This is a genomic window from Pseudomonadota bacterium (genome assembly GCA_027620075.1).
GTDB lineage: Bacteria > Pseudomonadota > Alphaproteobacteria > Rickettsiales > UBA6187 > 1-14-0-20-39-49.
The window spans coordinates 57,672-144,288 of sequence record JAQCEY010000005.1 but is presented as its reverse complement, the minus strand read 5'-3'; the positions used below and the strand labels follow the sequence as shown (position 1 = coordinate 144,288).

Sequence of the window (86,617 nt, the reverse complement as noted above, 5' to 3'; positions counted from 1 at the left end):
CAACAGATGATGATAAGATGATAGGTATATTGGTAGATGCAGTTTCAGATATTATTGAATCGAGGAAAGAAGATATAAAGGACTCACCAAAAACAGACGCTAATATCGATGAAGAGTTTGTTAAAGGGTTAATTCCGGGCGAAGATTTCATGACCATTTTACTGGATACCGGAACTTTATTTAATCATGAGGAACTTTCAAAAACTTATGATTCCATCAAAAAGAAGAATACTGGTACGAAATAAGTTACAGGGTACATATTAATGGCATATGTTATTAAATTTAAGAAAGCTCCTTCTGTACAAATAGTGGAGAATTATGAGCCTGATGATTATACTAAGTTTTGCGGCGATCTGTTAATTTCTAAAAATGAAATTAGGGCCTTAGAAATTGAAATAAAAAGGCTATATTCATTGAAACAATGCGGTAAACAGATAGACATTGAGTATTTTGAAAGCTTAACCCAGGAGCTGTTAAACAAACTGATGCTTGTTAAAAAAATGACTACTAAATTTAATAAAGATTGTAAAAAAATATAAATACTAAAACTTCATTTTGAATTACTGAGGTAAATAATTACCTCAGTCTCCCTCCGCAGAACCAACCCTTTCAGCTTCCTACCATCAGCCCATACTCAGCGCATGAATTGCTCTGGCGCTTCATCATGTTCCTCACGGTTTACTTTACGGCGGAGGGTGGAGCGTTGAAGTGCTCCGCTACTAAGGTTGAAGGTAAAAGAGGCAAGAGCGTCAAATTGACCATCAGTAAGTGGTACTTTAATCAGGCGGCATACAGCCTGTTCAGCCAGCAGCACATCCTTAATCAGTAGTGTTTCCCCAGCTTCTGGACTGATTGTTAACCCGCATGCAATAATGACCCACTTGATGGGTTAATCTGCGTTCAAAACTGACCCACCTTATGGTGGGTTTTTTGTTATGTAGTTGATCCATTATTATCAACCTATACTGTTGTTATTTTAACCGATAACAGGAGTAATAATTTGGAGATGTTAATAATGGAAACTAAGTTAAAAATACTGAACCGTCACCGCAGTGGTGATGGTATCAGGGCGATCAGTCGCGATATGCAGCTGTCGCGTAATACGGTGCGGGATATCATCCGCAAGGATGGTTCTCAAACCATGTCTTATGCTCGCACAAGCCGGCCATATCCTGCGCTTGGCGAACATCTTGAGTCGTTAGAGAAGCTTCTTCGAGATAATAAAACTGCAAGGCCTAAGCGAACAATACGTCAGTTGTTTGAAGAGCTGCAAACACTTGGCTATAGCGGTTCTGAATCTGCTGTTTGCCGTTATGCCGCCAAATGGAAGAAGCAGGATCAGCCTTTGCCGCCTAGCACCTGTGTGCCTCTGTCTTTTGGTCTTGGCGAGGCGTACCGGTTTGACTGGAGCACGGATAAAGTCTTGCCGGATAATGAACTTGTCACGGTAAAGGTTGCGCATTTTGTTTTATGTTATTCACGTAAAAAGTTCAGCTATATCTACCCCAATGAAACGCAGGAGATGGTGTTTGATGCGCATATCCGGGCCTTTTCCTTTTTTGGTGGCACACCGGCACGTGGCATTTATGACAACATGAAGACTGCCGTATCAAAGGTTTTATGCGGCAAGGAGTGCAAATGGAACCCAAACTTTGCAAGGCTCTGCGCCCATTATCGCGTTGAACCGACCGCCTGTACTCCTGCCAGTGGCAACGAGAAAGGCCGTGTCGAGCGTCAGGTGCAGATTGACCGTCAGCAGTTTTTTACACCAATGCCAAGTGGTGATAGCCTACAGGAACTCAATGATGTCCTCGCAAGCAGACTGAATCACTATAATGCCACGCATAAACATCCTGAGTATAAAAACAAGACTCCGGATGAAGTTTTTGCAGAAGAGCAACATTGCTTTGTTAAAGTGCCGCTCACCTTCGATGGCTGCAAGGAGACAGATGTTAAAGTATCGACAACCTGCCTTGCTCGCTTTGACCGAAACATCTACAGCGTTCATTGCTCATGCGCCGGAAAGATCGTCCAATGCAAGGCATACGCCGATAAAGTGGTGTTTATCCATGAGGGTAAGATCGTTGGCAGACATGAACGTAAATTTACTAAAGGGCAAACTTATTATGATCCGCTGCACTACCTCCCGCTACTTGCCTGCAAGCCGGGAGCATTACGTAATGGCGCACCATTTGCGGAGATGACCCTGCCTGATGAGTTGAACGAGGTCCGGAAACACCTTGAACAACAGCCAAGTGGGGCAAGAGACTTCGCCCATATATTATCGTATATTCCGATAGAATCAATGGAATCTGTCACGTTAGCCTGCGCCGAGGCCTTAAAAGCCAAAGCAATCAGTAAGGATGTAATACTCAACATATTGCTAAGGCAGGGTGATGCCGGAGAGGAAGTATCGGATGCAGATATTATTTATCTGCCTCTAAAACATGCTCCTATAGCTGATTGCAATGCCTATAACTTTTTATTATCGGGAGCACGGGCATGAATAAGCCATTAGCCCGCGAAGCGGCATCCCATTTGAGCGATAGCGAAAGGGGATATTTAACAAATCAAAGTACAAGAGATGACATTTTTAAATCTATGAAGTCCATGCGGCTCTTTGGTATGATCGAGGCCTATGATGAAGTTATATCAGATGCTGTAAAACGCAAAAGCACCATAGCTGTTACCTTGCATGAACTACTCAAATCCGAGATAAAAAGCAGGAAACTCAAATCAATCCGGATCAGGATGAAAGCCGCCGGATTCCCTGAAAACAAAGACCTGAATGACTTTGTTTTTAGCGATACGCCGATAAACTCCGAGCAGGTTATGCATCTGTATACCGGTGAGTTTGTTAGAACCTCCCGCAATATTATTATGGTTGGAGGTCCGGGCACAGGCAAAAGCCACTTGGCCGTCGCAATCTCATCAAAAGCCGCCAGAAATGGCTGCAAAGTGCGGTTCTTCAACCTTGTCGACCTTGCCAACCGGCTTGAGCGAGAAAAACTGGAAGGACAATCCGGCAAGCTGGCAAAGCAGATGGAAAAAATAGATATACTTGTGCTCGATGAACTTGGGTACCTGCCACCGGCTAAAAATAGCGGCCAACTTATCTTCCACCTGCTGTCAAAAATACACCGGAAAACCTCGCTGATAATTACTTCAAACCTAACATTCGGCGAGTGGGGAACAGTGTTTATTGACAAAAAAATGACCACAGCTCTGCTCGACAGGGTCTGTCACAACTGCGACATCATCGAAACCGGTAACGACAGCTATCGCATGAAAAAACGTAAATAAACGATAGTCCACAGAAGAAAAAGGGTTGGCTCGCGCCGGATACCAGGAGGTCCGGCTCACCAACCCTTTTTTATCCAAACTCAGTAATCCAATATGTAACAAATATAACCCCCCCAAACCAACGCTACAGGTGGGTCAAATTTGGACGCATAAAGTGGGTCAGTTTTAAATGCGGGTTGACAAGCAGCACTTTACCTCACTTTCTGAACATTGCAAAATGAATGAAATTGGAAAGGTTACAGCTTCAACTGATTTGAAGAAACTTATTAATCAGGATTTGTTACGAAAAATACAAAATGGTAGAAACGTATATTATTACCCTACAAGCAAAGTTCAAAGTCTTTTTAAAATTTAGTTTTGGCGATAGTAAGAAATAATTTGGTGGCTACTTTTTCGGAGTTTTTGACATTTGCCACATGGATCACTGGTGTAGCAATTGAAGATAAGAAAGGGAAGTAAATGACAAGTGACCGCAAAAACATATTTTAACTAAGACTTTTATTTTATTGCCTTATTGTTAATTGTTGCTTAGATGGGATTTGTAAACATGCATGTATTCATTCTAAAAACCTACTGTTAAAAATATAAATATTATTGCCTAAAAAGTAATATTTTGTTAATCTCACCTCGGTTCGAAGGGGGCAAACACCCCTTCCCACATTATCTTAAACCGTTATCCCTTTTTTTTGCAACATACCGAATATACTTTCCTTCAATCTTTCTAGTCCTTGCTCGCTATCGGATTCGCATCTTATGACCAGTGCTGCTTCGGTGTTGGACGCACGCAGTAGCCACCAGCCGTCTTTTGTTAATGTCCTTATGCCGTCAACGTCATTGACTTTTGCACTGGATTTTTTAACCTCTTGCTTTATCTCGTCTACTATTGGGAACTTGTTTTTTTCATCAACATAAACACGTATTTCGGGAGTGTTGAACGTTTTGGGAAGCAGGTCTATTTTTTCACTTAGGCTACAATCAAGTTTTGCTACTATATTTAAAAGTTTTACAGCCGCATATAAAGCATCATCAAAACCGAAATTATCGGCAAAGAATATATGTCCGCTCATCTCACCGCCCAATATAGCTTTTTCTTCAGCCATTTTGGTTTTTATCAAGGAATGTCCCGTTTTCCACATTATAGGTACGCCGCCTTTTTGTGCTATCAGGTCGTATAATACCTGACTGGTTTTTACGTCAGCTACTATTTTAGCACCTGCATTATGCTTTAAGACATCTTCTGCATATAAAGACATTAACTGGTCGCCATAGAGCATATTGCCCTTATTATCTATTACACCTATACGGTCTCCGTCCCCGTCAAAGGCAATGCCGATATCGCATTTATTTGATATGACTGCATCAATTAGCTGTTCCATATTTTTTTTAACCGACGGGTCGGGGTGGTGGGAAGGGAAATTTCCGTCTATCTTCTCGTTCAATAATATATGTTTGCCGCTTAATTTATCGGTAAGTGACTTCATTATATCGCCTGCCGCCCCATTGCCTGCGTCCCATGCTACTTTAAGGTCGGATTTTATATATTTACTGAAAAGATGTTCGATATAATCATCATGCACATCTTCGAAGGTTACAACTCCGTTGCCTGTCGCAAAACGCCCCGATGATGCTATCTGCCCTAACTCCTGAATCTCATCACCATAAACCGGAAGCTTGCTTTTCATCATTTTAAAGCCGTTATGGGTAGGCGGATTATGAGAGCCTGTTATCATTATACCGCCATTAGCCTTCAAATGCTGAACGGAAAAATACAGCATAGGGGTAGGACCCAGCCCTATACGTATAACTTCTGCACCGGTCTCCAGTAATCCTTTTACAAGCTTTTCTTCAAGCACGGGTGAGCTGTGCCTGCCGTCAAAACCAACGCATATTTTTTTATTTCCTTCAGATTGTGATAATAAAGTCCCGAACGATTTTCCGATAAAATAAGCGTCCTGTTCCGTCAGGGTATCTCCTACTATTCCTCTTATATCATAAGCTCGGAGTATTTGCGGGTTGAAGTTGTGTGTTTGGGGGGCGTTTTTGCTTTTCATGGGTTTGTATTATTTGATTTGTAAAAAATCTAATAATACAAGTAATAAAAGCCGGTATCAATATAATAGAGGTTTTTGTTGTGGTATTTAAAACTACCGTACGGTATTTTTAGCTTGATTTGTTCTTTCAAGGATTCTTGCCGGATTAATTGCAGTTTTTCTCTCCGAATCGGACGGCTTTGATTTAACGTTTCGTTGCGGGTCGTTATCTGAATCTGCAACTCGTTTTTGAACTTTTTCTTTTGCATCTGAGGAATCTAAAGCAGAAATACTTTTTTGTATCGTTTCTTCTAAATATTCTTTGAACCCTTCCCCTTTAAGTATATGTTCCTGTATCTCTATCGGATTCATATCCCCTATTTTACCGCCTCTTCCAATAAAATTACGTATCTTGAATAGTTCGTTATCAATATATTCCCCTCTTTTGAAGCCAAATAAATTATTTTCTTCTTTATCTAATAATTGGGCGTAACCTTCTTCAAAAAAACCGGAATTGCTAAATATCGTGTCAACTGACCTTTTGGTTTCTTCTTTTACTTCAAATTTAGGTCTTTTTTCCAGCTTTGTTCGCTTTTTATCTTCATTTGAAACCCATGCATCTTCACCAAGGTAATATACGGCATCACCGGCTTTTCTAAGATTGCTAAATTCTTCTGTCACAGGTAACATTTGGGTTGAAACGGGTGTTTCTTTTTTGGCTTTTCCCCAAGCTTCCAGAGTTTTTCTAATAGCAGATTCGGGATCTGTACGTATTATATCGCTGGAAATTGATACGACTTGTTTATTATTGCTTTGTGCAAAATCCTTTAGTTCTTTTATTCTGGAGATATGATCTTTAGTTTCTTTTGTCGACTCTCTACTTTTCTCTGATATTTCTTCTTTTATAGCGTCTTTCTTTGTTTGCCAATCTGTAGGGGATATTGATTCGGTACGTGACTTTAATAATTTTAGGAATAACTCCTCAGGCGGAATATCAATAAATATAATCGGATTTTGTGTTTTTTCTATCTGTTCTTCTATGTCACCATTATAATATTCTATTATGTCATCTTTGTTTTGTGCGACAAGATTGTCTTCTGGAATATCGTTGTCTGATATTGAGTCCATCAGCTTCAAAATAAATTTATTCTATCCTCTATTACGCCTGTTTTTTGTAATTCTTTCTAAGTCCTCGGGGGAGGAAATTTCCTGATCCGGCATGAAAGGCTCGTGTATAGCCGTTAAACCGGTATTAGTTGCAAGTGATCTTGTAAATGCTGTTGAGGTTGATTTAGGTGGTGCAATGACCAAATAATAATCATTCATGAGTTAATCGTATTACAATAATTTTTTGTTATAGTCGTATGGTAATATATATATAATACAATTAAGTGCGGAGTAAGTATATAATTTATTAAAAAATTATTAGCTAATCGCATGATGGTTTTTGGCTAGGCTTCTCCGGCAATCTTGCAAAGATAGGGTCTGTAATAACAGGCGGCAAGCAGCTTACCAGCCATATTATAAAATACAGCGGAAAAGGGAAGGCTATCCTTGCAGGATTCTTTTTAAGCTTTTTTATTATAATTGAGGCGGCTTTGTCTACGTCCATTAAAAACGGCATGGGAAAATCATTTACATCGGTCATCGGGGTTTTTATATATCCTGGTGTTATAACCGATAATTTTATACCTTCTTTTTGCAATGTTCCTCTTAATGCCTCGCCATAAACTCTTACGGCCGCCTTGCTTGCCGAATATGCAGGCGAACTTGGCAAGCCTCTATAGCCTGCAAGCGATGATATTATAGCTATCTGTCCGCGTTTTTGCTTTCTCATAATATCAATTGCAGGGTGGATAGTGTGTATAACGCCGTCAATATTTGTGCTAAATATGTTCTCAACCTGTTCAACACTCTCGCCACCTCCGCCTGTTCCTGCTGATATTCCTGCGTTGGCTATGACAAGGTCAAGTTCATCAATTGAGCTTATCCAGTTTGTCAATTCCGCTTTATCCTTTATATCCAGTATTTTTATATGGACTTTTGCCTTTTTCGCGGTGCATACCTTTTTTACCTCTTTGAGGCGTTTTTCATTGCGTGCAGTCAGGTAAAGGTTTATACCTTCGGCGGCATATTGCTTTGCAAGCTCGGCACCTATGCCGCTTGACGCTCCGGTTATAAGAATTTTATTTGGTAATCGGGACATTTTATTATTTTGTTTAACTCTTTATTAAATAATTATAGATACTATGTTATCAAAATAGTTTTGGATAGGATTTTTATATGTCAATTGAACAAAAATTAGATCGCAGAGGCTTTATGTTTGTTTTATCTTCTCCATCGGGAGCGGGTAAGACAACCATATCACGCCTTCTAATGCAAAATGACAATAACCTTGTAATGTCGATATCGTCAACTACTCGTCCGCCACGGGATAATGAAGTACATGAAAAAGATTATTTTTTCATTAATGAAAAAGAGTTTGAGGAAAAAATAGACAGGAAATTCTTTTATGAATATGCCGAAGTTTTCGGTAATTATTACGGAACTCCAAGAAAGAAAGTTGAAGATTCCATATCCGAAGGTAAAGATGTTCTGTTCGATATTGACTGGCAGGGAACAAGACGGCTTACATCAAAAGCACGTGATGATATTGTTAGTGTATTTATCCTGCCACCATCTATGGATGAGTTAAAAAGAAGGCTAATAACAAGAGGCAAGGACTCAGCCGATGTGATCGAACGCAGAATGGCAAGAGCCAGTGACGAGATAAGCCATTGGAACGAATATGACTATGTTATTATTAACGATAATATAGATACAAGTCTGCTTAACATACTTTATATATTAAAAGCCGAACGTCTGAAACGTACAAGGCAACATAGCCTATCCGACTTTGTGAATGATATGTTGGGTAAGTAATCTTTTACGCTTCAGTACTTTTTGTAAAAGTTTTTTCTTTTCCGCTCATAATCCGTTCGATATTTTCCTTGTGCTTATACACGACTATAACCGTTATTATCAGTGTAATAAAGAACAGACCGTCACCACCCAATATGATTGAAACGGTATTTGCCAGTATAATCGAAGATATTGACGAAAATGACGACATGCGTGAAATGTAAAATGCTGCAAGCCATGCTATGCAGGCAAATATACCCAAAGGTAGGTATAAAGCCAGATAAACGGCAAGGGTGGTCGCAACCCCTTTACCGCCCTTGAACTTTAGCCAGACCGGAAATACGTGTCCTACTACTGCAAACAAACCGCATAACGAAACTATTTCTCCGGGTGCATCTATTTGTTTTGCAATTATTATTACAATAACGCCTTTTACCGCATCGCAAAATAATGTGGCAAGTGCAAGTTTTTTATTACCCGTACGCATTACATTAGTAGCACCGATATTGCCTGAGCCTATGTTCCTTATATCTCCTAAACCGGCAGCTTTTGTGAATAATAGACCGAAAGGTATCGAACCTGCCAAATAAGAGCATATTACAAGTGCAGTATATATAATGTTTTCCATATTAATTACTCAATTCCTGTTGCTTGCTCTTTTCCTTATTTTCGCTGTTTATTTTTCGCCATTTTTGCACGCCTTTATTATGCTCCTTTAAAGTAGAGGAGAATTTATGTCCGCCTGTCCCGTCGGCTACAAAATAATATTCATCAGTTTGCATCGGATTTAAAGCCGCTTCAATAGATTTTTTCCCGGGGTTGGCAATAGGGGTAGGGGGCAGCCCGAAATTTTCATATGTATTATAAGGTGAATCTGATTGCAGGTCTTTACGTGACAGGGGTCTTTCCAAAACATACTCACCTTCAGTTATGGCATAAATAACGGTAGGGTCTGTCTGTAGCCGCATACCCTTATTCAAACGGTTAATAAAAACTCCGGCAACCCTTTCCCTTTCTGAGGAAACGCCTGTTTCTTTTTCAATTATAGAGGCAAGGATAAGAGCTTCTTCTTTTGATTTTATAGGTAAATTATCGGCACGTTTTTCCCATGCTTCGTCTAAGGCTTTATGCATTGATGCCTTCATACGCTCAACTAATTTTTGCCGGTCATAGTTGTATGTGTATTCGTAAGTTTCGGGAAGCAGTTCGCCTTCTTTTATATCGGAAGTTATCTGACCGCTCATGTTGGGAGCTTCATTTATAAGCTTTATTATCTGTGAGGTCATAAGCCCCTCAGGTATAGTCAGGCTATATTTTATTACATCACCTTGCTCTAATTTATGAAAAACAGCTTCAGGGGAAATATTTGCCTCAAAGCGGTATTGACCTGCTTTCATTGTTTTTTCAGGCTTGGTTATCCTTATCCATGTCGTGAATATCTCGGGATAAGAGATTACATTTTCATCAGCTAGCTTTGCGGCTATCGCCTTTAAGGAGCTTCCTTCGGGGATATCGACTATCTTTTCTTCATTTAAAGAGCCGCTACCGGTAAAATATTGTACGCTATAGAAAAAGGCAGACCCGACCGTAATAAAACCCAAAATAACAAGCACAGCGAATAATTGGGACAGCTTGCCCAAAACAGATGATTTTTTTTGGCTTTCAATTACCGGAGAATCTTCATTCACGCTAACCTCCGGTTAATTTATTGAGTTAAACCTGTTTCATAACTAAAGAAGCGTTAGTGCCGCCAAAGCCGAATGAATTTGATAAAACGGCTTTTATCTCACGTTCTTTAGCTTTATGAGGAACTAAATCAATGTCACAGCCTTCATCGGGGTTATCAAGGTTCAAAGTAGGAGGGGCAATATTATTGTTCATAGCCAATATCGCCAATATCGCCTCAATACCTCCGGCAGCACCTAGTGCGTGACCGATAGATGATTTTGTCGATGACATTGAAAGCTTATATGCATGGTCGCCGAATAATTTTTTCACCGCACCAAGCTCAATAGTATCTCCCATCGGAGTTGATGTTCCGTGTGCGTTGATATAGTCAATATCGCTTATATCTAATCCCGAATGCCCCAGAGCCGCTTTCATTGCTCTGTAACCGCCGCTGCCGCCCGGCTCAGGTGAGGTAATATGATATGCGTCACCGGATAATCCGTATCCTACAACTTCGGCGTAAATTTTAGCACCTCGTTTTTTGGCATGTTCGTATTCTTCGAGTACTACTACACCCGCACCTTCACCCATAACAAAACCGTCACGGTCTTTATCCCATGGGCGGGAGGCTTTTGTCGGAGTGTCGTTGAAATTTGTCGATAATGCTCTGGCAGCGGCAAACCCTGCAATTCCGATACGGCAAATTGCCGACTCTGCACCGCCTGCTACCATAACGTCAGCATCACCATACTGAATAAAACGTGATGCATCACCAATGGAGTGTGCACCTGTAGAACATGCAGTAACAACCGAGTGGTTAGGACCTTGAAAGCCGTATTTTATCGATATATGACCCGATACCAGATTTATAAGGCTGGCAGGAATAAAGAAAGGGCTTAACTTTCGCGGACCTTGCTCATGTACTAAGATTGAATTTTCCTCAATCGAAGGCAGACCTCCGATACCGGAGCCGATGGTAACACCGGTACGCTGCAAGCCTTCCTCATCGGTAGGCTTCCAGCCCGAATCTTCAACCGCCTGAATAGCTGCCGCCATTCCGTATAGTATGAAAGTGTCGACCCTGCGTTGCTCTTTTTTAGGCATTACGCTATCTGCGTCAAAGCCGTCTTCCTGCTCGGATATCGGAGGTACTTCACCACCTATCCTTGCAGGCAGGTCTGAAAGATCATACCTTTTTATGGGGCGAATCGCCGACTCGCCCTTAATGATTCTTTCCCATGTAGGCTTAACACCGCACGCAAGCGGAGTAACAAGACCCAAACCGGTTACAACAACACGTCTCATATATATACGTAATATCTAATGAATATAAACTTTGAGTTATTAAGCCGCTTCTTGTACGGACTTAATGAAAGCAACTGCGTCCTGTAGAGTAACGATTTTTTCAGCTTCATCGTCAGGTATCTCACAACCGAACTCTTCCTCAAAAGCCATAACAAGCTCGACCTGATCTAGGCTGTCTGCCCCTAGGTCATCAATAAAGCTAGCATTAGCAGAAATTTTGCTTTCCTCAACGTCAAGGTGTTCCGCAACGATCTTTTTTACTTTGCTTTCGATGTCACTCATGTTTACTTTCCAAATTAAGTTAAAATTAAAAATTAAAAAATATATAAACTCATATGCATAATATTTGTAAATTCATACGAGTCAATAATAATTACCAACAACGGACTGTTAGCTAATGTTTTCTAGATAAAAATAAGGTGGTTACACCAACTTTATCTAAACCATTCTACCACTAAAAGCCATTTTTTTTATAAAGTCAATTACCAAAATACATTGACCTTATACCATCAACATTCCGCCATTAACATGTATTGTCTGACCTGTGATATACCTTGCCTCGTCGCTTGCTAAAAACGCAGCGGCGGCGGCGATATCCTCAGGCAGACCGAAAGTTCCTGCCGGAATGGTGCTTGTTATCTTTTCTTTTTGTGCGTCATTTAACGCATCTGTCATAGCCGTTTTTATAAAGCCCGGAGCTATACAATTTACCGTTATTCCTCTAACCGCAGCTTCGGAGGCAATAGACTTGCTCATGCCTATCATACCGGCTTTTGATGCTACATAATTTGCCTGACCGGGATTGCCGCTTACACCGACAACCGATGCTATGTTAATGATACGACCCCATTTTTTCTTCATCATTTTTTTAAAGGCGGCTTTATTTAGCGTAAATGTTGCCTTTAAATTAGTTGATATTACCTCGTCAAATTCTTCATCTTTCATGCGGAGTACCAGATTATCCTTGGTAATACCTGCATTGCAAACAAGAATATCAACTTGTCCGGCTATCTCGCAAGCCCTGTCGAATAATGAATCAACCTGCTCTTTGTCGGCAAGGTCACATGTTACGATATGAGTTCTTTCCCCCAGTGATGATGCTACTTTTTTTAAAGCGTCTTCGCGCCTTCCCGAAAGGATTACGGTCGCTCCCTGTTCATATAGCGAAGTTGCGATAGCCTTGCCTATTCCGCCTGATGCACCGGTAACTAACGCTGTTTTCCCATTTAGGTCGAACATAAAAATTGCCTTATATTTTTTATCAAGGTGAATTGTTTTATGACCGAACAAAACTTTTGTCAATGAAAGATTTGCAATGTGTGCCGTAAATACAACTTGAAGTGTGAGATTTCTTTAGGAAAGTGAAGGTCTTATTGTAAATTTTAAAGCTGTTTGACCGTTTTTTTTCGTGATGTTAAGCTCTAAAGTTTCACCGTCACGCCTGTAAATATCAGGCTCAACAACACTCCAGCCAAGCTGCGGCAGGGTTGCTTCATAGAAAAGTTTTACATCTGAAACGCTTGCGTCAGGGCTGTAAAACTCGGCGTTAATGATTCTTCCATTCGTGGTGTCGTATGATATTGCCGCACCTTCTTGTTCCTTAAAGCCATGATAAACCGGCATATCTTCAATGCCTGAAACATAATTTTGCTTAACAAGGTTAGGGAATTTTTCAATGACCGTATTCCTGCTAGTATTTACAAAATCCCTCGAACAAGATGCAAGAATTATAGCTGTTATTAAAAGTAAGGCTGTTTTTTTCATTAGTTTTATCCAAACGATTTAATCGAAAGCATGGTTTTAAATATGCGGTTTGCGGTATAAATTATCCATAATTATTTTTGGCAGATACGACAATAAAAAGTTGAACGTCCGGACTGCTTAATTCTTATTAGCTCATTTTCGCAGATATTGCAAGGCTCTCCACCACGTCCGTAAACTTTAAAATTATGCTGAAAATACCCCGTTCCTCCTGAGGACTGCACATAGTCCCGTAAGGTTGAACCGCCTGATTCAATAGCCTCCAGCAATATTTTCTTGATGTTTAGTGCTAAATCTTCACACTGTTTCTCGGTCAGTGTATTTGATTTCTTTGTAGGGTTTATCCGGCTTCTAAACAACGCTTCGCAGGCATATATATTGCCCACACCAACTATCAAAGATGCGTCCATTATAGTGTTTTTTATAGGGGTGGAGCGGTTTTTTAGTATCTCATATAAAGATTGCCCGTTAAAGGCTTCTTCCAGCGGTTCAAGACCAAGATTTGCAATTAATTTATGTGAATTAAGATTGGCAATATCAGAAAATGTAATCAGCCCGAAACGTCTGGTATCATTGAAAACCATTTCCATTCCGTCTTCAAACTGAAAGATGGCGTGGTCATGTTTTTCACGCCTGTTTTGGAAATTCCGATGTACTATCATTTTTCCGCTCATGCCAAGATGTGCAATTATTACGCTGTCATCGTCCAGTGTTATTATTATATATTTAGCCCTCCGCCCAACGGACTTAACCGTTTTGTCCTTTAAATGTTCTGAAAAATTTGCAGGAAAAGGTATGCGTAAATTCGGACGGAAATTTTGTGCCTTGGTAATCTTCTTGTTCAATATGGATTGGCGTAATCCGCGGCAGACCGTCTCTACTTCAGGTAATTCAGGCATAATGTTAGTCGTAAGTTACGAGTTGCAAGTTGTGAGAATATATTATAAAAACTTACAACTTACAACTTACAACTTACAACATAGCAATGAAAACCCATTTCGGATTCAGGGAAGTAGATAAAGACGAAAAAGCACCTTTGGTAAAAGGTGTGTTCGATAATGTGGCTTCTAAATATGATATCATGAACGATGTTATGAGTATGGGTACTCACCGTTTATGGAAAGATAAGTTTATCAGAGTGTTAAGCCCAAGGGTTTATTCAAGGTTATTAGATGTTGCGGGCGGTACGGGAGATATAGCGTTCAGGTTTCTTAAAAATGTGGAAAACGGCAGTGTTACCATAGCCGACATTAACCATAATATGTTACGTGAGGGTTATAAAAACTCAATAGATAAGAACATTAAAGGCGACATCAGTTGGGTGTGTGCCGACGCACAATATATGCCGATTCCCGATAATGAATATGATTATTATACAATAGCTTTCGGTATCCGCAACGTGACCGATATCAATGCTGCACTGGCTGAGGCATATAGGGTATTAAAACCGGGCGGACGTTTTTTGTGTCTGGAATTTTCAAAGGTGGATAATACCATATTACAAAAATTCTATGACTTTTATTCTTTTAATGTAATACCTAAAATGGGCGAGATAATAGCTTCCGATAGCGGTTCATATCAATATCTGGTAGAGAGTATCAGGAAATTCCCGGATCAGGAAACATTCAGGCAGATGATAGAAAATAATGGATTTGTAAATGTTAGATATATTAATTTAAGCGGCGGGGTAGTGGCTATCCATAGCGGTTGGAAGATATAAAGAAAGCCCCCTGAATCAGGGAGCTTTCTTCTTTGTATTTGGCGTATTTTGTATTAATATATTCTGCCTGATGATGATGTTTGACTTACAAATGCACCATAATTTCCTTTCTGTTTAGTAAATGAATCGGGACTTATTGCACCGGATCCTCGGCTGACTTTTTTTGCAAAACCTTTCTCCGAAGGGTTAAAAGTCGGCTCTTTGGGTATGTCTGCCATAGTTAACTTTGATGATTGTTTTAATTGCTCGGAAAGTTCCTGACATGCCTCATTGTTCATATCGTTGGATTTCATGCAGTTAACCATGTTTTGAAAGCTTGAGTTTTTATTTTGCGTCATAAGTCGTATCCTCTTTTTTTATTATAAAAACGATATATCTAGATTATTAGTAATATAATGTATTAATTTATTAATCAAGTTTTTTTTGTCAGAGATTCAATAGAAGGGGAATTTATGTATATGTAGTTTGCTATATATTTAATAATTTTGTATCTTACGAACGGATTTTGCCAATTAGGATTTTAAATGTTTAATTTTATTGCAAGTATCTTTAGTTTGATAAGAGTTACGCCGAGCATGATAAGGATATTTATCGTGTTATTATCATCGGGTGTTTTATCCGGTCGCAAGGAACGAGGAAAGAAACTTTGTATTGCCTTTAAAAGATTAGGTCCAAGCTTTATAAAGCTAGGGCAGACATTATCCGTACGTCCTGATCTGGTGGGGGAGGAGATTGCCGATAGCCTGACAAGCCTACAGGATAAAATACCTCCTTTTCCGTCCGGTCAGGCAAGGGTAATCATTGAAAAAGAGCTTGGTAAGCCGATAAATAAAATGTTCTTAGAATTTAGTGAAGAACCTGTTGCTGCTGCATCTATAGCACAGGTGCATAAAGCGATAACGATTGACGGGCATGAAGTGGCGGTAAAAATACTGCGTCCGGGCATTCAAAAAAAATTCCACCGTGATATAAAATTATTCTATTTAATAGCTAAGTTCTTAAAAACCTTTAAAAAATTCCGCAGGCTACGCCCTAAAGCGGTTGTAGATGTGTTCGCAGATTCCGTCAAGAAGGAGCTTGACCTTAGAATGGAAGCCGCTGCCGCATCGGAATTAAAGCAAAACTGTAAGAATGATGAAGGTATATATGTACCGAAGGTTTTTTGGCATCTAACATCGGAAAAGGTGCTGGTTACACAGTGGATAAACGGCATACCTGTCAATGACCGTGAGGCATTGGTTAATGCCGGACATAGCCTTGAAAAGATAACAGCAAGACTATCAAGGGCGTTTTTAAACCAGTCATACAGGGACGGGTTTTTTCACGCCGATATACATCCGGGAAACCTGTTTGTAGATGCTGAAGGTAATATAGTGCCTGTTGATTTCGGTATTATGGGCAGGCTCGATAAGCAGACAAAAATATATGTAGCAGAAATATTAAGAGGGTTTTTATCCGGTGATTATGCCCATGTTGCAAAGATACATTTTGATGCCGGATATGTACCTAAGCATAAATCGGAACAGGACTTTATGCTTGCTTGCAGGGCAATAGGCGAGCCTATCATGGGGCTGCCTGTCGCTCAGATATCCATCGCAAGGCTTCTTGCCATGCTGTTTAAGGTAACGGAAGATTTTGAAATGGAAACGCAGCCGCAATTGTTGTTGCTACAAAAAACAATGGTACTAATCGAAGGAGTCGGGCAGAAACTTTATCCCGAAGTCAATATGTGGCATCAGGCCGAAGACTGGATAAAAGTCTGGGCAAAAGAGAATATAGGTGCCAAGGCTAAAATGAAAGACGGCCTAAAAGAGCTTGCCGTTCTTTTAGGCGACTTACCTGAAAGATTGAAGAAAATCGATAAAATAATAGATAAGCTGGCCGAACAATAGCTTGGTTATACTTCCATACCGACGCTTTTTGCGGCTCCCATTCCCGGTGTGGCAGATGGTGTCAGCAATCCTATTCTGTCCATAGCTACATCACCTGCAAATTGCATGTCCTGCATACCACGGCTTGTACCCATAGTTGTAGGAAATGCACGTGCATCACCGGAACTATCGGAACTACTGCTTGATGATTCACTGCTTGCGGCAGTGCCTGCGATACTTGCAGCACTACTTTCCGCAGGAGGGGCCGAAGCTTCAGGTCTAAAATCCATTGCACCGCCCGCACCGAGTTCGGGAGTTTTGAAAGCTGTTTCTTTATCGGCTTTTATTCCTCTTAAAACAGTATCTAAGAGACCTCCGTCAATGCTTGCCTTTCCAAAGTTTAATATTGCGACCGAACCTGCCATTTGTGTCAGATAGTCATGATCTTTAAAAAACGGCTGACCGTCCGACGTGTCAAAGAAGAACATTCTTCCGGTTATACCTGACTGACCGCCGCCACCACCTTGGGACATGCTTGATAATTTTGCACCTAATTCTGCACCTACATTGGGTGATGGAGCGTTCATAATTTTGCCTTTAATATGTGTATTAATTTAATTTTAGCATTCGAATAGTTTTAAATAAAGAGGAAAGTAAAAATTTACTATAGCTTGGATAATATGGTCAAGCCATAGTATGACGTTTTAGTGTGCAATAAACATAGAATTTTTTAAAATCGTACTGAAATCTAATCTTTTATAACAACGCTATCGGGGAAAAATACGGTAACCGTCGTACCTACGCCTACTTTACTGTCGATTTTTAATATACCTCCGTGTGCTTCAACCAGCATTTTCGTAAGCCACAAGCCAAGCCCCGTACCCTCGGATTGTCTTACCATCGAGTTTTTTATATGTCCGAACTTTTCAAGTATTTTAGGAATGTCGGTCTGTGATATACCTATGCCTTTGTCGGCGACTTTAATTATTACGCCGTTTTTCTCTTTTACCTCAAAGGTGATTGCCTGACCTGAGTCCGAAAATTTTACCGCATTGGAAAGAATATTTATGATAATCTGTTTTATACGTAATTTGTCGCCATATATTAAAACAGGTTTTTCAGGTATGTCTGTTATTATAGGTATTTTCTTTTGTGCTGCTTGCTCCTGAATCAGTTTCAGGCTTTCTATTGCAGCTTCACCTATATCGACGTTTTCTTCAATTATTTCGAACTTACCGGCTTCTGCCTTTGAGATATCGAGTACATCGTTTATAAGGTTTAAAAGGTGAATGCCGGACTGGTGTATATCATTGGCATATTCGACATATTTATCATTTCCGACCCTCCCGAACATTTGAGCCTGTATTATCTCGGAATAGCCGATTATAGCATTAAGCGGTGTCCGTAACTCATGGCTCATATTCGCCAGAAAGTCAGATTTCGCTTTATTAGCTCTCTCGGCTTCCTGTTTGGCTTTAAAAAGTTTTTTGTCGATACGCTGTATGCGTTTGATATAACGTCTTAAGTTGAGTAGTTGTTTTGACAGAATGTGTATTTCCATAGGACCGCCACGCGGCAAACTTATATTAGTTCCGCCTTTCATCAGTGATTCTGCCGTTGTTGATAATGATGATATCGGCGATACCAGTTTATACTTGAAAAAGAAAAGTAACATTAAGGTGAATATACCCATTGCCGCTGTTTGAAGTATCTGAGGTAAAACCTTCTCATTGAATAATTTCTGTGCCGCCTGCTTATTTTGCCCTATGGCAATATAATAATCGTATTTAGCTATTCTTCTTAAATGTGTATAAGTGTCCGATTTATGTTCAATTTTAGCACTTGTTAGAATACCGTTGAAGCTAGGATCGAAATTTATCTTGTCCAAGTCATTCGGTTTTTCTGTTTTTAACAGATCCTTTGAGTCTATCAATACATAGCCGTTTCTGTCAATTATAAGGAAATTTACATAGTCGGTAGATTTGTCTATGAGTCTTGTCGCAATTTTTTTTATACTAATGCCTATTGATACTATTCCTAAGAATTGATTTTTATAGTTCTCAACCCCAAGACCTGCCGGAATTATCCATTCTCCGCTAGTTATTCCGATATCCGGTTTTGATAAGAAAAGTCTTCCCGGCTCCTCAGGCGCTCTTTGCATCCAGCTTCTCTTATCATATAAAACGGTTTTAGGATTAGGTAAAACACCGTGTATGCTGCTTGCCGTTACGTTTCCGTTTTTATCTACGAAGTCAAAGAGTGTCCATGTGAAGACATCATGACTATTTGCCGAAGGAATCGTACTATTTTTCAGTATTTGTGCTATTTCTTCAGGGGAAGGGTCATTTAAAAGTGATATCCTGTCAGATATTATTCTTGCAAAGCCTTCTATATAAAAAAGAGGCTCGGTAAAATTATCAGCTATGATCGATGATTCCGATATCAGATTATTTTGTATGTCTTTCTGGATAATCTTGTAATTAAGAAAACCGATAATAACTAATAATATCAATAGTGCCAATGGTGCGATTACGGAAAACAGCAAATATTGGCTTGATATGGAAATTGTTTTTTTAATAGTCCTATTGATCATGATGTCTTTATTATATAGTAGTATTACCTTGCGAACTAATTTTTATAGTTGTAAAAATTTGAAGTTTTTTTAATACTATTAAGAATTTAATATTGCCTAGCATTTTACATTATATTATATATTATGATATTATATATTATGCAATTAATAACCAATGTATAAATTTCTTAAGATAATCTAACTCTAAAATTTAATAATAATATGAAAGCTGATAGTAATTTTGACGGCAGAAAGAATAAGGCACAGATATATGACGGGTATTTTGACGGTCAGTACCAAAAGCAACATAACTATAATAACGCAGATATAAGGAATCCCGATGACCCTAGGTTTTTTGGTCCGGTATTACCTAAGGATAGTGAAAATATACAGCGTACGGCCTCTAGAATACTTTCAAAGCTTGAAGGGGATACGTTCACTTTGGTGGATCACGGTAGTGGAGACGGGCGCAATTTCGGTGAAGTATTGAAAGTTGCACAAGAAGCACAAAGGCAAGGTAAGAATGTCCACTATATAGCGTATGATATAAGTTCCGGAGGGCTTGAAAAGTTTAGGCAAAGGTTAGCTGATTATAATCGGTGCAGTAAAGAAGGAAGCCGTTTTGACGGTTTGGATAATGTTAAGTTCAAAGAAATAAAAAAAGAGATAAGTGAACTCGGATATGGCGGTTATAATGCCGGTTCTGCCGTTAAGGGAAATTTGAAAGTTACATTTGTTCATAATGACGAGAATGATGAAAGAAAGCATAGTAAGAAGCTGATAGGTCCGGTGGATATGGTAATTTCCGTATTCGGGCCTCTTTCCCATATAACCAAGGAAAGTGAGCGTGTGAAGGCTCTTTCCGTTTTCAATGAAATGTTAAGGGAAGGAGGTGCTATGTATGCGACACTTCCTAGTAAAAGGCGTTTTACAAAGGAACAGGAAGCTTTCGGAATGTTAAGGGATATGAAGCGTGCTCCCGATGATGTTGTAGAAGACGATGTCGTTCTATATAAAAGACCTGACGGCACAGTGTTGCCATACAAGCTATATACCGAAAAAAGTATAAAAAGTGAGTTTGAAAAAGCCGGTTTTGAAGGAGCAACGGTCGGTATAAGCAACGCTATACATCAGGATACCTTGTTCAAGTATGCTATTCTGGCACAGGTTGAGTCATGCCTTACAAGCATTATCCCCGGGTTGCCTGCCGAGTTAGGTAATTATATGTATGTTATTGCATCTGCAGGTAAGTCAAGGGATTTGTCCAAACACTCCTCTAATGTTTCAACTCCGCCTTTAACAAGTGATTCGTCAGCGGTAAGTGTCGCTAATTCAAAATATGAGTTCGAAGGGATTCGTGATACGGTGATGTCCGGAGTTAGCAGGAACCCTTCTCACGTATCCTCTATTGAGCGCAAGTCATCAGGCTTATCTAGTGCGTCTACTCTAAGTTCTTCCGACGGTAATGAGAATGATGTTGATATTGACGGGGCTGAACATAAACGCCATCTTTCCGATGGAACGGTTGAAGGTCTGTCCACAAAGCGTAATCGTTCGGGTTCTATTAGTAAGCCGAGCATAAAATCAAAGTCGTGGTCGTCAGGTTTAGCTACGGGTGCCGAAGATTTTTTCAAAAAAGATAAAGGTCCGATAAGTAAGTAAATAAAAAGGTTTCAATTTTTGTAAATTTAAACTAACTTATTTTTATATTCGGAAGTATAGTTTAGAATTATACTAATTTTATCATTAATTAAAATATGAAAGAAGTAGGTAGCCTCTTAAAAGAAACTAGGGAAAGTCAGGGATTTAAGATCGAGCAGGCGGCTAAGGAACTGAAAGTAAGGTCTGAATATCTTGAAGTACTCGAAAGCGGTGATATATCCTCTTTATCTAATGAAATATATATATTGGGGTATCTAAAATCGTATTCCGCATGGCTTGGTCTCAACAGTAATGAGATAACAAACAGGTTCAGGTCATTAAACAATGAGCTGTCCGTTAATAAAGGTGTATCCCATGACTCTTCGTTCTTTATAAATGTTGAGGACAGAATGATATCTTCGAATAAACCTGTTTATTTGTTTTGTGTCTTACTTTTATTGATATTCTTTATATTTTATAAGGCTCCTCAGTCTGATGACCTTTCATTTGTTGAGGGGGTGGGAATAGAGCTGCATGGCATGCATAAACACCAATATGCAGGTTTTGCTTTTAAAAAAGAAGTTCACAACAAAATTATGTTAATGGCAAAAAGTGATTTGGGCATAAAGTTGAATTATTCGGATAATTTAGTTGAAAATGAGTATCTTGCATCAGGGGATGTGTACTTTCTACCTACTGATAAAAATGTCTTGATATCATCGGACAGCCCTGAGAATGTTGATGTTTTTTCTGATGATGAGCGTGGTAAATATCTGGGAACACTGCAAGATTTTTATATTTTTAACTAAAAGTCATGAAAAAAAACAAAATATTATAAGAAATATTCTTTTTGTAATAAAACTTTAATCATACGGTGCTACATTAATAGATAAGGGTAGAGATTTTCTTTAATTTATTAATTTAAATCGAGTTAATTTTTATTCGAACTGTTGAAATTTTTTTATTATTAATTGGAGGTTCTTTATGAATTTTATAACTAAAACTAAAGAGATTACCAGCTACTGTAAAGCTAGGTTTAATCTTGACAGTGGTACTTTCGGTACTACATTTACGTTTATGCTATTGGCACTTGTTGCTTTAGCACCAAATGAAGCAATGGCAGCTGATGCAGAGGGAATGGGAGCAGTTGTTTGTAACATTATCGACGAGTTACAAGGTCCTGTTGCACGTGGTGTGGCTGCATTCGGTATTATCTTCTTGGGTTTCTCGTTATTCCTTGGTAAGATAACATGGGGTGTTGCACTAGCACTTGGTATTGGTATTGCAGCGATTTTCGGTGCAGAAACAATCGTAGACGCTATGCTTGGTGACACAGGTTCAGCTTGTTCTGAGTCTAATGTTATAAGCTAATATAGTGCGATTAATATCGCAAATATTAAACGGAGGGTTTTACCCTCCGTTTTTTTATTGTACGATTGCATTAGGTGTATTATGATTTTATATACGCATAAGTTTAATTATTGCGTTATTAAAATGTGCTTTATTATTTTAGGTGAAAATGTCAGAAAAAATATTACAAAAATTATCAGAAGTACTGTCAAAAGCAATTAGTAACAGCAATAAGAAGAAAGTAGGTGCTGAACCGGTATTAGAGGTTCCGGTGCCGGATTTTATACCTTATGCATGTCATTGGAACGAAGACACTCTTTTAACTAAAAACGGCGAATTGATGCAGGTGATAAAGATCACCGGTTTTTCAAGTGAGGCTATCGGTTCTGAAAAGCTAGACCTGCGTGAAGTTATACGAGAAGCGATAAGTCAGGTAAGAAACGATGACTTTGCATTTTGGATACATACCGTAAGAAGGCTAAAGAACCTTGACCCTGGTGGTGAGTTTCCTATCGGGTTCTCCGATGATCTTAACCGTGCGTGGAAAGAAGAGCATGGCTGGAATAGGACTTATGTAAACGAAGTATATATTACTATAATAAAAACCGGTAACTCGGTAAAGCTAGCAAATAAGGCGGTTTTTATCAGATCTCTCTTCTTTGTTTTTTTGAAAAAATCACAGAATGAATATTTGAACGGTACATTAAAGGAGTTATACGAATTCGTTGATAAAATGTTGGGTGTGTTAGAGCCTTTCGGTGCTAAACGCCTTAGTATATACGAATCAAGAGGCATTTTTTATTCCGAGATACTTCAATTTTTAGCTAAGATACTAAATCTTTCCGAGTTTCCTGTAAAAGTGCCTATTAACGACATACCTTTCAGTATAAACAATAGCGGTATAGCCGTAGGCTTCAATACAATGGAGATAAGGGGCTGGCGTGGGAAAAAATTCGGTGCGATGTTCTCACTTAAGGAGTACTACGAACTTCCCGGTGAAACTATTGATGATTTTCTTCAGCTTCCTCAGGAGTTTATTATAACACAGACTCTCGACTTTATTAGAGGTAGGGTTGCTTTAAAAGAGTTTAGTCATCAAAGATTACTCCTTAATGTAAGTAAAGATGATGAACTTGCAAAATTAACGGGATTGGATGCAATCGTCAAAAGTGATCGTAAAAATGATACGGATTTTGGTGAAAGCCAGATAACTATATTGGTATTTAATGATACTATAAACGGACTAAACGAAGATATCACCGATATGTCGGACGCTCTTACATCGCTTGGTATTCTCGCTCCAAGAAGAGATTTAAGGCTTGAAGAGTGCTTTTGGGCTCAGCTTCCGGCAAATTTCAGTTACGTACAAAGACAAAAACCGATAGCAACAAGGTTGGTAGGGGGATTTGCATCTTTGTTCAATTATCCTGCCGGTAAACGTTTCGGTAACTATTGGGGACCTGCCGTTACAATGTTCCATACGGTACACCATACCCCGTTTTTCTTCAATTTCCACGTCGATGATAACGGACATACTGCTATTATAGGTCCGAGGGGAATGGGTAAAACCGTTATGACCAACTTTATGGTCTCTGAGGCAAGGAAGTTTAACGGAAGGATATTCTTTTTTGATCAGGAAGATGCATCTAAGGTCTTTATTAAGGCTATAGGGGGATACTATACCCATATAGATCCGAGTAAGGCTTCGGTCGAGTATGCTTTTAACCCGCTATATATACCCGACACACCTGAAAACAGAGAGTTTTTAAAGGAATGGTTGGCGATATTGGCGAAAGCAGGTACCGATTATATCAATGAAGAAAAAAGAGAGAGAAAAGACAGGGTGCTTTTAAAGCCCGTAAGTCAGGAAGAAAAGATACATTTCGGAAGGATAGTTGATGCCGTATATAAACTTCCTGAGGAAAGCAGAAAATTATCAACTATGGTACCGTATTTTAAAGAACTTTCAGACCTTGGGCTTGAAGATAAAATGTCTATCTGGCATGGTGAAGGTAAATATGCTCATTTATTTGATAATGATATTAATAATCTTGTAGATCTAAGCGGTAAAATATACGGCTTTGCCGTCTGCGATGTTGTAGAAGACGAAATAACATTAGGACCTGTTATGTCATACCTGTTCCATCGTATAGAGATGTTGCTGGACGGTATTCCTACTATCATAGTTCTGGATGAAGCGTGGACTCTTGTTAATAATGATATTTTTGCTCCTAAACTGGAAAACTGGTTAAACAGGTTGAGAAGTAAAAATGCTATAGTTATATTCGCGACCGAAGCTGTTCCGGACGATAAGGATAATTCTGTGACTAGCACTATCGCCAACTCTATCGCTACAAAAATTTTCTTACCGAATCCCGATGCATCTGATTTTTATCGAGCATATAAAAATGTTTGGGAGTTGTCGGAACGAGAGTATGAAGTGGTATCGAAGATAAGAGGGGAGAAGAGGCAGTTCATGTTAAAACAGGCAAAAGAACCTTCCATAGTCGTAAAGCTTGATTTAAGCGGTTTAAAAGAGGTAAAAATCTTGTCAGGGGACGATAAAACTGTTATAATGATGGAGGATGCTATTAAGGAACGAGGTGAAGACCCGAAAGAATGGTTGCCGGCGGTATATGAAAAATTGGAATCCAGATATTAGTTCGTGTCAAAAGATAATTACCTTTCTGGTAGTTTTCTCTTTTTTTACCTTGTTCGCTCAAGAGTCACACGCTTTGGAATGTTACGGTGATTTTAATCCGGGTGACCCCGAATATGACTCTATTGAGGTTCCTAAGCATACCAGAACGATAGGTTTTATAGAGCAGGGAGTCTGCGAGCCTAAGGCTGAGGAAAATACATGGTATGAACCCCGTATCCGAATTGCTTACAAGCCTTTTCGAAGGACTTTCAGAAGAAATCTCGGGCCTAATGAATGTAAGTGGATATTCGGTTTAAGGTTCTGTGCCAGAATGGCGTATCCTAAGGAAGGGGAAAATGTGCATGGAAATAGAACCGGGGAGCATTGTAGCACTTCAGATACTACTGAGGAGACGATATGTAAAGGAATGAAACCGCAATTGTGTGCCTATGTAGATCCTATGGATGGAGGGGATACTAACGGAGGATCTAGTCCGTATCATAAAAGAACTGATGTGACTACGTTATTTTCTACTACAACTGCAACAGCTACCGGAGCTGTAGTGGGTACTATACTATTGCCCGGAATCGGTACCGCATTAGGAGCCGCAATAGGCGGGTTGGTAAATGCTATAAAATCCAAGAAAAATCATTTTGTAACGGCGAATCTCGGCTGTATTGACAGACCTATGGCGGCAGGACCTCCGGTGTGGAGTAACGAACAGTGGGACAGGGTTTATTTCCCTACACCATTCCTTGATTACGATTCTCCCTCAACGTTCAGACAGCCTGCTATACGTGTTTATTTCTGCCAGATTGACAGACCCGGCGGTGTTATATCGGAGAATGTGTTATGTGAATTTATGAAAGATGCAAACGGTGAGTATTTAAGAGGTCCTAACCCTCAGAATCCCGGAGCCGGACCGTTTGACCTTACCCCTGCACCGGGTATTCGTGTTCATGCTACAAGAAGTGCGACTATTGCTCCGGGGGCTCCTGAAGATGAGGTGGTAACTTCAGGTAATATTACGGGACCGTGGCAAAGAAGATTTGAAGCGAGGATAAGTTTTGAATATCCTGATTCTATCTGTCTGTTCAAGATAAATGAGGCTAATAGAACGGCGGTCGGTCCGCCTCCGACTTATGCGACCGGACGACCTGTCGAGATATTACAGGGGTGTATCCCTAGACCCGGCTATATGCCTATGCCGAGAGTTCAGGAAGTGCCACTGGATCCTTTGACATTCGGTGAAATTGCAATAGATGCGAATCCGGATAGGGGGATTATGGGGCTTACACTCAGGGTTAGTTTTGACGGTATGCCCGGATCAATAGACTTACAATATTTAGGTGACGTTGATACCGTAGGCGGAACGGTTTCGGCGGAGGACGCTCAGCCGCTACCAAGATGTGAGTTGTTGCATCAGATACCTTTCTGTGTGGCTCCGGGACCTATTTCGAGTCCTATAGTTAATTATTCAGATACTGCCTCTATGCCTGATCCTGACGATCCTACCGCTCCCGATATAAACCCGAACGGTGCAAGATATCGTGCATGGATGTGTGTAGAGGGCTATGATACGGCTCCTCTGGTTGCCGCCTCGCCGTATGTAGAGCCTTCAGGGAATGAAGATGATGTTGTTATACCCGTATATGATGAAACCGGTCAGCCGATCTTTGAACCGCCTTTATATATTCATGAAACCTGTGTTCCGGGGGGAGCTCATTGTACGATACCTTGTACAAGAGGTGTGGATTGTATCATAAACCCGGAAGCAAAGCCGGTAACAAGACAATTGCTGTATTCTAAATTGATAAGGGGATATGATTCCGACCCGACGGATACTGTTGTAGATGATATGACATTGCCTCCGCACCCTGTTTCGGGTAATTTCCGCCCTGCCGCCGATATACCTAATAACTACGTTCCAAACGGAGTTCCTTTCGACAACCTTAACGCGTATAGTGAAATTGGTGCCGGCGGTGTGACTCTGCCGCCGCAGGTGACGCTTGAAGTGCCGTCCTATCACTATAACCCTCCGATGAGCGATGTCGGTCCTCAGGATCCGTTTATCATTACATTTGCGGCTACTCCTCCGCCGGACGTTACGCTTCCTGCGAAAAGACCCGTAGATGTAAATGACCCTTATTATATAGACGGTACTGCTAACGGTGCTATTGATGGACCGGGGCGTTTTGATTATGATAAGCCGACCACACAGGGGCCACCGGATAATGATGTGGATTTCGGATATAATCTGGGCGATATAGACGAGCTTGAGGAATATAATGAATTGCAGAAAACCGACCCTGCCATATTAAGACCTATGACACCTCTTGAACTTGGTATGTGTGCCGAGGTAACTTTAGATGTTGAAAAGAGTTATACCCTAGAAGATAAGGCTATTTTCACATTTCCGACTGAAGAAGGTTTATTAAGGGTGAATTGGGACAATGATATTAGTATAAATGAGGTAATCAGACCTCATGATCTGGTGAAGAATACTCTTGCGGAGGGTACTACGAATTTTGATGACGGTCAATTATGCAGTAAGATGTTTGTTGAAGTTTGGGGTGCAGGTGGAGGCGGAACAAGCCAACCTGACAGATCTAACGATTTTTCAGGTGGGGCAGGTGCATATATAAGTGCCGAATATGATCTTAAGGAGTTGGATCTTATAGATAAAACTCTGGAAATATCCGTGGGATTAGGAGGAAGAGTTATTTATCTTGGTGACGAAGATATAGTAGGTATTGACGGTACCAGAAGTACTTTCGGACCTAACCAGAAAATGATAATTGCCAATGGTGGAAAAGGACGATCCGCTCGTTATTTTATTGACCCGATTACAGGTGTCGGAGAGTTTCAGGAATTTGATGTAGCTACAAGTTCGTTTGTCCTTGATGATGTTGCTGTCGGTCCGGGAGATTCCGATGATTATAGCGGCGGACTATACACTGCATGTCAGGCAGGTTGTTTACACATTAATTCGATAAAAGGTCTAGATGGCACCGGACATGATACTGACTGTGCTGTGCTAGAAGGCGGATATTATTATACGGGTGAAACCGGAGATGCTACTGCAAATCAATATGTAGGTGACGGTGCTTTAAAATGTGATCATACTACGACCGGTAGTTACGCTGATGCTACCAGAGATCCGGATTTATTTATAGATCCGGCTCTTGCTATAAATGCGGCAGGCATTTTCAATCCTGAAAATCTAAACTTCAGTGAAGATGTAAATGCTATAATACCGTCCGCCGATGAGGTGGTTATTACGGATCCAATGGGAAATGTATCACAAACCAAACCGGTAGGAACGCGATATCCCGGTGTGTATCAATTTTCAACAGGCACATTGTTTAGACATCCTGCGGCAGGCGGGTGTGTAGCGGATAGGTGTGATTCAACTTGCCCTCCCGGTCTAAAACCATGTACTCTTTACCTTCCTTTCGGTGCGGGTGGACCAAGGTGTTCCAGTGCGTGGGCTGTTATCTCGGGGTGGGCATGTTTGCTTCACGGTAACTCTTCAAGACAACGTATTGCCGGTCTTGCCGCACCCGGTTCACATGGAAGGGTAAGGGTTCAGTGCATTGAATATCAGACGATAATTCCGATGGGTACGGTCAATACTACAACGATACCTACGCCATAAATTATAAGAATTATTATACTATGGATTGACTATCTATAGAAGCATCTGCAAAAGGTTGTAAAGTTGAGTTCTTTGTATCCTCTCTCCCGTGTACGGGAGAGAGTTGGAGAGAGGGCGATACATGCAGGTATAACAAACACTTGCGGGCTTCTACCCCTCACAAAAACACTTCGTGTTTTTAACTCTCCCTCAAGGGGAGAGTAGGTTTTTGACTTTTGCAGAGGCTTCATACTATGGCTTGACCATAGAAATTATTTGGAAACATTATAGAGCAACTCGCCTTTTAAACTGTTAGGACCTGCTTGTTTGATATTTACATCAATTATTTTTCCTATCAGTTCTTCGGAGCCGTTAACTATAACTGACTGCATATAAGGGCTTTTACCCGTTATCTGACCTTGTTTGTTACCTTTACCTTCAAATAGTACGGGCATTGTTTTACCCACACAGCTTTGGTTATATTCAAGCTGCTGGTTGCTTATCAGTGCCTGAAAACGCATGAGGCGTTCTTTTTTGACAGATTCTTCTAGCTGATTATCCATTTGCGCACCGGGTGTTCCCGGGCGTGGGCTGTAGCAAAAAGAGTATGCTTGCGTAAAATTCACCCTTTTTGCCAAATCCATAGTATCTTCAAAATCCTGTTCCGTCTCACCCGGAAAACCTATGATGAAGTCGGAGCTAAACTGAATATCAGGGCGTTCTTGTCTTAGGCGTTCCATAATCTTAAAATAAAATTCGCGAGTATGCTTACGATTCATGGCATTTAGTATTTTATCTGAACCGGACTGAACGGGCAGGTTTAAAAACGGCATCAACTTCGGTTCGCTCCTGTGTACGTCATATAAGTCTTCGTGCATATCACGAGGGTGAGATGTGCTGTATCTTATGCGTTCTAAGCCTTCAATCTTTGCAATATGCTTTATTAATTTTCCAAGATTCCATATTTGTCCGTCAGATGATTCGCCATGATAAGCATTTACGTTCTGCCCCAGAAGGGTTATCTCTTTAGCACCTCGTGCTACAAGCGAAACAGCCTCACGGTATATCTCGGGAACATTACGGGAGTATTCGGCACCACGAGTATATGGTACTACACAGAACGTGCAGAACTTATCGCACCCTTCCTGAATAGACAACACGGCACAGATATTTGATTGTGATGATTCTTTGGGGAGCTTGTCAAATTTATCATCTTCGAATTCAAGATTTATAAGGTGTCCGCTTTCTCTTTGTACTTTACCCACAAGATCGGGAAGTGTTTGATAAGACTGAGGGCCGACTACAACATCGACATACGGGGCACGTCGGAATATTTCGTCCCCCTCTGCCTGACCTACGCACCCTGCCACCGCAATTATCATATTCTCGCCGCAGGCTTTCTTCTTCTCTTTTGCTTTCTTGATGCGACCTAGTTCAGAGTAAACTTTTTCAGCAGCTTTTTCCCTAATATGACATGTGTTAAGGATAACCAGATCGGAACCTGCTATGCTATCTGAATTTTCATAGCCGAGATTATAGAACATATCGGTCATTTGTATCGAATCATAAACATTCATCGCACAGCCATATGTTTTAATATGTAATTTCTTCTTTGCCATCACTACACCTTTTTCAAGCAGGGAATATTTGAAAATTTCAAAAGTTTATAAAGGTCAGCACCTATAACACATAATTCCTTATTATGCAATCAGTGGGATTGTTTCATATACATATATTTTGTCATAGGCAAATCTGAAGCAAGTTCAAAAATGAAATAAAAAGGCTGTAGTAGAATTTATACAAAATATATGCTTGCCGGACGTTTCCGTATGATATTTATTGCATAATTGTTTTTTATCTTGAAAGTTTGAACTAATTAGCTATGAATACAGTGGTTGTAGTCAATTAATTCTAAATTTAGAATGAGTTTGTAATCGGCTATTAACAATTAATAATTTCAATATGGGAATTATTTTTAATAATTATAATTATTAAATTAGATAGGGTTTATGGCTAAAGAAGAGTTATTGGAATTCGATGGTACTGTTCTGGAATTACTCCCGAACGCAATGTTCCGTATAGAACTTGAAAATGGGCATGAAGTATTGGGTCATACATCGGGACGTATGCGTAAGAACCGTATAAGGGTATTAGTGGGCGACTGGGTAAAAGTGGAAATGACACCGTATGACCTTTCTAAGGGGCGTGTAATTCACAGATATAAAAGCAAACCTAGCCCTGAATCTACCGTAGAAAAAGACTCAGATGACGAGTAATAAAAAATAACATGGTAGTTTTATGCCAAAGCTAATTCTCGCATCGGCATCACCGAGGCGTAAGGATTTATTACAGCAGGTTAATATTACACCGGATATTATTGAACCTGCAGATATTGATGAGTCCCCTTTACAAAATGAAATACCCAAGCAATATGCATTACGTATGGCGATAGGTAAGGCAAAGGCAGTTTTACACAAATATAAAGATGATTTTATATTGAGTGCCGATACGGTGGTTGCGTGCGGAAGAAGGATTTTGCCAAAAGCGGAAAATGACGATCAGGTTGCACAGTGCCTTCAATTGTTATCAGGAAGGCAACATACCGTTATAAGCTGTGTTTGCCTTATATCACCTGAAGGCAGGTTATCCGATAAAGTCATTGAAACAAAAGTTAAGTTCAAAAGACTGAGTGTTAAAGAGATAAACGGATATATAGAAAGCAAAGAAGGTATCGGTAAAGCAGGGGGCTATGCGATACAGGGTATAGCAGGCGGGTTTGTAAAATCCCTGAACGGCTCTTACTCATCTGTTGTAGGTCTGCCTTTATACGAAACACTTTCAATGCTGGAAGGAACGGGGTACAACAATGGCTAAATGTCCTATATGCAAAAAACCATCGGCTGAAAAATATAAACCTTTTTGTTCAAAACGTTGTGCTGATGTTGATTTGGGTAAGTGGTTAAATGAATCTTATGCAGTAGAGGACGATGAACCCGTGTTAGATGAGGAATCATTAGAAAGTTAGTTTGCAACTGCTAATAATTAATAAACGGTTGATACACTATAATTGTTTGTATTATAATTCTATCTTAAATCGGTAATTTAAAGGGGGATTAGTATGATTGATGATGATTTGCCGCCGGCATTAAGACGAGGTCCGAAGATGTTGCAGAAGAATCTCAATTCTCCGCATAGCTCTACAAAACCGGCAACTACCAAACAGACACCTTCACCTACAGAATCAAGAACAACGCCTGATAACACTTCTTCTGGGAAAGATAATTCGGTTCATCTTACACCGGCTCAGATAGCTCAGAAAATGATGGAGGAAGAGGCTGCAAAGGGCAGGGGCGGTTCTTATGAAAATACAGGTGGTCAAGGCGATTCGGAGCATCACCCTAAACCTGCCGAGATAGCTCAAAAAATGATGGAGGGGGAAGAAACCTTAAGTAATAAAGCAGGTTCGGGCGATGATACTATAGCAAGGGGAGTTTCGGTTCCTCCTCTTAGAGAAAACGCACCAAATAATACCGTATCAAATTCGGCTAATAATTTTAGGGATTTTGATTATATAGTACATAATAACGATACTCAATTTGTTGAAATTATCCTGAAACCAAGTCGGGAACTAATCTATCAGAAAGATACTGTTATGACCTTTGATAACGGTATTGAGTTCGTTACCGAAGTTAGTTCTCATAAAATGGCTCCGCAGGGATTGATAGGTAAGATGGTAAGTACCGGTATGGCAATGGCATCTCATAGCAAAGTTTTTGTAAAAAAATGTAAAAACACCTCGTTTAAACCAAAGCATGTATTATTTTCAGGCAACTTTCCGGGTAATATAGCGGTCATCAATTTAGGGCAGTACCGGAGTATTCTTTGTAGGGAGAACACTCTTTTGTGTGCCTCTGCATCTGTCGTATTTACTAAAGCAGACTCCAAGGAAAACGGTGATTGTAAAAAAGTTGACGGTTTAAAGTTGTTAAAACTGGAAGGGGACGGTCTTGTTTTTTTATGGTTTGGTGGCGGTGTCTATAAAAGAACTCTTGCACAGGGAGAAACCATAAACGCTTTCCAGACATATGTTATGGCAAGGCAGTCAACGGTGAATATAACACTGAGTACCGTAATAGAAAGCGGTTTTGCAAAAGTTATTGAAAGCTACACGGGACCGGGGGATATATGGATACAATCTAATTCATTAGGTAATTTTAAAGATAATATAGTTTCAAGTACGATGCTGGCAGCTAAAACTTTAGTGGCTAGCGAAAGAAAGAAAGATAAGAAGAAGTAGAAACGGTGTTTTACAACGGAATTGTAAAATAAAAATCAGTACCGCTGCTTCCGTCAGATTCAAACCATATCTTACCGTTATGATTCTCAATTATTTTTTTACAAAATGCAAGACCTGCTCCATAACCTGTGTTGCCGTGTTCTTCATCTAATTTTTGGAAAAGGGCGAATACGTACTTTCTATAAAAATGTTCAATTCCTATTCCGTTATCAGAGAACTTGAATAGCCAGAACTGACCTTCCTTTTTACAGCTTATATGTAATTTTGGTTCATTGTTGTCATTGTAGCATACGGAGTTTTTTATAAGTGATAAAAAAACTATCTTTAAATGCGGTTTGAAAGCATTTACTTCAGGTAGTTTATCATTTGTAATCGTAGCTTTGTGTTCTTTAATATATGCTGATAATTCGTCGAGGGATTCGCTTAATACCTCATTGCAGTCAACTTTTGACAATGTTTCGTTGAATTTTAACAGGTGCGAATATTCACGAAGTAAGGTTATTATTTCAATTACCTTTGTTATAGATTCTTTGGCACTGTGTATATCCTGATTTTCTTCTAAGTCGGATAATGCCTGACGCAACGGATCTTTTATGTCATGGGAAGCTATATGTGCCATTAGCTCTATGTCGTCGGAAAGTGATTCTATTTTTGATTTGTAATAAGAAATATTATCATTCATAATTTTTTTTACTTTAAATTATCTTCAATATATTTTCGTATTATGTCTTTAACTTTGTATATCTTGGCAGGCTTGGTTATGTAGTCGTCCATATCCGATTGCAGCCATAGTTTATCTTCTATCTCATTACTATATTCGGGCATGCCTATTATAAGTGACCTTTTTAGTTTATTTTCCTTTTCGTATTTACGGATTCTTTTTGTAGCCGTATAGCCGCTTATATCGTCCATTGCAGAATCCATGAATATAATATTGAAATTACCTTGTTTATATATTTCTACGGCTTCCTCACCGTTATTTGCGGTTTTTATATTGCAACCCATTTTAGCAAATACGTTCTTCGCCTTGAACCTGTTTGAGGGATAGTCATCAACAAATAATATGGATAAATTAGAAATTTGTTCCCTTATCATATCTTCGTAAAGCTTTAATTTATGCTCCTCTATTTTTTTGTTATTCTCAATTTCCTGCTCTTCAAAAAATTCTTGAGTGTTTTCTCTGTGGAAACGCTCATTTTCGGATTTTTTTTCAAGCTCCGCTTTGAATGTTTTATACATATCCATGCAGTCCAATACCTTTTTATAGGTAAAAGGTTTTGATATATAACCTTTTGCACCCAATCTCTTTGCCTGTTCAACATCTTTCTTTATATTGCTTTTTGTAAGCATTACTATAAATGCTTCAGGGTTATAAGCTACCATCTCCGGTAAGATATCCAGACCGCTCCTGTCCGGTAATCCTATGTCAAGAAGTGTTATATCGGGGATTTGCTCCTTGAACTTGGTCAGACCCTCATTTGCGTCTTTAGCCGTTATCCTGTCCGTATTGTCAAAAACATCAAATGCCAGATCCCTGAACATCTTGTTATCTTCTATAATTAAAACGGTAGGATCTTTTTCCTTTGTCATTTTTTATCCCTGATATATTTAATTAACATATCTTCTATATTCTTTCCCTTTATGGGCTTGCTTATATAATCATTCATGCCTGCATCAAGGCACTTTTCCTTATCTCCTGCCATAGCGCTTGCCGTTATTGCTATTATTACGGTTTTGGAGTTGCCGTTACCTGATTTACGTATTTCCTTTGTTGCTTTGTAACCGTCCATATTGGGCATCTGAACGTCCATGAAAATTACATCATATTCATTATCGTTACATAATTTTACGGCTTCTATGCCGTCTTCGGCGGAATCAACCATACATTCCATCATTTCGAGCATTTCCTGAGTAAGTTCAAGATTGATAGGATAATCATCTGCTACCAGCACTTTTGTACCTGGAAATTTCTCATTAATTTTTTGCATACGCCCTCTCCTTTTGAGGATTAGTTGAATTTTTGGTTTTTACAGTATTCATAGGTATCTTGAACCAGAACAGAGACCCCTTGCCTAAACGGCTCTTTACACCTATCTGTCCCCCCATTAGCTCTACAAGCTGCTTACATATTGCCAGCCCGAGACCCGTACCGCCGAATTTACGTGTTGTAGATGCATCTGCCTGAGCGAACTTATCAAAAATATTCTTCTGCTTTTTAGTAGAAATACCTACGCCCGTATCTTTTACCTCAAATAGTAATGTTTCTTTTGTATTTAAGGTTCGTTTCTTTGTTATGGTCAGGGTTACAGTGCCTTTTTCGGTGAATTTAAGGGAGTTGCCTATCAGGTTGGTTATTATCTGCCTTAATCTGGTCGGATCGCCCGTATAATCGTTCAAGATGTTTTTCGTGTAATTTACTTTTAGCTTTATGCCTTTTTCATCATATAAAGGTTGAAACATATTTTCACAGTTTTTGACAAGCTCCGTTAAATTGAATTTGGCATTTTCAAGTTTGAGTGCATTTGCCTCAATTTTGGAGAAATCAAGGATATCATTGATAATTTCAAGCAAAGTTTCGCCCGAATTATATATCTGGTTTGCATAACGTTCCTGCTTTGCATTTAATTGCGTGTTTAGCATTAGCTCCGTCAAGCCTATTATGCCGTTGAGCGGTGTTCTTATTTCGTGGCTCATATTGGCAAGGAATATGGTCTTTGCGTAGTTGGCACGCTCCGCTTCCAGTCGTGCTTTTTGAGTTTCGTAATTTGCCCATTCAAGCTTTTCGGTGTATTTGTGGAAAGCCCTGCCTTGCATTCTTTTATCTGAAATATCGTAAATAATTGCCACATATTCTTTTTTCTCGGCGGTCTTTGCTTCATTTACGGTCATATCAATAGGGAACTTGCGTCCGTTTTTTTTCTTTGCGAATATTTTTCTTAGGGTGTTTTTGTCTATAACCCCTTGCTCTTCATTATATATATTGGGTATAAGGAAATTTATGTTTCGACCTATAACCTCATCTTTCTTGTAGCCGAACATGTTCTCGGAAGCCGGATTGAAGATGTTTATTATCCCTTTTTCATCAGTCCTGACAACTCCTTCTACAACACTATCTAATACCATCTGCGATTCGCTTTCATTTAGCTTGATTCGCTGCCTGTCCTTTTTTCTTTTATCTATCTGCTTTTGCATTTCTTTGAATAGGTTTTGCTCGTCCATGATAAGCCTTCTTATCATTCGTTTTGAGATATTAAGTTCGGTTCTTATAAGCTCTTTTTCATGCTCAAGACGGAGATATATAAAGATGACATATGATGAAAAGCACATCGGGATTGTGGTCAGAACCCATAAGAACGGGTGATAATTTGTATTAAATATAAGTATTAAAGTAGTTGTTATTAGGCATATAACCGATACCATAACAGCAATAATGCCGTTTCTCGATAATGTTGAAATGTCGCTTATGTATAGTTTGCCCATTTTAATCAAGCTCTCCCAACAGAATATTATAAAATACGCTTCTTAATATATTATTAATTTAGGGGGCACTTATTCAACTAATTGTTGTGATTAAAGCAAACGCAGGGTGTGACGTAAATGAATTTAGAATTTTTGTATATGTAGTTTGCCTTCACTTAATCTATAAACCTCATCGGTTATTGAAATAAGTTTCGGTTGATGTGATATGGCTATTATCGTTACTTCCTCGGATATTTCCTTTAAAGTGTTACATATTTTTTCTTCGGTTTGAGGGTCTAGAGCCGTAGTTGCCTCATCTAAAACCAGAACTTGGGGATTGTTGTATAACGCCCTTGCGATTCCTATTCTTTGACGCTGTCCGCCGGATAATTTAGTTCCCTGTTCGCCTACCGTCGTATCCAAACCTTCGGGCAATGACCTGACCTTATCGGCAAGCTGGGCTTTATCCAGACAGTTCCATATCAGCTCATCGTCTATATCTTCATCTGCTACACCTAGTGCGACATTACGTTTTATCGTATCATCGGTAAGATATACGGCTTGCGGCATATAGCTGATATGTTTGTGCCATTGTTTTAGATTTTCCGATATATTAACTCCGTCTACTAAAACCGAACCTTTATTGACGGGAAGCAGTCCTAGTATTATGTCAACTAAAGTTGATTTTCCTTCACCTGACGGACCTATAATACCGATGGAAGAACCCTTTTTTACGGTAAGGCTAAGACCGTCAATCACATTGCGGTTTGTATCGGGATAAGCAAATGATATGTTATCCAGCTTTATCTCACTTGCGAATTTTATGGTTTTGTCTGATGCGGTTGAATTGTCATAATCTTTAGCATTCAGGTCTTCATGCAGATTGTTCAGTGTTTTTAAATAATAACGTACCTTGGTAGCAGATGATGTTATCCTGTTTATAGAAGGCATTAACCTAAATGCCGCCATAGCGAAAAGCGATAGGGTAGGAATAAAATTACCGCCCTCATTTATCAATATAACCATGATTATAACCAACATAATTACACCGAAGCTTTCGATTATTACACGTGGTAGCTGAATTACGGTTTCATAAAAAGTCTGCGTCTTTATCATTTGTGAGGCATGTTCTTTGAAGCTGTCTTCAAAGAACTTTTTGCGTCCCAAAACGGTTATTTCCTTCATGCTGCCTAGGCTTTGGGTTACCCACTGTATCATCTTTTGGCGGTGATACCGGCGTGACTCGCCTAAGCTCTTTAACGGATTTCTTAAAATAATATAGAATATGCTTGCCGAAAGTAAAATTACGCCGACGGCACAAAGGGTTGCTAAAGGGGCAATATATAGAAGCAATGCCATGATGCATATAGTTACCAAAGCATCGGATAATATGAAAAATATAGGCTTTATAAGCCCTGCAAACAGCAATGTTGACTCTATGGTTATGTTGTTAACCAATTCGGCGGTATTGCGTTCTACATAGCGTAAATATGGCATTGAGAGGTATTTTTTGAGCAGGTTTACCCCCACATTTGCCTCTGATTTGGCTAAGAATACACTTTGCCGGTAAATTATAAACCCTAAGAATATATTTTTAGCCAGATAAAATAAAATTAAACCGCCGCTGCATATCAACATGAACTGTTTATATGATTCGGCTCCCGACATGGCATATATTCGAGCAGCAAATTCGTTGTTATGAACAATTTCAGGTTTATCAAGCAACGCAATGAAAGGCATTATCAGCCCTACACCTGCCATTTCCAGTATGGCAGCGATAACCATGGATAGGAATAATAAAAATAACCCGAATTTTTCCTTTGAAGAAAAAACATCTAATGTTTTTGATAAGGTGCTTTGTTTCTTCATTAATCCTTTATCCTAGCCTAGCCGGGTATTTTGAAAGGAGTATCTGATGATTCCAACCTGAATTCCAGAATGTCCCTATAATTCCCTTTGATCGGAACACCTGCTCTATGCAGACATTGAGTGACGTTTACAAAGCCTGCCGTACCTGATTTGCCGGTAAGTTTGTTTAAATACCTACTATCCTCAAGTTCGGAACAAGGCATATTATAATTAAATCTGTCCCTATATCCTTTTTTAAGAATTTCTGATGTGCGTTCTTTATTAAGGAAATGAAGTGGTCCGTGATCATCGGTAACATCTGATAGTACAAGAAAGAATTTCAATGTATCGGTAGGATGCCCGTCCACATGCCATAGAATTGAGTATGGTTGTAGCGGGTATATCTCATCAAGATGTTCTTGCGATATATGACGTGTTTGCCACATTTCACAAGAATGAAGACGGAAATGTGATTGGTAATATTGCTCTACAAAGCCGATGAATTCATCAGTGAAAAGCTTATAACCGCTAGGAACCGATTCTAGTGCGTTTATTATACGTGAACGATATGTTCCATCTTCTTCCGGAACAATTTGGGCATACTGATTGCTAAACTCACTATGTTTAGGGGCGTGTATGACTTTATTATATTCGGCATATATTTCGTCAATTATTTCTTTTTTAAAACCGTACGGATATATTCCGCATCCATCATTAACGAGTTGTTTTGCCTCTTCAGATTGACTTATGTTCGCATTACATGCTTTTTTATTATTGTTCCAACGGTGACTGCCGATTAAATTGTCACTCAAATTTGCTATATTGCCATATACTTTTTGACCTATTTTGCGGTTTATAGGGGTTACAATCTTGCCCGGTAGTCTTCTTATAAAAGAACGTTGTTGCATCGGTTCGTACCTGTTTTATTTTATACAAAATATTGTAATCATATCGCAAAACTGCTTTTGGTCTTCAACGTCCTGACAAAAATATACATGCTTTATGTTATCACCAAATGGTTCCATCATATGTTCGGCATTTCTGAACTTATCGTCAGTTCCCGTCAGATATCCCATCTGTGCTTGTATCTCTTCATCGGTTTTAGGGTCATATGAAGCACCGACTGCAATTATAGCTCCGGACTTTGCTACACGCATTATTTCTTTTGCGGCTTTTACTCTGTCATTACTATATGCCATTACCCATCCTAAGAAAATAACATCAAAGCTATTATCTTCATAAGGCATATTATGCATGTCGCCCAAGTCAACTTTAGGTGAATATGAAATTAGATCCAAACCTCGGATATTTTTTGATTTAAAGCCGTAACCCATTAAATTAAACAATTCTCCCTCAGTGCGGGGACCTACGGTAAGTACCTTACAATTTTCGATATTCTTGATAACCTTATCAATTGCAATCACAGGTCTGATAAGTAAGTGAGAACGGTTTACGGCTACATCTTTCTGACCTTTAAGATTATGCATTATCGTATTTTTACCGACACCTTCGTCCAAATTTTCAAGGCTTCGGGTATTTCTCATTATGTTGATAAAAAATAATTTCCTAAAATAACAGATAAAGAATCTTGTTATATCGACTGTTAGGAGTTGTCTGGGCATTCTATATATTCCGGTCAGGAAAAAAAATAATGAACCGGGTAAATTACTTCTGAATTTCTCTATAGTTGTTCTTTGCATAGTCTTATTAACCGGAGTTTCTTGGATCAACTTTTTTCAATATCCTTGTCATACACCTTTTAATAGGTTTTGGCAATATACCTTTTACAAGAGGAACGGCTACCCCGATATAAGCGATAGGAGGTGCTTTTACCTGTGTGCAGCCCTTCCAGCCTATTTTCACTTGTGTAATAAGTGCCGGAAGGTTGTTCTTTTTGAAATACTCATCGGCAAAACGGTATTTTAATAAAGGTTCGGGAATATTTGCGAATTTTAAACCGTGCTTGGCACATCGAAACCATAAGGCATAATCCTGCCGCCTTTTTTCACTGCCGTATGAACCTGCTTTTAACAGGGATTCTTTTTTCATAAAAGCAGTAGGGTGGATTATGGGGCATGTCCAGATATATTTTACGATTTCTTCATGCGATACGGGCATTTTGCGTATGCCGATATAATCGCCCTGTTCATTTATATCGGTGGCAAAACTTCCTATTATATCTATATCGGGATTGGCAATTGCAAAATCATATTGTGTTTGCAGGCGGTGGGGAAGGGCTATATCGTCAGAATCCATACGGGCGATATAATCCCCTTTAGCCAGCTTAACTCCTTCTTTTAAATTTGCACCTAAGCCTCTATTGTTATTGTTTTTTATTAAATTTATACGGCGGTCTTTTTTTGCGTATGTTTCCAAGACTTCCAAAGAACCGTCACTTGAACAATCCTCGATAATCAAAAATTCAAAATCCTCAAAGGTCTGGTTCAAGATGCTGTCCAAAGCGTCCTTTAAATAAGGAACACCGTTATAAACACTCATCAATACGGTTATTTTAGGTGGCATTTTTTCTCGTTCTTATGAATGCAGAGCGTCAATTACTGTTTGTGGCGAATGGTCTAAAACTTTCAAAAACGCTCTTGCCAGTCTTTCAGGCTTGCGTTGGTGTTGTTCCCACTTTCTGAGGGTTGTAATCGGAATATCAAAAGACTCACTAAACTGTGCCTGAGTCATTTTAAGTTTTTCACGTATTGCTTTAACGTCAACTTCTTCGGGCATAATAATATATGCACCTGTATCTTTTCCGTTATTAAAGGCGATAGCTTCTTCTAAGCCTTCTTTTATATCTTCAAATAATGTTTTATTCGGCATATTAACCTCCTTTTAAATGGTCGGTCAGTTTTTTCAATTCATTTATTTCTGACTGACTTAAGTTGTCTTTTTTGTTCTTTGTGTATGCGGTTATTAGAAATATTCTGTCTTTACTATCCTGATAAAAATATATAATTCTCGCTCCGCTGCTTTTGCCTTTGTGCTTAGCAAATCTTAATTTTCTAACTCCGCCCGTTCCTCTTAGTACATCACCTGCTGTTGGACTTTCTTGTAAAATTTTAGCCAAGGTTTCTATGTCTTTTTTATTGAATAATTTTTTTGTAGCACGCTGGAACGTGTTAAGAAGTACAATTTCGTACATGATATAGTCCTTTTTATATTTATTAAATAATTTGTCATTGTAGGCACATTCCAGTTAAGTTGGTTACGAGGTAATTGTACCCAATGGGTTGGTAGATGTCAAGCATAAAAGTAACCCATTGGGTTTTTGCTTGTTGATGTCATTCTGAACTTGTTTCAGAATCCATTTAAATAATATAAAGGCCTTGAAATAAATTCAGGGTGACCGGATAATTTTTAACAAATAATCGCTTTTAAAGTTTTCAATATAATTTTTATATCATACATAAATGATTGCTTTTCAACATATTCACGGCAATATTTCAATTTTTCGGGTAATATTTTTTCTATATATGCTTTTTCAGGGTCGGATTCTTTAGCCAGAATGTCGTTTTCATTTTTATATTCAATTGAAGCAAGGTCGGTTATACCCGGCCGCACTGAGAAAATAATATTACGGTTTTCAGATGAGTAATGCTCAACATATTTAGGCACTTCAGGGCGAGGGCCTACAAGGCTCATCTCGCCTTTTAAGACGTTGATTAGTTGTGGAAGTTCGTCAATTTTATATTTGCGTAAAAAAGCCCCGACCTTTGTAATACGGCTATCTGTGGCTGTTGTTATTTGCAGCGAGCCTTTTTCCCGATTAACGGACATAGTACGGAACTTGAATATTCTAAACGGTTTTTCACCCCTGCCGACACGTACCTGACGAAAAAACACTTCTCCTGTGGAATCCGTCTTTATTAATACGGCAATAATTATAAATATGGGGCTTAATATTATAAGTCCTATGAAAGATGCGGTAAGGTCGAATAGTCTTTTCATTTTGTGGTTTTTTTTATTATCATAATTTCTAAGTAATAATAACTTGGATACTCCGGTCAAGTCGGAGTATGGCAATTATAGTATTTCCAAAATTTATTGAAAATTGTCATCCCCGCCTCCGTGCGGGGATCTTCTGTCAATTAAAACAGATCCCCCTATAATTTTCTACGAAAATTCACAGGGATGACATTATTATTAGAAATTAGAAACACTATACCGGTTTATTGTAGCAATTTTATAGTTGCCTCTATCACCCTTACTACGTCCTCATCGGTCATTTTTGTATATATAGGCAGGCTCACCGACCTTTCAAATATTTTTTTTGCGATAGGGAAGCTGTTTTCATCAAGGTTTAATTTTTCCTGCCAGTATGGGTGAAAATGCAACGGAATAAAATGAACACTGCAACCGACCTGATAATCTGCCGCCATTTTTTGTATAAACTCATCTCTGCCTATAGGAGCTTCTTCATTCAGGCGGATAACGAATAAGTGCCATGAATGTACGTCGCCGTTTTTCGTATCTTCGGGTAATTTTATCGGTAAATTCTTAAATGCTTCAAAATATTTTTCTTTTATATATTGCCTTCTTTTTTGGAATCTATCGGCTTTTTTCAATTGTGCAATACCTATAGAGGCTGCGATATCGGTCATGTTTACTTTATAACCCGGTGCAACTATCTCATAATACCAGTTGGGCTTATCAGAGGTATAGCGGTCAAATACGTCACGTGAAATACCGTGCAGACGCATAGTACGGCATCTTTTTGCAATATCCTCATTCTTAGTTACTATCATGCCGCCTTCGCCCGTAGTGATGGTTTTTGTGGCATAAAAACTATATATGGTAGCATCGGTATCTAAAGAGCCGATTAGCTGACCGTTGAAAGTGCAGGGAAGGGCATGTGCCGCATCTTCGATTGTTTTTAAACCATGCTTGCGGGCTATTTTTATTATAGCTTCCATATCGCAAGCCAGTCCTGCAAAATGTACGGGTATAATTGCTTTAGTTTTCTTTGTGATAGCAGCTTCTATTTTTAACGGGTCGATATTATAGCTGTCTTCATCAACATCGACTAAAACGGGAGTAGCTCCCAAATGGACGCACACCATAGCGGTGGCACTGAAGGTATAAGGGGTAGTTATAACTTCATCGCCGTTTGTAACACCTACGGCTTCTAATGCCAGCAGTAAACCTGATGTGGCTGAGTTTACGCAAACGGCATGTACGCCTGACCCTATATAGTCGGCAAAGTCGGACTCGAACTGTTTGGCGTTAGGTCCTGTTGTCATCCAGCCTGAACGCATACAGTTAGTGACCAGCTCAATTTCTTCCTCGCCTATATCGGGCAGGGCGAAGGGAATGTGTTTTTGTTTGGATTCTTTTTTGTCTAACAAGTTGCGAATAACCTTTTTTATTTTAGTCTATGCAATATACTATTTACCTTGAAATTGTCCATTATTTATAGTGTATATAGTTTTGCATAAAGATAAGTTAAAGGTATTTTTTTGATGAAAAGCAATAAAACGCTATCAATTTTAGATAAGTCATCATGGGCGATTTTATATTTTGTAGCAGCGGTTTCGCCTTTGCTAAGTTTGTTTGCTCCGCTATCGCTTGCTGTGTGTTTTGTTCTGGCGGCGTTATTTCCTGCAATATCGGCAATAGTTTATAGAAGATATCTTTTTAAGGATATTTTCAATTCAAATGCATATAAGTTTATCGCCCTCTTTTTTGTTTTAGGGATATCAAGCCTTTTATGGGCGATAGAGCCTAAACAGAGCTTCAGTATGTGGTGCAGGTTATTGTTATTGTTTGTAGGGCTGGTTGCATTACTTGAATTTATAAAGCAAGCCGATATCAAAAATAAGCAAACTTTATGCAAAACTTTAGCGATAGCTTTTTTTATAGCATTGGTGACGGCTAATATTGAAATTATTTCCGACGGCTCTTTAAGCAAGTTCTTCCAATCTTTTAAAGCTAAGGAGTATAAATGCGAACTTACAGACCTAAACAGAGGAGCTTCATATCTTGTAATAATCTTCTGGTGTGTTTTAAGTTGGCTGATAGTAAGGAGTAAGCTACTATTTGCCGTATTACTTACCGTTTTTACAATATTTACGGTTCTACGCCTTGAAAGCCAATCTTCATCAATGGCACTGATTATAAGTCTGGCGGTGTTTCCGTTAATATCGGTTTTCGGCAAAAGGGCGTTAAAGGCGATGATGGTGTTAGCGGTCTTTGCAGTTATTTCAGTTGCGGCATTAAGCCATAAAATGAATCCGCAAGTAATGTTCGATAATATACCGGAAATGCCTAATTCTGCGACAGAGTACAGGCTTTATATCTGGGATTACACGGCAAAAAGGGCTATGGAAAAGCCCGTACTGGGCTGGGGGCTTAATTCTGCACGCTCAATTCCTATTACCAAAGAAGAATATGTACTGGGCGGAAGACATCCGTTGCCTTTGCACCCGCATAATAATGTCCTTCAGGTTTGGCTGGAACTAGGATTTGTAGGACTTGCGGTTTTTATAGCATTTTTGGTATCGCAAATATATGTTATAAGTAACTTGAAATATTCAATCATTAATACTCATTGCAAGAGTGAATTGGTTCATAGCGGAAAAAAGAAAATTATCAGAAGATTCTATGAAAATTTCCCTGCCTCCATGTTTTTCGGTCTGTTCTCGGCATATTTTGCCATGGGTGAAACAGGCTACGGCATATGGCAGAACTGGTGGGTTGCAGGGGGATTGCTATCATTGGTTTTTACTCACTCATGTTTTTCAATTAAAAAATCTTAAAAGTATAAAATCTTTGTAAAAACTGTACCAAAAATGTAAAAAACTTACTTTAAGTAGTAATTAGTGTCAATTAGATACGTTTTAAGGTTGTTTGTTAAGGAAGTGTTAACGTTTTTGTATTATTATTATATAGTTAACGTTACATTTAGGGCGTGAAATTAATAATAAAACGAACTTTAGGTATAATTAGTGAAGATATATATAATTGGGGGTTACAAGCATGTCCTATAATATACTACTTGTTGATGATGATGTCGCACAGGCTAATGTGGTTGAACAAGTTATACATGATAAAATGCATTACAGAACACAACTGGTCGAAAACGGTCAAGATGCCATTGATCTTCTTACATCAAAAGATGCATCGGGTATAGACCTTGTTCTTTTGGATATAGGGCTACCGGGAATTGACGGGATACAGGTTCTTAACGCCATAAAACCCGTAAAACCGAATTTACCGGTAATTGTAAGAACCGGATATGACGATCTTGATCTGGCAGTTGACGCAATGAAAGCCGGTGCGGTTGACTTTGTGCAGAAAATGGATCCTCCTGAAAAATTAAAAAGAAGTATTGACGGAGCGTTAAGGCGACACCTTTTAAACAGTGAAATGTCGATAATGAAAGAATCCAGAGGTAGGGGAGCCAGTTTTAATGCTATTATAGGTAATAGCCCTTTGATTAAGGAAATGATAGAGTTCGGTAAGAAGGTGGCTAAATCCGATATACCTGTTCTTCTCGAAGGAGAAAGCGGAACAGGTAAAGAACTGATGGCAAGAGCGATACACGCATGCGGTAATAGAGCTGAGAAGCCGTTTATTGCCGTGAATTGTGGAGCTATTCCTGAAAATCTAGTTGAAAGTATATTGTTCGGACACGAAAAAGGTGCTTTTACCGGTGCGGTTTATAAAACATTCGGTAAGTTCAGGGAGGCCGACGGTGGAACTTTGTTTCTTGATGAGGTAGGCGAGTTACCTGCCGATATACAGGTTAAATTACTAAGGGTGCTACAAGACGGTGAGATTGATCCTGTGGGTTCAAAACAATCAATGAAAGTAGATGTACGTGTTATCTCGGCAACTAACCGTAATTTAGCCGAAGAGGTAAACAATAACAAATTCCGTGAAGACCTGTTTTACAGGTTAAGTGTGTTCCCTATTAATACGCCGTCGCTTCGTCAAAGGAAAGGCGATCTTATGCTTTTGGTAAAAAATTTCGTTAACTCATTTGCCTCGGCAGAGGGTAAGAAAGTTTCTAAGATATCAAAAGAAGCCGAGGAGTTGCTTACACAATACTCATGGCCCGGTAACATAAGGCAACTTAAAAATGCCGTATTCCGTGCCGTTGTTCTTGCCGAAGGTGATGAACTGCAAGTGGGGGACTTTCCGCAAATCGTCAGTGCCGTAAATAACGGTGAAGAAGAAGGCTTTTTGTTCGATGATTCAAACGGTGCTATAAGTGCAAACAGCATTCTTATGAATGAGAATAATGAGGATTACAGAACCTTAAGCGAGATAGAAAGGGACGTTATAATGTCGGCTTTAGACTATTATAAAGGACATATGTCCAAAGTCGCAAAAAAGCTTGGGATAGGACGTTCGACATTATACCGCAAACTAGAAGAGTTTGATATTCCTTATAATAAAAAAGCTACCGGTTAATTTATAAAAGGAGAGAACTCAATTGGGTATTCCTGATAAGAAAAACTGTTCCGACAGAGGCTTCACTCTGATAGAGTTGTCGATAGTGCTGGTTATTATGGGTATTTTAGTTGCCGTGGTTATCGGCGGCAGTGATATGCTACAGACCGCAAAACTAAGAGGAGTATTAACCGAGGTTCAAAAATATAAAGTTGCCATTGACAGTTTTAAAGAAACATATAACGCCCTTCCCGGTGACATGACTAATGCCGTTGATTATTTCGGTGATGCCGGTGATTGCGGTAATGCAAATCGTGTCGATAATCCCGGAACATGTAACGGTAACGGCGACGGAAGGTTAAGCGGTAGTACTGCCGGTGATAATACAGAGCCGTTTACATCATGGGATCAGCTTGCACTGGCTAAAATGATATCCGGTCATTATAGCGGTGGCGGTACGGAGGCTGTAATAGGTGTTAACTGTCCTCGGTCAGGTGATTATGAGGGGGCGGGATTTTCAATGAGATATTATGCTGCCATGACTTCATGGGGTGTCGGTGGTTATGAAGATGCTTTGGGAAGAAAATTTGAAGGTAACTTCATAATGTTCGGGAAAACTCATGGGTCAAGAAATGACCTGAACACTTCCGTGGTTAACCCTGAAGACGCATATTATATAGATTCCAAAATGGATGACGGCACTCCCGATTTCGGTTTCGTAATGGCGGGTAACGGTTCTTCTAATGTCGGTAACTGTGCTACGGGTGCTGCTCCTGATATAGTATATAATATAACAAATGAAGGCGTTTCCTGTAATTTGATATTTCATATAGGTGCGGGTGATTCAAATTATTAAGAATCATGGTTCACATCGGGAAATTATTCTAAAACAACTCTATATCATCTTCATCATCTTTCTTTTTATGATCTTCAAGATGAAAGCCGATTTCTTCAGCGTCCTTTATATAGCCGTGTTCAATAAGGTGATTTACAAAAGATACCTGAAGTTCTCCAAGTCGGAACTGTGTAAGTATCTCTTTGGCGAACTCCTTATCAAGAAGCTTTCTACGCTCGTCTTTAGGTAGGTTAGGCAATGATTTTGAAATTTCCTTTTCCAAATACTCAACGATAGTTTTCATTATATTTATCGTGATAAGTATATTTTGTGAAACCCTGTCCTGAAACTGCATACCCACAACTATTTGTGATATTTCGTTACTATTTTCTTTGATATTGTCGGTGGCTTTTTTCAACTCGTTATGTAAGTCTTTTTCCTGTTTTTGTATTTCCTTTGAAAGATTCCTTAACGCTTCTGCCGTCTTTGCGTCCGATGTCTTTGACGCAAGAACTGACAGATGGTCGGTTATCCCTATCTCGTTCTGACCTATCTTGATAATATCAATAGCCTGATCTATATAACGTATCTCCTCTTCAATATCCGAGCTATTCATTGTTATCTTATTAAAATGCTCGCTGATATCGTTCATGCTTGATTCTAAAAGGCTGTTTATTTTAGGAAGCTGCTCGGATAATACCTCGGTTGAACACATTTGTGATTCGGAAATACTTAACCATTCCTTCAAGGCTACAAGAGTCTGTTTTGAGGACTCTAACTTGTTGTTAAGATAGTTATTTTCTTGTTTCATTTTAAATACCGCAAAATATACTTTTTCAACTATTTGGTGTAATGGAAATAATACCCAAAGAATGTTAATATATGATTAATTTTATATAAAATAGTTAACTCATTTATAAATTGCTTATTGAAATTAAATATGAAATGCTATACTACATGTTGTTATGACACTATTTTAATGAAAATAAATATTGTAAATTTAACAAAATAATGCTTTAAATAAGTGTGAGTGTATAAAATTATTTATGGTTTTTGCTTACAGGTGATTACCTAACTTGAAGGAGTATAAAATGGCACTTAACATACATCTTCCGGAAAACACAGTTATGAAACCGGAAATTACAGTTTTCGGTGTTGGCGGTGCAGGCGGTAATGCTACCAATAACATGATAAAAGAAAATCTGGAAGGGGTGAATTTCGTTGTTGCAAATACCGATGCACAGGCTTTAGAAAATTCCGCTACGGAAAAAAGAATACAGCTCGGTCAGATAACTACACAAGGTCTTGGTGCCGGAGCTATGCCCGAAGTAGGGGCTGCGGCTGCCGAAGAAGCTATAGAGGAAATAAAAGAACATTTAAGCAGTTGCAACATGGTATTTATTACCGCCGGAATGGGTGGCGGTACGGGTACGGGAGCTGCTCCTGTAATCGCCCGTACGGCAAGGGAAAAAGGTATCCTTACTGTGGGTGTGGTTACCAAGCCTTTCCATTTTGAAGGACCTCGCCGCATGAAGCTTGCCGAAGCAGGTCTTGAGGAAATGCAAAGGAATGTAGATACGCTAATAGTTATTCCTAACCAGAACTTATTCAGGCTTGCAAATGAGAAGACGACATTTGCAGATGCCTTCAAACTTGCCGATAATGTCCTGCATAGGGGGGTAAGGGGTGTTACCGATCTTATGGTTATGCCCGGCTTGATAAATCTTGACTTTGCCGATGTTAAAGCTGTTATGAGCGAAATGGGCAAAGCTATGATGGGAACGGGTGAAGCCGAAGGTGAAAGCCGTGCTCAAGATGCAGCTGAGGCAGCTATTTCAAACCCTCTTCTTGATAATGTTTCAATGAAAGGGGCAAGAGGCGTGCTGATAAATATAACGGGCGGTTCCGATATGACGTTGTTCGAGGTAGATGTTGCCGCTAACCGTATCCGTGAAGAGGTTGATGAAAGTGCTAATATCATATTCGGTTCTACATTTAATGATGAATTGCAGGGAAAAATAAGGGTTTCTGTCGTAGCTACGGGAATTGACTATAAGCCTGTAACCGAAACAAAGAGCTATTTTGTACAAAAGCCTGTTAAAAACGATATCTCGGAGAAAAGTATAGCCGTACAGGCTAAAGTTGATGAGATTGTTGAAAAACATAATAATAAGCACGATGAAAAAGCTTACGGTTCCCAGCAAAGTGACATGTTGCAGGAATCTTATAAAGAAGAATTGTCGGAAGAGGAAAAAAGATTTTTTGACAATCAGGAATCGCTAAGTGAAGAAAAAAGGGCTAAAGTCGAGATTGCTAACGATATCTCTGATGACGGGGATTTCTTCGTTCCTCCTTCTCCGGTAGAGCCTGAAAGCTACTCAAGCGGCGATAGTGAAACCGCATATATTGAGGTTGAGCAGGAAGAAGATGAGGTAAGAAAGGATATATATGAGCCTGTTCAGGCACGTTCCGGCGGTTTGTTCCAAAGAATGGCAAATGCCGCAAGGGGGGCAAGGGGAAGTTCTAATAATGCTGAAAGCGTTTTAGAGCCTGTCGATGAAAATGAGGAAAGCTCCGAGGGTGATAGTAAAAAAGAAGATGAGGATTTGATGGATATTCCTGCTTTCTTGAGAAGGAAAGCATAAAACTTGATATAGTTTTAGTTTTTATTTCTTTTGTGCTATAATAACCCGATGGATACAAATAATGGCAAAGTTATGAATTACCCGAAAGGTTTTAGCCTCGTTGAGCTTTCTATAGTGCTTGTAGTTATCGGGATACTTGTGGGTATAGTAACGGCAGGTGTTACGATTCAGAAGACTTCCGAGTTAAGGTCGATAATTAGTCAGGTCGAACAGTTAAAAATAGCTGTAGAAGCATTTGATGATAAATATGAAGACCTTCCCGGAGATATGTCCGACGCACATGATTACTGGGACGACGGTGCTAACGGGGTTTGCGGTACGGCGGCTCAGTGTAACGGTAATGGTGACGGTGATATTGATATCGGTAGCGGTGACGATAGTGAAAGTTTGCGTGCATGGCAGCATCTTAATTTATCAGGCATAATAGACGGCGAGTTCACCGGAACTGGAACCGGAACTACCCACATTCCTTTTGAGAACACTCCAGGTACATCAAGAACCGGTGGAGGGTATGGTATAAAAAGCCTTAATCAGGATAATGCAAACATGGATAATGTTCATCAAGTTAACGGTACGAATATATCTGTAGGCGGTTTTGATTCGGCATCGTGGCCAAGAGGTAAATTATTATCACCGCCGGAAGCATATTATATTGATAATAAAACGGACGACGGCGACCCTGATGACGGTAAAACGCAAAGCAGGGACTATCATAACGGATCATCATGGCAAAACGGCTGCCTTAATGATGACGTTGATGACGGCAACAGGCAGTACGTGAAGACAACCGAGGATAATGTTTGTATAATGTTCTTCGATATAAGGTAAGCCTGTCTTTTTAAGAATACAAAAGTAAATGTAATGCCCCATAATTGGTTTTGTCAACCTGAACTTGTTTCAGGTTCTATTGTAAAGTATAGTGTTTCTAAATATTATTGATAATGTCATCGCCCGAGTTTCCGTAGGAAACTATAGGGCGATCTCGGTGAGATTACCCTATAATTTTGTTACACAAAATTCGGGTAATGACGGGTGTAATTTTATAGTTAATTTACTATAAATTTGGAAATACTATATAGTAGATGCTGAAATAAATTCAGCATGACACATATTTTTATTACGAAAGTAAAAATTATTTTCCCATCAAAACATCTTTCATTGAATAAAAACCCTGTTTCTTATTCTTTGCCCATAATGCTGCCTTCACAGCCCCTTTGGCAAATATCTTGCGGTTGGAAGCTTTATGTGTAAACTCAATCCTTTCACCGTCACCGGCGAACATTACGGTATGTTCCCCGACAACATCACCGCCACGTATGGTAGAAAACCCTATTTCCCCACGCTTTCTTGAGCCTATAATGCCGTCACGTGATTTACATGCAACGTCACCTAATGCAACTTTTCGTCCCCTTGCGGCTGCTTCTCCAAGTAATAAAGCCGTCCCTGAAGGAGCGTCAACCTTATGGCAATGGTGCATTTCAATAACTTCAATATCAAAACTTTCATCTAAAATAGACGCAACCTGCTCAATGACCGAAGATAATATATTTATACCCATGCTCATATTTCCCGACCATATAATAGCGGCGTTTTTTGAGTGTTCTTTAAGTTTTGTCAGCTCTTCATCTGAAAAGCCTGTAGTGCCGCTAACCATTATCTTGCCTTGTTCGGAGGCAATCTTTGCACATCGCAATGCTACGGAAGGCTTGGAAAAATCAATTACCGCATCACTATTTTCAAACAGACCTTCCAAAGTGCCACAGGCGTTAATGCCTACAGCGTCAATTCCTGCTAGAGTACCTATATCCATTCCCACAAAATCACTTTCTGAGCGTACCGCACCTGCAGAAAGCTCGCAATTGCCGTTTAAGTATATCTCTTCAATCAAGGCTTTACCCATGCGTCCGGTACAGCCGACAATTCCTATTTTCATAATTTATCACCTATTTTAGAGTATTTTCCTTTAAAATATATAAGCGGATTTTCTTTCGATTCAATATCCATATCCGTTACACGTCCGATAATAATAGAATGGTCACCGCCTTTATATATCTGCTCGGTATCACAGGCTATATATGCAATGCAGCCGTTTATTTTAGGGGTATTGTTGCTGTAATCGGTATAATCTATATCCTGCCATTTTATAGTGGAGGGGCAGGCAAATTTTTGTGATATATCGGATTGTCTTTCAGATAATATATTTACCGTGAATTTAGTGCAGTTCGCAAAATTATCATGATTATGTGCGTTTTTATCAACGTTAAAAAGAACAAGCGGCGGTTCAAGCGAAAGGGAAGTAAACGAGTTAACGGTCATACCGCATGGCAGGTCATTATTTAATTTTGTAGTTACAACGGTTACACCCGTTGCAAAACGCCCCATGCAATTCCTGAAATCCAAACTATCCAAATTCATTAAAACATCTGTTTTTTAGTTATAAAATATATGGTTAATAGCACAATTCAATTGATTGTTAACTAAATCTTTACTTTATTAACCTAAGATTGACTAAAGTTATTAAATTACCGGCTAATATAGCTGCGCTTGTAATAATTTCAATGTTATTTAGGTAAAATGATTATTTAATATGTTATTTATAATAGGTACTATAGTTGTGTTTGGTGCGGTCGCGACAGGTTATGCGATGCACCACGGTAATTTTGCCGTATTATGGCAGCCCAATGAGTTTGTTATAATTTTAGGGGCTGCAATCGGCTCTTTTTTGCTTGGAAATCCCGGATTTATTATCAAAAAGACTCTAAAAACACTAAAAAACCTTTTTAAAGGTACTCCTTATAAAAAAGACGACTATATACAGTTGTTAATGTTTTTATTCAATATATGTAAATTGATGAAAACAAAAGGTATGCTTGCCGTAGAAGAAGCACTCGATAATCCCGAAAGCAGTGAATTATTTACAGCTTACCCGAAATTCCTGAAAAACCACCATTCTGTTGATTTTTTCTGTGACTATATGCGTATGGTAACTATGGGCATGGATAACCATTACCAGCTTGAGGATTTGATGGATAAAGAAATTGAAAAACATCATCATGAAACTGCTACTCCAAGCGTATCATTAAATACAATGGCAGATGCAATGCCCGCACTGGGTATTGTTGCGGCGGTACTGGGTGTTATACAAACAATGGGAAGTATCACCGAGCCGCCTGAAATTTTAGGAGGTTTAATCGGTGCGGCACTAGTAGGAACGTTCTTCGGGGTATTGGTTTCATACGGATTCTTTGCTCCTATGGCTGCACTGCTTTCGAAATTCGCAGATTCTGAAACAGAATATTTTGAGGTAATGAAAGCGGCAATGATATCCCATGTACAGGGAAACGCTCCCGTTATAACTGTAGAGGTAGCAAGAAAATTCGTTCCGGGTCACTTGAAGCCAAGCTTCAAGGAAATTGACGCACTTATTAACGGGAGTAGTTAATGGCTCAAGAGCAGACAATAATTATTAAAAAGATTAAAAAAGGAGGGCATGGGCATCACGGCGGTGCGTGGAAAGTTGCGTATGCAGACTTTGTAACGGCGATGATGGCATTCTTTTTATTGCTGTGGTTATTGACTGCAACGCCTGTGGAGCAGCTTGAGGGGCTTGCGGATTATTTTAGCCCTACACTTGGATTGCAGGGAAAAATGGGTATCGGTTTTGCAGGAGGAAAATCACCTAATACCGAAGGCTGGAGTACGGGTGACTGGGCAAGTTTAGGGCTTATCTTCGGCGCTCCGCCATCAGGGCCTATAATAAAATTACCCGAAGATAATAATAAGGCTGACGAAAATCCCGATGTAAGTTTCGATACCATGCAAAGGGAAGTCAATGATGCGATAATACAAAATGACGGGCTTGGAAAATATAACGATTCAATAATGATAGAGCAGACGATAGACGGTCTTAACATTAATATAACAGATAGAAAGAACAGACCTATGTTCAAAGAAGGAACGGCAGAACTTATGCCTCATACAAAACAGATATTGAAGAAAATAGCCGGTATCGTCAAACATATACCTAACTATGTTCAGATAGTAGGTCATACTAATCCTGAATTTGTATCAGCTAGTGATGATTATACCGCATGGGAACTTTCTGCCGACAGAGCAAATGCTGCAAGGCGATATCTGGAAGAATCGGGATTGCCGCCTACCCAGATAGTCAGGATAATAGGCAAGGCAGATAATGAGCCTGTAAATAATGACGGTTTGGACGACCCTGCAAACTCAAGAATTGCTATTACGCTGCTGAGGAAATCAATTGTTGCGTATAGTAAACAACCTGCACCCGATGATATAATTTTGGGACCTTTAGATAAGGGGCTGAAATCATTTATTCAGTTGAAACGTAAAGATCCTGAGGAAAAAACATCCGGTGCAAGGGATAAAGACGGCAATCCTATCGAATATGAAGAAAAGTAGGTATTATGAAAAAAGAAGTTTATGATTCGACGAATTTTTTAGGCAGTATAAAAGTTCTGGTGGCTGACGATGATAAACTAACGGTCAAGCTGGTGAACGATACTTTAAAGGTATTCGGCGTAAAGAAAATCATGTGTGCATGTAACGGCGATGTAACTAAAAAAGAAATTCTAGAAAAAAAGTATGACCTTATAATACTTGATTGGAAAATAGGACATGTAGACGGCTGTAATCTGGTTAGGGAAATACGCTATGATGATAAAGCAAAAAACAGGTTTACACCTATAATATTGTTGACGGGAAAAGGAACTATAGAAGAAGTAAAGCATGCAAGGGATAGCGGAATTACCGAATTTCTGCTAAAGCCGTTCTCAGTGAAGAAATTAAGGGAGAAGCTGATTGAAGTTGTCGAACATCCAAGGAATTTCATAATTTCAAGGAACTTTGTCGGCCCTGACAGAAGAAGGGTCAAGATGCCTGTAAAAATAGATAGAAGGAAAAAGGATAGTTAGTAAAGCATGTCTGATAAAGAAGATAATAACAAACCTGAAGAAGAAAAGGTTACTATAATAAAGGCGGATCATTCCCTGAAAAATGAGATAGGTAATCTCATGCCCCTAGATAAGATATTAAATGAAAATATCATGAGCGAGGCGGAAATAAAAATTAAAGAGAATGTTGATTATTTAAAAGATGCGTATGACTCCCTGTTAGACCATTATATGTTTTACTTAAGGGGTGCGTATGAAGAGCTAAAATATGCCGAGTCAAAAGAAGAAAAAAAACAATGCCTAAAGGATATACAGCATACCGCTTTGTCGGTAAAGAGTAGTGCCGGCATTTTCGGTTATGATCTTGCCGAAAAATTCGCTACGTCACTTTATCTTTTCATACCCAATATAAAAACATTCGACGATAGGATATATTTATTACTAGAAAGCTACACCAAGTGTTTGGAAATCATTGCCGAAAGAAAAATTACAGGTGTTGAAAATGATATTGCTCAAAAACTCTTGCAAGAGTTTAACAGTATTACCGAGCAGCAAAAAAAGATTTAAAACTGATTTTTATATCAAGGCCAAAGGGTTAACGTATCGTTTTTTACCTCATAACCGTTCAGCTTATTTAAAAAGCTCATACCCAGTAATGATTTATTCATGTCAGCTTCATTCACCGACGCACGAATGTCATTTATAGTATAGTTTCCAACCTTAATACTTTCCAGCCTGACAGGTGCACCCCTTACCTTACCATTAGCGGTATAATATGTATTAATATATTGAAGTCTGTTTAAATCTATCCCGATTTTTTCAGCGGTGCTTTTATTAATGACGATATCACTTGCACCCGTATCTACCATAAACCGTACACTTTGTCCGTTTATCTCGGTATTTATATAAAAATGTCCGTCTTGAGATGCTTTAACACTTATTGAGCCGTCATCATTGTTTATTACCGTAGAAGGTGACAAAGACGATAAAAGTCTTTCCTTAAAATCAGAAAAATCATGTTTATAGCTATATAACAGCACCATTACCATGATTACCGATATCCATATTCCGGCATATTTAACTGCCATTCCCAACCTGTTCCTGAAGTGGAATATTAAACCTGAGGCTAATAGCACTAGTAATAATAATGAGTGTATAAGTTGTGCCGACTGGTCTTCGCTCATCTGTTCTTCCTTGATATTTCGTATAAAGCTATAGCTGCCGCATTGGAAACATTCAGGCTTTCTACTTTATCACTTATCGGCAATCTTACAAGCAGGTCACAGGCGTTGCGTGTTATTTTTCGTAAGCCTTTGCCCTCCGATCCCATAACAAGAACAGTTTTGCCCGAAAGGTTTGCTTTATCGATATCGGTTTTGGTGTTGCCGTCCAGTCCGGCTATCCAGTATCCTTCCTTTTTGAGCAGTTCAAGAGTTCTTGCAAGGTTAGTTACCTTACAGCATTTGATTTCTTCAAGAGCACCTGATGCGGATTTTGCCAATGCTCCTGAAAAAGACGGTACATTATCCTTCGCAAATAAAACCGCCTCTGCCCCGAATGCTATACAGGAACGCATTATCGCCCCCACATTATGCGGGTCGGTAACCTGATCCAGTGCGATTATTATCGTACAATCGATAATATCCTTTATACCCGATTCAGGTAAATTCTCGGTTTCAACGGCAATCCCCTGATGCACTGCATCTTTCGGCAATATTTTATCAAAATCACGCATGGGGATTATTTTAGGAGTAGGGTGCTTATGGCTCAACTGAATTTCCCCGGCGGCTCTTTCAGTGGTAAATATCCGTTTTATCTTTCTTTTAGGGTTGTTAAGTGCCGCACGGCAGGCATGTAAACCGTAAAGTAGTATATTGTTGTTTTTAGACATATGGAACTTTTTATAAATAATGATTAATTACGTTATTAACATCTTTATTTGGTTTTGGGTATAAGAAAGGAAAATTATGGTATAAATTCGCTCACGAAATAAATTAACCGTTGCGGTGCAATTTATACAAAATCTATATCACCGAACGCTATCGAAGCTTTTTTATCATATTAATTGACATATGCCCATCAATATAATAAAAAGACGCTCCTTTATAGTAAATGCTTCAAGTTTTTACATTGTCGATGTTCGGTTCGCTTAGTTCTGCTAAATCACACCTTCATCTTCCGGTTAAAATATTGAAGTGATTTGCGTCCCGTTGGAGGGGTGGCCGAGTGGTTAATGGCAGCAGACTGTAAATCTGCCCGCGCAAGCGTACACAGGTTCGAATCCTGTCCCCTCCACCATTTTAACTCCATATATCCTTAAATATCAGGGCGTTAGTGCAGCCCCACAACCGTTGACCCACAAAATTACCCACAAATAAAATGCGGTTAGAGGTGAACAGGCAAGTTGCATGAAACTATTTTTTGCCATAAAATCATAGTTAGATTTTCCATATGGTAGTGTTATGATGACAAATCCCCCATTAGATATAATTAAATTTGCTAGCATAGAGAATGAGCAGCTTCTCGTCTCAATAGCGAATAATAAAGAGGAATTGGCTATTATTTCTCGTATTCAAGGGTTATATGCTCCTGCGTTGGAGCATAAGGAGATCGGGGAGAATGAAATGGTGATTTTCCAACTACTGCACTTTATTCACTACCACTTCCTGTTTTCCAATATGTGTTTAATGCGTTGCCACTTATCAGAAGCGTTTGCTTCAACTCGCACAGCCATAGATGCAGCACTGATTGCTACCATGATTATTGATGACCGCAGTAAGCAGGTCGAGACCGTTATCTTAAAAACTTAATTCAGACTAATAATCCATTACCTCATCGACTTATACCAGGACTTCTTGAGTTACATGGTAAATTTAGTATGTTTGCTAGTCATGCCGACATAGACAGTTTCGTGCATCGTGCCACCGTTGATACAATCAACTCTAAACAGGACTTCGTATCCTTAGAGTATTTTCAATTTGCAAGAAACGAAGCAGAACGCAAAATTCATACTTTTACTATGTTGCATGTTTATATCATGATTATTGATGTGTCTGGAGAATTTTATGTTAGAGAACAAAAATTATTGCCTGCTGAATGGTACGATGAGATTCATAAATTAGGGGCATTGATTGAACACCAAGCAAAAATTTTGCAGACAGAATTACATCCCACGGACATTTTCGCCGAATAGATAGGTAAATTAGGCTTCTAACAGCAATGCAGGCTTGATTCTCAAAGCATCCGCAACCTGCCCTATTACAACAATAGTTGCATTTCGCTTGCCGCGCTCAAGACTGCTTATATATGTACGGTGCAGGCCAGACTCAAAGGCAAGCTCTTCCTGAGAGTACCCTCTATCAAGACGATATTTACGTATATTCTGTCCAACTTTCTTGCATGAATCCATCCTTGAACTATTAAGTTATGTAGACTATAAGTCTAATGCGGATTCTTTTAGATGTTTTATTAAAAGTAACTACATTGATTATTATCAAGAGCAATTAGACCCTTTATTAGTAAGAAATGAGATAAAAGAAGAGGCTTTATGTGAATCAGCAGAGCCTACAAAGCGTTTTACAAATCTTGCACGCTACGAAACAACACTTGATAGAAAATTCGAGAAAACCTTGTCTATGCTTGTTAAATTGCAGGAATTGCGTAAAAACAGTTAATTATTTAAGCATTTTATGAGGTCTAGCTACAATTGAAACCCCACTTTTTTATTCTCAATTCGCAATGATCGTCTGGGTAAGGACTTTAATTCATCTAAGTCATTTAAACCGCTTTTTCCTTCTAATAAAATTTTATCCAATACTTTATTTCTTTTTGCAGGTGGGGGGGTGTCAAAATCTTCGGCGATAGTCCTTTTATCTCCTAAGTTGTAATATTTATCTTCTTGTTCTAACTTATTACTTAACACAAAATATACTTGTGCAGTTAATTTAGCGTCAAGCAATGCCCCATGTCCTTTTTCCTTTCTTTCATTTAGATTTATGCCCAACTTTTGGCAAATGGAGTCCAGTTTATACGATGCAAGTTTCAGTTCGGATTCTTTTGCCACATCTTTTGTATCTATAGAGTTTTCATGTTTTACCCGATAAGCCCTGCCCGCTCTTTCAAATTCGGCATTTAAAAAATTGATATCAAAAGATACATTATGACCAACAACAGTATTGTTTCCTATGAATTCTTCTATTTGTTCGGCTTTGTTTTTAAAAACAGGCTTATCTTTTAGAAATTTACTGCTTATTCTATGCGCCTTATACGCCCCAATATCTGATTTCTTTCCCTCAGGATTAAAATATAATTGTAATTCATCAATAATTTTACCATTATTGATTTTTACAAATCCGGCCTCTATAATTCGATGCTGCCCTTTTTCTTGTATTTTTTTCCCATCTGTAACAAAAACCCTGTTGTTTCGGTATCAAACACTACTAATGTTTGATTAAATGCTGTTTTTTTCTTCATGCCTTTGCCCTCAATGGTTATTAACGTATTCTCATGTTTTTATCGCCAACTTCCTGTCTCGCAGATAAAGTTCTCTGATCAATCATATCTTGTTGCTTTAATAGACTCTTTCCCCAGTCATAATCATTTAGTTTTTTCATAAGGAACTTATCAACGTCCTTACTATGAACCATTTGTTCTAACTTGCTAATTTGATCATAAAGTAATGATGCTTCTTTATTATCGGACTCCACATTCTTCACGAAATTTTCTAGTCTCTGTACAATATTTAATGCGTATTTCTCTCTCTTTGTGGTTTTCGGAACCAGAGATTTTTCCAGCAATATATTAATTGCTTCTTCGTCCATATCGCAAAAACGGTTTTTCTCACTCCTGCTTTATAAATATCAACTATGTCTCTTGAGTCGTTTGCAATATCATCTGATATTGCTGCAACTTGTGCGGCGATAGAAGGAGCTTTTTCTCTGTCATTTATGAATTTATGGAAATATGGCTGTAGATTATTTGCATTATACCTGTGCTCAACATCTTTAATAGGCTTACCATCGTGATAGATTAGTGCCTGCATCACTCTATCATCGACTCCCATTTCTTTGGCTTTATCTAGAGCTTGTAAATTATCATCTGAAAGATATTCGTTAAGCCCCATAGATTTTAATTTGCTTGAGATAGCTTTTTGCCCAGAATGACCATAAGGTGCGTGACCTAAATCATGACATAAAGATGTTATCTCTGCTGTTAAAATATCTTCCTCGGTTAATTTAAGCTTTTTACCTAGTTCTTTTGCTATTGAAGCAACTTCTAACGAATGCTTTTTACGATTATTTTTCGTATTGTCTTTTCCTTCCATCATTTCGCTTACATTAGATAAATCGAGTGATAACTTGCTATTCCGTTCTTGCGAACTACGGATCTCAAGATATCTATTGAGAAAAGAATCAACATTTTCATTGGATTTGATTCTAGATATTGGTAATTTCTTTAGTTGTGTTTCAAATCTTTTTATACCCTCTTGGAAGTCTGCTTTTATAGGAGAGTACATAGCTCCCACATCTCTTATTGAAATATTTTGAGGAAGAATTTGTGTTATGCCTTCAGACCTTTTGAAGTAATCGTGATTTTTAATAAATTCCTTTGAAGATACTAACTCTTCTTTATTTGCATTACTCATCAGACCTCTCCTTTGAATGTGAATTAAATCGACAGTACCATAATTATGGAGTTATGCAACTAAAAATTAACTTCCAAAAATGAGGTTAAAACCACTGAATTTAATCGGCGGTAGTTGAGTGTCTCTGCATAAAAGGAGTCATTTTAATAGACTTTGAAAGGTTACAGAAAAATATTTAATAAAATGTCCGAAAAACTGTTGTCAGGTCACTTGGTGGAAGTGGTTGCACTACGGACTATGTATCAAAGCCAAAAGGAATGCACCGGAAGACCTTCAACAGGCTAATGGCAGATATGGACTATTATGATAATATCTCAATTCACATGGTTGCAAAAAAGCTTGGTATGATTGAAGGGCTTTAAATCCTTTTGGTAAAAATCAAGTAAATCTCAAAAAAATTGAATTTGTAGAACTTGTAGAAGCATGTTTTAGAAAGTTATTAAAAATATATTTGTAGAATTTGTAGAAGGTTTTTTCATATATAAATAAAAAAAGACTAATAAATGTATGGTCTAAGCATTTATGTAGTGTGGGAACAAGTGTGGGAGCTATAAAAAACTTAATTGAAATTTGCCTTTAAGTTCAAGGGCTTGTTTGTATAAAATGGCGGTGTATAGACCAAGTTTATAATGACGAGCCTGAACCACTTATATCACTAAAAACCTCGCCCTGACTAGAGAAAATTTTATCCCAAAGGAGCGTGAGTTTCCTGTGGTGGGGATAGTAACTTTTTGCAATGAATGTTAGGCCGTATGCTGGATTATATGAGTTGATAGATAAAAAAAACATATGGCTCCATGGTTTGCAGGACGCTTAGTGATGTTAATCAATAGAAAAGGAGCATAATATGCATAACAATCAGCATAACAAAAATGTCGGCAAAAATATACGACTTTATCTAATCAAGGCTGGCTTTAAACATAAGGCAATTGAGCAAGTAAATTATTAAGCGCCACGAGATACTTTATTAAGCCTAGCTCCATGTAATTATGAGAAAGGTGCTGATAAAAGGAGACGTAGCCACGCCCACCACCTCATCAAATATTACCATGGATAAAATGCTGGGTCATGTGGTGGATTTTTAGAAAAAATATCAGACTAAATTATGGCTAATAAAACTTAGAGGTAGATAGCAATTATTTACCCATTCCTAACTTCATTCAAAAATAATGATACTGCTGAATTTAACTGTTCGGCTTCTTTAGAAAGCATCTTTGATGCATCCAGCATTTGTAGGGATGATTCGTTAGCATGAGTGGCTGATTCGGTTATCTTAGAAATATTATCATTTACTTCCTGAGTGCCTTGAGCTGCCGTATGCATATTTCTGGCGATTTCACCGGTTGTTGCACTTTGTTCTTCAACTGCGGCAGAAATGCCACTGGAATATTCATTAACCTTGTCTATAGCTGCTTTTATAGTGTTGAGGACCTCGGAAACTTCAGTAGAAATATTTTGCATACCGCCTATCTGTTGAGAAATTTCTTCGGTTGCTTTTGTTGTCTGATTGGCAAGGTTTTTAACTTCTGACGCCACAACAGAAAAACCTTTTCCGGCTTCGCCAGCCCTTGCGGCCTCAATAGTTGCATTAAGAGAGAGTAAGTTTATTTGCTCGGCTATATTTATGCAGTATTATCCAGTAGTAATTTTAAAAATACGACCAATTTCACTGCCAGCAACATAACGCACATAATTGCAACGTAAGATTGAAATACATGCTATATTTATCATCTTAGGATATATTTACTTGACTGTTATACTCAGATAATATTTAAATAAATTATTGTTGCGGTGAGTAAATTAGGATGCGGTGGGCTCTATACGTTTTTTTCATTTTCGTGTAGGGTTCATCGTCCCTGATTGTATCATCAGATAGCGATAGAAAAGTTTTAAATAGGTAATTTTAATTTAAACACGGGATTTAACATGAAAAAACTTCTTACATATGTTTTGCTGGGAGCATCAGCACTAGCAACTGGCACTGTTACTGCGCATGCGGGTGATGTAAAATCAGATAGTGCGAATGCAAAGCAATTTGCAAGTTTACATGAGGCGTTAAAGGCAAGTACACCTTATTTTGATGCTCGCTATCGCTATGAATCAGCAAAACAAGATACCAAGAAGGATTCTAATGCGTCTACACTCAGAACAAGATTAGGGATAAAAACTGGTGAATTTTATAAAACATATGCCGTAGTTGAAGCTGAAAATATCAGCCGCATTGGAAGTGGCGAGTATTATGATACTGTGAATGGTAAATCAAGTTACACAAAAATTGTTGATCCTGACGGCTCTGAAATTAATCAGGCTTATTTGAATTACACCCCTATTCCAGACACTGAAATTCGTGTCGGACGGCAAGCCGTTAATCTTGATAATGAACGCTTTGTCAGTTCTGCCGAATGGCGTCAGAATAACCAGACTTTAGATGCTATTGGTATCACAAACAATTCAATAAAAGACCTTACCCTTTACTATAATTATACAAATAATGTGAACCGCGTTACCGGAGAGGATGCAAGCAATGGTGATTGGGATTCAAATATTCATATGTTTAATGCTAAATATTCACCTCTCAAATATTTAATTGTCACCGCATATGGGTATTTACTTGATATTGAAGATAGCACAGCAGATTCATCCCAGACTTTTGGTGGAAGCGTCGGTGGTAAATATCCAATAAATGATGATTTAAAATTACTTTATCACGCTGAATATGCAGCTCAAAGTGACTATGGCGATAACACAAATAATTATGATGCAAATTATTGGCATGTTAGTCCGGGATTATACTGGAAAGGCCTGGAAGTAAAGTTAGGTTATGAGGTTCTGGAAAGTGACCGCGGAACTGCGGCAACTGCATTCCGCACTCCTCTTGGCAATATTTATGAATTAAATGGGCTAACAAATAAATTTACAGATACCCCCGCTGGAGGATTAGAAGACTCTTATGTAAAAGTTAGCTACAAAATAAAAGGCATTCACGATTATGTTGATGATACTAAAATTGAGCTTGGGTATCATGATTTTGATGCTCAGAAAAGCGGTGTTAATGATTATGGGCATGAGTGGAATGCTATAATTAAAAGGCAGTTCTTAGAGCATTACGAAGTGAAACTAAAATACGCAAGTTTTGAAGCTGAAACAAATGGCGGACAAAAAGATACAGAAAAATTTTCCGTACAGTTTGGCATTAAATTTTAACTAATAATTAATTTACTTACTATATAATCAATTTATAGATAGTGTCACCTGGTCTGTAAACCGGGGGACTTAATAAAAAAAAATTTATTTAAAGGAGCAAGGTAATGCTGTCGAATATTTTGTCAAAATTTACTATAAAATCAAAAATATTAGCCTTATTTGGCTTTGGTTTAGCGGTTACAGCCATTGTATCTTCTATTGCGATTTATTCTCTAGGACAAATCGGAACTGAGATAAAAAATGTTGCTGAGAAGGACATTCCTCTTACTAAAATACTGACGAACATAACTGTTCATCAGCTGGAACAAGCAATATATTTTGAAAAAGCAAGTCGATTTGCTAAGGATGCAAGCACTAGCACCACGGCACAAAAGGATTATAGCGAATCTAAAAAATCATTCCTTAAAATGGCAAAAAAAGTCGAGGGTGAGATATTAAAAGGGGAGGAACTTGCAGAAAAGGTCATAAAAGAATCAAAAGATCATATAATAATAGAAGAATTTGAGAAGGTACTTGTCGCTTTAAAAAAGATAGAAAAAGAACATGCAGAATTTGATAAACATATTGAAGAAGTTTTTGCTTATTTTGACGAAAGAAACTTTACCTCTGCCGATAGATTATTGCCAAAAGTTGTAGAGGAAGAAAAACAGCTTATCGTTGAACTTGAAGAGCTATTGGCCGAAGTAATACAATTCACTGAAAAGGCAGCTTTGGAAGCCGAGCATCATGAACAATCGGCTTTGATGAATCTTATTATAGTTGCCGTTCTGGGTGCTATTATGAGCATTATATTTTCGTTTGCGATTATATTCGCCATTATCCGCCCTATTGCAAAAATGCAAGTAGCTATGGGTAATATGGCCGAAGGCAACAAAGCTGAAATTCCTTCTTTAGAATCCAAAGATGAAATTGGTGATATTGCCAGATCATTGCGTGGAATAGATAAAATTGGCCAGAAAGCTTTGCAGGTTCAGGCCGCTTTAGATAACTCTTCAAGTCCGGTTATGATGGCAGATTCAAAGAATATTATTTCATATATGAATCATGCAGCACGAAAAATGTTTGAGAAGGTGCAGGGAGAAATCAAAAAAGAAATCACAGATTTTAACCCTGAAAAGCTTTTAGGTACGCCAATAGATGCTTTTGATAAAAACCCTGACACTAAAAGTTCAAATCTTGTTGGCTTAACGAAAGCTTACGAAACAACCCTTAAGATGGGAAGCTGTATTTTCGATTTAGTTGCTAACCCTATCACTAGCAATGATGGTGAGCGTCTAGGTACTGTTGTTGAATGGCGGGATGTTACGGAGCTTCGTGCTGAGGAAGAGCGCAAGAAAGCAAAGGCTGACGAAGATGCAAAAATTGCAGCAGAGAATGCGCGTATCAAGATTTCACTTGATTGCGTGTCATCCAATGTGATGATTGCAGATAGCGAAAACACGATTATTTATATGAACCCTGCCGTTTTTAAAATGATGGAAACAGCGGAGGCTGATATTAGAAAAGACCTGCCTAAGTTTGATTCCAGCAATTTAATTGGAGTTTCTATTGATGAGTTCCATAAAAATCCTTCTCATCAACAAAATATGCTTAAAGATTTATCATCGACTTATGAGACCTCAATAAATGTTGGTGGACGTATATTTGACCTTGTAGCCAACCCTGTGGTAAGTGAAGAAGGTGAGCGTCTTGGTACTGTTGTTGAGTGGAAAGATGTTACGCAGGAAAGAACTATCGAAGGTGAGGTAGCAGAAATAGTCAAAGCTGCCGGAGCCGGAGACTTTACCAAAAGATTGGAAACTGCTGGCAGAGAAGGCTTTATGTTAACCCTATCTCAAGGCATGAACCAGATTGGAGAAACGGCGCATCAGGGCTTGAGTGAAACTGTTAAGGTTATAAAATCTCTGGCTGAAGGAGACTTGAGAAAAACCATGAATGGTGAGTATCAAGGCTCGTTTGATGAAATCAAGCAAGCTTTAAACGCAACTATTGACCAATTAAAAAGTACTGTAGGAAGCATTAAAGAGTCTGCAAGTTCTGTGAATTCTGCATCTTCTGAAATTTCATCCGGAAGTAAAGATTTATCTGAACGTACCGAGCAACAAGCCTCAACATTAGAGCAAACAGCAGCTTCCATGGAAGAGATAACCGGTGCAGTAAGGCAGAACACAGAGAACTCTAATAATGCAAATGACCTTGCTAATAAAGCCAAAGAAGTTGCTACAGAAGGCGGTTCGATGGTTGAAAAAGCCGTTGAAGCAATGACAAAAATAACCCAATCATCCCAAAAGATATCTGATATTATCGGGGTTATTGATGATATCGCATTCCAGACCAACCTGCTGGCGTTAAACGCTGCCGTAGAAGCAGCTCGTGCCGGTGATGCAGGAAAAGGCTTTGCGGTTGTAGCATCAGAAGTAAGGTCGCTGGCGGGACGTTCTGCATCTGCTTCCAAGGATATCAAAGCGTTGATACTGGAAAGCTCTGATCAGGTAAAAACCGGCTCTGATCTTGTTAATAAATCGGGCGACACATTAAAAAATATCGTTGCCTCTATAACAGAAGTAGCAAATATCATTTCTGAAATTGCTTCCGCAAGTTCACAGCAGGCAACAGGCATTGAGGAAATTAATTCTGCTGTTGCTCAAATGGATGAGATGACCCAGCAAAATGCCGCATTAGTTGAAGAAAATACCGCAGCAGCACAGTCGCTTGTAGATCAGGCATATGAACTTGAGGACATGATGAAGTTCTTTAGCCTTGATGAAGAGGAAGGGGCTGCTGATAAGAAGCCTCAAACCAAAAAAGCGGCTAATGAGTCTAAAACAACAGAGAAGAAATCTGCCCCAAAGCTAAAAACGGAAGAAAAGCACAGAACTGAAGCCAAACCTGAAGCTAAGAAAGAATCCCCTAAGAAGAAAGCTGCAGGTGGTAAGTATGATCAGGAATGGGAAGAATTTTAGACAGAAATATGACTCTTTATTATGAGCAATAAGTATTAACGGGGATTAAATTTATGAATAATGACACAAGTACCGCTTTAGCAGAGGGCGCATCAAACGTTACCGAAGAAAATACTGACAATATACTAAAATTCCTTACTTTTACTATTGATGATAGCCGCTATGGCGTTGATATACTTTCAGTGCGTGAGATTAAAGTCTGGGAAAAGCCAACAGAATTGCCCAATTCTCCTGAATATATGAATGGCGTTATTAACCTACGCGGCGTTGTAATACCGATCTTTGATTTAAAAAAACGCTTTGGAATCGGTAAAATTTCTTCCGACCCCAAGAATGTAGTAATCATTCTGGCAACAGATGATGATAAGATGATAGGTATATTGGTAGATGCAGTTTCAGATATTATTGAATCGAGGAAAGAAGATATAAAGGACTCACCCGAAATGGATACCGGCATAGATGATAAATTTATAAGCGGTCTTATCCCCGGAGAAGAGTCTATGACGATCTTGTTAGATACAGGCGTTTTATTCAGTCATGATGAAATATCAGATACTTATGATACTATAAAGAAGCAGAACGCTAAAAGAAAATAAGTTACGAGGTTAATTTTTACTGACTAATATTCTGAAATTTAAAAAATCCACCTCTACGCCCGTAACTACAAGTAGTGAGTCAGTTGAATATACTAAGTTTTGCGATGATTTATTAATTTCTAAGAATGGAATTAGGGCATTGGAAATAGAAATAAAAAGGCTCTATTCAATAAAGCAATGCGGAAAACAGATAGACCTCAAATATTTGAACGATCTAACCCAAAGGCTACTTGAGAAACTTACGCATGTAAGGGATATTACTACAGAATTTAACCTCCTACATAAAGAAAGTTCATTTTAATTCCAATCATAGATGTTTACATACTAAAAATGATAAATCATCTGAGACTACTTGACCATGGTTCATAAAAAATTCCGATAAAGTGTGTTTTAAAATATCTTCGGCATTCTTGGATAAATTTCCGGCGATCTGTTTTGCAAGATCATCTTCAGAAAGCACGTTACCATTTTTATCAGGGCTTTCGGTCATTGCATCACTATAAAGACAAAGAATATTGTCTCGATTGAAGGGCAACTGATTTGTTTCGTATGTTGCATCTTTCTGAGTCCCAAGCAGGTAGCCTTTGGTCTCAATTTTAATTATTTTGTCTCCGGAAAATAATAATGGGGTTGGCGCGGCGGCGGCGGCATATTGTAATACCGACCTTTCAGTATCTATTATACCAAGGAACAATGTAGCAAATTTTCCTGACACTAAAAGCGGACATAGCCTTTTATTTACTTCTTCAAGTATTTTTCCCGGAGCTAAATAATTTTTAATCTGACTTTCAATTACGGTATGCAATACGAATGCGTATAATGATGCGGTAATTCCATGTCCTGAAACATCGGCAATTAATATAGCGGTTCTGGTATCAGATAATTTATGAACCGATATATAATCTCCGCCAAGTTCTGAACTTGACTGGTAATATTGAGCAATATCTAATTTTTGTGTTTGACGGATATCGTTTAGAACCTCTTCCTGAGGTAATAAAACCTTTTGCAGAATTGATGCCTCATGTAATTCTTCCTGTATTCGCTTATAATCCCTATCTACCTCATCTTTAAATATTTTGCGCTCTAAATGCGCCCTAACCCTTGACACTACTTCTCTTTCATTTAAAGGTTTGGTAATAAAATCCGTAATGCCAGCGTCAAATGCTTCTGCTTTAAACTCGGCCTTGTCAACAGCGGTTTGCATAATAATAATTACATCGTTATGCAGGTCACTTGCTTTTATTTTTTGACTAACCTCAAGGCCATTCATTTTTGGCATGTTTATATCCAGAAATACCAGGTCAGGTTTCCATGTCAGGATTTTATTCAAACCTTCCTCTCCATCCACTGCTTCTTCTATATTGGAAAATTTACAATCGGTCATAATTTGACGCAGCACCATCCGCTGAAACTTATCGTCATCAACAATAAGAATCTTAACCTTATCAATAATATTTGGTTTAATTGTGCCTTGCATTCTTATGTATCCAATTCATTTTTAATATAAGAAATCAGAAACTTTTCTGCTGCTTCAAAAGCAGGCAGAATATCATTAAGCTGTTTCTGATATGACTGTTTGTTAAGGTTGTTTTCTCTTGTGTCTTCCTCTATTTGCGCAGCTATTTCACCAATGGCATCTGCCCCAATCTGGCGGCTGGATGATTTCAGTGTATGGGAGGCGCTCATAATTTCTTCTATATTTTTCAATTCTATGCCACTTTTAAGGATTTCAATATATTTTTTTGAATCTTCCAGGTAGCTTTCCAGGGCTATTCTAGTATTGTTTTTCATAAGTGATTTAAAATTCTCTAATGTTTTTATATTCAAAATATCATCCTGGTTATTATTTTCTTGAGTTATTTCGGTGTTACCCTGGGAGTTGTCAGTAGTTTTATCTGTATCAACCTTTTGTATTTTTTCAGAGGGCAGCCATTTCACCATTATTTCTTCTAGTTGTTCATGTTTAATTGGTTTTGATATATAATCATCCATACCATTATTCAGGCATTTTTCTTTATCACCACTGAGGGCATTCGCTGTAAAAGCAATGATTGGTGTGTGTTTCTTTCCTGACTCTGCCTCGTACGCAAGTATGTGCCTTGTTGCCTCAAAGCCATCCATATTTGACATATGGCAATCCATTAACACTATATCAAAACTCTGCTCTTTAAATAAACCTAAAGCCTTTTCGCCATCTTCAGCTACAGTGACATTGCATTTAATATTTTCCAGCATTGTTTTTGCAACAAGTACATTTGTTCTGTTATCTTCTGCTAATAACACTGAAACATTATTGCAGACAATATTTTCTGTTTTGGAAATTCTGGATTCTCTTATAGTATGGCTAGTTACCAAATGAATTTCTTTTTTATCAAGCTTGGCCAGCCAAATGATATTCAGCATTTTAGTAAGATGTGACGGGTATACAGGCTTTGTCAAATAGCCGCTAAAACCAATCTCTTGTAGTTTTTTACTTGATTGTTGTTTTGGAGCCGATGTAATTATAATAAGTAATATATCGGCAAGTTCAGGTGTTTGTTTGATTTTAGTCCCCAATTCTTCTCCTGTCATTTGAGGCATACACTGATCCGTTATTACTATTTCATAAGGCTTGTTATTTTTGGCAGCTTTTTCCAGCATAGCAAACGCCTTTATGGCATCAGGGGAAGTATCAACCTTAAGCCCTGTATTTAACAATTGCTCCTTTATAATTTCTAATGCTACTTCGCTATCATCGACAACAAGCACCCGAATTCCTTTCAGGTCAGTTTTCCTGTACTCAACCGCATTAAAAGCTTCGTCAGTATTTGGATTAAACTCCATTGTTAATTGGAATTTAGAACCTTTGCCTACCTCACTTTCAATGGTGATGTCGCCATCCATCATTATTGCAAGTTGCTTGCTAATTGCAAGCCCAAGCCCTGTACCTCCATATTTACGGGTTGTGGCCATATCAGACTGACTGAATTTCTCAAAAATCAAGTCCTGCTTGTCTTTAGGAATGCCTATTCCTGTATCTTCTACTTTTACAAGAAAACCTAATTTGCCATTATTGCTATTAAAAGAAGCAATCTCTAATAACACATGACCTTTTTCGGTAAATTTTACCGCATTGCTTAAGAGGTTTAGGAGGATTTGCCTTACACGCCCGGGATCACCTACAACGTAGCGCGGTGTTTCGGGCGCATACTGAAATAAAAGCCCAATATTCTTTTCATAGCATTTTATTTTGATTATCTCACAAACATCTTCTGCTAAAGATTGCATATCAAAAGGAATTTGTTCAAGATCCATCCTTTCCGCCTCAATCTTAGAAAAGTCCAGTATATCACTTATTAGTTCAAGTAATGCATTAGCAGAGCTAATAGCGGTTTCTGTATAATTACGCTGTTTTGGTTTTAACTCCGTATCAAGTAATAAGCTGTTCATCCCAATAATTCCATTTAATGGGGTGCGGATTTCATGACTCATATTAGCCAGAAATTCTGATTTTAGCCTGGTGGATTCCTCGGCTTTTTCTTTGGCAGCGAATAACTCTTCCTCATCCTTTTTCCTTTGCGTTATATCCCTGAAAACAACCATTGCCCCTGTAACATTGCCAAGTTTATCCCTTATAGGAGATGAGGTATATTCCACAGGAAAAAAACTGCCGTCTTTACGCCAGAATACCTCATTATCTATGGTACTTTGTATCCCTTCAGTAAAAGCTTTATATATATTACAACACTCTTTTGGATATGGGGTGCCATCGGGGTATGTGTGACGGATTAGATTATGTTGTGGTACTCCCAACATCTCTTTTTCTGTATAACCTGTGATTTTCAACGCAGCAGGATTGGCAAAAATAGTATTTCCCTTCAGATCAAGGCCATAAATACCCTCCTTGGCCGAATTTAGAATCAATTCGGAGCGTTGTTTTTCATCCTGAAACATCTTACTGCGTAATCTGGAAAGTATTACATAATAGATTGCTATTCCAAATAGCAGAGAAGTAAACACCCCTTCCATCAATATCAGTAGGGATAATGGAGATTTATACTGCACTATAAAAACTTTCTTAGGCCATATAGTTACAGACCAGTTTCTATTAAATAAATCCAGCTCTTTTATTATACTAAGTTTCTTTTCATAATCATTATCTTCAATAGACGTGTACACCTCTTTTTGCCCATCGCTAATTCTGATGTTGAATAAACTTCTGGAGTCTTCATTAATTATCTGATTAAGAAAAATATTTATATCGTATATTCCAACTATAAAGCCGTCAAATGCGTTGTTAACATGGATGGGTACATAGGATATAAAGGCTTTATAGCCTTGGACAAGATCAAGTGGAGGGGTGATGGTAATCGCATTCTTTTCCGCAGCTCCTTTTAAGGCATTTTTTCGTTCTTCGTCAAATGCAATATTCAAACCTAAAGCATTTTCATTACCGGATAAAGGCTCTACCCAACGGACATGATATGTCTCATCAACCCATTCAACGGTTTTTAACGCTATATTGTCCCTCACATAATTTTTTGCGTCATGCTGCCATTCATTTTCCGGTGTCTTACCTTCTATTTCCCACCTCTCAGCCATTCTTCGTAGTGCAATCACCGAGTTATTTACATTGTCTCTAATCGATGTTGCTATAAGCTCTGGTTGTTTCTTAACAGTCTCACGGATAAAATCATATTCCCGCCTTTCAAGCTGTAGCCACAATATTATTGTTACTGAGATGGCAATAACGGAGGAAAATACAGGAATAAGATATATTCTGATTTTAAAATTTTCCGTATCCTGCTCTGATTGAGTAGAATTATCCGTATGGGCTGATAAAATTAATATAAAAGCACCAAATATAGCCGAGAAAAATAGTCCGCCTATTAAGATGTACCATAATTCCCAGCTATGCCCTATATCAGTCAAGGCGTTTTTCTGAATAAATGTAAATCCCCACTCACGTCCGGCAAATTCAAACTTTACTATAGATTCTAATAGCTCGCCCTTATCTTCTATAACATTGGATTCCTTGTTATCAGGAGTCCTGGAATCATATAATAGCTGCTTGTCTTCAGGTGCATCAAGGTCATATAACATAACATCAAGTGATTCTTTGCCTGCAAGTTTATTAATAGGTGCAAGCATATCAGGCACAATAAATACTCCGGCAGTGTAGCCGATAAGGTCCTTGTTCTGTGATTCCTTGTTATTATATACAGGGTGGTAAATTATAAGGCCATATTGGTTTTCCGCCTGAACTATAGAAAGGCGTCCTGTAGCGATTGCCATTCCTTCATCTCGTGCCCGGTCAAGAATTTTCTGGCATGCATTATTTGTTACCTTGTCCGGACTGTATACATCATAACCATGTGCGGCTTTGTTTTTATCAAATGGTTCAGTGTAGGCAACAGGAATATATATATATCTCTTGGAAGCAGGCCGGATATCGTTAATATCAAGCCGTTCTTTAATTACAAAATCAGGAAACCCCTGCTTTCTGATTTTTTCTTCAAAATCTTTCCTGTCTTCATGTCTTACTACAGGGTTCCATGATAAAGCCTGTATGGCAGGATACAGCTCAAGAGATTTTTTTGTAAATGTTTTGAATTCCTCTGCATCTACATATTGTGAGGCATTGATAAAGCTATCAATTGCCACAAGGCTATTTATAGCTGACTGCATGTTTTTTTGGAACTCGTTTGTAATATTAGCCGCTTTTACTTCAAGCGACTGCAATGCATTCTGCTGCTGACCTTCTTTACTATTGGTAAAAACAAAAATCGTAATTATGACAAAGAGTAAAGTAGGCAATGTTATTATTGCCTTTCTCAGGCGTGAAACAAATTTTGTTAATAAAATCAATATTAGAGGTGTGAATAATATAACTCCTATCGCATCACCCACCCACCAGGTGAACAGGCTGATTAAATATGCTTTGAGAGGTATAAAGCCAGCCATTAGCAGAACCGCCGGGCCTATAGTGGCATTGATCAGGCAGCCGACAACACCACCTAGTAACAGGATGGTAAGAATGTCTTTTTCGTTACTTAGAGTTGTTGGAAAATTAACAAATCTTTTAATTAAATATGCACTGATAGCTGCTTGTAATAAAGCACCAAAAGCAATGCCGCTTCCAACAAGAATAGGGGTAACGGAAATAATATCCGCCCCGGAATTTGCCGCTATCAATAAATTAGTGGCAAATGACCCTAAAAATACACCGGGTAAATAGCGGTATCCCCAGAGTAATATTAAAGCTAACGCGATTCCGGCAGCTGGCCATACAGGAGTTGCAAAACCGGGTGGAATAGCGAGCAGGAGAGATAATTTACCTGCGACAAAATACGCTACAGCAATTAATAATATCTTTGCTATATATCGTGCTATTTCTCCCATTAAAACACCCATTTAAGCTGCAATTGCGGAACAGATTCAGTTTTACCGTCTATGCCGAATTTGTTGTGCCAGTATTGATATTCAATACCGCCATATAATTTACCTTCTTTTTTACCTATTGCACGGCCTATATCCATTAGCAGCCTTGGTACAATCATTTGATTCTTGTGATATGTGCGCCCCTCATCCCCGGCAAAATCAGCAAATCCTTCAAACAGGAACTTTTGCTGACCAATTTCAAATGGGCTGTTCCACGCCAGGGTTATTTGCCAGGTTCTTTCATTTTGAATTTCCGGGTTATCACGGATAAAAAAATTGGTTTTGAAGAATTTAAATCCGGGAATATCTAAGTCAATAGCCCCACCATAAAGATAAGCTCTTATATCACTTTTACCTTTTTCATACATGGTTGAGATCAGGACATCTTTTACTATACCATAAGACAATTTCTTGCCGGATATTTTACTTAAACTAAGGCGGGGAGCAAACTCACCATAGGCGGTTGTCTTGCCGGGATCAAAACGTGTCCCATCAATAAACATGAAGAAATCACCATATTTCCAGCTATTTGCGTGCTCCAGAGTGATAATAGTCCGACCTTCTTCGCCGACATCATAATCCCAACCTTTTAACAGCTGTATATTGGTTGAGTGCCACTGCACCCAATCGCCTGCTTTTGCAGAAAATGAAAATATAGAAGAAATGATCATGGCAAAAATGCCAAGCACAATAATTTTGTTAAATTTCATACCCATACCTTGAGTTTTATTTGTATTGCCTATGCAATATTATTGTAACACGGTATGCTTAATGAATTATTAACCAAATATTAATATGGTAGTTGTGGGTTGATGTGAAACAGGACACTAATTTTGAAAAAAAAGAAAAACCCGTAAAAAAACCTAAAGAAGCACGAAATCTTTTTTGGGAAGATGAAAACAAATTACAAAATGTTCAATCCGACGGCGGTCACAGAAGACTCGTAAGGCAACGCTCGCAACCGGTTTTATGGGTCGAAAAAGAAGAACCGTTCAGCCGTAGAACATTAGAAGAATTAAAAAAGATAGGAGAAGAATTCGCAAAGCTATCAAAACCTTCAGGCTTTGAAAGATAAACCGATGCGGTTGCATATGCAATATTTTTATGGTATTATTGTATATGCAATTAATTATCTTTAGGTTTTAATATGGATTATAATACTATTCAAGACAATAATAACATTGGAAAAGATGAAGTTCTGTCAAAAGCTATACTTAACCTGAAGGATTCGTGGCAACTGAGCAACAAGGATATTGCCGAGATAATCGGTGTTGATTCTTCTTTTATAACCCGCTTAAAAAAAGGTCAAACGCAAATAGAGCATGACAAAAAAACGGGGCAGTTGTCTTTGATGCTTATAAGGGTTTTCAGGAGTCTTGGGGCTTTTTTAGGGGATAGAATGACAGCACAACAACAATGGCTTGATTCATATAACCGTGCATTCAATAGCACCCCCATTGATGCAATGAAGAATGTTGAAGGATTATCAAGGGTGGTGATTTACTTAGATGCTTTAAGGGGTTCTGAAGGGTAAATGTTTGACGATATAAATATAAAAGAGCATATATGTCCTAATAATGATTGTGTTGGCTTCAGGGTTGTTGAGGATCAGCAATATATAAGTACCAGACCGTTGGTGGACAGCAATACCGAGCATGAGATATTGGAGAAGATGCTAGAAGACAGCAAACCTCCGAAGCCTCAGCCTTTTGAGATGAGCGATGCGGCAAAGAGGGATTATCTATTGTTCACGCCGTTTCGATACCCCCCTCTTTTAAGCGGTACGAGATATGGCAGGCAAACCGAACGCTCAATATTTTACGGCAGCATGGACTTAAGTGGGGCTTTTGCCGAAATAGCACATCAACGCTTCCGCTTCCTTGACGATACCGACGCTAAGATTCCTCCGGTTACTATAAACTACACTTCTTTTAAATTTTTTGCCGGAACGGAGCTTTTCGTAGACCTTACAAAACCTCCATTTAACAAATATAGATCTGTGCTAACGGATAAATATAGTTACAAAAACAGTCAGAAATTAGGTTCTATTTTAAGGCATAAAAAGATTGAGCTTTTTTATTTTTTCAGTGCAAGGAGTGAACAAAGCACTAATATAGCTATATTCAGCCCGTCGGTTTTTACTAAAAGAACATCAAATCACAAACACTGGCAGTGTGTTACACATACCGGCAGGGTTGAGTTTTCTATGGAACGCAAGGTTTTATATAAATTTTCCGGATAAAACTATACTAGTTGTTAATTAAATACTGATTAAATTTAATATTATACTCACTCAAATCGTAATATTTAACCGCTAATGTTATAGGTTTACCTAAAAATTGTTCTTCCAGATAAAAAGAGTTGCCTATGTTTTCTACGGAAGATAACACGGTTTCATCCTCCAGACTGACGACTTGCATAGACTTAACATGTTTATTCGATTCGGTTATATTAAAACCATAAGACGTACCGCCTTCTACAGTACTTTTATAGTTACCGTTCGCTAAAATACTGAATGAAACCAGTTCATTAGATATTTTACTCGGAACGGTATTGCTTATGGATACATCTTTTATGAGAGCCTTACCTTCTTCAGCACCCTCCGACGCTGCCATAACGTAGAAATCCGCCTTCACCCAAAGATTTCGCATAGACTCAAGTACAAAAATATTATTCTTATAATTTATATATAAATTACCGTCACGGGTACTTGTCTCAAGAAGTTCCGGCTTACATCCGTCACCGGTCAAACAGCCCGTATAATAAAATATTCCACGCTGTTCTTTCTGACTTTCTTCTTTAAGCTTTTCTTCCTCTATTTTCGCTCTTTCTCGTGACTCTTTTAAAATGTCCCTTGGCGGCTTATCATAAACAAATATGGAATTTATCTTACTTTTTTCCGCATCCATAGATAGGACTTTATATGACGGGTTAGAAACCATGAACTCAATTTCTAATTTAGAACCTTCAGCAACATTACTTTTAATGGTACTAACGTTAAATGATGTAACCTCAATGTCGCTATCCCCGATTTCTGCAACTTGAGCCGTAGCATCACTCTCTTCAACAGTTTCCGTTTCCTGAGCGTATGAAGTATTGGCAGCAAATACCGTCGATAACAAAAACAATACTGAAAACGTTCTGATTTTATTTAACATCTTACCTACGTCCCTTCACTAAATTATACCCTTTTTTAGGTATTATTAATTATAGATAGATTTTGTAATAGAGAATTTATTTGAGCATCTTATATTAAAGGCTACTAGATACTTAAACAAGTTCAGTATAACATAAAATTAAAAATTGCAGTACAATTTATACAAAATACATCTATAATTAACAATACCTTTGTATTTATCAATGAGTAATAAAACTATCGTCCCCATCATTTACCGTAGCATCTGCTGCAATATTTTCAACCTCAACCCACTCTGTCGGCTCGGGAATTTTAGTTAAAGCTATATTAAGAGCTTCTTCTGCAGTAGTTATCGGAATTAGCTCAAGTCCGTTTTTTACATTATCGGGTATTTCCGCTAAATCCTTTTCATTTTCTTTAGGTATCAATACGGTTTTCACTCCTCCTCGAAGGGCTGCCAGTAATTTTTCTTTCAGACCTCCTATCGGGAAAACCCTACCACGCAATGTTATCTCACCTGTCATAGCAACTGATTTTTTAACAGGTATCCCTGTCATTACCGAAACAATAGCGGTATATATTGCAACACCTGCCGAAGGACCGTCCTTCGGGGTAGCCCCTTCAGGTACGTGAATATGTATATCTTCCTTCCTATATTGAGGAGGTGTAATTCCATGCTCTAAACAACGGGAACGGGCATAGCTAAATGCTGCCTGAGTCGATTCCTGCATCACCTCGCCAAGCTTTCCGGTGCTTTTTATAACACCTCTGCCCGGTAACTTTACAGCCTCAATAGTTAGCATGTCACCGCCAAACTCGGTATATGCAAGCCCTGTAACCACGCCCACCAAATCTTTTTCGCCTGTTTCACCGAATGAGAATTTCTTAACACCGAGATATTTTTCAATATTTTTAGAAGAAATTTCTACTTTTTCCGTTTTTTGGGTAAGGATTTCCTTTACGGATTTTCTGGCAAGTTTTGAGATTTCACGCTCAAGATTACGGACACCTGCCTCACGAGTATAATACCTTATGATATCCCTAAGAGCGTCATCTGAAACAGACCACTCACCTTTTTTCAGACCGTTCTTTTTAGTCTGCTTACTAATCAAATGCCGTTTAGCTATTTCTATTTTTTCATCTTCAGTATATCCGGCTATTCTTATAACCTCCAGCCTGTCCAACAAAGGAGGCGGCATATTAAGGCTGTTCGCCGTAGTTACGAACATTACGTCCGACAAATCATAATCCACTTCCAGATAGTGGTCGTTAAAATTAGAATTCTGTTCGGGATCCAGAACCTCCAGCAGTGCAGATGCGGGATCTCCCCTAAAATCGTTACCCATCTTGTCAATTTCATCAAGTAATAATAACGGGTTTGAAGCTCCTACTTTTTTCATGGACTGAATTATTTTACCCGGCATTGAACCGATATATGTCCTTCTATGACCTCTTATCTCCGATTCGTCCCTAACTCCGCCCAAAGATATCTTGCCGAACTTGCGTCCTATAGCTTTAGCAATTGATTTTGCAAGCGATGTTTTGCCCACTCCAGGAGGACCTACCAGACAGATAACCGTGCCGCCGACTTTTTTTGTGCGTTGCTGTACAGCCAGAAATTCCAGAATCCTCTCTTTTACCTTATCCAGAGCATAATGGTCTTTATCTAAAACATCATTAGCAAATTTCAAATCGCCTTTTATTCTACTTCTTTTATCCCAAGGGATATTGAACAGCCAGTCAAGATAGTTTCTCGTTACGGTAGACTCGGCAGACATCGGCGACATTGCCTTTAACTTCTTTATTTCAGATAAAGCCTTATCTTTAGCTTCTTTTGTAAGCTTTAATTTTTTGACCTGCTCTTCAAGCCTTGATATTTCGTCTTTACCGTCTTCTTCACCAAGTTCCTTATGAATAGCCTTTAATTGCTCGTTAAGATAATATTCTTTTTGGGTTTTTTCCATCTGATCCTTAATTCTGGTACGAATTTTCTTTTCCGTATCCAGAACCTCCATTTCAGATTCCATATAAGAATATATCATCTCTATTCTTTTTGAAAGCTCGATACATTCCAGTATTTTCTGCTTTTCATCAATTTCAAGGGTCAGGTGGGAAGCTATTGCATCTGCAAGACGTGCGGCATCTGTCACCTGAGATAAAGAATTTGTTACTTCAGGAGCTACTTTTTTATTAAGCTTTGAGTATTTAGCGAACTGGTTAAGGATAGATCTGGAAAGAGCCTTAATATCCTTGTCCTCACTATATTTTTCGTCAATAACACTTACTCTTGCCTGAAAGAAATTTTCACCTTCGATAACTTCCTTAATGTTCATTCGCTGACGACCTTCGACAAGAACTTTTACGGTTCCGTCAGGTAGTTTTAACAATTGTAGAATATTCGCCAACACTCCTACTTTATATATGTCCTCGGCTGCCGGTTCATCTTTGCTTGCGTCTTTTTGTGTTACAAGCAATATCATCTTATTTTTTTTTAGCACATCTTCTAAAGCACTGATGGACTTACTACGCCCTACAAACAAAGGAGCTATCATTCCGGGGAAAACAACTATATCTCTTAAAGGTAACAATGAATAAAGGTCATCACTTACTTGTTTTTTATCAATCATAATGTTTACGCTTTTTCTAATTTTTCAAAAAGCTCTTCTGCTTTTTTTTTGTTGTATTGTTTTAATATAGTATCAAGTCTGAATAAATCAATGACCCACCATATAAATAAACCTCCTAAAGAGAAAAAAAACAGAAAAAACATCTTCCATCTGCCCACATAAACGTAGTGAAAGCTAAAAAACCAGCAAATTATAAGTAAAGATTCCTGCTTTCGATATTTTTTATAAAGCCCTAAAAGTTCTTCTTTTCTACTAGCGGATAGGGTGCGATATTTAGAAGACAGAAAGTCTTCCAGCTCTTTGATTAAAGCAACTTCGGATCTTGTTGTCATATTCCCCTAAAAAATTTCTAAAAAACCAAAATAAGCGTTAATTAAGATGCTTTTGTTTTCTTAGGACTTTTTTTGGTTTTAGTTTCAAAGACTAATATAGGTTCTTTTTTCTTGTCTACCGCATCTTTATTCACCACCACCTCTTTAAGGTCTTTCATGCCTGGAACATCATACATAAGATCAAGTAATATATCTTCTAATATCGCTCTTAAGCCCCTAGCTCCGGTTTTACGTTCAATCGCTCTTTTAGCGATAGCGTCCAGTGCATCATCTTTGAACTCAAGTTTAACATTTTCCATCTCAAACAGTTTCTGATATTGCTTGATAAGTGCGTTTTTAGGGGTAGTAAGTATTTCAACCAACGCTCCCTCATCTAAATCATTAAGGGTAGCCACAACCGGAAGACGACCTACAAACTCAGGTATCAAGCCGAATTTAACCAAATCCTCAGGCTGTAAGTTCTGCAATATCTCACCCACACGACGCTTTTCCTCGCCTCTTACATCAGCACCGAAACCTATAGAAGTTCCCCTACCGCGGCTGGATATTAACTTTTCCAGACCCGCAAATGCTCCGCTACAAATGAATAATATGTTCGTAGTATCAATCTGCAAAAATTCCTGTTGCGGGTGTTTACGTCCGCCTTGCGGTGGAACTGATGCGATAGTACCTTCCATAATTTTCAATAACGCCTGCTGCACACCTTCGCCAGACACGTCACGTGTAATAGAAGGATTATCGGACTTACGGGAGATTTTATCAACCTCGTCAATATAAACTATACCCCTTTGTGCGCGTTCAACATTATAATCGGCAGCCTGTAGCAACCTAAGAATAATATTCTCAACATCTTCACCCACATAACCTGCTTCCGTCAACGTAGTAGCGTCTGCCATAGTGAAAGGAACATCAAGGATACGTGCCAGAGTTTGTGCTAATAACGTCTTACCGCAACCTGTAGGACCGATTAGTAATATATTGGCTTTAGCAAGCTCAATATCGTTTGCACCTTTTTCAGAATGGCTCAGTCTTTTGTAATGGTTATGCACGGCAACCGATAAAACTTTCTTTGCGGCAGTTTGCCCTATAACATAATCATCAAGTACTTTGCATATATCTTTAGGGTTAGGAACTCCGTCACCGTCTTTGACTAAAGATGACTTGCTTTCCTCACGTATAATATCAAGACACAGCTCTACGCATTCATCACATATAAAAACCGTAGGTCCGGCTATTAACTTCCGAACCTCATGCTGGCTTTTACCGCAAAACGAACAGTAAAGAGTGTTTTTTGAGTCGCTTCCGTCAGATTTAACCATCTAATTAACCTATCTTTATATTATTTTTTAGCATCTTTAGCGTCATGAGGGCGTTGAGTTATAACCTTGTCTACCAGTCCGAACTCCTTTGCGGACTCGGCAGTCATAAAGTTATCACGTTCCATGGCTTTTTCAATTACGGTTAAACTTTTCCCCGTATGTTTAACATACAACTGGTTAAGGCGTTTTTTAATTTCCAATATTTCCTTAACATGTATTTCCATATCGGTTGCCTGTCCCTGAAAGCCTCCCGATGGTTGGTGTATCATAACTCTGGCATTTGGAAGAATGAATCTTTTTCCTTTAGCACCGGCAGTAAGAAGCAGGGAACCCATTGAAGCTGCTTGCCCTACACATAAAGTACATACGTCAGGTTTTATATACTGCATCGTATCATACATTGCCATTCCCGAAGTTACCACTCCGCCCGGGGAATTAATATACATATATATGTCTTTATCGGGATTTTCCGACTCTAAAAATAACAACTGTGCCGTTACAAGGCTTGACATACCGTCATGAACCTGTCCGTTGACAAAGATTATTCTTTCTTTCAAGAGTCTGGAGAAAATATCGTAAGACCTTTCTCCTCTATTTGTCTGCTCGACTACCATCGGAACTAAGTCCATATGTGGTGCGAAAACATCACTCATACCATTACCTATTCAATAAGTTTTTGTTTCTATCTGACAAATATAGAGAACAACTTATTACATAGCAAGAGTTTGAGTAAAAAGAAGTTAACATTATTAAGAAAGAATGGGCATAAAAAAAGTCGTTAAGTATAGAAAACAACAACTTAACGACTTTATTTTTTTAACAATTTTCGGTGGATAAAACCTGAAGAACGGCGTTTTTAAACCTCATCTTCCTGTGCGAATTTCAACAATTCTTCGGTTGTAACACTTTTTTCCTTGGTTTTTACCTTGCCCAGAACAAAGTCAACGACCTTTTCTTCTAAAATAGGCCCTTTAAGCCTGTCAAGTGCTTCTCTGTTCTTTTGATAGAACTCTATAACCCTTTGCTCCTGCCCCGGATAATTACGTGCCTGATCAAATACAGACCTTCTTAACTCGTCCTCGGAAACATTAATTGCGTTCTTTTTGCCCAAATCGGCAAGTATAACGCCAAGACGAACCCTTCTTTCGGCAAGTTGTTTGAATTCTTTATCTTGCTCTTGCTTTTCTTTTTCAGAAGCGTTTTTAACCTCTTCGGCATTGCCGGCACTTTCCTGAATGGACTTGAACTCCATATCAACCATAGACTCAGGCACTTCAAATTTATATTTTTCGTCCAGAGCGTCAAATATATCTTTCTTGAGCTTAGTGCGTGTTATCATCTCAAAATCCTTAGAGATTTGCTCTTTTATGGCATCTTTAAGCTTATCAAGGCTTTCCATGCCTAGTGTTTTAGCAAATTCGTCATTTTCCTCAGGTGTTTGCGCCTCTAATATATCTTTTAAGGTAACATCAAATTCAGCATCTTTACCGGCAAGCTCAGATGAACCGTATTCTTTAGGGAAGGAAACTTTAACTAAAACTTTGTCATCTTTTTTAGAGCCTTCCAGTTGCTCTTCAAATCCGGGTATGAATTGTCCCGAACCAAGTTCAAGCTGAAAATCATTAGCGGCACCGCCTTCGAAAGCCTTGCCGTCGGTTTTGCCGACAAAATCAATAACTACCGCATCGCCTTTTTTAGCTGCACGGGCTTTTTTAATCGGTCTGAAGTTTTTTTGGGATTGCTTAAGACGCTCCATACCGTCTTTAACTTCTTTTTCAGTAACTTCAATTATGCTTTTTTCAATCTCGATTTTTGCAAGGTCAACCTCGGGAACTTCAGGATATATCTCAAATGAAATGTTATATACCAAATCTGCGTCTTCTTTTTCAGGGTCATATGAAGATATTTCTATCTTCGGCTGCACGGCAGGATCTAACTCTCTCTCTTTTAACACTTTTTGCGAACTATCGGCAACTGCATGTTCAAGCACTTCGCCTAAAATTTCCCTACCGTGTTTTTTCTTAACGATACTTAAAGGAACTTTCCCAGGACGAAAACCCGGCATTTTAATTGTTTTAGCAACCTTAGCCAAACGCTCGTCAACTTTTTTGCTTATTTCTTTAGCTTGCAGGGTGATTTCAAATTCTCTTTTTAACCCTTCATTCTTTAACTCGGTAACTTGCATATGTAAACTGACCCTATTTTATCTGGTATTTTTAATTAGATACACCTGTATAAGGATTTTTTCGGAATTTGCAATATTTTTCGATAAAAATTTAATATATTACTAAGTGGTTTAGTAGTTTTTCGTTATTTTATAGTATTTCCAATTTCTGTTAAAGGTCGCCACTCCCGAACAAGCCGGAGAACTACTTGCATGAGGATCTTATCTCCTGATATCGCCTAAATTGCAATCAAAAGCCCATGCTTGAAATATGTTACATTTTAATGTATTATGGTTGAAATGATAGCTATTACCTTTCATTAGAGAACTTTATGAATACCGTAGAATATTGCAGGTTCGGCAAGACATATAACAATGACTAATAACAACCGCTTTAACCTGATGTTCGACCCGAAAAAAAGTAAAGGGATAGTTTCTCTATATTATAAAGAAGCTTTATCCGATGCTTTGGTTGTTGCCTCACAGTTACAGGCTAATTTGTCATCAAGAGGTCTGGAATCGGAAGTGGTTTTTTGGGGTAATTTATCCGATATAAAAGATGCGGGAAATAATCTGTCCAATGAAAAATCATTAGCCCCCGAGATTAAATCCGTCAATACCGGTTCTATTAAAGACAGTGATGAAAAAGATTTTAACGGCAAAACTATTCAAGGCTTTGTTTCAAGAAAAGTACCTATAAAATATAATAATAACGGTTGTGATGGTGAGACACACCTAACCGTTTATGAAAACAAAGATCTTTACGCACTAAATAACCATGCTGTTGAAAATGAATTAATAACAGAAGAACAAAAAGCAAAAATCGACGCTCTTATAGGACTAATAGATCCGGAATCGAACAAATATATCGGAGAGGTCGGAATAGTAAATGACGTAAAGAAAGCAACCGTACTATTCTTAGAACAAAAGGTTTTTCAGGGCGGTAGTTATTATCTTGATATTGATCGTGCCGAAAGACTTAAAGAGTTTGACAGCTCAAAATACACAAGGCAGCCGGACGGCAACAAAAACTTACCGGCAATGTATAATATGAACGGTCAGGAAATAGACGTTATGGTTATGCAAAACGGTAGAACCGATGAAAACAAACTATATTCGGTAATAGATCGTTATCATGACAGTCTTATTTTAAAAAAGAAAGACAAAAACCCTAAATACGCCTTTAAAACAGGTGATAATTATTCTGAAAACTTGACCGACAAACTATATCGCACACACTACGCAATGAACTCGGAACTAAACATGCAGCCCATTACTATGGCAAAAAATGATTCGGTGCAACCTTCCGAAAATGACTTCTTTGAACCCGAAAAAACCGGTCGCAAAAGAAGAACTTGGGTACATGGCGTTTCGGAAAGTAAAGAAAGAAGTTAGAGTAATTTACATAAGTTCCAAATACTCCATTTAAGATAATAATGGGAAAAAAGGGAAAACTGTAACGTTAAATACATAATTATGTGCTATTATTGTTGATATAATAAATATAATTGAGGAGATATTGCCCATGTCAGATGAACCGCCTCTTAAACAACCAAGAATTCATGAAAATATTGGGGGAAACAAAATTGTTTCTCCTGTAGAAAAATCTAAGTCTCAAGACCCTAAAAAATATGATCTGATGGCTATTAATAGATTGCAAATAGAGGAAGCACAATTAAAATCAGGAGAAATGAAATATGAGGGTTACGAGGCGTTAAGCACAGTCAGCATACAAGCTGCTATTGTGGATGCACGTAATAAGAAAAGAAATAGCAAGAGTGTTGATGAGATGGATGTTGATGAAGTAACAAATTCAGAATCATTTGAATCAAGATATTCTCGTAAGCGACCATATAATTCACCGGATGGTCCCGGATTTGGAAGGTAATTGTATTAAATCTTTGTTATCCTTTTAGTAAAATCGTATATGCCTCAATGGCATTGAAAGTAAAATAAAGATAATGACTTACTGAACAGTGCGGCATTACTAATTAATCATATCATTACAAGTAAACTGCCCCGCAGCAAGCTACGGGGCATATAGCTTAGTTGCAAGTGATGCCTGACTTAAGATGCAACTTACAACTTAAATTATACGAAGCAAGCCTCGAGGAATTAAACCTGAAAGAGATTAAATATAGTTATTCTTCTTTTTTAATCTATAAAGAAGGATTTTTTTATGTCGTTATCATGCAAGAAATGTAGTACAAAAAATTATCATAAATCCGAGAGCGAAGTAACAACAAAACTGTTTACACTCCAATTTTAAGATGGTGCGGGTGGAGGGACTTGAACCCCCACGCCTCGCGGCGCTAGAACCTAAATCTAGTGCGTCTACCAATTCCGCCACACCCGCAAAAAGAGATAGGATATCTAAACTATTATTATAAAAAGTGCAACCAATAAAATTTAATTTTTATTATTTTCAGCTTTTTTCTGATTTTTTTTATGCCGATACACATAAATAACAACGGCAATGGCTACAATTATCAACAAAGAAACCACTATTAATTTAGTATATTGCTTTAATAATTCTTCGCTATGACCTATAAAATAGCCCAGTAACGCAAGTATAATCACCCATATTCCGGCACCAAGCGAAGTAAATACACTGAATTTCCATAGATTCATTCTCGAAAGTCCGGCAGGAATTGATATTAGCTGCCTTATCACGGGAATTAAACGCCCTGTAAATGTTGAAAAGGAACCGTGTTTTTTAAAGAACTCTTCGGACTTCTCCAACTTGTCCTCGGTTATCAGGAAATATTTTCCGAACCTTATAATTACAGCCCTGCCTATGAATATCGACAAATAATAATTGACCAAAGCACCGACCAAACTCCCCGCCGTTCCCAGAAAAATAATTACCGCAAGATTCATTTTGCCCTGATACGCAAGATATCCGGCAGGTATTATTACTACTTCACTAGGGAAAGGTATGAATGAGCTTTCTATAACCATAAGGATAAAAACACCCCAATAGCCCCATCCGTCAACCGTATTTAGTATAAAATCTATAATTTGCTGCATGCGGGGAATATAGAGGCATTAAATCAAATATGCAACGATTTAAGACCGTGTTACAAACCCTTTGACAAGATTATCTTCCTCACTATAGGCACATGTATTATCTCGCCACTTAAGCCGCATTTGTTCTTATCCCTGTACTTAGCGGAATCATTAAAAATCTCACCTGCCTTTTTATCAGTATATATCTCATTATGTATAACTTTAAAATCCCTGATTATTTCAGCCTCGGTGATATCGCCCGATATATGTCTATCGGCTTTTTCTTCAACCTGCTTATCCTCATTGCCTTCAAACAGGTCTATTGCACTTTGTTTCTTTTGTCTTATACGACTTCTAATTAAGTCAATGCTATTTTTCACTTTATCATTACCGTAAT

85 protein-coding genes and 2 tRNA genes (1 of these 87 running past the window's edge) are annotated in these 86,617 nt (G+C 38.5%); 37 read left to right on the top strand and 50 right to left on the bottom strand.

Translation table 11 applies throughout. The annotated features are described in order from the left end of the window. On the top strand, positions 1-245 hold a 245-nt coding region (locus O2942_08350; GenBank protein ID MDA0782258.1), incomplete at its 5' end, for a chemotaxis protein CheW. 18 nt (positions 246-263) lie between these two features. Further along, on the top strand, positions 264-539 hold the full coding sequence (locus O2942_08345) for a hypothetical protein (protein MDA0782257.1): 276 nt from the start codon (positions 264-266) through the stop codon (positions 537-539). 95 nt (positions 540-634) lie between these two features. On the opposite strand, the gene O2942_08340 is transcribed toward O2942_08345, so the two are convergent. After that, on the bottom strand, positions 635-814 hold the full coding sequence (locus O2942_08340) for a lysozyme (protein ID MDA0782256.1): 180 nt from the start codon (positions 812-814) through the stop codon (positions 635-637). Between the two features lie 201 nt (positions 815-1,015). Between O2942_08340 and istA the strand changes: the two genes are divergently transcribed. Then, complete coding sequence (istA, locus tag O2942_08335; GenBank protein MDA0782255.1) at positions 1,016-2,506, top strand: IS21 family transposase; 1,491 nt, start codon at positions 1,016-1,018, stop codon at positions 2,504-2,506. 95 nt (positions 2,507-2,601) lie between these two features. Next, positions 2,602-3,303, top strand: coding sequence for an IS21-like element helper ATPase IstB (gene istB / locus O2942_08330; protein ID MDA0782254.1), 702 nt, complete (start codon positions 2,602-2,604; stop codon positions 3,301-3,303). A 665-nt stretch (positions 3,304-3,968) separates the two neighbouring features. Here the strand turns inward: istB and O2942_08325 are convergent. The 4 genes from O2942_08325 to O2942_08310 all read right to left on the bottom strand — a co-directional run bounded on the left by O2942_08325 (position 3,969) and on the right by O2942_08310 (position 7,539). Further along, positions 3,969-5,354 (bottom strand): phosphomannomutase/phosphoglucomutase, encoded by a 1,386-nt coding sequence (locus O2942_08325; GenBank protein ID MDA0782253.1) that lies wholly within the window; start codon positions 5,352-5,354, stop codon positions 3,969-3,971. A gap of 93 nt (positions 5,355-5,447) precedes the next feature. Continuing rightward, positions 5,448-6,461, bottom strand: a complete 1,014-nt coding sequence (locus O2942_08320; protein ID MDA0782252.1) for a hypothetical protein — start codon at positions 6,459-6,461, stop codon at positions 5,448-5,450. Between the two features lie 21 nt (positions 6,462-6,482). Continuing rightward, on the bottom strand, positions 6,483-6,659 hold the full coding sequence (locus tag O2942_08315) for a hypothetical protein (GenBank protein ID MDA0782251.1): 177 nt from the start codon (positions 6,657-6,659) through the stop codon (positions 6,483-6,485). 103 nt (positions 6,660-6,762) lie between these two features. Next, positions 6,763-7,539: an SDR family NAD(P)-dependent oxidoreductase gene (locus O2942_08310; protein MDA0782250.1), complete on the bottom strand. Its 777-nt coding sequence runs from the start codon at positions 7,537-7,539 to the stop codon at positions 6,763-6,765. A gap of 77 nt (positions 7,540-7,616) precedes the next feature. Here O2942_08310 and gmk point away from each other — a divergent pair, with 77 nt between their 5' ends. Continuing rightward, positions 7,617-8,255, top strand: a complete 639-nt coding sequence (gene gmk, locus O2942_08305; GenBank protein ID MDA0782249.1) for a guanylate kinase — start codon at positions 7,617-7,619, stop codon at positions 8,253-8,255. 4 nt (positions 8,256-8,259) lie between these two features. Here gmk and plsY read toward each other — a convergent pair whose 3' ends face one another. From plsY to mutM, 7 genes are all read right to left on the bottom strand, one after another. Beyond that, positions 8,260-8,862: a glycerol-3-phosphate 1-O-acyltransferase PlsY gene (gene plsY / locus O2942_08300; GenBank protein MDA0782248.1), complete on the bottom strand. Its 603-nt coding sequence runs from the start codon at positions 8,860-8,862 to the stop codon at positions 8,260-8,262. 1 nt (position 8,863) lies between these two features. Further along, positions 8,864-9,922, bottom strand: coding sequence for an endolytic transglycosylase MltG (gene mltG, locus O2942_08295; GenBank protein MDA0782247.1), 1,059 nt, complete (start codon positions 9,920-9,922; stop codon positions 8,864-8,866). Positions 9,923-9,947: 25 nt separating this feature from the next. Next, complete coding sequence (gene fabF / locus O2942_08290; GenBank protein MDA0782246.1) at positions 9,948-11,207, bottom strand: beta-ketoacyl-ACP synthase II; 1,260 nt, start codon at positions 11,205-11,207, stop codon at positions 9,948-9,950. A 39-nt stretch (positions 11,208-11,246) separates the two neighbouring features. Continuing rightward, a complete protein-coding gene (locus O2942_08285; protein ID MDA0782245.1) occupies positions 11,247-11,489 on the bottom strand; it encodes an acyl carrier protein in 243 nt (80 codons plus the stop codon). A gap of 219 nt (positions 11,490-11,708) precedes the next feature. Beyond that, positions 11,709-12,446: a 3-oxoacyl-[acyl-carrier-protein] reductase gene (gene fabG, locus O2942_08280; protein MDA0782244.1), complete on the bottom strand. Its 738-nt coding sequence runs from the start codon at positions 12,444-12,446 to the stop codon at positions 11,709-11,711. Between the two features lie 114 nt (positions 12,447-12,560). Continuing rightward, positions 12,561-12,971 carry a hypothetical protein gene (locus tag O2942_08275; protein MDA0782243.1) on the bottom strand — a complete coding sequence of 137 codons (411 nt, stop codon included), beginning with the start codon at positions 12,969-12,971 and terminating at the stop codon, positions 12,561-12,563. 71 nt (positions 12,972-13,042) lie between these two features. Further along, positions 13,043-13,867: a bifunctional DNA-formamidopyrimidine glycosylase/DNA-(apurinic or apyrimidinic site) lyase gene (gene mutM, locus O2942_08270; GenBank protein ID MDA0782242.1), complete on the bottom strand. Its 825-nt coding sequence runs from the start codon at positions 13,865-13,867 to the stop codon at positions 13,043-13,045. Positions 13,868-13,953: 86 nt separating this feature from the next. Between mutM and ubiE the strand changes: the two genes are divergently transcribed. Further along, a complete protein-coding gene (gene ubiE, locus O2942_08265) occupies positions 13,954-14,688 on the top strand; it encodes a bifunctional demethylmenaquinone methyltransferase/2-methoxy-6-polyprenyl-1,4-benzoquinol methylase UbiE (protein MDA0782241.1) in 735 nt (244 codons plus the stop codon). A gap of 53 nt (positions 14,689-14,741) precedes the next feature. Here the strand turns inward: ubiE and O2942_08260 are convergent, their stop codons facing one another. Then, entirely contained in the window at positions 14,742-15,026 is a 285-nt protein-coding gene (locus O2942_08260) for a hypothetical protein (protein ID MDA0782240.1), read from the bottom strand. Between the two features lie 186 nt (positions 15,027-15,212). On the opposite strand from O2942_08260, the gene ubiB reads away from it, so the two are divergent. Next, complete coding sequence (gene ubiB, locus O2942_08255) at positions 15,213-16,580, top strand: 2-polyprenylphenol 6-hydroxylase (GenBank protein MDA0782239.1); 1,368 nt, start codon at positions 15,213-15,215, stop codon at positions 16,578-16,580. A gap of 5 nt (positions 16,581-16,585) precedes the next feature. Here ubiB and O2942_08250 read toward each other — a convergent pair whose 3' ends face one another. Next, entirely contained in the window at positions 16,586-17,146 is a 561-nt protein-coding gene (locus tag O2942_08250) for a hypothetical protein (GenBank protein ID MDA0782238.1), read from the bottom strand. Between the two features lie 161 nt (positions 17,147-17,307). After that, positions 17,308-19,152: an ATP-binding protein gene (locus tag O2942_08245; GenBank protein ID MDA0782237.1), complete on the bottom strand. Its 1,845-nt coding sequence runs from the start codon at positions 19,150-19,152 to the stop codon at positions 17,308-17,310. 201 nt (positions 19,153-19,353) lie between these two features. Here O2942_08245 and O2942_08240 point away from each other — a divergent pair, with 201 nt between their 5' ends. From O2942_08240 to O2942_08220, 5 genes are all read left to right on the top strand, one after another. After that, complete coding sequence (locus O2942_08240; GenBank protein MDA0782236.1) at positions 19,354-20,793, top strand: hypothetical protein; 1,440 nt, start codon at positions 19,354-19,356, stop codon at positions 20,791-20,793. 95 nt (positions 20,794-20,888) lie between these two features. Then, positions 20,889-21,581: a helix-turn-helix domain-containing protein gene (locus O2942_08235; GenBank protein MDA0782235.1), complete on the top strand. Its 693-nt coding sequence runs from the start codon at positions 20,889-20,891 to the stop codon at positions 21,579-21,581. A 175-nt stretch (positions 21,582-21,756) separates the two neighbouring features. Beyond that, positions 21,757-22,143 carry a TrbC/VirB2 family protein gene (locus O2942_08230; protein ID MDA0782234.1) on the top strand — a complete coding sequence of 129 codons (387 nt, stop codon included), beginning with the start codon at positions 21,757-21,759 and terminating at the stop codon, positions 22,141-22,143. A gap of 148 nt (positions 22,144-22,291) precedes the next feature. Further along, positions 22,292-24,784 carry an ATP-binding protein gene (locus tag O2942_08225; protein MDA0782233.1) on the top strand — a complete coding sequence of 831 codons (2,493 nt, stop codon included), beginning with the start codon at positions 22,292-22,294 and terminating at the stop codon, positions 24,782-24,784. Continuing rightward, positions 24,759-28,421, top strand: coding sequence for a hypothetical protein (locus O2942_08220; GenBank protein ID MDA0782232.1), 3,663 nt, complete (start codon positions 24,759-24,761; stop codon positions 28,419-28,421). Before O2942_08225 ends, O2942_08220 begins: the two co-directional genes overlap by 26 nt. Before the next feature lie 251 nt (positions 28,422-28,672). On the opposite strand, the gene miaB is transcribed toward O2942_08220, so the two are convergent. Further along, on the bottom strand, positions 28,673-30,019 hold the full coding sequence (gene miaB, locus O2942_08215; protein MDA0782231.1) for a tRNA (N6-isopentenyl adenosine(37)-C2)-methylthiotransferase MiaB: 1,347 nt from the start codon (positions 30,017-30,019) through the stop codon (positions 28,673-28,675). A 390-nt stretch (positions 30,020-30,409) separates the two neighbouring features. Here miaB and infA point away from each other — a divergent pair, with 390 nt between their 5' ends. From infA to O2942_08195, 4 genes are all read left to right on the top strand, one after another. Continuing rightward, complete coding sequence (gene infA, locus O2942_08210) at positions 30,410-30,676, top strand: translation initiation factor IF-1 (GenBank protein ID MDA0782230.1); 267 nt, start codon at positions 30,410-30,412, stop codon at positions 30,674-30,676. A 22-nt stretch (positions 30,677-30,698) separates the two neighbouring features. After that, complete coding sequence (locus O2942_08205) at positions 30,699-31,274, top strand: Maf family nucleotide pyrophosphatase (GenBank protein ID MDA0782229.1); 576 nt, start codon at positions 30,699-30,701, stop codon at positions 31,272-31,274. After that, positions 31,267-31,425, top strand: coding sequence for a DNA gyrase inhibitor YacG (yacG, locus tag O2942_08200; protein ID MDA0782228.1), 159 nt, complete (start codon positions 31,267-31,269; stop codon positions 31,423-31,425). The genes O2942_08205 and yacG overlap by 8 nt, the downstream gene beginning before the upstream one ends. A 93-nt stretch (positions 31,426-31,518) precedes the next feature. Beyond that, positions 31,519-32,697, top strand: a complete 1,179-nt coding sequence (locus O2942_08195) for an AIM24 family protein (GenBank protein MDA0782227.1) — start codon at positions 31,519-31,521, stop codon at positions 32,695-32,697. 10 nt (positions 32,698-32,707) lie between these two features. Here O2942_08195 and O2942_08190 read toward each other — a convergent pair whose 3' ends face one another. The 12 genes from O2942_08190 to O2942_08135 form a co-directional block, all read right to left on the bottom strand. Then, positions 32,708-33,379, bottom strand: a complete 672-nt coding sequence (locus O2942_08190) for an ATP-binding protein (protein MDA0782226.1) — start codon at positions 33,377-33,379, stop codon at positions 32,708-32,710. An 8-nt stretch (positions 33,380-33,387) separates the two neighbouring features. Then, positions 33,388-34,287, bottom strand: coding sequence for a response regulator (locus O2942_08185; protein MDA0782225.1), 900 nt, complete (start codon positions 34,285-34,287; stop codon positions 33,388-33,390). Further along, on the bottom strand, positions 34,284-34,685 hold the full coding sequence (locus O2942_08180; GenBank protein MDA0782224.1) for a response regulator: 402 nt from the start codon (positions 34,683-34,685) through the stop codon (positions 34,284-34,286). Before O2942_08180 ends, O2942_08185 begins: the two co-directional genes overlap by 4 nt. Then, on the bottom strand, positions 34,672-36,177 hold the full coding sequence (locus tag O2942_08175) for an ATP-binding protein (GenBank protein MDA0782223.1): 1,506 nt from the start codon (positions 36,175-36,177) through the stop codon (positions 34,672-34,674). Before O2942_08175 ends, O2942_08180 begins: the two co-directional genes overlap by 14 nt. 123 nt (positions 36,178-36,300) lie before the next feature. Continuing rightward, positions 36,301-38,025 (bottom strand): ABC transporter ATP-binding protein, encoded by a 1,725-nt coding sequence (locus tag O2942_08170; GenBank protein MDA0782222.1) that lies wholly within the window; start codon positions 38,023-38,025, stop codon positions 36,301-36,303. A 17-nt stretch (positions 38,026-38,042) separates the two neighbouring features. After that, a complete protein-coding gene (locus O2942_08165; protein ID MDA0782221.1) occupies positions 38,043-38,912 on the bottom strand; it encodes a hypothetical protein in 870 nt (289 codons plus the stop codon). Positions 38,913-38,927: 15 nt separating this feature from the next. Beyond that, entirely contained in the window at positions 38,928-39,704 is a 777-nt protein-coding gene (locus tag O2942_08160) for a class I SAM-dependent methyltransferase (protein ID MDA0782220.1), read from the bottom strand. A gap of 7 nt (positions 39,705-39,711) precedes the next feature. Then, positions 39,712-40,527 (bottom strand): glycosyltransferase, encoded by an 816-nt coding sequence (locus O2942_08155; GenBank protein ID MDA0782219.1) that lies wholly within the window; start codon positions 40,525-40,527, stop codon positions 39,712-39,714. 12 nt (positions 40,528-40,539) lie between these two features. Next, positions 40,540-40,833: a NadS family protein gene (gene nadS, locus O2942_08150; protein ID MDA0782218.1), complete on the bottom strand. Its 294-nt coding sequence runs from the start codon at positions 40,831-40,833 to the stop codon at positions 40,540-40,542. A 1-nt stretch (position 40,834) separates the two neighbouring features. Then, complete coding sequence (locus tag O2942_08145; GenBank protein ID MDA0782217.1) at positions 40,835-41,155, bottom strand: type II toxin-antitoxin system RelE/ParE family toxin; 321 nt, start codon at positions 41,153-41,155, stop codon at positions 40,835-40,837. A 215-nt stretch (positions 41,156-41,370) separates the two neighbouring features. Next, complete coding sequence (locus tag O2942_08140; GenBank protein MDA0782216.1) at positions 41,371-41,961, bottom strand: sugar transferase; 591 nt, start codon at positions 41,959-41,961, stop codon at positions 41,371-41,373. Positions 41,962-42,182: 221 nt separating this feature from the next. Further along, entirely contained in the window at positions 42,183-43,358 is a 1,176-nt protein-coding gene (locus O2942_08135) for a DegT/DnrJ/EryC1/StrS family aminotransferase (protein ID MDA0782215.1), read from the bottom strand. 114 nt (positions 43,359-43,472) lie between these two features. Here O2942_08135 and O2942_08130 point away from each other — a divergent pair, with 114 nt between their 5' ends. The 3 genes from O2942_08130 (at position 43,473) to O2942_08120 (ending at position 47,263) form a co-directional block, all read left to right on the top strand. Then, positions 43,473-44,768 (top strand): O-antigen ligase family protein, encoded by a 1,296-nt coding sequence (locus O2942_08130; GenBank protein ID MDA0782214.1) that lies wholly within the window; start codon positions 43,473-43,475, stop codon positions 44,766-44,768. A gap of 220 nt (positions 44,769-44,988) precedes the next feature. After that, positions 44,989-46,428: a sigma-54 dependent transcriptional regulator gene (locus O2942_08125; protein MDA0782213.1), complete on the top strand. Its 1,440-nt coding sequence runs from the start codon at positions 44,989-44,991 to the stop codon at positions 46,426-46,428. A gap of 22 nt (positions 46,429-46,450) precedes the next feature. After that, positions 46,451-47,263 (top strand): prepilin-type N-terminal cleavage/methylation domain-containing protein, encoded by an 813-nt coding sequence (locus tag O2942_08120; protein MDA0782212.1) that lies wholly within the window; start codon positions 46,451-46,453, stop codon positions 47,261-47,263. A 28-nt stretch (positions 47,264-47,291) separates the two neighbouring features. Here O2942_08120 and O2942_08115 read toward each other — a convergent pair whose 3' ends face one another. Then, entirely contained in the window at positions 47,292-48,053 is a 762-nt protein-coding gene (locus O2942_08115) for a hypothetical protein (protein ID MDA0782211.1), read from the bottom strand. A 280-nt stretch (positions 48,054-48,333) separates the two neighbouring features. On the opposite strand from O2942_08115, the gene ftsZ reads away from it, so the two are divergent. Both ftsZ and O2942_08105 read left to right on the top strand, forming a co-directional pair. Beyond that, on the top strand, positions 48,334-49,887 hold the full coding sequence (gene ftsZ / locus O2942_08110) for a cell division protein FtsZ (protein MDA0782210.1): 1,554 nt from the start codon (positions 48,334-48,336) through the stop codon (positions 49,885-49,887). A gap of 48 nt (positions 49,888-49,935) precedes the next feature. Then, complete coding sequence (locus O2942_08105; GenBank protein ID MDA0782209.1) at positions 49,936-50,715, top strand: prepilin-type N-terminal cleavage/methylation domain-containing protein; 780 nt, start codon at positions 49,936-49,938, stop codon at positions 50,713-50,715. Positions 50,716-51,019: 304 nt separating this feature from the next. Here O2942_08105 and dapB read toward each other — a convergent pair whose 3' ends face one another. Both dapB and O2942_08095 read right to left on the bottom strand, forming a co-directional pair. Further along, entirely contained in the window at positions 51,020-51,820 is an 801-nt protein-coding gene (gene dapB / locus O2942_08100) for a 4-hydroxy-tetrahydrodipicolinate reductase (protein ID MDA0782208.1), read from the bottom strand. Further along, positions 51,817-52,302 (bottom strand): flavin reductase family protein, encoded by a 486-nt coding sequence (locus O2942_08095; protein MDA0782207.1) that lies wholly within the window; start codon positions 52,300-52,302, stop codon positions 51,817-51,819. The genes dapB and O2942_08095 overlap by 4 nt, the downstream gene beginning before the upstream one ends. A gap of 172 nt (positions 52,303-52,474) precedes the next feature. Between O2942_08095 and motA the strand changes: the two genes are divergently transcribed. Genes motA through O2942_08075 form a run of 4 tightly spaced genes read left to right on the top strand, consistent with a single transcriptional unit; the run spans position 52,475 to position 55,373 of the window. After that, the gene (gene motA, locus O2942_08090) at positions 52,475-53,329 is read left to right on the top strand and encodes a flagellar motor stator protein MotA (protein ID MDA0782206.1); all 855 of its coding nucleotides are present in this window, start codon (positions 52,475-52,477) and stop codon (positions 53,327-53,329) included. Further along, the gene (locus tag O2942_08085; protein MDA0782205.1) at positions 53,329-54,315 is read left to right on the top strand and encodes an OmpA family protein; all 987 of its coding nucleotides are present in this window, start codon (positions 53,329-53,331) and stop codon (positions 54,313-54,315) included. The genes motA and O2942_08085 overlap by 1 nt, the downstream gene beginning before the upstream one ends. A 5-nt stretch (positions 54,316-54,320) precedes the next feature. After that, positions 54,321-54,827, top strand: coding sequence for a response regulator (locus O2942_08080; protein MDA0782204.1), 507 nt, complete (start codon positions 54,321-54,323; stop codon positions 54,825-54,827). A 6-nt stretch (positions 54,828-54,833) separates the two neighbouring features. Further along, positions 54,834-55,373, top strand: a complete 540-nt coding sequence (locus O2942_08075; GenBank protein MDA0782203.1) for a hypothetical protein — start codon at positions 54,834-54,836, stop codon at positions 55,371-55,373. 14 nt (positions 55,374-55,387) lie between these two features. Here O2942_08075 and O2942_08070 read toward each other — a convergent pair whose 3' ends face one another. Both O2942_08070 and rlmB read right to left on the bottom strand, forming a co-directional pair. Next, positions 55,388-55,990: a TIGR02281 family clan AA aspartic protease gene (locus O2942_08070; GenBank protein ID MDA0782202.1), complete on the bottom strand. Its 603-nt coding sequence runs from the start codon at positions 55,988-55,990 to the stop codon at positions 55,388-55,390. Then, positions 55,987-56,697: a 23S rRNA (guanosine(2251)-2'-O)-methyltransferase RlmB gene (rlmB, locus tag O2942_08065; GenBank protein MDA0782201.1), complete on the bottom strand. Its 711-nt coding sequence runs from the start codon at positions 56,695-56,697 to the stop codon at positions 55,987-55,989. The genes O2942_08070 and rlmB overlap by 4 nt, the downstream gene beginning before the upstream one ends. Positions 56,698-57,018: 321 nt before the next feature. On the opposite strand from rlmB, the gene O2942_08060 reads away from it, so the two are divergent. The 3 genes from O2942_08060 to O2942_08050 all read left to right on the top strand — a co-directional run bounded on the left by O2942_08060 (position 57,019) and on the right by O2942_08050 (position 57,999). Next, positions 57,019-57,104: transfer RNA gene (locus O2942_08060), tRNA-Tyr, on the top strand. 164 nt (positions 57,105-57,268) lie between these two features. Next, positions 57,269-57,616, top strand: coding sequence for a hypothetical protein (locus O2942_08055; GenBank protein MDA0782200.1), 348 nt, complete (start codon positions 57,269-57,271; stop codon positions 57,614-57,616). A gap of 68 nt (positions 57,617-57,684) precedes the next feature. Continuing rightward, the gene (locus tag O2942_08050) at positions 57,685-57,999 is read left to right on the top strand and encodes a hypothetical protein (protein MDA0782199.1); all 315 of its coding nucleotides are present in this window, start codon (positions 57,685-57,687) and stop codon (positions 57,997-57,999) included. A gap of 9 nt (positions 58,000-58,008) precedes the next feature. Here O2942_08050 and O2942_08045 read toward each other — a convergent pair whose 3' ends face one another. Next, complete coding sequence (locus tag O2942_08045; protein MDA0782198.1) at positions 58,009-58,215, bottom strand: helix-turn-helix transcriptional regulator; 207 nt, start codon at positions 58,213-58,215, stop codon at positions 58,009-58,011. Here O2942_08045 and O2942_08040 point away from each other — a divergent pair. Continuing rightward, entirely contained in the window at positions 58,202-58,480 is a 279-nt protein-coding gene (locus tag O2942_08040) for a hypothetical protein (protein MDA0782197.1), read from the top strand. The genes O2942_08045 and O2942_08040 overlap by 14 nt on opposite strands. 26 nt (positions 58,481-58,506) lie before the next feature. On the opposite strand, the gene O2942_08035 is transcribed toward O2942_08040, so the two are convergent. The 4 genes from O2942_08035 to O2942_08020 all read right to left on the bottom strand — a co-directional run bounded on the left by O2942_08035 (position 58,507) and on the right by O2942_08020 (position 62,070). After that, positions 58,507-59,130 (bottom strand): exonuclease domain-containing protein, encoded by a 624-nt coding sequence (locus tag O2942_08035; protein MDA0782196.1) that lies wholly within the window; start codon positions 59,128-59,130, stop codon positions 58,507-58,509. Positions 59,131-59,299: 169 nt separating this feature from the next. Continuing rightward, positions 59,300-59,521 carry a hypothetical protein gene (locus O2942_08030; protein ID MDA0782195.1) on the bottom strand — a complete coding sequence of 74 codons (222 nt, stop codon included), beginning with the start codon at positions 59,519-59,521 and terminating at the stop codon, positions 59,300-59,302. A gap of 26 nt (positions 59,522-59,547) precedes the next feature. Beyond that, the gene (locus O2942_08025) at positions 59,548-60,450 is read right to left on the bottom strand and encodes an HD domain-containing protein (protein MDA0782194.1); all 903 of its coding nucleotides are present in this window, start codon (positions 60,448-60,450) and stop codon (positions 59,548-59,550) included. 1,140 nt (positions 60,451-61,590) lie between these two features. Next, positions 61,591-62,070 carry a methyl-accepting chemotaxis protein gene (locus O2942_08020; protein MDA0782193.1) on the bottom strand — a complete coding sequence of 160 codons (480 nt, stop codon included), beginning with the start codon at positions 62,068-62,070 and terminating at the stop codon, positions 61,591-61,593. 306 nt (positions 62,071-62,376) lie between these two features. On the opposite strand from O2942_08020, the gene O2942_08015 reads away from it, so the two are divergent. From O2942_08015 to O2942_08005, 3 genes are all read left to right on the top strand, one after another. Beyond that, the gene (locus tag O2942_08015) at positions 62,377-63,654 is read left to right on the top strand and encodes an alginate export family protein (GenBank protein MDA0782192.1); all 1,278 of its coding nucleotides are present in this window, start codon (positions 62,377-62,379) and stop codon (positions 63,652-63,654) included. 104 nt (positions 63,655-63,758) lie between these two features. After that, positions 63,759-66,617, top strand: coding sequence for a methyl-accepting chemotaxis protein (locus O2942_08010; GenBank protein MDA0782191.1), 2,859 nt, complete (start codon positions 63,759-63,761; stop codon positions 66,615-66,617). A gap of 53 nt (positions 66,618-66,670) precedes the next feature. Next, complete coding sequence (locus tag O2942_08005; GenBank protein MDA0782190.1) at positions 66,671-67,213, top strand: chemotaxis protein CheW; 543 nt, start codon at positions 66,671-66,673, stop codon at positions 67,211-67,213. Positions 67,214-67,520: 307 nt separating this feature from the next. Here the strand turns inward: O2942_08005 and O2942_08000 are convergent, their stop codons facing one another. The 3 genes from O2942_08000 to O2942_07990 are packed head-to-tail and all read right to left on the bottom strand — an operon-like array spanning position 67,521 to position 74,343. Continuing rightward, on the bottom strand, positions 67,521-68,690 hold the full coding sequence (locus tag O2942_08000) for a fused response regulator/phosphatase (protein ID MDA0782189.1): 1,170 nt from the start codon (positions 68,688-68,690) through the stop codon (positions 67,521-67,523). A gap of 2 nt (positions 68,691-68,692) precedes the next feature. Beyond that, positions 68,693-73,594, bottom strand: coding sequence for a CHASE domain-containing protein (locus O2942_07995; protein ID MDA0782188.1), 4,902 nt, complete (start codon positions 73,592-73,594; stop codon positions 68,693-68,695). Then, positions 73,594-74,343, bottom strand: a complete 750-nt coding sequence (locus tag O2942_07990) for a DUF5020 domain-containing protein (protein MDA0782187.1) — start codon at positions 74,341-74,343, stop codon at positions 73,594-73,596. Before O2942_07990 ends, O2942_07995 begins: the two co-directional genes overlap by 1 nt. Before the next feature lie 104 nt (positions 74,344-74,447). Here O2942_07990 and O2942_07985 point away from each other — a divergent pair, with 104 nt between their 5' ends. From O2942_07985 to O2942_07975, 3 genes are all read left to right on the top strand, one after another. Next, the gene (locus tag O2942_07985; protein MDA0782186.1) at positions 74,448-74,708 is read left to right on the top strand and encodes a hypothetical protein; all 261 of its coding nucleotides are present in this window, start codon (positions 74,448-74,450) and stop codon (positions 74,706-74,708) included. Positions 74,709-74,780: 72 nt separating this feature from the next. Further along, a complete protein-coding gene (locus tag O2942_07980; protein MDA0782185.1) occupies positions 74,781-75,167 on the top strand; it encodes an MbcA/ParS/Xre antitoxin family protein in 387 nt (128 codons plus the stop codon). Continuing rightward, positions 75,168-75,875 (top strand): RES family NAD+ phosphorylase, encoded by a 708-nt coding sequence (locus O2942_07975; GenBank protein ID MDA0782184.1) that lies wholly within the window; start codon positions 75,168-75,170, stop codon positions 75,873-75,875. Between the two features lie 7 nt (positions 75,876-75,882). On the opposite strand, the gene O2942_07970 is transcribed toward O2942_07975, so the two are convergent. The 6 genes from O2942_07970 to tig all read right to left on the bottom strand — a co-directional run bounded on the left by O2942_07970 (position 75,883) and on the right by tig (position 83,232). Beyond that, positions 75,883-76,791 carry a hypothetical protein gene (locus O2942_07970; protein MDA0782183.1) on the bottom strand — a complete coding sequence of 303 codons (909 nt, stop codon included), beginning with the start codon at positions 76,789-76,791 and terminating at the stop codon, positions 75,883-75,885. A 199-nt stretch (positions 76,792-76,990) separates the two neighbouring features. Beyond that, positions 76,991-79,396 carry an endopeptidase La gene (gene lon, locus O2942_07965; protein MDA0782182.1) on the bottom strand — a complete coding sequence of 802 codons (2,406 nt, stop codon included), beginning with the start codon at positions 79,394-79,396 and terminating at the stop codon, positions 76,991-76,993. 5 nt (positions 79,397-79,401) lie between these two features. Then, positions 79,402-79,728, bottom strand: coding sequence for a hypothetical protein (locus O2942_07960; protein ID MDA0782181.1), 327 nt, complete (start codon positions 79,726-79,728; stop codon positions 79,402-79,404). 41 nt (positions 79,729-79,769) lie between these two features. Then, positions 79,770-81,047, bottom strand: a complete 1,278-nt coding sequence (clpX, locus tag O2942_07955; GenBank protein MDA0782180.1) for an ATP-dependent Clp protease ATP-binding subunit ClpX — start codon at positions 81,045-81,047, stop codon at positions 79,770-79,772. 20 nt (positions 81,048-81,067) lie between these two features. Continuing rightward, the gene (clpP, locus tag O2942_07950; GenBank protein MDA0782179.1) at positions 81,068-81,700 is read right to left on the bottom strand and encodes an ATP-dependent Clp endopeptidase proteolytic subunit ClpP; all 633 of its coding nucleotides are present in this window, start codon (positions 81,698-81,700) and stop codon (positions 81,068-81,070) included. Between the two features lie 203 nt (positions 81,701-81,903). Then, positions 81,904-83,232, bottom strand: coding sequence for a trigger factor (gene tig / locus O2942_07945; protein MDA0782178.1), 1,329 nt, complete (start codon positions 83,230-83,232; stop codon positions 81,904-81,906). A gap of 354 nt (positions 83,233-83,586) precedes the next feature. Here tig and O2942_07940 point away from each other — a divergent pair, with 354 nt between their 5' ends. Continuing rightward, positions 83,587-84,606 (top strand): hypothetical protein, encoded by a 1,020-nt coding sequence (locus O2942_07940; protein ID MDA0782177.1) that lies wholly within the window; start codon positions 83,587-83,589, stop codon positions 84,604-84,606. A 130-nt stretch (positions 84,607-84,736) separates the two neighbouring features. Beyond that, positions 84,737-85,099: a hypothetical protein gene (locus tag O2942_07935; GenBank protein MDA0782176.1), complete on the top strand. Its 363-nt coding sequence runs from the start codon at positions 84,737-84,739 to the stop codon at positions 85,097-85,099. Positions 85,100-85,482: 383 nt separating this feature from the next. Here the strand turns inward: O2942_07935 and O2942_07930 are convergent. The 3 genes from O2942_07930 to O2942_07920 form a co-directional block, all read right to left on the bottom strand. Next, positions 85,483-85,567, bottom strand: a tRNA-Leu gene (locus O2942_07930). A gap of 53 nt (positions 85,568-85,620) precedes the next feature. After that, a complete protein-coding gene (locus O2942_07925; protein ID MDA0782175.1) occupies positions 85,621-86,241 on the bottom strand; it encodes a DedA family protein in 621 nt (206 codons plus the stop codon). 50 nt (positions 86,242-86,291) lie between these two features. Continuing rightward, a protein-coding gene (locus tag O2942_07920; protein MDA0782174.1) for a hypothetical protein crosses the window boundary here: on the bottom strand, positions 86,292-86,617 show its 3' portion. Its footprint extends 13 nt past the window's final position; 326 of the gene's 339 nt are visible here — the last part of the coding sequence; the start codon falls outside the window, past its right edge; it ends in the stop codon at positions 86,292-86,294.

What these genes read in the sequence shown, in the direction of transcription:
- O2942_08345 (MDA0782257.1), top strand. Translation starts at nt 264, where the DNA reads ATGGCATATGTTATTAAATTTAAGAAAGCTCCTTCTGTACAAATAGTG.
- istA (MDA0782255.1), top strand. Translation starts at nt 1,016, where the DNA reads ATGGAAACTAAGTTAAAAATACTGAACCGTCACCGCAGTGGTGATGGT.
- istB (MDA0782254.1), top strand. Translation starts at nt 2,602, where the DNA reads ATGAAGTCCATGCGGCTCTTTGGTATGATCGAGGCCTATGATGAAGTT.
- O2942_08325 (MDA0782253.1), bottom strand. Translation starts at nt 5,354, where the DNA reads ATGAAAAGCAAAAACGCCCCCCAAACACACAACTTCAACCCGCAAATA.
- O2942_08320 (MDA0782252.1), bottom strand. Translation starts at nt 6,461, where the DNA reads ATGGACTCAATATCAGACAACGATATTCCAGAAGACAATCTTGTCGCA.
- O2942_08315 (MDA0782251.1), bottom strand. Translation starts at nt 6,659, where the DNA reads ATGAATGATTATTATTTGGTCATTGCACCACCTAAATCAACCTCAACA.
- O2942_08310 (MDA0782250.1), bottom strand. Translation starts at nt 7,539, where the DNA reads ATGTCCCGATTACCAAATAAAATTCTTATAACCGGAGCGTCAAGCGGC.
- gmk (MDA0782249.1), top strand. Translation starts at nt 7,617, where the DNA reads ATGTCAATTGAACAAAAATTAGATCGCAGAGGCTTTATGTTTGTTTTA.
- plsY (MDA0782248.1), bottom strand. Translation starts at nt 8,862, where the DNA reads ATGGAAAACATTATATATACTGCACTTGTAATATGCTCTTATTTGGCA.
- fabF (MDA0782246.1), bottom strand. Translation starts at nt 11,207, where the DNA reads ATGAGACGTGTTGTTGTAACCGGTTTGGGTCTTGTTACTCCGCTTGCG.
- O2942_08285 (MDA0782245.1), bottom strand. Translation starts at nt 11,489, where the DNA reads ATGAGTGACATCGAAAGCAAAGTAAAAAAGATCGTTGCGGAACACCTT.
- fabG (MDA0782244.1), bottom strand. Translation starts at nt 12,446, where the DNA reads ATGTTCGACCTAAATGGGAAAACAGCGTTAGTTACCGGTGCATCAGGC.
- O2942_08275 (MDA0782243.1), bottom strand. Translation starts at nt 12,971, where the DNA reads ATGAAAAAAACAGCCTTACTTTTAATAACAGCTATAATTCTTGCATCT.
- mutM (MDA0782242.1), bottom strand. Translation starts at nt 13,867, where the DNA reads ATGCCTGAATTACCTGAAGTAGAGACGGTCTGCCGCGGATTACGCCAA.
- ubiE (MDA0782241.1), top strand. Translation starts at nt 13,954, where the DNA reads ATGAAAACCCATTTCGGATTCAGGGAAGTAGATAAAGACGAAAAAGCA.
- O2942_08260 (MDA0782240.1), bottom strand. Translation starts at nt 15,026, where the DNA reads ATGACGCAAAATAAAAACTCAAGCTTTCAAAACATGGTTAACTGCATG.
- ubiB (MDA0782239.1), top strand. Translation starts at nt 15,213, where the DNA reads ATGTTTAATTTTATTGCAAGTATCTTTAGTTTGATAAGAGTTACGCCG.
- O2942_08250 (MDA0782238.1), bottom strand. Translation starts at nt 17,146, where the DNA reads ATGAACGCTCCATCACCCAATGTAGGTGCAGAATTAGGTGCAAAATTA.
- O2942_08245 (MDA0782237.1), bottom strand. Translation starts at nt 19,152, where the DNA reads ATGATCAATAGGACTATTAAAAAAACAATTTCCATATCAAGCCAATAT.
- O2942_08240 (MDA0782236.1), top strand. Translation starts at nt 19,354, where the DNA reads ATGAAAGCTGATAGTAATTTTGACGGCAGAAAGAATAAGGCACAGATA.
- O2942_08235 (MDA0782235.1), top strand. Translation starts at nt 20,889, where the DNA reads ATGAAAGAAGTAGGTAGCCTCTTAAAAGAAACTAGGGAAAGTCAGGGA.
- O2942_08230 (MDA0782234.1), top strand. Translation starts at nt 21,757, where the DNA reads ATGAATTTTATAACTAAAACTAAAGAGATTACCAGCTACTGTAAAGCT.
- O2942_08225 (MDA0782233.1), top strand. Translation starts at nt 22,292, where the DNA reads ATGTCAGAAAAAATATTACAAAAATTATCAGAAGTACTGTCAAAAGCA.
- O2942_08220 (MDA0782232.1), top strand. Translation starts at nt 24,759, where the DNA reads ATGAAAAATTGGAATCCAGATATTAGTTCGTGTCAAAAGATAATTACC.
- miaB (MDA0782231.1), bottom strand. Translation starts at nt 30,019, where the DNA reads ATGGCAAAGAAGAAATTACATATTAAAACATATGGCTGTGCGATGAAT.
- infA (MDA0782230.1), top strand. Translation starts at nt 30,410, where the DNA reads ATGGCTAAAGAAGAGTTATTGGAATTCGATGGTACTGTTCTGGAATTA.
- O2942_08205 (MDA0782229.1), top strand. Translation starts at nt 30,699, where the DNA reads ATGCCAAAGCTAATTCTCGCATCGGCATCACCGAGGCGTAAGGATTTA.
- yacG (MDA0782228.1), top strand. Translation starts at nt 31,267, where the DNA reads ATGGCTAAATGTCCTATATGCAAAAAACCATCGGCTGAAAAATATAAA.
- O2942_08195 (MDA0782227.1), top strand. Translation starts at nt 31,519, where the DNA reads ATGATTGATGATGATTTGCCGCCGGCATTAAGACGAGGTCCGAAGATG.
- O2942_08190 (MDA0782226.1), bottom strand. Translation starts at nt 33,379, where the DNA reads ATGAATGATAATATTTCTTATTACAAATCAAAAATAGAATCACTTTCC.
- O2942_08185 (MDA0782225.1), bottom strand. Translation starts at nt 34,287, where the DNA reads ATGACAAAGGAAAAAGATCCTACCGTTTTAATTATAGAAGATAACAAG.
- O2942_08180 (MDA0782224.1), bottom strand. Translation starts at nt 34,685, where the DNA reads ATGCAAAAAATTAATGAGAAATTTCCAGGTACAAAAGTGCTGGTAGCA.
- O2942_08175 (MDA0782223.1), bottom strand. Translation starts at nt 36,177, where the DNA reads ATGGGCAAACTATACATAAGCGACATTTCAACATTATCGAGAAACGGC.
- O2942_08170 (MDA0782222.1), bottom strand. Translation starts at nt 38,025, where the DNA reads ATGAAGAAACAAAGCACCTTATCAAAAACATTAGATGTTTTTTCTTCA.
- O2942_08165 (MDA0782221.1), bottom strand. Translation starts at nt 38,912, where the DNA reads ATGCAACAACGTTCTTTTATAAGAAGACTACCGGGCAAGATTGTAACC.
- O2942_08160 (MDA0782220.1), bottom strand. Translation starts at nt 39,704, where the DNA reads ATGCAAAGAACAACTATAGAGAAATTCAGAAGTAATTTACCCGGTTCA.
- O2942_08155 (MDA0782219.1), bottom strand. Translation starts at nt 40,527, where the DNA reads ATGCCACCTAAAATAACCGTATTGATGAGTGTTTATAACGGTGTTCCT.
- nadS (MDA0782218.1), bottom strand. Translation starts at nt 40,833, where the DNA reads ATGCCGAATAAAACATTATTTGAAGATATAAAAGAAGGCTTAGAAGAA.
- O2942_08145 (MDA0782217.1), bottom strand. Translation starts at nt 41,155, where the DNA reads ATGTACGAAATTGTACTTCTTAACACGTTCCAGCGTGCTACAAAAAAA.
- O2942_08140 (MDA0782216.1), bottom strand. Translation starts at nt 41,961, where the DNA reads ATGAAAAGACTATTCGACCTTACCGCATCTTTCATAGGACTTATAATA.
- O2942_08130 (MDA0782214.1), top strand. Translation starts at nt 43,473, where the DNA reads ATGAAAAGCAATAAAACGCTATCAATTTTAGATAAGTCATCATGGGCG.
- O2942_08125 (MDA0782213.1), top strand. Translation starts at nt 44,989, where the DNA reads ATGTCCTATAATATACTACTTGTTGATGATGATGTCGCACAGGCTAAT.
- O2942_08115 (MDA0782211.1), bottom strand. Translation starts at nt 48,053, where the DNA reads ATGAAACAAGAAAATAACTATCTTAACAACAAGTTAGAGTCCTCAAAA.
- ftsZ (MDA0782210.1), top strand. Translation starts at nt 48,334, where the DNA reads ATGGCACTTAACATACATCTTCCGGAAAACACAGTTATGAAACCGGAA.
- O2942_08105 (MDA0782209.1), top strand. Translation starts at nt 49,936, where the DNA reads ATGGATACAAATAATGGCAAAGTTATGAATTACCCGAAAGGTTTTAGC.
- dapB (MDA0782208.1), bottom strand. Translation starts at nt 51,820, where the DNA reads ATGAAAATAGGAATTGTCGGCTGTACCGGACGCATGGGTAAAGCCTTG.
- O2942_08095 (MDA0782207.1), bottom strand. Translation starts at nt 52,302, where the DNA reads ATGAATTTGGATAGTTTGGATTTCAGGAATTGCATGGGGCGTTTTGCA.
- motA (MDA0782206.1), top strand. Translation starts at nt 52,475, where the DNA reads ATGTTATTTATAATAGGTACTATAGTTGTGTTTGGTGCGGTCGCGACA.
- O2942_08085 (MDA0782205.1), top strand. Translation starts at nt 53,329, where the DNA reads ATGGCTCAAGAGCAGACAATAATTATTAAAAAGATTAAAAAAGGAGGG.
- O2942_08080 (MDA0782204.1), top strand. Translation starts at nt 54,321, where the DNA reads ATGAAAAAAGAAGTTTATGATTCGACGAATTTTTTAGGCAGTATAAAA.
- O2942_08075 (MDA0782203.1), top strand. Translation starts at nt 54,834, where the DNA reads ATGTCTGATAAAGAAGATAATAACAAACCTGAAGAAGAAAAGGTTACT.
- O2942_08070 (MDA0782202.1), bottom strand. Translation starts at nt 55,990, where the DNA reads ATGAGCGAAGACCAGTCGGCACAACTTATACACTCATTATTATTACTA.
- rlmB (MDA0782201.1), bottom strand. Translation starts at nt 56,697, where the DNA reads ATGTCTAAAAACAACAATATACTACTTTACGGTTTACATGCCTGCCGT.
- O2942_08055 (MDA0782200.1), top strand. Translation starts at nt 57,269, where the DNA reads ATGATGACAAATCCCCCATTAGATATAATTAAATTTGCTAGCATAGAG.
- O2942_08050 (MDA0782199.1), top strand. Translation starts at nt 57,685, where the DNA reads ATGTTTGCTAGTCATGCCGACATAGACAGTTTCGTGCATCGTGCCACC.
- O2942_08045 (MDA0782198.1), bottom strand. Translation starts at nt 58,215, where the DNA reads ATGGATTCATGCAAGAAAGTTGGACAGAATATACGTAAATATCGTCTT.
- O2942_08025 (MDA0782194.1), bottom strand. Translation starts at nt 60,450, where the DNA reads ATGAGTAATGCAAATAAAGAAGAGTTAGTATCTTCAAAGGAATTTATT.
- O2942_08015 (MDA0782192.1), top strand. Translation starts at nt 62,377, where the DNA reads ATGAAAAAACTTCTTACATATGTTTTGCTGGGAGCATCAGCACTAGCA.
- O2942_08010 (MDA0782191.1), top strand. Translation starts at nt 63,759, where the DNA reads ATGCTGTCGAATATTTTGTCAAAATTTACTATAAAATCAAAAATATTA.
- O2942_08005 (MDA0782190.1), top strand. Translation starts at nt 66,671, where the DNA reads ATGAATAATGACACAAGTACCGCTTTAGCAGAGGGCGCATCAAACGTT.
- O2942_08000 (MDA0782189.1), bottom strand. Translation starts at nt 68,690, where the DNA reads ATGCAAGGCACAATTAAACCAAATATTATTGATAAGGTTAAGATTCTT.
- O2942_07995 (MDA0782188.1), bottom strand. Translation starts at nt 73,594, where the DNA reads ATGGGAGAAATAGCACGATATATAGCAAAGATATTATTAATTGCTGTA.
- O2942_07990 (MDA0782187.1), bottom strand. Translation starts at nt 74,343, where the DNA reads ATGAAATTTAACAAAATTATTGTGCTTGGCATTTTTGCCATGATCATT.
- O2942_07980 (MDA0782185.1), top strand. Translation starts at nt 74,781, where the DNA reads ATGGATTATAATACTATTCAAGACAATAATAACATTGGAAAAGATGAA.
- O2942_07975 (MDA0782184.1), top strand. Translation starts at nt 75,168, where the DNA reads ATGTTTGACGATATAAATATAAAAGAGCATATATGTCCTAATAATGAT.
- O2942_07970 (MDA0782183.1), bottom strand. Translation starts at nt 76,791, where the DNA reads ATGTTAAATAAAATCAGAACGTTTTCAGTATTGTTTTTGTTATCGACG.
- lon (MDA0782182.1), bottom strand. Translation starts at nt 79,396, where the DNA reads ATGATTGATAAAAAACAAGTAAGTGATGACCTTTATTCATTGTTACCT.
- O2942_07960 (MDA0782181.1), bottom strand. Translation starts at nt 79,728, where the DNA reads ATGACAACAAGATCCGAAGTTGCTTTAATCAAAGAGCTGGAAGACTTT.
- clpX (MDA0782180.1), bottom strand. Translation starts at nt 81,047, where the DNA reads ATGGTTAAATCTGACGGAAGCGACTCAAAAAACACTCTTTACTGTTCG.
- clpP (MDA0782179.1), bottom strand. Translation starts at nt 81,700, where the DNA reads ATGAGTGATGTTTTCGCACCACATATGGACTTAGTTCCGATGGTAGTC.
- tig (MDA0782178.1), bottom strand. Translation starts at nt 83,232, where the DNA reads ATGCAAGTTACCGAGTTAAAGAATGAAGGGTTAAAAAGAGAATTTGAA.
- O2942_07940 (MDA0782177.1), top strand. Translation starts at nt 83,587, where the DNA reads ATGACTAATAACAACCGCTTTAACCTGATGTTCGACCCGAAAAAAAGT.
- O2942_07935 (MDA0782176.1), top strand. Translation starts at nt 84,737, where the DNA reads ATGTCAGATGAACCGCCTCTTAAACAACCAAGAATTCATGAAAATATT.
- O2942_07925 (MDA0782175.1), bottom strand. Translation starts at nt 86,241, where the DNA reads ATGCAGCAAATTATAGATTTTATACTAAATACGGTTGACGGATGGGGC.